This is a genomic window from Cellulomonas algicola (genome assembly GCF_019024305.1).
GTDB lineage: Bacteria > Actinomycetota > Actinomycetes > Actinomycetales > Cellulomonadaceae > Cellulomonas > Cellulomonas algicola.
This window is the reverse complement of sequence record NZ_JAHKSJ010000034.1, coordinates 1-97,098: the sequence shown is the minus strand read 5'-3', so window position 1 is coordinate 97,098 and position 97,098 is coordinate 1. Positions and strand designations below refer to the sequence as shown.

The 97,098-nt window shown below is 74.9% G+C and carries 81 protein-coding genes, 1 tRNA gene, 1 pseudogene and 2 riboswitches; of the genes and pseudogenes, 34 read left to right on the top strand and 49 right to left on the bottom strand.

Annotated elements, in window-relative coordinates:
* Window positions 1–479: 479 nt before the first annotated feature.
* The 3 genes from KOV94_RS19570 to KOV94_RS19560 all read right to left on the bottom strand — a co-directional run bounded on the left by KOV94_RS19570 (window position 480) and on the right by KOV94_RS19560 (window position 4,554).
* Window positions 480–1,253: an SDR family NAD(P)-dependent oxidoreductase gene (locus KOV94_RS19570; RefSeq protein WP_218052940.1), complete on the bottom strand. Its 774-nt coding sequence runs from the start codon at window positions 1,251–1,253 to the stop codon at window positions 480–482.
* 111 nt (window positions 1,254–1,364) lie between these two features.
* Window positions 1,365–1,438: transfer RNA gene (locus KOV94_RS19565), tRNA-Met, on the bottom strand.
* Window positions 1,439–1,566: 128 nt separating this feature from the next.
* Complete coding sequence (locus KOV94_RS19560; protein WP_218052939.1) at window positions 1,567–4,554, bottom strand: UPF0182 family membrane protein; 2,988 nt, start codon at window positions 4,552–4,554, stop codon at window positions 1,567–1,569.
* Window positions 4,555–4,690: 136 nt separating this feature from the next.
* On the opposite strand from KOV94_RS19560, the gene KOV94_RS19555 reads away from it, so the two are divergent.
* Window positions 4,691–5,248 (top strand): PPA1309 family protein, encoded by a 558-nt coding sequence (locus KOV94_RS19555; protein WP_218052938.1) that lies wholly within the window; start codon window positions 4,691–4,693, stop codon window positions 5,246–5,248.
* Between the two features lie 54 nt (window positions 5,249–5,302).
* Here the strand turns inward: KOV94_RS19555 and KOV94_RS19550 are convergent, their stop codons facing one another.
* Genes KOV94_RS19550 through KOV94_RS19540 form a run of 3 tightly spaced genes read right to left on the bottom strand, consistent with a single transcriptional unit; the run spans window position 5,303 to window position 8,491 of the window.
* Window positions 5,303–6,145 (bottom strand): PhzF family phenazine biosynthesis protein, encoded by an 843-nt coding sequence (locus KOV94_RS19550; RefSeq protein ID WP_218052937.1) that lies wholly within the window; start codon window positions 6,143–6,145, stop codon window positions 5,303–5,305.
* A gap of 23 nt (window positions 6,146–6,168) precedes the next feature.
* The gene (locus KOV94_RS19545) at window positions 6,169–7,302 is read right to left on the bottom strand and encodes a YlbL family protein (RefSeq protein ID WP_308160677.1); all 1,134 of its coding nucleotides are present in this window, start codon (window positions 7,300–7,302) and stop codon (window positions 6,169–6,171) included.
* Window positions 7,303–7,342: 40 nt separating this feature from the next.
* Window positions 7,343–8,491: an NAD-dependent epimerase/dehydratase family protein gene (locus KOV94_RS19540; protein WP_308160675.1), complete on the bottom strand. Its 1,149-nt coding sequence runs from the start codon at window positions 8,489–8,491 to the stop codon at window positions 7,343–7,345.
* Between the two features lie 68 nt (window positions 8,492–8,559).
* On the opposite strand from KOV94_RS19540, the gene KOV94_RS19535 reads away from it, so the two are divergent.
* Window positions 8,560–10,035, top strand: coding sequence for a zinc-dependent metalloprotease (locus KOV94_RS19535; protein ID WP_124341943.1), 1,476 nt, complete (start codon window positions 8,560–8,562; stop codon window positions 10,033–10,035).
* Window positions 10,036–10,273: 238 nt separating this feature from the next.
* Here the strand turns inward: KOV94_RS19535 and KOV94_RS19530 are convergent.
* Window positions 10,274–10,855 (bottom strand): annotated as a pseudogene (locus tag KOV94_RS19530) (M48 metallopeptidase family protein); the annotation flags it as partial.
* Window positions 10,856–11,050: 195 nt separating this feature from the next.
* On the opposite strand from KOV94_RS19530, the gene KOV94_RS19525 reads away from it, so the two are divergent.
* Both KOV94_RS19525 and KOV94_RS19520 read left to right on the top strand, forming a co-directional pair.
* Entirely contained in the window at window positions 11,051–11,209 is a 159-nt protein-coding gene (locus KOV94_RS19525) for a DUF5679 domain-containing protein (protein ID WP_124343092.1), read from the top strand.
* A gap of 168 nt (window positions 11,210–11,377) precedes the next feature.
* Window positions 11,378–12,412, top strand: coding sequence for a ThiF family adenylyltransferase (locus KOV94_RS19520; RefSeq protein WP_218052935.1), 1,035 nt, complete (start codon window positions 11,378–11,380; stop codon window positions 12,410–12,412).
* A 190-nt stretch (window positions 12,413–12,602) separates the two neighbouring features.
* On the opposite strand, the gene KOV94_RS19515 is transcribed toward KOV94_RS19520, so the two are convergent.
* The 3 genes from KOV94_RS19515 to KOV94_RS19505 form a co-directional block, all read right to left on the bottom strand.
* Entirely contained in the window at window positions 12,603–12,953 is a 351-nt protein-coding gene (locus KOV94_RS19515; RefSeq protein WP_124343094.1) for a WhiB family transcriptional regulator, read from the bottom strand.
* A 147-nt stretch (window positions 12,954–13,100) separates the two neighbouring features.
* Window positions 13,101–13,316: a hypothetical protein gene (locus KOV94_RS19510; RefSeq protein WP_124343095.1), complete on the bottom strand. Its 216-nt coding sequence runs from the start codon at window positions 13,314–13,316 to the stop codon at window positions 13,101–13,103.
* Between the two features lie 237 nt (window positions 13,317–13,553).
* On the bottom strand, window positions 13,554–15,626 hold the full coding sequence (locus KOV94_RS19505) for an ATP-dependent helicase (protein ID WP_218052934.1): 2,073 nt from the start codon (window positions 15,624–15,626) through the stop codon (window positions 13,554–13,556).
* 210 nt (window positions 15,627–15,836) lie between these two features.
* On the opposite strand from KOV94_RS19505, the gene KOV94_RS19500 reads away from it, so the two are divergent.
* Complete coding sequence (locus tag KOV94_RS19500) at window positions 15,837–16,100, top strand: mycoredoxin (RefSeq protein ID WP_124343097.1); 264 nt, start codon at window positions 15,837–15,839, stop codon at window positions 16,098–16,100.
* Between the two features lie 86 nt (window positions 16,101–16,186).
* Here the strand turns inward: KOV94_RS19500 and nudC are convergent, their stop codons facing one another.
* Complete coding sequence (gene nudC, locus KOV94_RS19495) at window positions 16,187–17,347, bottom strand: NAD(+) diphosphatase (RefSeq protein WP_218052933.1); 1,161 nt, start codon at window positions 17,345–17,347, stop codon at window positions 16,187–16,189.
* 248 nt (window positions 17,348–17,595) lie between these two features.
* Between nudC and KOV94_RS19490 the strand changes: the two genes are divergently transcribed.
* The gene (locus KOV94_RS19490; protein WP_124343099.1) at window positions 17,596–18,540 is read left to right on the top strand and encodes a phosphotransferase; all 945 of its coding nucleotides are present in this window, start codon (window positions 17,596–17,598) and stop codon (window positions 18,538–18,540) included.
* 184 nt (window positions 18,541–18,724) lie between these two features.
* Here KOV94_RS19490 and KOV94_RS19485 read toward each other — a convergent pair whose 3' ends face one another.
* The 3 genes from KOV94_RS19485 to KOV94_RS19475 form a co-directional block, all read right to left on the bottom strand.
* A complete protein-coding gene (locus KOV94_RS19485) occupies window positions 18,725–22,411 on the bottom strand; it encodes an ATP-dependent helicase (RefSeq protein ID WP_218052932.1) in 3,687 nt (1,228 codons plus the stop codon).
* Window positions 22,408–25,740 (bottom strand): ATP-dependent helicase, encoded by a 3,333-nt coding sequence (locus tag KOV94_RS19480; protein WP_218052931.1) that lies wholly within the window; start codon window positions 25,738–25,740, stop codon window positions 22,408–22,410. The genes KOV94_RS19485 and KOV94_RS19480 overlap by 4 nt, the downstream gene beginning before the upstream one ends.
* A gap of 85 nt (window positions 25,741–25,825) precedes the next feature.
* Window positions 25,826–26,773 carry a DUF3152 domain-containing protein gene (locus KOV94_RS19475; protein WP_308160673.1) on the bottom strand — a complete coding sequence of 316 codons (948 nt, stop codon included), beginning with the start codon at window positions 26,771–26,773 and terminating at the stop codon, window positions 25,826–25,828.
* A gap of 47 nt (window positions 26,774–26,820) precedes the next feature.
* On the opposite strand from KOV94_RS19475, the gene KOV94_RS19470 reads away from it, so the two are divergent.
* On the top strand, window positions 26,821–27,489 hold the full coding sequence (locus KOV94_RS19470) for a TetR/AcrR family transcriptional regulator (protein WP_218052930.1): 669 nt from the start codon (window positions 26,821–26,823) through the stop codon (window positions 27,487–27,489).
* Between the two features lie 73 nt (window positions 27,490–27,562).
* Window positions 27,563–27,787 carry a DUF3107 domain-containing protein gene (locus KOV94_RS19465; RefSeq protein WP_168679396.1) on the top strand — a complete coding sequence of 75 codons (225 nt, stop codon included), beginning with the start codon at window positions 27,563–27,565 and terminating at the stop codon, window positions 27,785–27,787.
* Between the two features lie 105 nt (window positions 27,788–27,892).
* Here KOV94_RS19465 and KOV94_RS19460 read toward each other — a convergent pair whose 3' ends face one another.
* Window positions 27,893–28,636, bottom strand: coding sequence for a ferritin-like fold-containing protein (locus KOV94_RS19460; protein WP_124343909.1), 744 nt, complete (start codon window positions 28,634–28,636; stop codon window positions 27,893–27,895).
* Between the two features lie 289 nt (window positions 28,637–28,925).
* Between KOV94_RS19460 and KOV94_RS19455 the strand changes: the two genes are divergently transcribed.
* Entirely contained in the window at window positions 28,926–30,698 is a 1,773-nt protein-coding gene (locus KOV94_RS19455; RefSeq protein WP_372449508.1) for a DEAD/DEAH box helicase, read from the top strand.
* 166 nt (window positions 30,699–30,864) lie between these two features.
* Here the strand turns inward: KOV94_RS19455 and KOV94_RS19450 are convergent, their stop codons facing one another.
* Both KOV94_RS19450 and KOV94_RS19445 read right to left on the bottom strand, forming a co-directional pair.
* Window positions 30,865–31,488 carry a MarC family protein gene (locus KOV94_RS19450; RefSeq protein WP_218052929.1) on the bottom strand — a complete coding sequence of 208 codons (624 nt, stop codon included), beginning with the start codon at window positions 31,486–31,488 and terminating at the stop codon, window positions 30,865–30,867.
* A gap of 9 nt (window positions 31,489–31,497) precedes the next feature.
* Window positions 31,498–32,340, bottom strand: a complete 843-nt coding sequence (locus tag KOV94_RS19445) for a PHP domain-containing protein (RefSeq protein ID WP_218052928.1) — start codon at window positions 32,338–32,340, stop codon at window positions 31,498–31,500.
* 158 nt (window positions 32,341–32,498) lie between these two features.
* On the opposite strand from KOV94_RS19445, the gene KOV94_RS19440 reads away from it, so the two are divergent.
* Window positions 32,499–34,058 carry an aminopeptidase P family protein gene (locus KOV94_RS19440; RefSeq protein WP_218052927.1) on the top strand — a complete coding sequence of 520 codons (1,560 nt, stop codon included), beginning with the start codon at window positions 32,499–32,501 and terminating at the stop codon, window positions 34,056–34,058.
* A gap of 3 nt (window positions 34,059–34,061) precedes the next feature.
* On the opposite strand, the gene KOV94_RS19435 is transcribed toward KOV94_RS19440, so the two are convergent.
* Complete coding sequence (locus KOV94_RS19435; RefSeq protein ID WP_218052926.1) at window positions 34,062–34,793, bottom strand: YflT domain-containing protein; 732 nt, start codon at window positions 34,791–34,793, stop codon at window positions 34,062–34,064.
* Window positions 34,794–34,864: 71 nt separating this feature from the next.
* On the opposite strand from KOV94_RS19435, the gene KOV94_RS19430 reads away from it, so the two are divergent.
* The 9 genes from KOV94_RS19430 (at window position 34,865) to KOV94_RS19390 (ending at window position 44,672) form a co-directional block, all read left to right on the top strand.
* Window positions 34,865–36,172, top strand: a complete 1,308-nt coding sequence (locus KOV94_RS19430) for a magnesium transporter MgtE N-terminal domain-containing protein (protein WP_124343977.1) — start codon at window positions 34,865–34,867, stop codon at window positions 36,170–36,172.
* A complete protein-coding gene (locus KOV94_RS19425; protein ID WP_218052925.1) occupies window positions 36,165–36,773 on the top strand; it encodes a DUF1003 domain-containing protein in 609 nt (202 codons plus the stop codon). Before KOV94_RS19430 ends, KOV94_RS19425 begins: the two co-directional genes overlap by 8 nt.
* A 66-nt stretch (window positions 36,774–36,839) precedes the next feature.
* The gene (locus KOV94_RS19420) at window positions 36,840–37,994 is read left to right on the top strand and encodes an Mrp/NBP35 family ATP-binding protein (protein WP_124343979.1); all 1,155 of its coding nucleotides are present in this window, start codon (window positions 36,840–36,842) and stop codon (window positions 37,992–37,994) included.
* A 95-nt stretch (window positions 37,995–38,089) separates the two neighbouring features.
* Window positions 38,090–38,914, top strand: a complete 825-nt coding sequence (locus KOV94_RS19415) for a DeoR/GlpR family DNA-binding transcription regulator (protein WP_200829785.1) — start codon at window positions 38,090–38,092, stop codon at window positions 38,912–38,914.
* Window positions 38,915–38,949: 35 nt separating this feature from the next.
* Window positions 38,950–40,095, top strand: coding sequence for a galactose-1-phosphate uridylyltransferase (galT, locus tag KOV94_RS19410; protein ID WP_225917036.1), 1,146 nt, complete (start codon window positions 38,950–38,952; stop codon window positions 40,093–40,095).
* Window positions 40,092–41,318, top strand: coding sequence for a galactokinase (gene galK / locus KOV94_RS19405; protein WP_218052923.1), 1,227 nt, complete (start codon window positions 40,092–40,094; stop codon window positions 41,316–41,318). Before galT ends, galK begins: the two co-directional genes overlap by 4 nt.
* Window positions 41,319–41,611: 293 nt before the next feature.
* Window positions 41,612–42,643 (top strand): permuted SH3 domain-containing protein, encoded by a 1,032-nt coding sequence (locus KOV94_RS19400; protein ID WP_218052922.1) that lies wholly within the window; start codon window positions 41,612–41,614, stop codon window positions 42,641–42,643.
* A complete protein-coding gene (locus KOV94_RS19395; RefSeq protein ID WP_124343682.1) occupies window positions 42,640–43,452 on the top strand; it encodes an ABC transporter ATP-binding protein in 813 nt (270 codons plus the stop codon). Before KOV94_RS19400 ends, KOV94_RS19395 begins: the two co-directional genes overlap by 4 nt.
* The gene (locus KOV94_RS19390) at window positions 43,449–44,672 is read left to right on the top strand and encodes an ABC transporter permease (RefSeq protein ID WP_124343681.1); all 1,224 of its coding nucleotides are present in this window, start codon (window positions 43,449–43,451) and stop codon (window positions 44,670–44,672) included. The genes KOV94_RS19395 and KOV94_RS19390 overlap by 4 nt, the downstream gene beginning before the upstream one ends.
* Here KOV94_RS19390 and KOV94_RS21380 read toward each other — a convergent pair.
* Window positions 44,669–45,472, bottom strand: a complete 804-nt coding sequence (locus KOV94_RS21380; protein ID WP_308160672.1) for a helix-turn-helix domain-containing protein — start codon at window positions 45,470–45,472, stop codon at window positions 44,669–44,671. The genes KOV94_RS19390 and KOV94_RS21380 overlap by 4 nt on opposite strands.
* Before the next feature lie 57 nt (window positions 45,473–45,529).
* Between KOV94_RS21380 and KOV94_RS19380 the strand changes: the two genes are divergently transcribed.
* Complete coding sequence (locus KOV94_RS19380; RefSeq protein ID WP_218052921.1) at window positions 45,530–46,855, top strand: MFS transporter; 1,326 nt, start codon at window positions 45,530–45,532, stop codon at window positions 46,853–46,855.
* A gap of 70 nt (window positions 46,856–46,925) precedes the next feature.
* On the opposite strand, the gene KOV94_RS19375 is transcribed toward KOV94_RS19380, so the two are convergent.
* From KOV94_RS19375 to KOV94_RS19350, 6 genes are all read right to left on the bottom strand, one after another.
* Window positions 46,926–47,738: an exodeoxyribonuclease III gene (locus tag KOV94_RS19375; RefSeq protein WP_218052920.1), complete on the bottom strand. Its 813-nt coding sequence runs from the start codon at window positions 47,736–47,738 to the stop codon at window positions 46,926–46,928.
* A 68-nt stretch (window positions 47,739–47,806) separates the two neighbouring features.
* Window positions 47,807–48,292 carry a VOC family protein gene (locus KOV94_RS19370; RefSeq protein ID WP_124343676.1) on the bottom strand — a complete coding sequence of 162 codons (486 nt, stop codon included), beginning with the start codon at window positions 48,290–48,292 and terminating at the stop codon, window positions 47,807–47,809.
* Between the two features lie 121 nt (window positions 48,293–48,413).
* Window positions 48,414–49,295, bottom strand: a complete 882-nt coding sequence (locus KOV94_RS19365; RefSeq protein ID WP_124343675.1) for a bifunctional methylenetetrahydrofolate dehydrogenase/methenyltetrahydrofolate cyclohydrolase — start codon at window positions 49,293–49,295, stop codon at window positions 48,414–48,416.
* Window positions 49,296–49,305: 10 nt separating this feature from the next.
* Window positions 49,306–50,595 carry a serine hydroxymethyltransferase gene (glyA, locus tag KOV94_RS19360; protein WP_124343674.1) on the bottom strand — a complete coding sequence of 430 codons (1,290 nt, stop codon included), beginning with the start codon at window positions 50,593–50,595 and terminating at the stop codon, window positions 49,306–49,308.
* Window positions 50,596–50,693: 98 nt separating this feature from the next.
* Window positions 50,694–50,783: riboswitch (ZMP/ZTP riboswitch) on the bottom strand.
* Window positions 50,784–50,848: 65 nt separating this feature from the next.
* Complete coding sequence (locus tag KOV94_RS19355) at window positions 50,849–51,229, bottom strand: VOC family protein (RefSeq protein WP_124343673.1); 381 nt, start codon at window positions 51,227–51,229, stop codon at window positions 50,849–50,851.
* A gap of 45 nt (window positions 51,230–51,274) precedes the next feature.
* The gene (locus KOV94_RS19350) at window positions 51,275–51,835 is read right to left on the bottom strand and encodes a MarR family winged helix-turn-helix transcriptional regulator (protein WP_218052944.1); all 561 of its coding nucleotides are present in this window, start codon (window positions 51,833–51,835) and stop codon (window positions 51,275–51,277) included.
* A 58-nt stretch (window positions 51,836–51,893) separates the two neighbouring features.
* Here KOV94_RS19350 and KOV94_RS19345 point away from each other — a divergent pair, with 58 nt between their 5' ends.
* Entirely contained in the window at window positions 51,894–52,880 is a 987-nt protein-coding gene (locus KOV94_RS19345) for a DMT family transporter (protein ID WP_308160670.1), read from the top strand.
* On the opposite strand, the gene KOV94_RS19340 is transcribed toward KOV94_RS19345, so the two are convergent.
* Both KOV94_RS19340 and KOV94_RS19335 read right to left on the bottom strand, forming a co-directional pair.
* On the bottom strand, window positions 52,806–53,489 hold the full coding sequence (locus KOV94_RS19340) for a phosphotransferase (protein ID WP_218052943.1): 684 nt from the start codon (window positions 53,487–53,489) through the stop codon (window positions 52,806–52,808). The two genes, KOV94_RS19345 and KOV94_RS19340, sit on opposite strands and share 75 nt — an antisense overlap.
* Window positions 53,490–53,577: 88 nt before the next feature.
* Window positions 53,578–54,075, bottom strand: a complete 498-nt coding sequence (locus KOV94_RS19335; RefSeq protein WP_162352645.1) for a GNAT family N-acetyltransferase — start codon at window positions 54,073–54,075, stop codon at window positions 53,578–53,580.
* 47 nt (window positions 54,076–54,122) lie between these two features.
* On the opposite strand from KOV94_RS19335, the gene purU reads away from it, so the two are divergent.
* Together purU and KOV94_RS19325 are read left to right on the top strand one after the other, a co-directional pair.
* Window positions 54,123–54,998: a formyltetrahydrofolate deformylase gene (gene purU / locus KOV94_RS19330; RefSeq protein ID WP_218052919.1), complete on the top strand. Its 876-nt coding sequence runs from the start codon at window positions 54,123–54,125 to the stop codon at window positions 54,996–54,998.
* Window positions 54,999–55,181: 183 nt separating this feature from the next.
* Window positions 55,182–56,585, top strand: coding sequence for an extracellular catalytic domain type 1 short-chain-length polyhydroxyalkanoate depolymerase (locus KOV94_RS19325; protein WP_124343670.1), 1,404 nt, complete (start codon window positions 55,182–55,184; stop codon window positions 56,583–56,585).
* Window positions 56,586–56,678: 93 nt separating this feature from the next.
* Here KOV94_RS19325 and KOV94_RS19320 read toward each other — a convergent pair whose 3' ends face one another.
* The 5 genes from KOV94_RS19320 to KOV94_RS19300 form a co-directional block, all read right to left on the bottom strand.
* A complete protein-coding gene (locus KOV94_RS19320; RefSeq protein ID WP_225917022.1) occupies window positions 56,679–58,154 on the bottom strand; it encodes a S1 family peptidase in 1,476 nt (491 codons plus the stop codon).
* 273 nt (window positions 58,155–58,427) lie between these two features.
* Window positions 58,428–64,343 (bottom strand): pullulanase-type alpha-1,6-glucosidase, encoded by a 5,916-nt coding sequence (gene pulA, locus KOV94_RS19315; RefSeq protein WP_218052918.1) that lies wholly within the window; start codon window positions 64,341–64,343, stop codon window positions 58,428–58,430.
* 186 nt (window positions 64,344–64,529) lie between these two features.
* Window positions 64,530–64,805 carry a DUF167 domain-containing protein gene (locus tag KOV94_RS19310; protein WP_218052917.1) on the bottom strand — a complete coding sequence of 92 codons (276 nt, stop codon included), beginning with the start codon at window positions 64,803–64,805 and terminating at the stop codon, window positions 64,530–64,532.
* A gap of 64 nt (window positions 64,806–64,869) precedes the next feature.
* Entirely contained in the window at window positions 64,870–65,862 is a 993-nt protein-coding gene (locus KOV94_RS19305; RefSeq protein ID WP_162352651.1) for a malate dehydrogenase, read from the bottom strand.
* Between the two features lie 127 nt (window positions 65,863–65,989).
* Window positions 65,990–67,207 (bottom strand): NADP-dependent isocitrate dehydrogenase, encoded by a 1,218-nt coding sequence (locus tag KOV94_RS19300; protein WP_168678199.1) that lies wholly within the window; start codon window positions 67,205–67,207, stop codon window positions 65,990–65,992.
* A gap of 261 nt (window positions 67,208–67,468) precedes the next feature.
* Here KOV94_RS19300 and KOV94_RS19295 point away from each other — a divergent pair, with 261 nt between their 5' ends.
* On the top strand, window positions 67,469–68,533 hold the full coding sequence (locus KOV94_RS19295; RefSeq protein ID WP_218052916.1) for an aquaporin: 1,065 nt from the start codon (window positions 67,469–67,471) through the stop codon (window positions 68,531–68,533).
* A gap of 55 nt (window positions 68,534–68,588) precedes the next feature.
* Here KOV94_RS19295 and KOV94_RS19290 read toward each other — a convergent pair whose 3' ends face one another.
* Complete coding sequence (locus KOV94_RS19290) at window positions 68,589–68,993, bottom strand: DUF3017 domain-containing protein (protein ID WP_162352654.1); 405 nt, start codon at window positions 68,991–68,993, stop codon at window positions 68,589–68,591.
* A 36-nt stretch (window positions 68,994–69,029) separates the two neighbouring features.
* On the opposite strand from KOV94_RS19290, the gene KOV94_RS19285 reads away from it, so the two are divergent.
* Window positions 69,030–70,331 carry an NAD(P)/FAD-dependent oxidoreductase gene (locus tag KOV94_RS19285; protein WP_308160669.1) on the top strand — a complete coding sequence of 434 codons (1,302 nt, stop codon included), beginning with the start codon at window positions 69,030–69,032 and terminating at the stop codon, window positions 70,329–70,331.
* Between the two features lie 184 nt (window positions 70,332–70,515).
* Here KOV94_RS19285 and purH read toward each other — a convergent pair whose 3' ends face one another.
* On the bottom strand, window positions 70,516–72,150 hold the full coding sequence (gene purH / locus KOV94_RS19280) for a bifunctional phosphoribosylaminoimidazolecarboxamide formyltransferase/IMP cyclohydrolase (RefSeq protein WP_124343884.1): 1,635 nt from the start codon (window positions 72,148–72,150) through the stop codon (window positions 70,516–70,518).
* Window positions 72,151–72,184: 34 nt separating this feature from the next.
* A riboswitch (ZMP/ZTP riboswitch) is annotated at window positions 72,185–72,273 on the bottom strand.
* Between the two features lie 84 nt (window positions 72,274–72,357).
* Entirely contained in the window at window positions 72,358–73,032 is a 675-nt protein-coding gene (gene purN / locus KOV94_RS19275) for a phosphoribosylglycinamide formyltransferase (protein WP_124343885.1), read from the bottom strand.
* Window positions 73,033–73,208: 176 nt separating this feature from the next.
* Between purN and KOV94_RS19270 the strand changes: the two genes are divergently transcribed.
* Window positions 73,209–73,829 (top strand): hypothetical protein, encoded by a 621-nt coding sequence (locus tag KOV94_RS19270; protein ID WP_218052915.1) that lies wholly within the window; start codon window positions 73,209–73,211, stop codon window positions 73,827–73,829.
* 74 nt (window positions 73,830–73,903) lie between these two features.
* Here the strand turns inward: KOV94_RS19270 and KOV94_RS19265 are convergent, their stop codons facing one another.
* From KOV94_RS19265 to KOV94_RS19250, 4 genes are all read right to left on the bottom strand, one after another.
* Window positions 73,904–75,205 carry a cell division protein PerM gene (locus tag KOV94_RS19265; RefSeq protein ID WP_218052914.1) on the bottom strand — a complete coding sequence of 434 codons (1,302 nt, stop codon included), beginning with the start codon at window positions 75,203–75,205 and terminating at the stop codon, window positions 73,904–73,906.
* 162 nt (window positions 75,206–75,367) lie between these two features.
* Window positions 75,368–76,249: a succinate--CoA ligase subunit alpha gene (gene sucD / locus KOV94_RS19260; RefSeq protein ID WP_124341521.1), complete on the bottom strand. Its 882-nt coding sequence runs from the start codon at window positions 76,247–76,249 to the stop codon at window positions 75,368–75,370.
* A 32-nt stretch (window positions 76,250–76,281) separates the two neighbouring features.
* On the bottom strand, window positions 76,282–77,463 hold the full coding sequence (gene sucC, locus KOV94_RS19255; RefSeq protein ID WP_218052913.1) for an ADP-forming succinate--CoA ligase subunit beta: 1,182 nt from the start codon (window positions 77,461–77,463) through the stop codon (window positions 76,282–76,284).
* A 158-nt stretch (window positions 77,464–77,621) separates the two neighbouring features.
* On the bottom strand, window positions 77,622–77,990 hold the full coding sequence (locus KOV94_RS19250; RefSeq protein ID WP_124341523.1) for a TraR/DksA family transcriptional regulator: 369 nt from the start codon (window positions 77,988–77,990) through the stop codon (window positions 77,622–77,624).
* 55 nt (window positions 77,991–78,045) lie between these two features.
* Between KOV94_RS19250 and KOV94_RS19245 the strand changes: the two genes are divergently transcribed.
* From KOV94_RS19245 to KOV94_RS19235, 3 genes are all read left to right on the top strand, one after another.
* Window positions 78,046–78,723 (top strand): nucleoside/nucleotide kinase family protein, encoded by a 678-nt coding sequence (locus tag KOV94_RS19245; protein WP_218052912.1) that lies wholly within the window; start codon window positions 78,046–78,048, stop codon window positions 78,721–78,723.
* Window positions 78,724–78,887: 164 nt separating this feature from the next.
* Window positions 78,888–79,097: an RNA polymerase subunit sigma-70 gene (locus KOV94_RS19240; RefSeq protein WP_124341525.1), complete on the top strand. Its 210-nt coding sequence runs from the start codon at window positions 78,888–78,890 to the stop codon at window positions 79,095–79,097.
* Complete coding sequence (locus tag KOV94_RS19235; protein ID WP_124341526.1) at window positions 79,097–79,636, top strand: Clp protease N-terminal domain-containing protein; 540 nt, start codon at window positions 79,097–79,099, stop codon at window positions 79,634–79,636. The genes KOV94_RS19240 and KOV94_RS19235 overlap by 1 nt, the downstream gene beginning before the upstream one ends.
* Before the next feature lie 255 nt (window positions 79,637–79,891).
* Here KOV94_RS19235 and pcrA read toward each other — a convergent pair whose 3' ends face one another.
* The 5 genes from pcrA to KOV94_RS19210 form a co-directional block, all read right to left on the bottom strand.
* Window positions 79,892–82,423, bottom strand: coding sequence for a DNA helicase PcrA (pcrA, locus tag KOV94_RS19230; RefSeq protein WP_124341527.1), 2,532 nt, complete (start codon window positions 82,421–82,423; stop codon window positions 79,892–79,894).
* 128 nt (window positions 82,424–82,551) lie between these two features.
* Window positions 82,552–83,034, bottom strand: coding sequence for a DUF456 domain-containing protein (locus tag KOV94_RS19225; protein WP_124341528.1), 483 nt, complete (start codon window positions 83,032–83,034; stop codon window positions 82,552–82,554).
* Between the two features lie 68 nt (window positions 83,035–83,102).
* Window positions 83,103–83,450 (bottom strand): hypothetical protein, encoded by a 348-nt coding sequence (locus KOV94_RS19220; protein ID WP_124341529.1) that lies wholly within the window; start codon window positions 83,448–83,450, stop codon window positions 83,103–83,105.
* 129 nt (window positions 83,451–83,579) lie between these two features.
* On the bottom strand, window positions 83,580–84,260 hold the full coding sequence (locus KOV94_RS19215) for a LuxR C-terminal-related transcriptional regulator (RefSeq protein WP_124341530.1): 681 nt from the start codon (window positions 84,258–84,260) through the stop codon (window positions 83,580–83,582).
* A complete protein-coding gene (locus KOV94_RS19210; protein WP_124341531.1) occupies window positions 84,257–85,585 on the bottom strand; it encodes an ATP-binding protein in 1,329 nt (442 codons plus the stop codon). The genes KOV94_RS19215 and KOV94_RS19210 overlap by 4 nt, the downstream gene beginning before the upstream one ends.
* Before the next feature lie 160 nt (window positions 85,586–85,745).
* Between KOV94_RS19210 and KOV94_RS19205 the strand changes: the two genes are divergently transcribed.
* Entirely contained in the window at window positions 85,746–87,287 is a 1,542-nt protein-coding gene (locus KOV94_RS19205; protein ID WP_218052911.1) for a PspC domain-containing protein, read from the top strand.
* A complete protein-coding gene (locus tag KOV94_RS19200) occupies window positions 87,284–88,225 on the top strand; it encodes a hypothetical protein (RefSeq protein ID WP_218052910.1) in 942 nt (313 codons plus the stop codon). Before KOV94_RS19205 ends, KOV94_RS19200 begins: the two co-directional genes overlap by 4 nt.
* A 116-nt stretch (window positions 88,226–88,341) precedes the next feature.
* On the opposite strand, the gene KOV94_RS19195 is transcribed toward KOV94_RS19200, so the two are convergent.
* The 5 genes from KOV94_RS19195 to guaA all read right to left on the bottom strand — a co-directional run bounded on the left by KOV94_RS19195 (window position 88,342) and on the right by guaA (window position 92,894).
* Window positions 88,342–88,830, bottom strand: coding sequence for an aromatic ring-opening dioxygenase LigA (locus KOV94_RS19195; protein ID WP_124341533.1), 489 nt, complete (start codon window positions 88,828–88,830; stop codon window positions 88,342–88,344).
* 205 nt (window positions 88,831–89,035) lie between these two features.
* On the bottom strand, window positions 89,036–89,521 hold the full coding sequence (locus tag KOV94_RS19190) for an aromatic ring-opening dioxygenase LigA (protein ID WP_124341534.1): 486 nt from the start codon (window positions 89,519–89,521) through the stop codon (window positions 89,036–89,038).
* A gap of 204 nt (window positions 89,522–89,725) precedes the next feature.
* Window positions 89,726–90,862: a glycosyltransferase family 4 protein gene (locus KOV94_RS19185; RefSeq protein WP_218052909.1), complete on the bottom strand. Its 1,137-nt coding sequence runs from the start codon at window positions 90,860–90,862 to the stop codon at window positions 89,726–89,728.
* An 11-nt stretch (window positions 90,863–90,873) separates the two neighbouring features.
* Window positions 90,874–91,254, bottom strand: coding sequence for a DUF3817 domain-containing protein (locus KOV94_RS19180; RefSeq protein WP_371852310.1), 381 nt, complete (start codon window positions 91,252–91,254; stop codon window positions 90,874–90,876).
* Between the two features lie 29 nt (window positions 91,255–91,283).
* Window positions 91,284–92,894: a glutamine-hydrolyzing GMP synthase gene (guaA, locus tag KOV94_RS19175; protein ID WP_308160668.1), complete on the bottom strand. Its 1,611-nt coding sequence runs from the start codon at window positions 92,892–92,894 to the stop codon at window positions 91,284–91,286.
* 146 nt (window positions 92,895–93,040) lie between these two features.
* Between guaA and KOV94_RS19170 the strand changes: the two genes are divergently transcribed.
* The 3 genes from KOV94_RS19170 to arfB are packed head-to-tail and all read left to right on the top strand — an operon-like array spanning window position 93,041 to window position 97,015.
* The gene (locus KOV94_RS19170) at window positions 93,041–94,849 is read left to right on the top strand and encodes an ABC transporter transmembrane domain-containing protein (protein WP_124341537.1); all 1,809 of its coding nucleotides are present in this window, start codon (window positions 93,041–93,043) and stop codon (window positions 94,847–94,849) included.
* Window positions 94,846–96,579 carry an ABC transporter ATP-binding protein gene (locus tag KOV94_RS19165; protein WP_218052908.1) on the top strand — a complete coding sequence of 578 codons (1,734 nt, stop codon included), beginning with the start codon at window positions 94,846–94,848 and terminating at the stop codon, window positions 96,577–96,579. Before KOV94_RS19170 ends, KOV94_RS19165 begins: the two co-directional genes overlap by 4 nt.
* A gap of 7 nt (window positions 96,580–96,586) precedes the next feature.
* Entirely contained in the window at window positions 96,587–97,015 is a 429-nt protein-coding gene (gene arfB / locus KOV94_RS19160; protein WP_218052907.1) for an alternative ribosome rescue aminoacyl-tRNA hydrolase ArfB, read from the top strand.
* The last annotated feature ends 83 nt before the right edge of the window (window positions 97,016–97,098 follow it).

Here is a 97,098-nt window from a genome sequence, read left to right as displayed (position 1 = left end):
GGCCCGCCGCGATCGCGGTGCCGAAGTACCGCCCGCTCTGCGCGGCTGCCGCACCGAGCGTGCTCGCCGCCGCCTGAGCGGGCTGCGCGGCGGTCAGGCCGACGATGGTCGTGGCGACGGCCAGCGTCGCGGCCGCGAGAGCAGTCCTCCCGCGGCGCTGGGTCCCTGTCATGTGGCGCCTCTCCGTGGGTACCCGCGCGCGGCGGGTGGGGCTGGCGACGGGGGCTCGCGCGCGTCGCGTCGTCGGCTTCTTCACCGATGAAGATGCGCCGCCGGTACCCGTCGTCGTTGTCGTCGCTCACCTTGCAGCGCCGTCGCCGCACCAGCCATCGTCTAAACATTTCAGCAACGACCCGCGTGCCCGCCGGAAGCGACACGGGCCCGAACCAGACGGTCAGGGCCCGCGTCAGCGGCGCGCCCGGGCTCGCTTCCTCGGCGCTCGGGCCCGACGCGGAGCTCGGCGCCGCCGGTGGCCGCCGTCAGCGCGGCAGCTCGACCCCCGTCAGGTCGGCGAGCGCTGCGAGCAGCCCGTCCTGCACGTCGACGTCCGACGCCGCCGGGTTGGCCTCGAGCTGCTCGAACCGCTTGAGGTAGACGCCGCTGACGCGGGCCGCCGCGTCGTCGGACGTCGCGAGCCACACCTGCGTCGCGGCACCGTCGCCGACCTCGTCCCACGCGTCCGGACCGCCGAGCTTGGTCTTGATCCACCCGGGGTCGACGGCCGTCGCGAGCACGTCCGGCCACAGCCGCGCGACCGCGAACGCGAGCACCACGTCGAACAGCTTGGAGTCGGAGTACGCCTGCATGCCGTCCCACGGACGGCTCGACCACTGCAGGTCGTCGAACGCGACCCGGCCCTGCGCCTCGAGGCCCGACGTGAGGTAGACCAGCCGGGCCGGGCGCGGCGCGAGCGCCGTGAGCACGTACGGCGCGACGGTGTTGACCTGGAAGATGCGCTCGAACCCGTCGGCCGTCTCGACCCGCTCGGGTGCCCCGCCACCGATGCCGGCGTTGTGCACGACGGCGTCGAACGGCCCCGCGTCGGCGATCGCGGCGGCCAGCGCCCGCGTCTGCGCGAGCGACGCGAGGTCGCCGATGAGGACGTCGCGCAGCCCCGGGAGCCCCGCGCGCAGCTGCTCCGCCCGGGCCGCGTCACGCGCGTGCCCGACGACGTCGTGCCCGGCGTCGATCAGCTGTCGGGCGGTCTCCCGCCCGATCCCGTCGGACGACCCGGTGACGACGACACGCGACATGACCACTCCTTCATGACGGGAGACCCCCGCCGCGGGCTGCTGCACGGCACCGTGGACCACCGGCGGAACGACGAAGGCCCGGACCGTGTGGTCCGGGCCTTCGTCTTCTTGTAGCGGGGGCAGGATTTGAACCTGCGACCTCTGGGTTATGAGCCCAGCGAGCTACCGAGCTGCTCCACCCCGCGTCGGCTCGACAACTCTACGACACCCTCCGGACCAGACCAAATCCTCCCGCGTGAGGCCGGTCACAGGCCGGGCCGGGCACCGCGGGAAGCCCCACGACGCCCGGCCCGGCCGGCGGTCACCACGACGGTCAGCCGCCCGCGGCCTCGAGGTCGGCCTCGGCCTTGATCGCGTCCTGCACGGCCCGCGACAGGCGGTCCTGAGCCTCGCCGTACTTCGTGAAGTCGCCGGTCTGGAGCGCCGCCTGGCTGTCCTCCAGGGCCTGCCGCGCCTGCTGCAGCGCGAGGTCGAGCGACGCCCGCGCGGCGGCCGCGTCCGGCGGGACGCCGTCCGTCGGGCTCTCCGTCGGTGTGCCGGTCGGCTGCTCGCCCGGGGTCTCGGCGGGCGGTGTCGCACCGTCGTCGGGGTTGGTCCCGGCGTCGCCGGCCTCGGCGCCCGAGTCGCCGCCGAACACCTGGTCGAGCGCACCGTCGAGCGTGCTCGCGAACCCGATCGAGTCGCCCCACGCGACCAGCACGCGCTGGAGCAGCGGGAACGCGGTGCCCGACGCGGCCTGCACGTACACGGGCTGCACGTAGAGCAGACCGCCGCCGACGGGCAGCGTCAGCAGGTTGCCGCGGACGACCTGCGAGTCCCCGCGCGCCAGGATGTTCAGCTCGTTGGACACCGTCGGGTCGGCGTTGAAGTTGTTGTTCACCTGGCCGGGGCCCGGCACGGTCGAGTCGCGTGGCAGCTCGAGCAGCCGGAGCTTGCCGTAGTCGGCGGACGGCTTCCCCGCTTCCGACCCCGCTTCCGCGTCGACGGCCAGGTACCCGGTGAGCACCTCGCGCGCCCCGGAGCCGCCGGGGATGAACGTCGACATGAGCGAGAACCGCGCCTCGTCCTGGTCGGGCATGCGCAGCGTCAGGTAGTACGGCGGCTGCGGCACGTTGACGTTCGGGTGCGTCGGGTCGAGCGGGTTCGCCCAGAAGTCGTTGCCGGAGAAGAACTGGTTGGCGTCCTCGACGTGGTACCGCGTGAGCAGGGCGCGCTGCACCTTGAACAGGTCCTCGGGGTAGCGCAGGTGGCTCATGAGCGGACCGCTGATCTCCGACAGCGGCTTGAGCGACGTCGGGAAGACCTCCGACCAGGCCTCGAGCACCGGGTCGGACGGGTCCCACGCGTACAGGTCGACCGACCCGTCGTACGCGTCGACCGTGGCCTTCACCGAGTTGCGGATGTAGTTCACGGTCTTCGGCTGGAGCGCCTGGATGGTCTCCGTCGTCTCCGTGAGCGCGTCACGCGTGGCGGACTCGAGCGAGCGGCCCGCCGAGTACGGGTACTGGTCGCTCGTCGTGTAGCCGTCGATGATCCACTTCACGCGGCCCTCGACGACCGCCGGGTACACGCGCCCGTCGAGCGTCAGGTACGGCGCGACCTTCGCGACGCGGTCGCGCGGGTTCCGGTCGTAGAGGATCTGCGAGACGTCGGTGACACGGTTCGAGAAGACGAGCTGCTCGTCGCCGAACTTCAGCGCGTAGAGCAGCTTGTTCCACGGGTTGCCGATGCTCGGCCCGGCCGAGACGTCCTGCGTCGGGAAGCGTGTGAGCTCCTGACCCTGCGCGTCGTCGGACGGGTAGTCGAACTCCCAGCCGTCGCCGCTGGGCGCGCCGACGATCGAGTACGCGGGCGCCTGCGGGCTGAAGTAGATGCGCGGCTCGTACTCGCCCATCTGCCCCTGCGAGGGGATGCCGCCCTCCCAGAAGTCCGGCGCGCCACGACCGGCGGTCGTGTTGCCGTACGCGGCGACCACGCCGAACCCGTGCGTGTACACGGTGCGGTCGTTGGTCCAGTTGCGCTGCGCCGAGTCGAGGCCCTCGAGGTCGAGCTCGCGCACCGCGATGACGGTGTCGCGGCTCTCGCCCTCGACCTCGTACCGGTCGACCGAGAGCGAGTCCGGGAAGTGGTAGAACCCGCGGATCTGCTGGAGCTGCTTGAACGACGGGCTCACGACCTGCGGGTCGAGCAGACGGATCGACGCGGTCGTCTCGGCGTCGGAGCGCAGGGCGCCGGCCTCGGCCGTCACGGTCGCGTCGTAGTCCGCGGTCTGCACGTCCTCGAGCCCGTACGCCGCGAGCGTCGCGTCGATGTTGCGCTGGATGTACGGCGCCTCACGGTCCTGCTGGTTGGGCTGCACCTGGAAGCGCTGGACGACCGCCGGGTAGATGCCGCCGACGGCGATCGCGGCGATCACCATGAGGCCGACGCCGATGGCGGGCAGGCGCCAGTTCCCGCGGACCGCGGTGACGACGAACATGACGGCGACGAAGATCGCGATGCCCGCGAGGATCGCCTTCGACGGGATGACGGCGTGCACGTCGGTGAACGCCGCGCCGTGGAACTTCTCCCCCGCCTTCGTGAGGATCGAGTACCGGTCGAGCCAGTAGTTCGCGGCGATGAGGAGCATGAGCACCGCGCCGATGACCGACAGGTGCACGCGCGCGGCGCGCGTCGTCCGCGGGCCGTTCCCCCGCCCGCCGCCGACCCGCAGGCCGCCGTACAGGTACTGCGTCGCGAGCCCGGCGATCCCCGCGAGGATCGTCACGGCCATGAGGAACGACACGACGAACCGGATGCCCGGCAGCGTGAACAGGTAGAACCCGAGGTCGATGCCGTACTGCGGGTCCTTCTCGCCGACCGTCTTGCCGTGCATCCAGAGCTGGACCGTCGACCACTGCTGCGACGCGGCGGCGCCGGCGAACAGGCCGAGGACGGCCGGCCCGACGATCATGACGAGCCGGCGCAGCGGCTCGATGGCCTCGCGGTACTGGTCGAGGTTCGCCTGCTCGGGCGTCGACGGCGCGTACACCGGCCGCGAGCGGTACCCGAAGCTCAGGCTCGCCGCCACGGCGCCCGCCATCAGGCCGAAGCCGAGGACGAACAGCACCGCACGCGTGCCCCACTCGGTGCCGATCACCTGGAGGTAGCCGAGCTGGTCGAACCACAGCACCTCGGTCCAGACCTGGGCGAGCACCAGGACGAGGACGACGAGCACGCCGAGGACGACGAGCGTCGGGGCGAGCGCCCCGCGCCGACGTCGGCCGGCAGGTCGTGGGCGGGGTGGGCTGGCGAAGGTCACGAAGGGTCCTCGTCGTCGTCGGGCACGGCGGACCGCGGCGGACCGCGGCCGGGCGGCACGCGCACGCGCGGACCGCTCCTCGGTGTGAACGTGCTGCTCGAGGCCCAGGTTCCCACACGGGTGCGACCATGGTCCGGTGACACAGCCCCCCACCGCACCGCACCCTGGCCAGCGCGCGCTCTCCGACGCAGTCCGCGAGGTCGAGCACCACGCCGCCACCGCCGGGTGGGACGCGCCGGTGCGGGTGTTCGCGCTGGTCAGGACGCAATCCGCGCTCGCGACCGAGCCGGGTCTCGCGGACCAGCTCACGCACGACGTGCTCGACGCAGCGGCCGCCGACCCGTGGCACCTCACGTCCGTCGAGCAGGAGGGGCTGCCGTCCGCGCCGGACCTCGAGACGCTGCTGGCCGGGCTGTCGTGGCCGGACGCGGTCGACGGCGTCGCGGTGACCGTGGAGCGCGTCGTGCTGCCGCCCGCGGCGGAGGCCGACATGCCGCAGGAGCCCGACGCGGCGCTCGCCTACCTGCTCGCGCACCCCGACCGCGCCGACGTGCGCCTCGCGGTCGGCGTGCTGCGCGACGGGCCGTCGTGGTGCGCGGTCCGCAGCCGGGAGCACGACGCCGACGACCAGGTCGGCCAGGGTCCGGACCTCGTGCCCGGTCTCGTCTCGGCGCTGCGCTCGACGCTCGACTGACGGGTCCGCGACCGACGCGGTCGCACCGGGACGTCCGTCCGCGGCGCCGCCCGGTCACCCCTCGGCGGGCGCCATCTCCTCGGCGGTGCCCGTGACCCGGACGCGCCCCTCGCGCGGGACCTCCACGACGAGATGCGACGGCCGCCCGGTCTCCGCCCCCTGGTCGACGGTCAGCACGGTCGGCGCGTCCACGTGCCGCCCGGCCCGCAGGTACGCCCCGAGGCCCGCCGCCGCCGACCCCGTCGCCGGGTCCTCCCGTATCCCGCCGCGCGGGAAAGGGTTGCGGGACGCGAACCTGGTCGCCGACACCCGGTGCACGACCGGCACCGTGCCGTCCCACCCCTGCGCGTCCTGCAGCCGCAGCACGGCGTCGTCGTCGTGGTCGAGGCGGTCGAGCACCCCGGCGCGCACCGCGACGAGCGGGTGCAGGTTGCCCCCGTGCACGAGCGCCGGGGGCAGCAGGGGGTCGAGGTCCTCGCGGTCCAGGCGCAGCGCGGCGAGCAGGGCGTCGAGCAGGTCGCCGTCGAGGTCCTCGACGTGCGTGTCGACCGCGACGAGCGTCGCCCGGTCCGCGCTCACCTCGACGGGGACGAGGCCCGCGTTCGTGGTGAGCGTCACCACGGGGCCCGCACCGCGCAACCGCGCCAGCACGACGCCGGACGCGACGGTGGCGTGCCCGCAGAACGCGATCTCCGCGCGCGGGGTGAAGTAGCGCACGCGGGCGGCGGCGCGCTCGATCCCGGTGAGGAACGCCGTCTCGCTGAACCCGAGCTCCGCCGCGATCCGCAGCATGTCGGCGTCGTCGAGCGACTCGGCGTCGAGCACGACGCCGGCAGGATTCCCGGACGCGGGGTCCGGCTCGACGGTCGTGAACGCCCGGTACCGCAGGATCTCCATGCCCCGGTCCTTCCCGGCCCGTGTCAGCCGGCGGTGGGCGACGGCGTCGCCGCGTCCTGCGTGCACGTCGGCAGGTCGTCGGCCTCGCCCGCGCCGATGGCCTCCATCGCGACGCGCGCGTCGTGGAGCGTGGCGACGCGGACGACGCGCAGCCCGTCGGGCACGTGGCCGACGACCTCGTCGCAGTTGCGCGCGGGCGCGAGGAACCAGCCCGCGCCGTCGCGCTCCGCCCCCGCGAGCTTCTGCCGGATGCCGCCGATCGGCCCGACCGCACCGGTCACGTCCATCGTCCCGGTGCCCGCGATGACCTCGCCGTCCGCCTCGTCCTCGGGGGTGAGCTTGTCGATGATCCCGAGGGCGAACATCGTGCCCGCGCTGGGCCCGCCGATGTCGTCGATGCTGATCGTCACGTCGACGGGCATGTCGAACGTCGGGTCGATGAGCACGCCGATCTGCGCGCCGCCGCCCTCGCGCTCGCTCGTGACGACCGGCACGTCCACGTCCTGCCCGTGCCGCTGCACCGTCAGCGTCACCGTGTCGCCCGGCTGCACGGCCGCGAGGTCGTCGACCAGCGACTGGTAGTCCGGCAGCGGCTCGCCCTCGAACCCGACGAGCACGTCGTTCTCCTCGAGCTTGCCCGCCGCGTCCGTGCCCTCGACCGTGCCCGCGACGAGCAGCGTGGCAGGCACCTCGTACCCGAGCTCGGTGAGGGCGGCGACCGTCGCGTCCTCCTGCGAGGACACCATCTCCGCCTGGTTGGACTCGTCGATCTGCTCCTGCGAGACGTCGGGCGGGTAGACCTGCTCGACAGGCAGCACGACGGACGACGCGGAGAACCAGCCGGACAGGACGCCGAGGATGCTCGACGGGTAGCCCGGGCCGCCGGTGCTCGACACCGTCGTGAGCCGCAGCTCGCCGGTCGAGTCGTGCGTCTCGGCGCCCGAGATCTCGATCATGGACGTGCCGTCGTGCTCGCCGAGCACGTCGCGCGTGGGGCCGGGGCTGTTGACCGCGTACGGCGTCGGCAGGACGACGAGCACGGCGAGCAGCGTCGCGCCGGCCAGCAGGGACGTCGTGAGCGTCGCGGCGCGCGGCGACAGCGGCCGCGGTGCGGGCTGCTCGTCGTCGTCGAGCGGCGGGTCGGTGGCGTCGAGCACGGTGCCGATCATCCCCTACCGCGCTGTGTGCCGACGACGCTCAGCCACGTCGCCGGGCCCGTGCCTGCCGCCAGACGGCGGCCGTGCCGATGAGCGCGACGGCCGCCCCGGCCGCCCCGAGCGCGGCCGCGTCGCGGGACCCCATGCGCCGGCCCGCGACCGCCACGCGCCCCTGGACGCCCTCGAGCAGCACGTCGAGGCACTCACGGCTCGACCAGCGCGCGGACCACCCGGCCGCGGTCAGCCGGTCCGCGGCCACGGTCCACGGGTAGACGACGAACGCGAGCTCGGACGCGGGCGACGGCAGGACCCCCACGCGGTGCAGCCGCTCGGCCGTGCCGAAGGCCGTCGCGGGTGCGAGCTCGACCCGCCGCATCCCGGCCGCGGCCTCGACCTGCGACGGCGTCAGGACGTCGGGCGCGCCGACGGTGAGGGCGCCGGTGAGCCGGTGGTCGACGGCGAACCGGGCGGCTGCGGCGACGTCGTCGACGTGCACGAGCTGCCACTGCCGCACGGCACCGCGCACGGTGAGCAGCCGGGGCGCCTCGAAGTGCCGCGTGACGAAGGTGTCGACGCCGGGACCGACGATCGCCGCGGGCCGCAGCACCGTGACCGCCGGCGTCCGTCGCCGGGACGCCCGTGCGACGACCGCCTCGACGGCGGCGAGGTCCGCGACGATCCCGTCCTGCGCCGCGTCGGCGCCGCGCGGGAGCGGGTCGTCGTCGTGCACGACGGGCCGGTCCGGCCACGCGCCGTGCACCACGGCCGAGCTCACGACGACGACGTGCCGGACCCCCACGGCGCGCGCGGCCGCGAGCGTGTGCTGCGCCCCGGCGACGGCCGCGGCCTGCCGGTCCCGGGGCGCGACCCCGGCGTGCTGCGCGAGGTCCGCGGCGTGCGCGACGAGGACGACGACGTCCGCCCCGACGAGCGCCGACTGCGGCTCGCGCTCCGGCAGCGCCTCGACCGAGCGCGCCCCGTCCCAGGAGTTGAGCATCGCGGTCGCGACGGGCCCCGCGCCGACCACGACGACGCGGTCGCCCGTGCCGTCCGCCGCCGGTCGCGGCTGCGCCGGTGCCGTCGCGGGGCGTCGACGCGGGGTGCGCGCACCCGTCGCGGCGCTCCGCTGCGCGCGCGCCGACCCCGTCCCGGACGCGTCCGTGCGCCCTGAGCGAACCTGCCCGTCCACCCGTCCCTCGTTCCTGTCCTGCGTGGTTACCGTGGTCCCCGCCGGCCCCATCGTCGCAGGAGGTCCCCGTGAGCCCCGACAACCCCGCCGTGCCCGGGCCCGACGGGCCCGAGACCCCCGCCTGGGAGCAGATGCTCCGGGCCATGCTCGGCGACGGCGCCGACGCCGCGATCCGCGAGATGCGCGAGCGCGGGTTCGACCCCGCCCAGATGGCGGGCGCGTCCGGCCTCCCGGACGACCCGCGGCTCGTCGAGCAGGCCGTCGCACAGGTCCAGCGCCTGCTGGCCGCGGCCGGCGACGACCCGGTGAACTGGCAGATGGCGCACGACCTGGCCCGCCAGCAGGCCTCCGTCGGCGGGGACCCGGCCCTGTCGCCGGGCCGGGCGCGCGACGTCCTCGACGCGCTCTCCGTCGCCGAGCTGTGGCTCGACGCCGTGACCGACCTCCCGCCGTCGTCCGGCACGCCGCACGCGTGGAGCCGCGCCGAGTGGGTCGAGGCGACCCTCCCCACGTGGCGCACCCTCACCGAGCCCGTCGCCGCGTCGCTGTCCGGGGCGCTCGTCGACGCGCTCGGCGCGAGCCTGCCCGAGGAGGCCGCGGGCGCGCTGCCGGGCGGCCTGGACCCGTCCCACCTGCTCCGCCAGCTCGGCTCGGCCGTGTTCGGCATGCAGGTCGGGCAGGGCGCCGGCACCCTCGCACGCGAGGTCTTCGGGACGACCGACATCGGCCTGCCGCTGCTCGACTCGCCCGCACCCGCGCTCGTCCCCGCCAACGTCGACGCGTTCGCCGAGGGCCTCGACGCGCCCCTCGACGAGGTGCGCCTCTTCCTCGCGCTGCGCGAGGCCGCCGCAACCCGCCTGTTCACGCACGTGCCGTGGCTGCGCGCGCACCTGCTCGCGACCGTCGAGGCGTACGCGCGGGGCATCACGATCGACGTCGACCAGCTCGAGGAGGCCGTGAGCTCGATCGACCCCACCGACGCCGCCGCCCTCCAGCAGGCGCTGTCCGGCGGGGTCTTCGCACCGCACACGACGCCCGAGCAGCGCGCCGCGCTCGAGCGTCTCGAGACCGCGCTGGCCCTCGTCGAGGGCTGGGTCGACGAGGTCACCGCCGCCGCCGCGATCGCGCACCTGCCGCACACCGTGGCGCTGCGCGAGATGGTGCGCCGCCGCCGCGCCGCGGGCGGACCCGCCGAGCAGACCTTCGCGAACCTCGTCGGGCTCGAGCTGCGGCCCCGACGCCTGCGCGACGCCGCCGCCCTGTGGGCGCAGATCACACGCGACGGGGGCCCGTCCGCGCGCGACGCCGTCTGGGACCACCCCGACCTGCTGCCGACGACGCAGGACCTCGACGACCCCGCCGGCTACGCCTCGCGCCGCGCCGCCGCCGTCGACGAGACCGCGGAGGTCGACCGCGCGCTCGCCCAGATCCTCGGCGAGGACCCGACGACCGCGACCGGAGCCGCGGGCGAGCCGACGGACGCGCCGACCTCCGACGACGAGCCGACAGACCCCGCCGACCGTGAGGACCCGCCCACGCGCTGACCCCGCTGCGGCGCGGACCCGCTGACCGCGCCCGCGCCGCGTCGCCGGCTCGCGCGCCTCGACGGCGGACGCGGCTGCGCCGGCACGTCCGGGGGCGTCAGCGGCGGACGTGCGCCTTCGGCGCGGTGCGGCCCCCGACGGGCGCCCCGTCCAGGGCCACCGCGCCGTCGCGCGGCTCGGCCGCACCGTCGCCGGGCTCGATCGCGACGGCGACGTCGGTCGCCTGCAGCGCGGCCGCGTCGTCGTCGACCGCGTCGTCCACGTCCGAGGGAGCCTCCCCGTCGACGTCGGACGGACCGTCGGCACCCGCGCGGTCGCTCGCGTACGCGACGCCCTCGAGGAACCCCCGCGCGCGCTGCGTCCGCGGGTACGCGTCGAGCTCCGCCCAGAAGTCGGGGCCGTGCCCCGCGTGCAGGAGGTGCGCGAGCTCGTGCAGCAGCACGTAGTCGACGACCCACCGCGGCATGCCCCGCAGCCGGTCGGACAGCCGGATCGTCCCGTCGCTCGGGGTGCACGACCCCCACCGGCGGCCCTGGTTGCTCGACCACGCGACGCTCGTCGGGCGGGCCCGTCCGCCCAGGTAGCGGGCGGAGAGGTCGGCGGCGCGCGCCGCGAGCTCCTCGTCCGACGGACGCCGGCGACGCTCCTGCGCGGCGAGCCGCGTCATCATCCGGCGGACCCACTCGAGCTCCTGCGCACGCGTGAACCGGGCAGGGATCGCGACGATCGTCTTGTCTCCCTCGCGCCACGCCGTCACCGTGCGCGCACGCCGGCGCGAACGGCGGACCTCGACCTGCGACAGGTCGTCCGTGGGCTGCACACCTGCACGGTAGCCCTCCCGGGTGTGCTCGTCCCGCTCTTCACCCGGTCGCGCGCGGCGTGTTCCGCATGATCACGCGGTCGCGAAGGTCCTGCGCCGCTACTGTGGACGACGCTCGGGCGCACCCGTCGGGACCGCGGCCGGCCACCGGCACCGTCCCTCGGTCCGGTGCTCGAGACCGAGGGAGGGAACCCGATGGCGGACACCTATGCAGGCGAGTTCTACTGCGTGAAGTGCAAGGAGAAGCGCGAGGCGGAGGGCGAGGTCGTCGTGTCGGACTCCGGGCGACGCATGGCGAAGGCCACGTGCCCGGTGTGCGGCACCAAGCTCAACCGCATCCTCGGCAAGGCCTGAGCACCACCGCGCAGAGGGCGCCGTCCGGTCGGACGGCGCCCTTCGTGTTCCCGGGCCCGTCCGGACGGACGGCGCCGTTCGTCGTCCCCGGCCGGGGAGCCTGTGGACGACGTGCTCCGGTGCGTGACGGTCGGTGCCACAGTGGCGCGACCGTCCGAGGAGGAGCTCATGCGTCTGCGTCCTGGCCTGCGCGTCCTGCGACGCAGCAGCACCGAGGTGCAGGTCGGCACCGACCCGCGGTGGGCGGTCCGCCTGACGGACCTGACCCCGGCGGAGGCCGACGCCGTCGTCGGGCTCGGCGATCCCGCCCGCACGTCGCCGTCACCGGGGACGTCCTCCGCGAGCCCTGCCGGACGCGCTGACCTCGCGCCCGTGTCGGCGCTCCTCTCGCAGGCGCGGCTCACCCGCGCGGGCGACACCCGGCAGCTCGACGGTCCCGCAGCCGCCGACGCCGCCGCGTGGTCGCTGCTGCTGCCCGACGGTGACGGCACGGGCCTGGTCCGGGCCCGTTCGACGCGCACCGCGGGCGTGGTCGGTCTGGGCCCGACGGGACTCGGCGTGGCCGTCGCGCTCGCCGCCGCCGGGGTGGGGCGCGTCCTGCTCGACGACGAGCGGCCGGTCCGCTCGAACGACGTCGGCGTCGGCGGCTACCGCTGGGGCGACGTGGGGTCGCGTCGTGGGGTGGTCGCCGCACGCGTCCTGCGTGACGCGGCGCCTCGGGTCGACGTCGACGGGCGGGCGACCCCCGACGTGGTGGTCGTGGTCGAGCACGGTGCGGCCGACCCGGCACGCGCGACGCTGCTCGTCGGCTCAGGCGTCCCCCACCTGTCGGTCGTCGTGCGGGAGGGCGACACGCTCGTCGGCCCGCTCGTCGACCCGGGTCGCGGGCCGTGCCTGCGGTGCCTCGACCTGCACCGCACCGACGTCGACCCGGTGTGGCCGACGCTCGTCGCCCAGCTCGTCACCGCCCCCGGTCGTGCGGACGGCCCCGAGGTCGGCGTCGTCGCCGGGGTCGCCGCGTCGCTCGCCGCCGCCTGGGCCTTGACGCTCCTCGACGGCACCGCCGGGCCCACCACCCCCGGGACGACCTACGAGCTCGGCCTGCCCGACGCCCTGCCCCGGGTACGCGAATGGGCGGTGCACCCGGACTGCGGGTGCACCGCCCTGCCCGTCGTGGGACGGGTACCGGTGCCGACGACCTGAGGGTCGGCGGAAGGTCGGGCGGTGGGGGGGGCCCCCGGGCGGGGGGGCCCCCCCCCCCGGGCCGACCCACCCGCTCGGCGGGCGCCCCGCCCTGCCCGTCGTGGGACGGGTACCGGTGCCGACGACCTGAGGGTCGTCGGAAGGTCGGGCGGTGGGGCGCCACCTCGTCAGGGTGCGCCCCACCGTCGGGTCAGGCCGCGGGGGCCGGGTTCTTCCGCGGGCGTCCTCGGCCACGCTTCGTGGCGACGACCACGCCGCCGATGAAGACCTGACCGCCCCAGACGCCCCAGGGCTCGGCCCGCTCGATGGCGCCGGCGAGGCAGCCCTCCATGAGCGGGCACTCCCGGCACAGCGCCTTCGCGCGCTCCACGACCACCGTCTGCTCGGCGAACCACAGCTCCGGGTCGTGCGAGCGGCACGGGATGAGGTCGGCGACGAGCGCGTCGAACTGGGTGTCGTCGGTGGTCGCGGTGCTGCCCGTGGGAGGCCAGGCGCCAGATCCGCCCTGGTTCACGGTGTCGAGCAGCGTCGTGAGCCGCACGATGTCCTCCTGATGTCCTCGCTGATGAGCGTGTCGTTCGTGGTCCGGACCGGACCGACACGTTCACCCCGGGTCATCGGGGAAAATGTGAAGGCCGCGGGTCCGATGTACGGACTCCGCGGCCTGGGCGACCTCAGTGGGTCAGACCTAAGGAGTCCTGAGACGGATGTAGCGATCGGTGGTGGGGCGCTTGCGCCACGTCGGAAGGAGCTCGGTGTCGACACCCGTCCCCTGGAACCGGCCCTCGATGGCCGTCATCCCGGAGATGGACACACCACGCCCCTCGAAGCCGGCGCCGGTGGGCGCGGCGACATGTGCGCACGCCTGAGCGACGCTCGAGGTGACGATCAGGTTGGTGTTCATCGCGACTCCCACCTCCTTCCGGCTCCGGGCTCTGGCCTTCCGGCGCAGCCCACGTTCAAGGACGAGGATCACAGTAGGGCGGGGTCGTGACGCGGGACAACCGAATAAACGACATGTCTTCGACGAATCTCCGACGGTCGCCCGTTCAGCCCTCTCGCACGCCCACCGTCGACCCGCCCGGGCGCCCGTCGCCGCGCTGCGGAGCGGACGTGCGTCGGCCCGCTCGTACGCTCGCCGTCAGCCCTGCGCGGGGCTCCCGGCGGCGCGTGCGACGACCGCGAGGACGTCGTCGCCGAGCGTCGCGAGCGTCTGGGCACCGACCCCCGGCACGCGGCCGAGCTCCTCGCGCGTGCGGGGCCGGTGCAGCCCGATGAGCGCGACGGTCGCCGACGTGAGCACACGGGCCGGGCTGACGCCGACGGACCGGGCGTGCTCGTCGCGCCAGCGGGTCAGCTCGGCGACGACGCGGCGCGCACGCGGGTCGTCCTCGTCCGCGGTCGGGTCGAGCGCGGCGGCGGGGCGGCGGGTGGACGTCGACCGGGCGGGCCGGCGGTCGTCGGGCCACAGGTCGGCGAGGAAGCGGGAGCGCGTGCGGTTCGGCCGGCCGCCGGGAAGTCGCGAGCGGGCGTACGACAGGTGCAGGTGCTCGCGGGCGCGGGTGACGCCGACGTACAGCAGGCGTCGCTCCTCCGCGACCGCCGCGGCCGACTCGGCGAGGGACGTCGGGAGCAGCCCCTCGCTGAGACCCGTGAGGAACACCGCGTCCCACTCGAGGCCCTTGGCGGCGTGCAGCGACGCGAGCGTGACGCCCTCGACCGTCGGCGCGTGCTGCGCGGCGGCGCGCTCGTCGAGCTCGGCCACGAGGTCGGCCAGCGTCGCGGACCCGGTCGCCCCCGTCCGGCCGTCCGACGTGGTGCGCGTGCCGTCCGCGGCAGCCGCGCCGAGCTCGTCGGCCAGGCCGACCAGCGCGTGCATCGCGTCCCAGCGCTCGCGCGCGGCGCCCCGCGCGGCGGGCGGCTCCTCCGCCCACCCGACCGTCCGCAGGATGTCGCGCACGGTCTCGGGCATCGGGACCGTCGGGTCGGCGGAGCGGGCGCCACCACGCAGCAGGACGAGGGCGTCGCGGACGTCGCGCCGCGCGAAGAACCGCTCGCCGCCACGGACCTGGTAGGCGATCCCGGCCGTCGCGAGCGCCTCCTCGAAGGCCTCGGACTGCGCGTTCGTGCGGTAGAGCACCGCGACCTCGCTGGGGCGGACGCCGCTGCGGACCAGGCGGCCGATCGCCTGCGCGACACCGGTCGCCTCGGCCTCGTCGTCGTCGTAGGCCGTGAAGCGCACCTCGGGGCCGTCCGGGCGCTGCGCCCGCAGCTCGAGAGGCGCCGGGCCGCCCGCGCGGCGGGTCGCGTCGATGACGCGGTTGGCCAGGCTCACGACCTGCGGCGTCGAGCGGTAGTCGCGGACCAGGCGCACGACCGTCGCACCCGGGTGCGTCGTCGCGAACGTCGTCAGGTGGTACGGCGTCGCGCCCGCGAACGAGTAGATGGTCTGGCTCGGGTCGCCGACGACGCACAGCTCGTGCCGACCACCGAGCCACTGGTCGAGCAGGAACTGCTGCAGCGGGCTGACGTCCTGGTACTCGTCGACGACGAAGTAGCGGTACTGCTCGCGGATCTCCTCCGCGACGTCGCGGCGCTCCGCGAGCATCGCCGACAGCAGCAGCAGGACGTCCTCGAAGTCGATGACGCCGCGCTCGGTCTTGACCTGCTCGTACGACGTCATGAGCCGGGCGACGGCCTGCGGGTCCTGGCCGCTCGGCGCCGGGCGGGCGATCGCACCGACCGCCTTCTCGTAGTCGTCGGCCGTGACGAGCGAGACCTTGGCCCACTCGATCTCCGAGGAGAGGTCGCGCACGCTCACCCGGTCCACCGAGAGGCCCACGCGGCGCGCCGCCTCGGCGACGACCTGCGCCTTCTGGTCGAGGATCCGCGGCGGCGCGCCGCCCACGACCTTCGGCCAGAAGAAGCCGAGCTGCCGCAGCGCCGCCGCGTGGAACGTGCGCGCCTGCACGCCCGACGCGCCGAGGCCGCGCAGCCGCGTCCGCATCTCCCCCGCGGCACGCGCCGTGAACGTCACCGCGAGGACGTTGCCCGGGCGGTAGACGCCGGTGCGGATGCCGTACGCGATGCGGTGCGTGATCGCGCGCGTCTTGCCCGTCCCCGCACCGGCGAGGACGCACACGGGTCCGCGCAGCGCGGTCGCGACGGCCCGCTGCTCGGGGTCGAGGGCGTCGAGGAGGGCGTCGGCGGACATCGTCGACCAGTGTCGCAGCCCCGACCGACACACCCGTGCGCGCGTCAACAGGGTCGTCGCAGGTCAGCCGTCCGTGTGGTCCACGCCACACCGGCGGCGTGGAAGCCGTGCCCGTGCGACCGTGTTGCAGCACGTGACGAGGCGCGCTCCTCGTCGCCCGTCCGTCGGGGCCGGCCCTCCGGTCCCCGCCCGTCGACACCACGAGGACCCATGACCACCGAGACCCTGCCCCAGGCCGGCACCGTGACGATGTACTCCACCACGTGGTGCGGGTACTGCCACCGGCTGAAGAAGCAGCTCGACTCCGCGGGCATCGGCTACACGGTCGTCGACGTCGAGCAGGACGACGCCGCCGCGCAGTACGTCGAGTCGGTCAACGGCGGCAACCGCGTCGTGCCCACCGTCGTCTTCCCCGACGGCAGCGCGCTCACCAACCCGTCGCTCGTCCAGGTCCGCGAGCGCCTCGAGGTCTGACCGGTCCGCTCGTCACGGCGCCCGCCGCCCCCGCGGCGCGGCGCCGTCGTCGTCCGTCCTCGCGGGCGGTCCCGTGACGCGGTCGGTCAGAACGGCGGGCCCGCGGGGAGCCGACCACCGAACCAGTCCTCGACGAGCGCGCGCGCGATCGACGACGGCCCCGGCGGGATCACGTCGCCCGACGCCACCGCCTCGCGCAGCTCCGCGCGGGTGAACCACGCGGCGGCCTCGAGCTCGACGCCGTCCACCGCCACGTCCGTCGACCGTGCGTGCGCGCGGAAGCCCAGCATGAGCGACGCGGGGAACGGCCACGGCTGGCTCCCCCGGTACTCGACGGTGTCGACGACGACGCCCGTCTCCTCCCGGACCTCGCGGCGCACCGCGTTCTCGAGCGACTCCCCCGGCTCGACGAACCCGGCCAGCGTCGACCAGCGGTGCGCCGCCCACGCGGTCGCGTGCCCCAGCAGCAGCCGGTCCTGGTCGTCGACGACCGCCATGATCACCGCCGGGTCCGTGCGGGGGTAGTGCTCCGACCCGTCGACCGTGCACGCGCGCACCCAGCCGGACTGCGTCGCGACCGTCACCGCACCGCAGCGCGGGCAGCGCGGGTGCCGGGCGTGCCACGCGTCGAGCGCGACCGCCGCCGTCGCGAGCCCGGCGTCGCGGGCCGACAACGTCGCGCCGACGACCCGCAGCGACGACCACCGGGCGCCCGACGGGAGCGGGGTCGTCGGGCCGCCGGACGTGTCCCTCCCGGCCGCGGCCGGGTGCACCAGCACGTCGGCCGGCGAGCCCGTCGCGGGTGCCGGGCGTCGGCCGAGCACCCGGCGCGCCAGGTACGCAGCACCGTCGTCGTCGCGTCCCAGGAGGAGCCACAGCCCGTCGACGTCGGCACCATCGGGCGTCGACGTCGACGTCACGGCGTCGTCCGGGGCCGTCGGGATGCTCCGCTGCCCGTTCGTGGACCCGGCCACCCCCGGACGCGTCGACGTCCCGCCGACGTGCCCGTCGGGCGACGCCGTCGTGCGTGCGTCGTCCACGGCGGCGCCGGGCGCCGCGACGAGGGCCCGCGCGTCGTCCGGGGTCAGCAGGAGCAGGTCGCCGGCGTCGTCCGTCAGCACGCTGCCGTCGTCGACCAGGATCACGCGGGTCGACGACGCCGTGAGCGCCCCCGCGAGCCCGTCACGCCGGTGCTCGGCCGCCCGGTCCACGACAGCACGGGACAGGGGCAGCTCGTCGACGATCACGCCGCCACCGTACGCGTCGGCACGCGCCCGCTGCCCGTCGTCCACCGCCGGGCGTGCGCCGTCCGCACGCCGCCACGTCCCGCCCGCACCGCACCCACCGGCCCCGCGGGCACGGCCCCCCGCCGGCACTCGGGCACGAACAACGCGCCGACGACGTGACGTCCGGCGCGTCACGCAGTCGGACGAATGGGACCGACACGCCGTGGCGCGACCGGGAAGCGCCCGACCTGCGACCTACCCTGGTCGACGTGCCTCGCTCACCCCTCGCTCTCGCCGCGCTGGCGACGGTCGCCGTCCCCGGCCTCGACGCGTACGACGTGCGACGGCCCGCGCAGCCCGGCACGGACTACGACGTCGCCGTCGTGATCGACGCGCAGCGCCGCCGCTGGGTCGTGCGCGCGCCGTCCAGCGCCGCCGCCGGCGCCGCGCTCGAGGCCGAGGTCCACCTGCTCGAGGGCCTCGCCGAGCACACCACGTCCGGCGCGCTGCCCTTCGCCGTCCCCCGGCCCGTCGGCTTCGCGCACCTGCCCGAGGGTGGGCGTGCCGCGGTGCACGCCGAGATCCCCGGCGCACCCCTGCGTGTCGACACCCTCCGCCCCGGTCCCGGGCTCGCGGCCGACCTCGGCCGCGCGATCGCCGCTCTCCACGAGCTGCCCACGTCCCTCGTCGAGAGCGTCGGCCTGCCCGTCTACGAGGCGACCGAGTACCGCCAGCGCCGGCAGGCCGAGGTCGACGAGGCCGCCCGCACCGGCAAGGTCCCGCCGGCGCTGCTGCGACGCTGGGAGGAGCAGCTCGAGGACGTCGCGATGTGGCGGTTCCGACCGACCGTCGTGCACGGCGACCTGTCCGCCGAGCGCGTGCTCGTCCACGAGGGCAAGGTCAGCGGCCTCCTGGGCTGGGGCGACACCGTCGTGGCCGACCCCGCAGACGACCTGTCGTGGCTCCTGGTCGCCGCGTCGCCCGAGGCCGCGGACTCCGTCATGGAGGCCTACCAGCTGCGACGCACCGAGCTCACCGACCCGCACCTCCAGCGCCGCGCGTTCCTCGCGGGCGAGCTCGCGCTCGCGAGGTGGCTTCTCTACGGGGTGCGGACGGGCGACGACGAGGTCGTCGCGGACGCCGTCGCGATGCTCCAGGACCTCGACGAGCACACCCGCCTCGCCGACGTGGAGTCCTCCGCGTCGTACGCCTGACGCCGGCCGCGGCTCGCCGAACAACGGCTCGCTGGTCCGGTCGCGAGCCTGAGGGAGCGTCAGTGGTCGGCCGCCGCCGCCCCGTCCTCAGCTGCGCGGTCGCGGTCGAGCCCCAGCGTGGCGCAGGTCGAACGCGGGGGACGCGGGGTCGCTCCGGTCGACGCGAGCGCCCGGTCGAGAGGGCTCAGGTCGAGCGGGGCCGACTCGTGCTCCGCGAGCGCGAGCTGCCCTCGGCCGACGCCGGACGTGGTCGCGAGGCCGTGCCGCTCGGGTTCGATGTTCCCCGGTCCACGTTCTGCGGCCAGTCGCGGTCCGCGGTCGTGCGCGCGTCGGCCGACGGGCTCGGCGCGGGTGCGTCGGACTCGTCGGACGTCGCGTGGCGCAGGAGCGTCGTGATCTCGTCCTCGCCGAGCAGGCGCTGCGGGTAGACCGTCTCCCCCGTACCGACGTAGCAGAAGGCGGCGCGGACGAGCTCGAGCGGCGTGCCGGTCCACCGCGACCACGCGAGCCGGTAGACCGCGAGCTGGAGCTCGCGCGACGCGCGGGCGTCCGGGTCGGCCGGCGGCGCGCCCGTCTTCCAGTCGACGACGACGACCGCACGGCCTTCGACGTCGGCCCGCTCCTGGTCGGGGAACACCGCGTCGATGCGCGAGCGCAGCACGTACCCGTCGACGCTCGTCTCGACGTCGACCTCGATCGCGAGCGGCGAGCGGTCGGCCCACGGCGTGCGCAGGAACGACACGCGCAGCGCCTCCTCGTCGACGTCCACGGGCGTCGAGTCGTCGTCCGCGCCGGGCAGCGCGTCGACGTCGACCAGCGAGGCGGCGCCGTACCAGCCCTCGACCCACGCGTGGAACCGCGTGCCGCGGCGGGCCTGCGGCGACGGCTCGCGCGGCACCGGTCGGCGCAGGCCGCGCGCGAACTCGGCCGGGTCGGCGTGCAGGCGGACGAGCGACGACGCCGAGAGGTGCGCAGGCAGCTCGACCCCGCCGTCGGGTCGTCGGGCGCGCTCCTGCTCCTCGAGCAGGCGGTCCGCGAGGTCCTCCCACCGTGACCGCGCCGCGTCCGGCGGCGTGGCAGTGACGACGTCGGCCGTCCCGGTTGTTCCGTCCCGCGGGACCGGGTGGCCCGTGGGGTCCGACGGGACTGGCTGGCAGGTGTCGTCCTGCGGGACTGGCTGGCCCGCGGCGTCCCGCGGCACCGGCATGCCGCCCGGTTCGTCGACGGGGACGACCGCGCGAGCGCCGACCGCGCCCCGGTCCTCCTCGGTCGACGCGGCCGCGAGCGCCGCGTGGACCAGGGCGGCCGCCGCCGCGACCGCGGGGCGTCGGCCGGGACCGTCGTCGACGGCGAACGGGTCGGCGGGCCAGACGGCGCTGAGGACCTGGTCCTCGCGCGGGTTGCCCGTGCCGGCCTCGGGCGGCGGCATCCAGCCGTCCTCGGTCACGATGCCCGCGGTCACGAGCTCCTCGAGGAAGATCGACAGCACGCGCGCGCCGCTCGAGTCGCCCCACCACGCGGCGGAGAGCAGAAGGTCGGTGCGCGCGCGGGTCAGGGCGACGTAGGCGAGGCGGCGTTCCTCCGCGACCTGGTGCGCACCCGCGTCGAGCACGAACCGCTGACGACGCTCCTCGAGGTCCTTGTGGTGCTCGGCGCCCGCGTAGGGGAAGTCCGGCAGGTCGTGCCGGTCGCCCCGCAGCGGGTACGGGAGCGTGCCGAGGCCCGTGAGCCACGCGGAGTCCTTGGGGCCGTCCTTGCCGCGCGTGCGGGTGGCGGGGAGCACGCCGTCGACGAGGCCCGCGACGGCGACGACGTCCCACTCCAGGCCCTTGGCCGCGTGCACGGTGATGACCTGCACGGCGTCCGGGTCGGGCTCCGCGACGGGCATGTCGAGGCCGCTCTCGCGGGAGTCGGCCGCGTCGAGCCAGGCGAGGAAGCCGCCGAGCGTCGGGTGGTCCGCGGTGCGCGCGAACTCGACGGCCACGTCGCGGAACGCGTCGAGGTTGGCGCGCGCCCGTCCCGGGGACACGCCGGCACGCGCGGCGACCTCGATGTCGAGGCCCAGGAGCCGCTCGGCCTCGCCGACGAGCTCGGGGACCGCGAGGTAGGTGTGCGAGCGGAGCGCGGTGAGGAGCCGCGCGAGGTCGGCGAGGCGGGTGCGCGCGGTGGCGCTGAGCTCACGGCCGGTGGCGCTGCGCCAGCCGGGCCTGGGCAGCTCGTCGAGCGCGTCGACGATGCTGCGCTCGTCGACCACGTCGGCCTGCACGCCGGGGTCGCGACCGGCCCGGCCGCCTCCGCCCGCACGTCCCGCGAGCTCGGCGGACCAGGCGCCGAGCGCGTGCAGGTCGGCCGCACCCAGCCGCGTCCGGCCGCCCGTGAGCAGGCGCATCAGGGCGTCGCCGCGGGACGGGTCGTGCGCGGCCTGCAGCGCGGCCACCAGGTCGACGACCTCCGGCGTCGCGAGCAGGCCACCGAGGCCGACGACCTCGACGGGCAGACCCGCGCCACGCAGGGCGCGCTGCACGACCGGGAACTGCGAGCGCTTGCGGCACAGGACGGCGGCCGTCACACGCTCGACGCCGGGTGCCGCGGCCCGCCAGCGCGCCTTGACGAACTCCGCGATCGCGCGTGCCTCGTCCTCGACGGTCTCCGCCACGTGCGCGTGCACGCGCCCGTCACCGGCCCCGGGCCGCGCCGCGAGCACGGGCACGTCGACGCGGGACGCCGACGCGCGCAGCGGTGCCGCGACGACGTTCGCCGCGTCGAGGATCCGCCGGTCGTTGCGCCACGACGTCGACAGCGAGTGGACGTCGGCGGGCCGCCGGTCCCCGTCCGGACCGACCACCGGGAACGACGTCGGGAACCCCTCGAGCCCGCCCGCGCTCGCGCCGCGCCAGCCGTAGATCGACTGGTGCGGGTCCCCGACGGCCGTCACGGGGTGGCCGTCGCCGAACAGCGCCGCGAGCAGCGTGAGCTGCGCGTACGACGTGTCCTGGTACTCGTCGAGCAGCACGACGCGGAAGCGGGCACGCTCGCCCGCCGCGACCTCCGGCACGTCGAGCGCGAGCCTCGCCGCCAGTGCGACCTGGTCGCCGAAGTCGATCGCGTCCGCGGCCCGCTTGCGGTCGCGGTAGGTCGCGACGAGGTCGAGCACGCGGGACCGCTCGCCGAGCAGGCGCACGAGGGCCGTGACACCGCTGTAGGGGTCGGTCCGCTTGCCGGGACCGTGGGGGGTCGCGTTGATCGCGTCGACGATGCCCGCGATCCCGGCCTGCGCCTCGGCGGGCGTGAGCAGGTGCTCGTCGAGGGCGCCGGACAGCGACAGGACGGCGTCGACGACGGTCGACGTCGCGGCGTCCGTGTCGACGTCGCCCGTCCACGCCTCGACGACCTCGTGCGCGAGCTGCCACTGCGCGGCCTCGCCGAGCAGTCGCGCCGACGGGTCGAGGCCCAGGCGCAGCGCGTGGTCGCTCACGAGCGACGACGCGTACGCGTTGTACGTCGCGACCGTCGGCCGCACGAGACCCCCGAGCACGTCGCCGTCGCCGCCCGCGAGGACCGCCGCACCGGGCAGCACGACGCCCTCCTCGGCGGCCGCGCGCGCGAGCCGGCGCAGCCGTCGCCGGACACGCTCGGCGAGCTCGGCCGCGGCCTTGCGCGTGAAGGTCAGACCGAGGACCTGCTCGGGTGCGACGAGCCCGTTCGCGAGCAGCCACACGACGCGCGCGGCCATCGTCTCCGTCTTGCCCGACCCGGCACCGGCGACGACGAGCGCGGGCGCGAGCGGCGACTCGACGACGCGCTCCTGCTCGGGCGTGGGCGGTGGCTGGCCGACGAGGGCGGCGATCTGCGCGGCGGACAGCAGCGTCATGCGACCACCTGCCCGCCCTCGGGGCGCACCGGGCACGAGCGGCGCACGGGGCAGCGGTCGCACAGGTCGTTCGTCGTGGCGACGAACGTCGAGGCGGCCATCTTGTCGGCGACCTCGTCGACGAGCGCGCGTGCCCAGCTCGGTCCGTCGCCCTCGCCGCCGAGGGCGTCCTGGTGGCGCTCCGTCGCGGACGCGCCCGTGCCCAGGTAGACGAGCCGCGCCCCGGAGCTCGCGGCGTCGGGCGGCAGGGTCTCGAACGCGCCCGCGTCGACCGCGAGCTGGTAGGCGCCGAGCTGCGGGTTGGTGACCGCCTTCGCCTTGCTCGGGACGGTCGCGCCCGTCTTGAGGTCGACGACGCGGACCGCCGTCGAGCCGTCGTCCGGCTGGTCGGGGTCGAGCTCGACGCGGTCGACCGTTCCGCGCACGACGGCCCGGTCGGTGCGCAGCGTGAACTCGCCCTCGACGAGCAGCGGCGCGCCGGCGTCGCGCAGGTACCCCGCGAGCCGGTCGATCATCGCCTCCGCCCGCCTCCGGGTCGCCCGTGCGGGCCACCCGTCGCCGAGGCCGAGCTCCGACCAGCGGCGGTCGAGCTCCGCGGCGAGCTCGGCACGCGTCCCGCGCGGGTGCTCCTGCGCGATCGCGTGCACGAGCGTGCCGAGCGTCTGACCGCTCGAGTCGGCGGCGGTGCCGCCCGCGGCCTCGAGCGCCCAGCGCAGCGCGCACCGCTGCGCGACCTCGAGCCGGGACGGGGACACCGGCACGCGGTCCTGCGGACCCCACAGGGCCGCGTCGCTCGACGGCTCGGCGAGCCCGTGCCACTCGGCGGGGTCCGCGCCCGCGACGCCCGCGCGCGCGAGCCGGGCGAGCGTGCGCGCGAGCGCCGGGTCGGGCTCGACACCGTCGACGACGGCCTGCTCGAGGCGCGAGCGGAGCTCCGCGACGAGCCCGCGGAGGTCCGCGGCCGCGGGCACCGTGGTCCGGCGGTGGTCCACGTCGCCGTCGGACGGCTCGACGAGGTCGAGGAACGGCGACGGCTGCTGGTCGGCGTCGGCGACGGCCGTCACGACGAGCCGCGAGCGTGCGCGCGAGCACGCGACGGCGAACGACCGGAGCTCGTCGGCGAGCACCGCGGCGCGCGCCTCGGCCGCGCGGGCACCCTCGTCGGTGCCGTCCACCTGGCGGCCCGCGACGAGGTCGACGAGCCGCTGGGCGCCGAGCAGCGAGTCGCGGAGCCGCAGGTCGGGCCAGACGCCGTCCTGCACGCCCGCGACGACGACGAGGTCCCACTCCTGACCCGCCGCGCCGGCGGGCGTGAGGACCGGCACCGCCTGGCGGCGCGCCGCAGCCGCGAGCGAGTCGGACGGCAGGTCCTGCGCGGCGAGCCAGTCGGCGAACGCGCCGGGCGTCGCACGCGGCATGCGGTCGACGAACGTCTCGGCCGCGCGGAACAGCGCCAGCACCGCGTCGAGGTCGCGGTCCGCGCGCTCGCCCGCGACACCTCCCGCGAGCGCCGACCGTCGCCACGGCTCGGCGAGCCCGGACGCGTGCCAGAGCGCCCACAGCACGGTCTGCGCGTCGGCGTCCGGCTGCTCCGCCGCACGACGTCCCGCGGTCAGCACCTCCGCGAGCCGGGCGACGGGCCGGGCGACCGACGACGGGAGCGTGGCGACGCGGGCGGGGTCCTCGAGCGCCTCGACCAGGAGCACGTCGCTCGTGCGCCCCCCGCCGGACCCGAGCTCCTCGGCACGCAAGGCGCGGCGCACGCGCCGCAACCCGACCGCGTCGAGCCCGCCCAGCGGGGAGCACGCGAGCCGTGCCGCGGCCTCGGGGTCGAGCTCGGCGTCCCCCACGACGACGCGCACCGCCTCGAGCAGCGGCCGGACGGCGGGCTCCTCGCGCAGCGGCACGTCGCTGCCCACGACGGTGACGGGGACCGACGCGCCCGCGAGCGCGCGGCGCAGCGCGGTGACCTGGGCACCCGACCGCGCGACGACCGCCATCTCGTCCCAGCCGACGCCGTGCTCCAGGTGGGCGGTCCGCAGCGCGTGGGCGACGAACGCGGCCTCCTGCGCGGTGCTCGGCAGCACGGCCGCCTGCACGGCACCCGCTCCGCGCCCCAGGTCGCGTGCGTCGGCGACCGGCGCCTGCGCGCCGGGCCGAGCCGTGACGCGCGGGGTCGCACGCGCGTCACCCTCGGGCGCGGGCGCCGCGTGATCGCGCGCTGCGGACCGGGCGGTCGCTCGACGGTGCTGGACCGCACCGACCGACCCGATGCGCTCGGTGACGCGCCGCGTCACGTCGCGGACCGCGTCACCGTGCCGCCACACCGTCCTGAGGACGTGCGTGACGGCGCCGAGCTCGCCGTCACCGGCACCGGCGACGGCCGCGCGCCCGACGAGTGTCGGCGCCGCCCCGCGGAACGTCTGCACGGCCTCGTCGGGGTCGGCCAGGAGGAGCAGCCGCGCACCGTCGTCGACGAGCACCCGCAGCAGCCGCGCGGTGGCCGAGGTGCTCTCCTGGTGGTCGTCCACCACGACGAGCCGCCAGCGCGGCCGCACCGCGCCCGGCACCTCGTCGTCCCACGCGCGCAGCGCCTGCGCGGCCTCCTCGACGACGACCGCGGGGTCGAGCCGCGCGCCGAGGTCGGGCGTCGCGGACCGCAGCTCGAGGACGTCGAGGTACTCCTCGTACACCTGCGCCGCGGCCGTCCACTCGGGCCGGCCGTGCGCCGCCCCGAGGTCGGCGAGGTCGACTGGTCCGAGCCCGCGCTCGGCGGCCCGCATGAGGAGGTCGCGCAGCTCGTCGCGGAACGCGCGCATCGTCGGGACGTCGGCGGGGACGTCCCCCGGCCAGACGGGCCGCACGCCCTCCCCCGCGGCGTGGCCGGCGAGCAGCTCGGCGAGCAGCAGGTCCTGCTCCGCCCCCGAGACGAGGGTCGGCGGCACGAGACCGAGGTGCCCGGCGCGCGCCCGCAGCACCGCGAACGCGACCGCGGGCGCGGTCTGCACGAGCGGCCGGCCCGACGTCGCACGCAGCCGGGCCGCGAGGCGGTCACGCAGGTCGGCGGCGGCGCGACGGCCCGCGGAGACGACCAGGACGTCCTCAGGCGCGAGGCCCGCGTCAACGGCCGCGACCACCGTCTCGAGCGCGACGGTGGTCTTGCCCGTGCCGGGCGCGCCGAGCACGAGCAGGGCCCCGTCGTCACCGTGCACCGCGCGCTCGACCGCGATCGCCTGGTCGTCGTCGAGGCCCACCGGCCTGCCCGGTCCCCGCGCCGGCCCGTCGGCCAGGGCGGGGCGCACGAGGCGCAGCGCGGGGGGCGTGGTCACGGCCCCGATCCCATCACGGACCGCCGACACCGCGGTCCACCGTGAGGTCGTCAGGCGTGTGCCGGGCGGACTGTCAGGCGCACTGTCAGGGGAAGGGCCACGGGTTGGGGACGCACGGCGCTGCCTTGTACGACTGCTGCTGCATGAGCGGGGCCAGCGCGCCGGGCGCCGGGCACTTCTCGTGCCCGTGCCCGAGCAGGTGCCCGACCTCGTGGTTGACGAGGTACTGGCGGTAGGTGACCTTGTCGCCCGCGAGCTCCTGCGTCGCGAGCACCCAGCGCCGCAGGTTGAGCACCGCGTTGCCGGCCCGGCCGCACGAGACCTGGCCGTTCGTGTCGAGCGGCGCGCACAGGTCGTCGACGCTCTCGGGGGACGCGAGGGTCACGCGGAGCTCGGCCGGCCCGTCGGTGCGCGCGAACGACACCGACCCGTCGGCTCCCCAGCCGCGCGGGTCGTTGAGCGTCGTCATGACGGTCTGCGCGAACCGCGCGCCGTCGACCGCGAGCCCGTCCTCGACCTCGACGCGGATCGTGCGCACGCGGCCCGTACCCGGGCCGGGGTCGCTGCCGGGGACGACCGAGAAGGTCCCGGCGGCGCGCTCGGGGACCTCGGCGGACAGCAGCCCGGCCTGGACGTCGACGAGCGTGAGACCCGGCGGCAGCGCGACGACCGGCGGGTCCGCCGACAGCAGGGAGTCGAAGCTCGGCACGGGCTCGGGCGCCGGCTCGCGCACGGCCGACCGGCTCGTGTCGGCGGCACGGCCCTGCGCGTCGTCCGCGTCGTCCGCGACGGCCGCACCCGTGCCCCCGACCTGCACGGACGACACCGAGAGGGCGAGCGCACCCCGGAGCGTGCCCGACGCCGACACCCCCGGCAGCGTCACGGTCGCCGTGCCGGCCCCCAGCAGGAGGCCACCGAGCGCGACGGCCGACGCCACCGCCACGGTCCGCCCGTCGGCGAGAGGTCGACCCCACCGGCGTCCGGGCGCACGGCGGGCGCGCTCGTCCGGACGGGGCATCTCGGGCGGGGTCACGCGGACATCGTCGCATCCCGGACACGTGCCGTCGCTACCATGCCGGGATGACAGACGGGACCGACGGCTCGCCCCCACGGCCGCGCAGCCCGCGGATGGCGCGCGACGAGCGCCGTGCCCAGGTGCTGCGCATCGCGCAGGACCTCTTCTCGTCCGAGGGTTTCCACCACGTCTCCATGGACGACATCGCCGACCGCGCCGAGGTCAGCAAGCCCGTGCTCTACCGGCACTTCCCCTCGAAGCTCGACCTCTACCTCGCGGTCGTCGACCAGTGCGGCTCCGACCTGCTCGCGGCCGTGGACGAGGCCGTCGCCCCCCTCGAGGCCGGACCCGTCCAGCGCGGCGCGGGGCGCGACGTCATCGCCGCGATCGTCCGGGCCTACATCGACTTCGTCGACGTCGCCGGGGAGTCCTCGACGCTGCTCTTCGAGTCGGACGTCACGCACGACGACGACGTGCGCGCCCGCGTCGAGCACGCGTCGTCCGAGGCCGCCCGCCGGATCGCCCGCGTGCTCTCCCAGGTGACGGGTCTGGCCGACGACGCCTCCGCCACGCTGGCCGTCTCGCTCATCGCGATGGCCCAGGGCGCGGCGACGCACCGGCTCCGCACGACGCCCGTCGCCGACGCCGGCATGACCGCCGAGCTCGTCACGCAGCTCGCCTGGGGCGGCGTCGCGGGCCTGGTCCGCCCCGACTTCGTGTACGAGGACGCCTAGGATCGTCCAGGCGGGCCCCGTGGGCCCGGACGCTCGCGAGCGGACGACGTTGGAGGACGAGGAAGACATGGCCGTGGAGATCACGATCGGCGTGCAGAACCTGCCGCGGGAGATCGTCCTGGAGACCGACCAGACCGCCGACGAGGTCGCGGCGGCCGTCGCCGCCGCGCTGGACGGCAAGACGGTGCTGGAGCTGCACGACACGCGCGGTCGTCGGGTGATCGTCCCGACGTCCACGCTGGGCTACGTGGAGATCGGGTCCGAGACGAAGGCCCGCGTGGGCTTCGGCAGCATCTGACGACGCACGGACGAGGCCCCCGCCGACCGGTCGGTCGCGGGGGCCTCGTCATGTCCGCGGGCCGCCGAGCGGGCGCGGCTCCCGGCGGCAACGCGCCGGGGTGGCTCAGGCGGTGAGGCCGAGCCGCGACATCCGGCGGGTGTGCTGCGCGGTGAGCTCGCCGAAGAGCTTGGTCGGCGGGTTCGCCGGGGCGGTGCGCCCGTCGGCCTGCTGGTCGGCCGCGACGACCGCGTCGCCCGTGCCGCTCGACACGAGCCGCACGAGCCCGGGGCGCTGCACGAGCAGCCGCTGCACGACGCCGAGCGCCTCCCCCACGAGCCGGCGCCCCCACAGCGCGAGCCGCGAGCTGAGCACACCGTCGTCGGAGCCGGCGGCGTCGAGCTCGGCCACGGCCAGCTCGGCGTGGGCGGCGTCGTCGAGGACCGCGAGCACGACCCGGCGGGACTCCGCGTCGAGGCCCTCGGCCGCGACCCGGCAGAAGTCGTCCGCGACGCCGTAGCCGACGTAGGCCTTGAGCAGCCGCTCCCACCACGTGCTGGGCTGCGTGCGGGCGTCGAAGTCGTCGAGGACGTGGTCGAACTGCGCGACCGCGGCGACGGGGTCCGCGCCCAGCTCGGTGATCCGCGCCATCACGGTGTCGCGACGGGCGACCGCGGCCGCGGCGAACCCGCTCAGCTGCAGCCGCTGGTCGGTCGTGGGGGCGACCGACGCGTCGGCGGCGAGCCGTGCGAAGGCGATCTGCTCCAGCTGCGCGACCAGCCCGAGCAGCTCCACGGTGTCGGCCTGCGAGGGTCCGGGACGGGCGGCGGGCGCGTCGTCGGGACCGGCCGGGAGTGCGTGCGTGGTCATCCGAGGATCGTATGCCGACGCCACGCCGCCGTGCGCGGAACGGTCCACAGGGTCGTCCGATAGGCTGGGGGGGTACATCGGTTGCCCGGTCGTCTCGGAGGGGACGCCGTCCCCGGTCCCAGGACCGGCTCGCGCAGCGCCGGACGCACGTCCGCAGCGGCTCGCGAGCGACTTTCACGATCGGCTGCCGGCCAACCCGCGTGGTGACCGCTGTCGCCCGGGAACGCCGCGATCGCCGGCCGCTCCTGGACAGCGCGCGGACCACCACCCTGCGCAGTGAGAAGCCAACGTGACCACGACCGACCCCGGCACCACCGTCGACTCCCCCGACAGCCCCGACGCCGCCGCGAGCGCGCTCGCCGCCCCCATGACGCGGCCGCTGCGCTCGACGTACTCGTCGGTGCAGGCCGTCGACGCGTCCTTCGCGGACTTCGACGTCCGCCCCGAGATCGTGCAGGCGCTCGCCGACGCGGGCATCTCGCACCCCTTCCCGATCCAGGCCATGACGCTGCCCGTCGCGCTGTCGCGGCACGACATCATCGGCCAGGCCAAGACGGGCACCGGCAAGACCCTCGGCTTCGGCGTCCCGCTGCTCCACGCGGTCGTCGCACCCGGCGAGGACGGCTACGACCAGCTCCCCGCGCCCGGCAAGCCGCAGGCCCTCGTCGTCGTGCCGACCCGTGAGCTCGCGGTGCAGGTCGCCGGGGACCTCGCGACCGCGTCGGCGCGCCGCACGGTCCGCGTCGTCCAGGTGTACGGCGGCCGCGCGTACGAGCCGCAGATCGAGGCGCTCAACAAGGGTGTCGACGTCGTCGTCGGCACGCCGGGCCGCATGATCGACCTGCTCAAGCAGCGCCACCTCGACCTCACCCGCGTGCGCACCGTCGTGCTCGACGAGGCCGACGAGATGCTCGACCTCGGCTTCCTGCCCGACGTCGAGACGCTGCTCGCCGCGACCCCCGCGTCGCGCCACACCATGCTCTTCTCCGCGACCATGCCGGGCGCGGTCGTCGCGATGGCGCGCCGCTACATGACGCAGCCCACGCACATCCGCGCGGCCGACCCGGACGACGACGGCAGCCAGACCGTCAAGAACATCAAGCAGGTCGTCTACCGGGCGCACGCGCTCGACAAGGTCGAGCTGCTCGCGCGCATCCTCCAGGCGAACGGACGCGGCCTGACGATCGTGTTCGCGCGGACCAAGCGGACCGCCGCGAAGGTCGCCGACGACCTGGTCGAGCGCGGGTTCGCCGCGGGCGCGCTGCACGGCGACCTCGGCCAGGGCGCGCGCGAGCAGGCGCTGCGCGCGTTCCGCCACGGCAAGGTCGACGTGCTGGTCGCGACCGACGTCGCCGCGCGCGGCATCGACGTCGAGGACGTCACGCACGTCGTCAACTACCAGTGCCCCGAGGACGAGAAGACCTACCTGCACCGCACCGGCCGCACCGGCCGCGCGGGCAACAAGGGCACCGCGGTCACGTTCGTCGACTGGGACGACATGCCGCGCTGGTCGCTCATCGACAAGGCGCTCGGGCTCGGCATCCCCGAGCCGGTCGAGACGTACTCGTCGTCGCCGCACGTCTACGCCGACCTCGACATCCCCGAGGGCGTCAAGGGCCGGCTGCCGAAGGCGCAGCAGACCCGCGCGGGTCTCGCCGCCGAGGCGATCGAGGACCTGGGCGAGACCGGCAAGCGCGGCGGTGGCGCCGGTGCGCGCACCGGCAGCGCAGGCTCCCGCGGTCGCGGGGGCGAGCAGCGTGGCGGTGAGCAGCGCGGTGGTGAGCAGCGCGGTGGCCAGCCGCGTCGCGACGAGGACGGCTCCCGCGAGGGGGGCGGCCGTCGCCGTCGTCGCGGTGGCCGTGGCGGAGCGGGCGAGGGTGCCGCGACGTCCGAGGGCGCCGAGCGCAGCGAGCAGGGCGGCTCCGACGCTCCGCGCGCCGAGGGCGGCGGCGAGGCGGGCGAGGGCGGTGCGCGCCGCAGCCGGTCGCGCAGCCGTCGTCGGACGCGCGGTGGTCGCCCGGTCGAGGGCGGCGCAGCGCCGTCGGCTCCCGCCGACGCCTGACGCCTGACGCACGAAGGGCGCGCATCCCGGACGGGGTGCGCGCCCTTCGGCGTCTCGGCGCCGCCGCGCCTGTCCGCGGCAGGCCGCGGCAGCGCGGCGGACGGGCGGTCCGCGGCGCGACGCGCCGGTCCCGACGACACCCGCGTTCCGCGGCGGGGCGACCGGGTCAGGCGGACTTGATGAACGCCTCGACGGCGTCGGCGACGAGCTGCACGGCGATGGCCGCGAGGAGCAGACCGGCGATCCGGGTGACGAGGATCGTGCCCGACTCCCCCAGCACGCGATGGATGACGTTCGCGAACCGCATGGCGAGGTAGAGGCAGACGTGCACCGCGAGGACGCCGAGCGCGATGGCCACCCAGTCGGCCGCGGACCCGTCGGACTGCGTCACGAAGACCATGGTCGCGACGATCGCGCCGGGACCGGCGAGCAGCGGCGTGCCGAGCGGGACGAGCGCCACGTTGACGTTCGTGTTGCCCGACGGCTGCGGCTCCTCCATCTTGCCGGTCAGCAGCTCCATCGCGACGAGCAGCAGGAGCAGGCCGCCGGACGCCTGCAGCGCGGGCAGCGAGACGTGCATGTAGCTGAGCAGCGACTGCCCGAACAGCGCGAACGCCACGACGACGCCGAACGCGACGGCGACGGCCTGGCGGGCGGCGCGGTTGCGCTGCACCCGGGACATCGCGCTCGTCAGCCCGAGGAAGATCGGCACGGTCCCCGGGGGGTCCATGATGACGAACAGCGTGATGAACACCGACGCGAACAGGTGCACGTCGAGGACGTCCGACACGCGGCCTCCTTACCCTCCGAGCACCGGCAGACGCCCCTGCTCCTCGATCGCCGCCAGGACGTGCGGCTCGGTGAGATTCTCCCCCAGCCGGTTGACCTTCCCGGTCCCGTGGTAGTCGCTCGACCCCGTGACGAGCAGCCCGAGGCGCTCGGCGATCGCCAGGAGGCGCTCGACCTGGGCCGGCGAGTGGTCGCGGTGGTGGACCTCCAGCCCGGCGAGCCCGGCGTCGGCGAGCTCGTCGAAGACCTCGTCCGGCACGACCCGCCCGCGCGCGTCGGCGCCGGGGTGCGCGAAGACCGGCACGCCCCCGGCCGCCCGGATCGCCCGCACGGCGGTGGCCGCCGACGGCGCGTAGTGCGGCACGTGGTACGGGCCGTCGGACCGCAGCAGGTGCGCGAACGCCGCCGACCGGTCCGGCACGACGCCCCGCGCGACGAGCGCGTCGGCGATGTGCGGGCGGCCTACCACGACGGCGTCCGCGCTGTGGTCGAGCACGTCCTGCCAGGTGATGGGCACGTCTGCCGCGAGCAGCTCGACCATCGCCTCCGCGCGGTGCACGCGCGAGCGCCGCGACCGCTCGAGCTCGCGATGCAGGGCAGGCGCGTCGGGGTCGTGGAGGTAGGACAGCACGTGCACGCTGATGCCTGCGGACCTCGCGGAGACCTCGGTGCCACGCACGAGCCGCACGCCGTGCCGGGCCGCCGCGTCCGCGGCCTCGTCCCAGCCGACCGTCGTGTCGTGGTCCGTCAGGGCGACCACGGCCAGACCCGCCTGCGCGGCCGCCGCGACGAGGTCCCCGGGGGCGTCCGTGCCGTCGGACGCGGACGAGTGGGCGTGCAGGTCGATGCGCATCCGCACACCGTAACCGCGCGACCACGGCGTCCACGGGCCCGGTGCGCAGCGCGCACGCCGCCGGCGCGACCCGACCCCGGGCACGGCCGGACGCCGGGTGGAGCACCTCCGCGGACGCGTCCCGTCGTCGTCGCGCCCGCCGATGGGACAATGGCGCGATGACCACGGAGCCCACGCCCGAGACCGCCACCCCCGCCGTCGACCCGGCTGTCGCGCACGGCGACGAGCAGCCCCTCGCGGACCGCGGCAGCAACCGGTCGCAGCGCCCGGGCTCGGCCGAGTTCCTGCGGTTCGTGACGTCGGGCTGGGGCGAGCGGCCCGCGTCGACGGCGACCCGCAACCCCGCCGCCGACCACACCGAGCGTCGGCGCGCCGCGCTCTCCGCGCACTTCCCCGGCGAGCGGCTCGTGATCCCCGCGGGCACGTTCAAGGTGCGCTCCAACGACACCGACTACCGGTTCCGCCCGCACTCGGCGTTCGCGCACCTCACGGGCCTGGGCGTCGAGCAGGAGCCCGACGCGGTGCTCGTGCTGCACCCCGTCCCGGACGGCGAGGGCGACGGCGGGTCCGGCCACCGCGCGGTGCTCTACCTGCGGCCCCTCGCGGGCCGGGACACCGCGGAGTTCTTCTCCGACTCCCGCTACGGGGAGTTCTGGGTCGGCGCACGGCCCACGCTCGAGGACGTCGAGACCGAGACCGGGATCCGCACCGCGCACCTCGACGACCTGCGCGACGCGCTCGCCAAGGACGCGGGCGCCGACGGCGTGCAGGTCCTCGTCGTGCCGGACGTCGACGAGGCGGTGGAGGAGGTCGTCGAGGAGATCCGCGCGACCGAGGCCGCGGGTGCGCGCGACGAGCGGCTCGCCGAGGCGCTGTCCGAGCTGCGGCTGCTCAAGGACGCGTACGAGGTCGAGCAGATGCGCCTCGCGGTCGACACGACGATCGAGGGCTTCGAGAAGATCGTGCGCGCGCTGCCCGCCGCGCAGGAGCACCGCCGCGGCGAGCGCGTCATCGAGGGCACGTTCGTCGGGCACGCCCGCCAGGAGGGCAACGCCGTCGGGTACGAGACCATCGCGGCCGCGGGCGAGCACGCGACCACGCTGCACTGGATCGACAACGACGGCCCCGTGCGCGCGGGCGACCTCGTCCTCGTCGACGCGGGTGTCGAGGTCGACTCGCTCTACACCGCCGACGTCACGCGCACGCTGCCCGTCGACGGCACGTTCACCGAGGTCCAGCGGCGCGTCTACCAGGCCGTGCTCGACGCCGCCGATGCCGCGTTCGCCGTCGCGAAGCCCGGGACGCGGTTCCGCGACGTGCACGACGCCGCGATGCGCGTCATCGCCGCACGCCTGGAGGAGTGGGGCCTGCTGCCCGTCTCCGCGGAGGACTCGCTCAAGCCCGAGAACCAGCACCACCGGCGGTGGATGGTGCACGGGACGAGCCACCACCTGGGCCTCGACGTGCACGACTGCGCGCAGGCGCGCGCCGAGCTCTACCTCGACGCGGAGCTGCAGCCCGGCATGGTGTTCACGATCGAGCCCGGCCTGTACTTCAAGTCCGACGACCTGCTCGTGCCCGAGGAGTACCGCGGCATCGGCGTGCGGATCGAGGACGACGTGCTCGTGACCGCCGACGGCAACGAGAACCTGTCGGCGGCGCTGCCGCGCGACCCCGACGCCGTCGAGGCGTGGATGCAGGGTCTGCTCGGGCGCTGACGCTCAACGGCCGTCGGCGTCGCCCGCGGGGGGCGTCGGCGGCTGCGGCGCGCTCGTCGTCGGGCCCTGCGGTGCGTCGGTCGGGGGCACCGGCGGCTGGTGCTCGGGCACGTGGGGCGCCGGCGGCGCGACGGGCGGCACGCTCGGTGACGCAGCGGGCTGGGTGGCGGACGGCGCGGGCGGCGGGTACGACGCGGCGGGGTCGGACACGGGTGTCGGCGGGGTGACGGCCGGTCGCGCGGGCCAGCCGGACTGCACACCGCCGACCTCGCGCAGCAGCTCCCGGGCCTTGTGCGCCTGCTCCGTCTGGCACAGCACCGCGTAGGACGACGCGACGATCTGGCTCGACGACGTGAAGTCGCGCCGCCCGCGCGAGAACGAGTACGTGATGACGGAGAACAGCAGGCCGAAGGCACCGCCGATGAGGATCGCGGGGATGAACGGGCTGCTGGACCCCGGCGCGGTGAACAGCGACAGCAGCAGGCCGACGAAGAGGCCGAACCAGGCACCGGACACGAACCCGCCGAGCGCGACGCGCGGGTAGGACAGCCGCCCGGTGACGCGCTCGACCATGCGCAGGTCGGTGCCGACGATCGTCACGAGCTGCACCGCGAACGCCTTGTCGGCCAGGTGGTCGACGGCACGCTGGGCCTCCAGGTAGGTCGCGTACGACGCGACCGTCTCGCCCTGCGGCGGGGTGGGGGTGCGGGGGACGCGCGGGCCCGTGAACGACATGCCGCGATCCTCCCCCACGGCGCGCACGGATGCCACCAGCCGATCCGGTCGCACCCCGTTAGGCTGCGACCGTGAGCAGCGTCGGGACCAGGGTCTTCGTCGCGCGCCTCGCCGGCACCACCGTCTTCGACCCGCTCGGCGACGAGGTCGGGCGGGTGCGCGACGTCGTCGTGCTGGTCCGCCCGAAGGGTGCGCCGCGCGCGGTCGGTCTCGTCGTCGAGGTCCCGGGCCGGCGTCGCGTGTTCCTCCCGCTCACGCGCGTGACGGCCGTCGACGCCGGACAGGTCATCTCGACCGGCCTCGTCAACATGCGGCGGTTCGAGCAGCGCTCCACCGAGACGCTCGTCGTCGGCGAGCTCCTGGACCGCACGGTCGACCTCGCGGACGGGTCCGGTCAGGCGACGGTCGAGGACGTCGCGATCGAGCTCCAGCGGGGCGGCGACTGGCTCGTCACGAAGGTCTTCGTCCGGCGCCGACCGGCCGGCAAGCCCGGGCTGCTGCGCCGTCGTGGCGAGACGCTGCTCGTGCCCGTCGAGGGCGTCATCGCGCTGGGCCGCACGTCCACGAGCGCGCAGGGCGCCGAGCTGCTGCTCGCGCAGTACGAGGACCTCAAGGCCGCCGACCTCGCCGACGTGCTGCACGACCTCGGCACGACCCGCCGCCTCGAGGTCGCGTCCGCCCTCGACAACGAGCGGCTCGCGGACGTGCTCGAGGAGCTGCCCGAGGACGACCAGGTGGCGATCCTCCAGGGCCTCGCGCTGGCGCGGGCCGCCGACGTCCTCGAGGCGATGCAGCCCGACGACGCCGCCGACCTGCTGGGCGAGCTGCCCGACGAGCAGGCGGCCGAGCTCCTCGAGCTCATGGAGCCCGAGGAGGCGAAGGACGTCCGGCGGCTCCTCGCGTACGAGGACAACACCGCGGGTGGCCTGATGACGACCGAGCCCGTGATCCTCGGGCCCGAGACGTCGATCGCGGCGGCCCTCGCGCACGTGCGCCGGCAGGACCTCGCGCCCGCTCTGGCGTCCATGGTGTTCGTCGCACGCCCGCCGCTGGAGACACCGACGGGCCGGTTCATCGGCGTCGTCCACCTCCAGCGGATGCTGCGCGAGCCCCCGCACGAGTCGATCGGCTCGATCGTCGACACCGACGTGGAGGCGATCCCCGCGGACGCCGCTCTCATGTCGGTCACGCGACAGCTCGCGACCTACAACCTGCTCGCGCTGCCGGTCGTCGACGAGGAGAAGCGCCTGCTCGGCGCGGTGTCCGTCGACGACGTGCTCGACCACCTGCTGCCCGAGGACTGGCGCGAGACCGACGAGGAGCCGCGCGTCACGCTCCCGGCGACCCCGACGGCCCAGCCCGGGGTCGGTCGTGGCTGAGCGGCTCGACCAGCCGCGCGAGACGCGGCGGGTCCTGCTCCGGCGCCCGCGCGTCGACTCGGAGCGGCAGGGCCAGTGGTCGGAGTCGATCGCGCGGTTCCTCGGCACGCCCCGGTTCATCATCTGGCTCACGGTGTTCTGCGCCGTGTGGATCGGGTGGAACACCCTCGCGCCCGAAGGCCTGCAGTTCGACTCGGCCGACCTCGGCTTCACCGCGCTGACGCTCGTGCTGTCGCTCCAGGCGTCGTACGCCGCGCCGCTCATCCTGCTCGCGCAGAACCGGCAGACCGACCGGGACCGCGTGCAGTTCGAGCAGGACCGGCAGCGCGCCGAGCGGAACCTCGCGGACACCGAGTTCCTCGCGCGGGAGGTGGCCGCGCTGCGCATCGCGCTGTCCGAGGTCGCGACGCGCGACTTCGTCCGGTCCGAGCTGCGCAACCTGCTCGAGGAGCTCGCCGAGGACCGCGAGGCCGAGCGTGAGGAGCGCGAGCGCGCCGAGCAGGAGCGCGCGGACCAGGAGCGCGCCGACGCCGGCCGGGCGGAAGCCGAGCGCGCCGACCTGGACCGCGGCGGGGACGAGCGCGCCGACCGGCCCGTGTGAGCCGACGGGCCTTTCCCACGGGCCCCCCGTCCCGGAGGCCTGGTGCGCGCCACCTACGATGAGGGCATGCCCCAGCCCGACCCGACGACCCTCGACGCCGCCGTCCGCGGCGCGCTCGCGACGGTTCTCGACCCCGAGATCCGTCGCCCCATCACCGACCTCGGCATGGTCCGGTCGGTGGACGTGGAGACGACCCCTGCGGGTGCGCGCGTGCGGGTCGGCGTCGACCTCACGACGCCCGGCTGCCCGCTCAAGGAGACGCTGACGCGCGACGTGACCGGTGCGGTGCAGGCCGTCGAGGGCGTCGCGGAGGTCGTCGTCGAGCTCGGGGTCATGACCGCCGAGCAGCGCCAGGCGCTGCGCACGCTGCTGCGCGGCACCGACGCCGAGCCGGAGATCCCGTTCGCCAAGCCGACGTCGCTGACCAAGGTGTACGCGATCGCGTCGGGCAAGGGCGGGGTCGGCAAGTCGTCGGTCACGGCGAACCTCGCGGTCGCCCTCGCCGCCGACGGGCTGCGCGTCGGGGTCGTCGACGCCGACATCTACGGCTTCTCGATCCCGCGCATGCTGGGCGTGACGCGCCCGCCGACCAAGGTCGACGACATGCTGCTGCCGCCCGTCGCGCACGACGTCAAGGTCGTGTCGATCGGCATGTTCGTGCCGCCCGGCCAGCCGGTCGTGTGGCGGGGCCCGATGCTGCACCGCGCGCTCCAGCAGTTCCTCGCCGACGTCTTCTGGGGCGACCTCGACGTCCTGCTGCTCGACCTGCCGCCCGGGACCGGCGACATCGCGATCTCGGTCGCGCAGCTGCTGCCGGGTTCGGAGATCGTCGTCGTCACGACCCCGCAGGCTGCGGCCGCCGAGGTCGCCGAGCGCGCCGGATCGGTTGCCGTGCAGACGCGGCAGCACGTGGTGGGCGTCGTCGAGAACATGTCGTGGCTCGAGCAGCCGGACGGGTCGCGGCTCGAGATCTTCGGGTCCGGCGGCGGCGCGCGGGTCGCGGAGAACCTCGGCCGGCTGACGGGTGGCGACGTGCCGCTGCTGGGCCAGGTGCCGCTCGACGTGACGCTGCGCGAGGCCGGCGACGCGGGCACGCCCGTCGTGCTGTCGGCGCCCGACTCCCCCGCGGCCCAGGCGCTGCGGGAGGTCGCGCGCGGCCTGTCGTCGCGCCGTCGCAACCTGGCCGGCCGCTCTCTGGGCCTCACCCCGTCCGCCCGCTGACCGACCGCGGTCACAGCCGCCACGCGCGTCGTGAAGCGGCGGGATCTCCGCGGGCAGGTGTTTGAAGTTGTTCGTTTGTGTGTGATGATGTCGGGGTGTTGGCGAGCCAGCGGCAGGAGCACATCCTCGCGGTCGTCCGGGCGCACGGCGCGGCCCGGGTGGCCGACCTCGTCGTGAGCCTCGACGTCTCCGACATGACCGTCCGGCGGGACATCGCGGAGCTCGCGCGCGCCGGCCTGGTCCGTCGCGTGCACGGCGGGGCCGTCGCACCCGACGCGGGTGGCCGCCCCACCGACGAGCCGGGCTTCGAGGCCAAGCGCACGTGGGCGCAGGACGAGAAGCGCGCGATCGCCCGCGCCGCGCTCGCGACGGTCGAGCCCGGCCAGTCGATCGCGCTGTCGGCGGGCACGACGACGCACCTGCTCGCCGAGCTCGTGGCCGCGACGCCCGCGCTGCGCCCGCTCACGGTCGTGACCAACGCGGTCGGCGCCGCGGACGTGCTGCATCGCGCGACCCCCGGCGACGACCGCCTCGAGGTCATCCTCACGGGCGGTGTGCGCACCCCGTCGGACGCGCTCGTCGGCCCCGTCGCCGACGCCACGCTCGCACGCCTGCGCGTCGACCGGGCCTACCTCGGCGTGCACGGCGTCGACGCGGACGGTCTCACGACGCCGAACCTCGCCGAGGCCGCCACGAACCGCGCGCTGATCGCGGCCGCGGCCGCCACCACGGTGCTCGCCGACCACACCAAGTGGGGCGTCACCGGCCTCGCGCGCATCGCGAGGCTCGACGAGGTCGACGTCCTGCTCAGCGACGAGGGCCTGCCGGCCGACGCCCGCCGCGCCGTCGGCGACGCGACCCGCCTCCAGCTCGCCCCCACGACCACGCCCGCCACCACCACCCCCGGAGAGCGCCCGTGAGCACCACCCCCGCCGTCCGCAAGACGGTCACGCACATGGCCGACGGCCGCGAGCTCGTCTACTTCGACGACAGCGAGCCCTACGTCTCGGGCGCCGCGACACGTCGGCTCGACGACCCGCGCCCGCTCCCCGACCGGTTCGCGCCGGTCGTCGACGAGCACGGCGTCGCGCACCCGATCACGGGTCCGGAGCTGCGGCGCGACCCGCTCACGGGCGACTGGGTGGCGATCGCCGCGCACCGCATGAACCGCACGTTCCTGCCGCCGGCCGACGCGAACCCGCTCGCCCCGGCGCGCCCGGGTGCGACGTACCAGGACGGCGAGATCCCGGACACCGACTACGACGTCGTGGTGTTCGAGAACCGCTTCCCGTCGCTGCTCGCGGTGCCCGGCGTCGTCGACGAGCCGACCGCGGCCGACGGCGAGGAGCTGTGGACCGTCCGACCGGCCGCCGGGCGGTGCGAGGTCGTGTGCTTCTCGTCCGACGCGACGCAGTCGCTGCGCACGGTCGGCCCGCGCCGGATGCGCACGATCGTCGAGGCCTGGGCGGACCGCACCGAGGCGCTCGGTGCGCTGCCGGGCATCGAGCAGGTGTTCGTGTTCGAGAACCGCGGCAAGGAGATCGGCGTCACGCTGCACCACCCGCACGGGCAGATCTACGCGCTGCCGTACCTGGCGCCGCGCACGGCTGCGATGGTCGCCCAGGCGCAGGCGCACCACGACGCGACGGGTCGCCTCCTGGGCCGCGACCTGCTCGACGCGGAGCTGCGCGCCGGGACGCGGGTCGTCCTGGAGTCCGAGCACTGGGTCGCGTACGTGCCGTTCGCGGCGCGCTGGCCCGTCGAGGTGCACCTGGCGCCGCGTCGCGACGTGCCCGACCTGCCCGCGCTCACCGACGCCGAGCGCGCGGACCTCGCGGACGTCTACCTCGAGCTGCTGCGCCGGCTCGACCTGTTCTTCGTCGACGACGAGTCGGCGATCCCCCTGCCGTACATCGCGGGCTGGCACCAGGCGCCCGTGCACGAGGGTCGCGAGGCGTCCCGGTTGTTCCTGCAGGTGTTCTCGGTGCTGCGCGCGCCGCACAAGCTCAAGTACCTGGCCGGCATCGAGTCGGGCCTGGGCGCGTGGGTCAACGACACGACGCCCGAGCGGATCGCGGCTCGCCTGCAGGACCTCGCATGAGCGCGGTGACGTGGGTCGACGCGTGGTCCGCCGAGGAGGGCGAGCAGCGGGCGCGGGCGCTGTTCGCCGCGTCGTTCGACGCGGAGCCCGACGGCACCTGGTCGGCACCGGGCCGGGTCAACCTCATCGGCGAGCACACCGACTACAACGGCGGGCTGTGCCTGCCGATCGCGCTGCCGCACCGCACCTACGTCGCGGTGCGACGCCGTGACGACGACCTCGTGCGCCTGGTCTCCGCGCAGGACGCGGGCCGGCTGCGCGAGGTGCGCCTCGCCGACGTCGCGCCGGGGACGGTCGACGGCTGGCCGTCGTACGTCGTGGGCGTCGCGTGGGCGCTGCGCGAGGCGGGCCACGCGGTCCGCGGGTTCGACGTCGCGGTCGACTCGTGCGTGCCGTTCGGCGCGGGCCTGTCGTCGTCGGCCGCGCTCGAGTCCGCGGTCGCGGTGGCCCTCGACGCGACGCACGGGCTCGGCCTCGCAGGCCCCGCGGGCGAGCCGGACGACGCCGGTCGCGCGCTCCTCGCGGCGGCGTGCGTGCGCGCGGAGAACGAGATCGCGGGTGCCCCGACCGGCGGCATGGACCAGGCGGCGTCGCTGCGCGCGCTGGCCGGCCACGCGCTGCTGCTCGACTGCCTCGACGGGTCGGTCCGGCAGGTGCCGTTCGACCTCGCCGCCGACGGCCTGGCCCTGCTGGTGATCGACACGCGCGCCGAGCACGCGCTCGTCGACGGCCAGTACGCGGCCCGTCGCGCGGCGTGCGAGGCGGCGGCGGCCCGGCTGGGGCTCGGGACGCTGCGCGAGATCGACCCGGACGGCCTCGACCGCGCGCTGGCGACGCTCGACGACGGCTCGGACGAGGGCACCGTGCAGGTCCGCCGCGTGCGGCACGTCGTGCGCGAGATCGCGCGCGTGCAGGAGTTCGTCGCGCTGCTCGACGACGACCGCCTGCGCGAGGTCGGACCGCTCATGGACGCGTCGCACGTGTCGCTGCGCGACGACTACGAGGTGTCGTGCCGCGAGCTCGACGTCGCGGTCGAGGCGGCCCGGGGCGCGGGCGCGCTCGGTGCGCGCATGACCGGCGGCGGCTTCGGCGGCTCGGCGATCGCGCTCGTCCAGGGCGGCGCGGTCCAGGACGTCGCGGCCGCGGTCGTCGAGGCGTTCGCGACCGAGGGCCTGCACGCCCCGGCGTTCTCCGTCGCGCTCCCGGGCGGCCCGGCCGCCTGATCCGCCGACGCGGACGACGCCGTCCCCCGCGGCCCGACGGCGTCGCCCGCTCACGGGCGCCGGCGCGCTCCCGCGTCCTGCACGCACCGGTCCGCCGGGGGCGCACGGGGGCCTCGCTCGGTCCGGCAGTGCTCCGACACGCGCGATCCCGCAGGTGGTGGCGCTAATGCGCGTCGCGCAGTAGTGTTCGGCGCGGAGTAACACGGTTGTCATACCCGGGGTGGATCCGCGTCCCGCGTCGGGCTCAGTACGGTTCCTCCGCACCCCACCACCTGCATGCGAGGAGTCCGCCCGTGGGCGTCACCCGTCGGATCATCTTCCCGGCCCTACGACTGCTCGTGTGGGCGGTCATCGCCGTCGCGCTCGTGCGGATCGCGTTCGACGGCGCCGACCTCGACACGACCAGCGACGCGCTCACGCCGACGGGATCGGTGTCCGAGCCGACCGTCGCGGCGGAGACGGGCACCATCACGAACGTCGTCACCGTGCAGGGCGCGGTCGTCGCCGACCCCGCGGTGGTCGCGCGGGCGACGCTCGCCGGCACCGTCTCCAAGGTGCTGGCCGCCGACGGCGCGGCCGTGCAGGCCGGGACGCCGCTGCTCGAGATCCGGCAGGAGACCCCGCAGGAGCCGATCGTCAAGACGGACCCCGTCACGGGCGAGCAGACGACGACCGAGCGCAAGCCCAAGGTGACCGTCGAGGTCGTCAAGGCGCCGGTCGGGGGCACGCTCGCGATGCCCACGCTCAAGGACCAGGTGCTGTCCGTCGGCGACGAGGTCGCGAAGGTCTCCCCCGGGACGCTGTCCGTGAGCGGCACGCTCACACCCGACCAGCAGTACCGCCTCATCGGCGCACCGACGACCGCCCAGGTCACGCTCAACGGCGGTCCGGCACCGTTCGAGTGCACGGGCCTGCGGATCGGCGCACCCGCGACCGCGAGCGGCCAGCAGCCCGACGACGGCGCGACGACCAGCACGTCGGGCGCGCTCACGTGCGCGATCCCGGCCGGCGTCACCGCGTTCGCCGGGCTCGGCGCGTCGATGCAGGTCACCAACGGCGAGGCGAAGGACGCGGTCGTCGTCCCCGTCACGGCCGTCCAGGGCAGCGTGCAGAACGGCAACGTCTGGGTCGTCGCGGCCGAGGGCGACGAGCCCGAGCAGCGGGCCGTCAAGCTCGGGCTCACGGACGGCAAGAGCGTCCAGATCACCGAGGGCCTCGCGCTCGGCGACACCGTCCTGCAGTTCATCCCGGTGCCCGGCGGTGCGGACGGCGAGGTCGACTGCGACGACCCGGCGCAGTACGACCCGACGGTGTGCGGCGGATGAGCCTGCTCGAGCTGACCGACGTCACGCGGTCCGTCGTGCTGCCCGACGACCGGGTGCTGCACATCCTGCGCGGCGTGACCGTCGCGGTCGACGCGGGCGAGCACGTCGCGATCGTCGGGCGGTCCGGCACGGGCAAGTCGACCCTGCTCAACATCCTCGGCCTGCTCGACGCCCCCACGACCGGCGAGTACCTGCTCGAGGGCGTGCCGATCCAACGCCTCTCGAGCCGCACCCGGACCGTCCGTCGCGGGCGCGACTTCGGCTTCGTGTTCCAGCAGTTCAACCTGCTGCCCGGTCGCACGGCCCTCGAGAACGTGACGGCTCCGCTGCTCTACGCACGCGGCAAGCAGTTCTGGGCGCGCACGCGGCTGGCCGCCGAGATGCTCGACCGCGTCGGGCTCGGCGACCGCCTCGAGACCATGCCGGAGAAGCTGTCCGGCGGGGAGCAGCAGCGCGTCGCGATCGCCCGCGCGCTCGTGCGGGGTCCGCGCGTGATCCTCGCGGACGAGCCGACGGGCGCCCTCGACGTGGAGACCGGCGGCGAGGTCATGGACCTGCTCGACGACATCGCGTCCCAGACGGGCGCCGCGCTCGTCACCATCACGCACGACCTGGCCGTCGCCGCCCGCGCCGAGCGGCAGTACCGCCTGGCCGAGGGCGTCCTCGTGCCGATCACGCTCGACACCGGGTCGCACTGGGTCGGCGACGTGCCGACGCAGGTCGCCGATCGCGGCGGTGCGATCGAGAGACGGGTGCTGCCGGGCACGCCCACGAGCACCGACGACGACGTGCAGGGGGTCCACGCATGACCGGGATCGTCGGCGCGCTCGTCGAGGCGTGGGACGAGCTGCGCATCCACAAGCTGCGCGTGCTGCTCGCGCTCATCGGCGTCGCGTGCGCCGTCACGGCGATCACGGGCGTCACGGCCGTCGTCTCGATGCTGAGCCAGTCGTTCAGCGAGCAGCAGGAGCGGCAGACCGGCCGTTCGGTGACGATCACCTTCAGCGCGAGCCCGCGGACCGAGAGCGCTCAGGCGGACACGGCCCGACTCGACGCGACGTACCGCGAGACGCTCGAGCGGTACGGGATCGAGCACGCGAGCCGTCGGCTCTACACGCCCGTCGAGGCGCGCTTCCCCGAGGGCACGCAGCCCGTGGACGTGCAGGCCGTCGACGCCGAGTACGGCACGCTCATGCGCCTCGTGCCCGACGAGGGCCGCTGGTTCACGGACGCCGACACCGACGCGTACGCGCCGTCGCTCGTCGTCAACGAGACGTTCCTGCGCAACCTCGGGTTCGAGGACCTGACGTCGCACCCCACCGTCGAGATCGGCGGCGACCACCCGGTCCTGGCGACCATCATCGGCGTCACCGCCGACCCGTACCCGGACATGATGCCGAGCGCGTTCGTGCTCTACGGCCAGTACGAGCGCTGGCTCACGGGATCCGCGGACGCCGCTGCCGCGAGCATGGGCCCGTGGCAGCCGATGCCCGAGCTCATGGCGTGGGTGCCGCGCGAGGAGCACCGCGCACTCCAGGCGCAGATCACCCGCGACGTCCAGGCCGCGGTCCCGGGCTTCGAGGTGTGGTCGAGCGACAACGACTGGGACGCGAGCGCGATCGACGGCGCCACCAAGTGGGTCGGCATCGGCGTCGGCGGGTTCGCCCTGCTGCTCGGCGGGCTGGGACTCGTGAACATCGCGCTGGTCACCGTCAGGCATCGCATCCGGGAGATCGGCATCCGTCGGTCGTTCGGGGCGACGTCGAGCCGCGTGTTCTTCGGCGTGATGCTCGAGTCGGTCGTCGCGACCGTCGTCGCGGGGCTCGTCGGCGTCGTCCTGGCCGTCGCGATCGTCAAGAACATCCCCGTGGACCGCGTGTTCGGGGGCGGCATCCAGGACATGCCGCCGTTCCCGTTCTCCGCAGCAGCCGTCGGGATGGCGGCGGCGACGTTCGTCGGGGCGCTCGCGGGGCTGGTCCCCGCGGTCTTCGCGGTGCGCGTCAAGGTGATCGACGCGATCCGCTACTAGTCGTCGACGCGGTGCGGCTGCGCGCCGCGGTCGTCCTCGTCGTCGCGGTGCGGCTGCGCGCGGCGGTCGTCGTCGTCGCGGGGCCGCTCCGCACGCCGGACTCCGTCGTCGCGCGCAGGCCGACCCCCGGCGTCGCGCGTGACGTCCTCGTGGACCGCGACGAACAGCGAGTACGCGGTGCCACCCGGGGTCGCGGGGCGCGCGGCGAACTCGTCGGCGAGCTTCCCGAGCCGGGCGGTGAGCTCGGCGTACCCGTCGGCGTCGAGCCGCAGCCCGAGCCGCGTCAGGTTGACCGTCTCGGGGTCGACCAGCGCGACCTCCTCGAAGAAGGCGTTCAGGAGCGTGCGGCCCATGCCGGCCTGGTCACGCAGCTGCCACGTCCGGCCGGTCGCGCGGTACGGCACCTCGCGCGAGCCACGGGTGCCGCGACGGACGGGCAGCGCGACGAGGAAGCCGCGGTCGACGAGCGTGCGGACGTGGTGGAGGACGGTGGCCGGGTTCCGGTCGAGGGCCGCCGCGATCTCGCGGTTGGTGCGCGGTTCGTCGAGGCACAGCCGCAGGATCCGCAGGCGCAGCGTGCTGGCGAGCGCGCGCGCGTCGGCGTCGGCGTCCGCTGTCAGACCAGGGGGCTCCGGCGGCAGCGACCCGCCCTGCACCTCGTGCGCGACGGCGCCGGGCTCGCCGGTCGCGGGCGCGTCGGGCGCGTCGGGGGCGTCGGGGGCGTCGGGGGCGTCGGGGGCGTCGGCCGCGAGCGCGTGAGCAACGAGCGCACGTGCCGTCGACCCGTCCTGCGTGCTCATGCCACCACTCTCGCACACTGATTGACTTTTCCCAATCAGTCGCGCCACCCTGGGTCCGTGACGACCCCCTCCCCCGCTCCGGCGACGGCCGAGACCGCGCCACGACGGTCTCTCATCCACCACGCCGACTTCCGCCGGCTGTGGACGGGCGACGCGCTCGGTCAGCTCGGCACCCAGCTGACCGTCATCGCGCTCCCCGTCCTCGCGGTCGACACGCTCGCGGCGACCGAGTGGGAGATGGGCGTCCTCAGCGCCGCCGAGACGCTCGCGTTCCTCGTCATCGGCCTGCCCGCCGGCGCGTGGGTCGACCGGATGCGCAAGCGCAACGTGCTCATCAACGCCGACCTCGTCCGGGCGCTCGTGCTCGGCGTCGTGGTGGTCACCGCGCTCACCGGCCACGCGTCCATGCCGCTGCTCATCGGCGCGGCGCTCGTCATCAGCGTGTGCAGCACCTTCTTCGACGTCGCCCACCAGAGCTACGTGCCGTGGCTCGTCGGCCTCGACCACATCGTCGAGGGCAACTCCAAGCTCCAGTCGACGCAGTCGGTCGCGATGGTCGTCGCCCCCGCCATCGCCGGCGCGCTGCTGCGCGTCGTCGCCGCGCCCGCGCTCATGGCCGTCAACGTCGTCACGTACGCCGTCTCGGCGTTCGCCGTCGGGCGCATCCGGCACCGCGAGCAGCCGCCCGCGCCCGAGACGCGCCGGCCCCTGCGCGTCGAGATCGCCGAGGGCGTGCGGTTCGTCGTGCACGAGCCGCTGCTCCGCCGGATCGTCGCGTGCACCGGCATCGGCAACCTCTTCGGCACGGCCGCCGGCGCCCTCAGCGCGATCTACGCGCTGCGCGTCCTCGGCCTCGACACCGCCGCGTTCGGCACCGTGATGTCTGCCGGGGCGATCGGCGGGCTCCTCGGTGCCGTCGCCGCCGACCGGCTCGCGCGGCTCGTCGGAGAGGGCCGCATCATCCCCCTGTCCGCGCTGCTGTTCGTGCCCGCCGCCGCGCTGCCGCCGCTCGCCGTCGTGCTCGACGTGCCCGCCCAGGTCGTGCTCATCGCCGGCGGCTTCCTGTTCAGCTTCTCGGTCGTCGTCTACAACGTCGCGCAGGTCAGCTTCCGCCAGCGGCTGTGCCCGCCCGCGCTGCTCGGGCGCATGAACGCCTCCGTGCGGTTCTTCGTCTGGGGCACCATGCCGCTCGGCGGCATCCTCGGCGGGTGGCTCGGCACGCAGATCGGCGTCGTGCCGACCCTGTGGGTGTGCGCCGGCGGCGCGCTGCTGTCGACGATCCCCGTCGTGTTCTCGCCGCTCCTGCGCATGCGTGACCTGCCGCGCCCCGACGACGCCCCGACGGGCCAGGCGCCGACCGACGAGGGCGGCCCGACGGCCTGACGCCCGCCGCCGGCGGACCGGCCGGGCGCACCGGACGTGCCGAGCGCGCCCGTCGTGCCGGGCGTCCGGCTCAGAGGTCGTACTCGACGACCAGCGGTGCGTGGTCGGAGAACCGCTCGGCGTACGTCGGCGCGCGGTCGACGGTCGCGCTCACTGCGGCGTCGGCCAGGTCGGGGGTCGCGAGCTGGTAGTCGATCCGCCATCCCGCGTCGTTGTCGAACGCCTTCCCGCGCCACGACCACCACGTGAACGGGCCGGGACCCTCACCACCGAGCTCGCGGCCCAGGTCGTGCCACGAGAGGTCGTCGAACCAGCGGTCCAGGTAGGCGCGCTCCTGCGGCAGGAACCCTGCCGCCTTGAGGTTGCCCTTCCAGTTCTTGATGTCCGCCTCGCGGTGCGCGATGTTGAGGTCGCCCGCGACGACCGCGTAGCCGCCGTCCCGGGACAGGTCCCCCAGCCGTGCGGTGACGTGGTCGAGGAAGGCGTACTTCTCGTCCATCGACGGGGTCCCGAGCGTGCCCGAGTGGATGTACGTCGAGACGACCGTGACCTTGCGGGCGGGAGCGCCGTCGTGCGACGGCACCGCGAGGTCCGCCTCGACCCACCGCCCGGTGTCGCCCGTGACCCCGGTCTTCAGACCGATCCGCACCGCGTCCATGGGCAGCCGCGACGCGATCGCGACGCCGGCCCGGCCCTTCGTCTCCGACGCCTCGTGCGCGAGGTGCCACTCGTCGGCGGACAGGTGGTCGGCGAGGACCTCGTCGGACGCGCGGACCTCCTGCAGCAGCAGGACGTCGGGCTTGCGCGCCTCGAGCCACTCCCCCATGCCGCGCTTGTAGGCGGCGCGGATGCCGTTGACGTTGACGCTGGCGATCGTGAGCACCGGACCATCCAACCCCACGCCGCCGACAGGCCCGACCCCCTCCGGCCGGGCCTGCGGCGAGCGGCGGGTCACTCGCCGCGGTAGGCGGCCTCCAGCGCGGCGATGTCGAGCTTCTTCTGCGTGAGCATGACCTGCGTCGCGCGTGCGGCGCCCTCGGGGTCGGCGTCGGGCGACATGGTCCACATCGCGAGCTGACGCGGGACCACCTGCCACGAGAGGCCGAAGCGGTCGGTGAGCCAGCCGCACGCGACCTCCTCGCCGCCGCCCTCGAGCAGCGCGTCCCAGTAGCGGTCGAGCGTCTCCTGGTCGTCGACGTCGACGAGGAACGAGAACGCGGCGTTGAGCGTGAGCGAGGCGCCGGCGGAGATGGCCGTGACCGGCATGCCGTCGAGCACGAACTCGACGAGGAACGGGTCGCCCTTCTTGACGTCCGGCATGTCGGCGGGTGCGTGGACGATGTTCGTGATCGACGAGTTCGGGAAGACCGAGACGTAGAACTCGGCGGCCTCGACGGCGTTGTCGTGGTACCAGAGGTGCGGCTGGACGATACCCATGACGGGTCCTCCCGGGAGTCGGCGGGTCGACGGTCGTCGACCACTCTCCTCCCGACAGACCGGCCCCGGTACCCGCACTCATCGGGGTACCGGGGCCGGTGTCGGACCAAGGCGGGGTGGATCAGCCCGCGAGGCGCTCCGCGGTGTCGACGACGTTGCTCAGGAGCATCGCGCGTGTCATGGGACCGACGCCGCCCGGGTTGGGCGACACCCACGACGCGATCTCGTGCACACCGGGGTCGACGTCGCCGACGACGCGGCTCTTGCCGGTCTCCGGGTCGGTCGCCCGCGACACGCCGACGTCGATGACGACGGCGCCAGGCTTCACGATGTCGGCCGTGATGATCCCCGGCACGCCCGCGGCGGCGACGATCACGTCGGCGTTGCGGGTGTGCTCGGCCAGGTCCTCGGTGCCCGTGTGCGTGAGCGTGACGGTCGCGTTGATCTCGCGCCGCGTGAGCAGCAGGCCGATCGACCGCCCGACGGTGACGCCCCGCCCGACGACGACCACGTCCGCGCCGCGCAGGTCGACGTCGTGCCGCAGCAGCAGGTCGACGATGCCGCGCGGGGTGCACGGCAGCGGGCTCGTGACGGGCTCGTTGACGCGCAGGACCAGTCGCCCGAGGTTGGTCGGGTGCAGGCCGTCGGCGTCCTTGTCGGGGTCGATCAGCTCGAGCACGCGGTTGGTGTCGATCCCGCGCGGCAGCGGCAGCTGCACGATGAACCCGGTGCACTCCGGGTCCTCGTTCAGCCGACGGACCGCGGCCTCGATGTCCTCCTGCGTCGCGTCGGCCGGGAGGTCCTCCCGGATCGACGCGATGCCGACCTCGGCGCAGTCGCGGTGCTTGCCCTCGACGTACCAGCGCGAGCCGGGGTCGTCACCGACGAGCAGGGTGCCGAGGCCCGGGCGGATGCCACGGGTCGCGAGGGCGGCGACGCGCTCCGCGAGCTCGCCCTTGATGCGCGCCGCGGTGGCCTTGCCGTCGAGGATCTGTGCCGTCATGTGCGCCGCCTCAGTACTGCTGGAGGCCGGAGTACAGCGGGAACGCCTCGGCCAGCTTGGCCACGCGGGCCCGCAGCGCCTCGACGTCGGTCGACGCACCACCGACGAGCGCGGTCGCGATGATGTCGGCGACCTCGGTGAACTCGGCGTCGCCGAAGCCGCGCGTCGCGAGCGCGGGCGTGCCGATGCGCAGGCCCGACGTGACGCGCGGGGGGCGCGGGTCGAACGGCACGGCGTTGCGGTTCACGGTGATGCCCGCGGCGTGCAGGAGGTCCTCGGCCTGCTGGCCGTCGAGGTCCGAGTGCCGCAGGTCGACGAGGACCAGGTGCACGTCGGTGCCGCCCGTGAGGACGGAGACGCCCGCGTTCGAGACGTCGGTGGCGGTGAGGCGGTCCGCGATGATGCGCGCGCCGTCGATGGTCCGCTGCTGGCGGTCCTTGAAGTCCTCGGTGCCGGCGACCTTGAACGACACGGCCTTCGCGGCGATGACGTGCATGAGCGGGCCGCCCTGCTGGCCCGGGAACACCGCGGAGTCGATCTTCTTGGCGTACTCCTGCTTGCTCAGGATGAAGCCCGAGCGGGGGCCGCCGATGGTCTTGTGCACGGTCGAGGAGACGACGTCCGCGTGCGGGACGGGCGACGGGTGCAGGCCCGCGGCGACGAGGCCCGCGAAGTGCGCCATGTCGACCCACAGCTTCGCGCCGACCTCGTCGGCGATCTCGCGCATCGCGGCGAAGTCGAGGTGGCGGGGGTAGGCGGACCAGCCGCCGATGATGACGTCGGGGCGGTGCTCGAGGGCGGCCGCGCGGATCGCCTCGGGCTCGATGCGGAACGTCTGCGGGTCCACGCCGTACGCGGCGACGTCGTAGAGCTTGCCGGAGAAGTTGATCTTCATGCCGTGCGTGAGGTGGCCGCCGTGCGCCAGCTCGAGGCCGAGGATCTTGTCGCCCGCGTTGATGAGCGCGTGCAGCACGGCCGCGTTCGCCGTCGCGCCGGAGTGCGGCTGGACGTTCGCGTGCTCGGCGCCGAACAGGGCCTTCGCACGGTCGATCGCGATGTTCTCCGCGATGTCGACCTGCTCGCAGCCGCCGTAGTAGCGGCGGCCCGGGTAGCCCTCGGCGTACTTGTTGGTGAGCACGGAGCCCTGCGCCTGCAGGACCGCGCGGGGCACGAAGTTCTCGGAGGCGATCATCTCGAGCGTGCCCTGCTGGCGGGCGAGCTCGCCGTCGAGGACGGCGGCGATCTCCGGGTCGAGCTCGGAGATGTTCTGGTCGAGGATCGGGGTGTTGTCGGCGCTCATCGGGCGACTCCCTGGGGCATCAGCGGACGGATCATCGGGTGCGGAGGGGATGTGCACCGGCACGCGGACGGGCACGCACACACTCTCTCCGTGTGGTGACCGTGGGCCCAGGCGTCCGACCCGAAGTCTGCTGCTGCTCGTCGCTCCCCGGTGGTGACCCACCCGCTGCGCCAGTCGCGACCAGCAGAGCCTAGCAACACCGGCGTGCGCGCGGTCAGCGGTATCCACCCACCGCCACCGGCGGCGACCGTCGTCAGCGGGCAGGCGGCTCGATGAGGTCCCACGGGCCGCCGTACAGGTCCTCGAACACCGCGACGGTGCCGTAGGGCTCGTGGCGGGGCTCCTCGCGGAACCGCACGCCGTGCTCGGTCATCCGCGCGTGCTGACCGGCGAAGTCGTCGGTCTCCAGGAAGAACGCGACGTCACCGCCCGCCTGCCGCCCGACGGGAGCGCCGTCACCGGCCAGCGCCAGCACGAGCCCGGTGCCACCGTCGGGCGGCCCGACGACGACGCGCCGCCACCCGTCGGGGAACGTCTCGTCCTGGCGGACCGTGAGACCGAGCGCGTCGACGAAGAACCGCAGCGCGTCGTCGTGGTCGTGGACGAGGAACGTGACGTCGCGCATCCGGATCATCCGGCGAGCGTAGGCCGTAGACCCTCACCGAGGCGGTGCCCGTCCCTAGTGGCCGCCGGCGTCGTCCGGCGTCTCGAAGACCGCGAGCCAGCGGCGCAGGAGGTGCTCGAGCTGGTCGACGTCGGCCGGGTCGAGGGCGTCGAGAAGGCGGCGCTCGTTGGTCATGTGGTCGGTGAACGCGGCGTCGATGACCTCGATCCCCCGCGGGGTGAGCGCGATGACCCGCGCGCGGGCGTCACGGTCGGAGACCCGGCGCGTGACGAGGCCCGCTGCCTCGAGCCGGTCGACGCGCTTGGTCATGGCACCGCTCGTGACGAGCGTGTTCGCGCACAGGTCGCCGGGCGTGCGCTCGTAGGGGGCCCCGGCGCGGCGCAGGGTCGCGAGGACGTCGAAGTCGCCCTCCCCCAGCCCGTGCTTGCGGTAGACGGCGACGAGCTCGTCGGTGACGTGGTTGGCGACGCGGCTCAGGCGGCCGATGACGCCCTGCGGGCGGACGTCGAGGTCGGGGCGTTCCTGCCGCCACGCCGCCTGGATGCGGTCGAGGCGGTCGAGGTGGCCGTCCGGGCCGGTCGGCGAGCCGTTGGCCCTCGCTGCGGTCGGGGGCATCGCATCGACGTCGGTCATGGGGTCGATCTTATCTTCCATGGAAGGTATGTTGTCTTCCGTGGAAGAGAAAACGCTCCGCTGGTCGCTGATCACAGCGGTCGCGCCGCTCACGTGGGGCACCACCTACTACGTGACCAAGCACGCGCTGCCCGCCGACGCCCCGCTCTGGGGCGCCGTCCTGCGCGCGCTGCCCGCGGGCCTCGTCCTGCTGCTCGTCGTCCGACGCCTCCCCCGAGGCTCGTGGTGGTGGCGGTCGCTCGTGCTCGGCACGCTGTCGATGGGCGCGTTCTTCGCGCTGATCTACGTCGCCGCGCAGCTCCTGCCGTCGTCGGTCGCGTCGACCGTGATGGCGACCTCGCCGGTGGTGATGATGCTGGTCGCGTGGGCCCTGCTCGCGCAGAAGCCGCGCGTCCTCGCGCTCGCCGGCGCCGGGCTCGGCGTCGTCGGCGTCGCCGCGATGCTGCTCACCGGCGGCGGGGAGATCCGGCCGCTCGGGGTCGCCGCGTCGGTCGCGGCGATGCTCATGTCGAGCGTCGGGTTCGTGCTCGCGACCCGCTGGGCCGACGGCGTCGACGTCGTCTCGTCCACCGCCTGGCAGCTCGTCGCGGGCGGGCTCGTGCTCGTGCCGTTCGCGGTCGCCGTCGAGGGCGCACCCCCGGCGCTCGACGGCCGCGCGATCCTCGGGTTCGCGTACGTGTCGCTCGTCGCGACCGCCGTCGCCTACCTGGCCTGGTTCAGCGGGCTGCGACGACTCCCCGCGGGGACCGTCGGGCTCGTCGGGCTGCTCAACCCCGTCGCGGGCGTGCTCGTCGGCGTCCTCGTGGCGGGCGAGCACCTCGGCCCGCTGCAGGTCATCGGGATCGTCGTGGTGCTCGCCGGGGTCGTGCTCGGCCAGCCCGCCGTGGACCGCCTGGTCGGCCACCGGCGGTCGCGGGCCGCCGAGGCCGTCACCCTCGCCGCCGTCCCGGCGTCAGGTGGCGTCCCAGAGCCCGCGGTAGAAGGCGGTCCGCACGGGGTCCGGCGCGATCCCGTAGGCGTCCAGTAACGGCTCTTCGTACCCGGGGCCGTAGTTCCAGATCGTGCTGTAGGTCGCGACGGCGAGGTCGGCCCACCGGTCGGCGACGCCCAGCGCGCCGAGGTCGACGTGAGCCAGCCACGTCCCGTCGTCCTCTAGCAGCGTGTTGGGCGCGCACGCGTCCCCGTGGCACACGACGAGCCGGTCGACGGGCGGCGGCGGACCGAGCGCGGTGCGTTCCGCCGACGGCCCACCCTCACGCGCGTCGGCCGCCGCGACCCGCGACGCGACACCCCAGTCGAACGGGCAGTCGTCGACCGGCAGCGCGTCGTGGAGCGCCCGCAGGCCCGCACCGATCGCGCGCACCGCGGTGAGCGGCTCGGCGACCCACCGCGGGTCGACCGCGCTGCGACCGGCCAGGGGGTGCGTGACCAGCCACGAACCCTCGTCGTCGGACCCAGCCTCCAGCACGGTCGGCACCGGCGTCAGCGGCGCCGCCCAGCGCAGACGCGCCACCTCGGCGTCGAGGTCCAGGGGCACACCGGCCGGCACCCACTTCACGAACCGCTCGGGCTCGTCGAGCAGGAACGTCAGGCCGCCGAGCTCGTTGCGCCAGACGACCTCCCGCACCCCACCCATGCCCCGCACCACGTGCGGCACGACCGTCGGGTCGACCGGCCGTCCGGCCAGCTCCCGGCCCGCGACCGGGAGCCGTCCGGACACGGCGTCAGGCCTCGGCGCGGTCGTCGTCCCCGAGCATCTTGCGCAGGTACGCGTAGGTGAGGTCGCCCGCGGTCTGGTCGTGCTGGTGCTCGTAGCCCTGGCTCTCGTACAGCGCGATGTTGTGCAGCGAGTCGCGCCCGGTGAACACCCAGACCTCCTCGATGCCGTCCGGCAGGTACGGCAGGATCGCCATGAGCAGGCGCGTGCCGACTCCCTTGCCCTGCAGGTCGGGGGCCACGGCGAACCGGCCGAGCGTCGCCTTCGTGCCTTCGACCACCACGCGGATCGAGCCGATCAGGCGGTGGCCGGACCACGCGCCGAGCGTGATGACGCCGTCGGCGCCGAGGTCGTCACGGAGCTCGTCGAGGGTCTGCGTGAGGGGCGGGATGTTCGGGTCGCCGTACTGCTGGGCCTCGGTGACGAACGCGGCGCGGCGGAGCGTGAGGAGCTCTCCGGCGTCGTCGAGGGTGACCGTACGGATGTCCAGGTCGGCCTGCGTCATGCCGTCATCGTCTCAGCCCGTCGCGCGGGCGCACTACTCTCGGGGTCGTGTCCGACGCCGTGTCTCAGCATGCAGATGAGCCCACCCACTGGGTCCTGACCCTGTCCTGCCCCGACCGTCCCGGGATCGTCCGGGCCGTCGCGGGCGTGCTCGCGGACCACGGGGGCAACATCACCGAGTCGCAGCAGTTCGGGGACCCGCTGTCGGGGCTGTTCTTCATGCGTGTGCAGGTGTCGGCGTTCGCGCCGCGCGAGGTGCTCGACGGCGCGATGGCGACCGTCGCGCGCACGTTCGCCATGACGTGGTCGCTCGACGTCGTCGGCCGGCCGGTCCGCACGCTCGTCATGGGCTCGACCGCGGCGCACTGCCTCAACGACCTCGCGTTCCGCCAGCGGTCCGAGAAGCTGCCCGTCGACCTCGTCGCGGTCGTCTCCAACCACACGGCGCTGGCGCCGCTCGCCGAGTTCTACGGCATCCCGTTCCACCACGTGCCCGTCACGTCGGCCACCAAGGCCGCCGCCGAGGCGCGGCTGCTCGAGCTCGTCGAGGAGCTCGACGTCGAGCTCGTCGTCCTCGCCCGCTACATGCAGATCCTCTCCGACGACCTGTGCCGCCGCCTCGAGGGCCGCGTCATCAACATCCACCACTCGTTCCTGCCGTCGTTCAAGGGGGCCCGCCCCTACGCGCAGGCGCACGACCGCGGCGTCAAGCTCATCGGCGCGACCGCGCACTACGTCACCGGCGACCTCGACGAGGGGCCGATCATCGAGCAGGACGTCGAGCGGGTCGACCACACGCGCGCCGTCGACGACCTCGTCGCGCTGGGCCAGGACGTCGAGCGGCGCGCCCTCGCGCGGGCCGTGCGGTGGCACGCCGAGCACCGCGTCCTGCTCGACGGGCACCGGACGATCGTCTTCCGCTGACGCGTCCGTCGTGCGCCGGCCGCTGCAGCCCCGGTGGACGACGCCGCAGGTCAGGACCGGACGGCGAATCGTTTCGCCGCGCCGACCCGCGTTGACCCCCTCGACCGGCTCGCCGATGCTCGACGAGCCGCCCCTGCCTCGCGCGGGGGCCGGCTCCCGCATCCCTGGGTCGAGGAGGACTCGATGACGTCGACGCGCGCACCCCTGCGCAGGTCCCTGGCCGTGCTCACGGCGCTCGCCGCCGCGCTGGTCGGGCTGCTCGCCACGATGCTCACCTCGGCCGCACCCGCGCGGGCCGCGTCATTGCAGGAGGTCACGAGCTTCGGCAGCAACCCCGGCGGCCTGCGGATGTTCCTCTTCGTGCCCGACAACCTCCCTGCGCGGCCCGCGGTGCTCGTCGTCAACCACTACTGCACGGGGTCCGCGCAGGCGATGTACTCGGGCAGCCAGTTCGACGAGCTCGCCACGCGCTACGGCTTCATCGCGGTCTACCCGTCGACGAACCGGTCCGGCTCGTGCTTCGACGTGTCGTCCAGCGAGGCGCTCAAGCACGGCGGCGCGAGCGACCCGACGAGCATCGTCTCGATGGTCCGCTACGTGCAGCAGCGGTGGACGACGGACACGAGCCGGGTGTTCGCGACGGGCGTGTCGTCGGGCGCGATGATGACGCAGGTCCTGCTCGCGACGTACCCCGACGTGTTCGCCGCCGGGTCGGCGTTCGCCGGCGTGCCCGCGACGTGCTTCTCGACGTCCGGCCCGCCGCCGGGCACGACGTCCCAGGCGGGCTGGAACAGCGACTGCGCACAGGGGCGTCTGACGCGGACCGCGCAGCAGTGGGGCGACCTCGCGCGCGCCGCCTACCCCGGGTACACCGGTGCCCGCCCGCGCGTGCAGCTGTGGCACGGCACGCAGGACGACACGCTCAGCTACGTGCAGCACGGCGAGGCGATCAAGCAGTGGACGAACGTGCTGGGCGTCCCCGCGACGCCGTCGTCGACCGAGACGATCGGGAACAACACGCGCACCCGGTACGGCGGCACGGGCGACCGTGCGCCGATCGAGGCGAACAGCCTGCAGGGCGTCGGCCACAACCTCCCCGTCGACGCCGCGGCGGCGATCCGGTTCTTCGGGCTCGACCAGCCGACGACCCCCACGCCCACGACTCCGGCGCCGACGACGCCCGTCCCGACGCCGACCGCGACCACCCCGACGCCGCCCGTCCCGACGGACTGGCCGACGCTGCCGCAACCCACGGCGACCTCGGGTCCGGCGACGTGCACCGTGGCGTGGTCGGTCAACCAGTGGAACACCGGCTTCACGGCGAACGTCACGATCACGAACCTCGACTACGCCGCCGCGAGCGGCTGGCAGCTCACGTGGCGGTGGACCGCGGGGCAGAAGGTCACGCAGGCGTGGAGCTCGACGGTCACGCAGACGGGCGACGTGGTCGTCGCGAGCAACGCGGCGTGGAACGCGACCATCCCCGTGGGCGGCAGCGTCCAGATCGGCTTCAACGCCACGCACACGGGCAGCAACCCGCCGCCCGCGGACCTGAAGCTCAACGGCCGGGCCTGCGCCCGGGCCTGAGCGTCCGGACCTGACGACGGGCCCGCACCCCCCTGCGGTGCGGGCCCGTCGTCACGCGTCCCCCGGTCGTCGTGCACCGAGGGCGTCAGCGCCCTACGGCGTCGTGGCGCCGAGGGTGTACGAGCCGGAGCCCGCGTAGGCGTAGACGCCGTACCGGTACTGGCCGGCCGTCCCGTTGTAGGTGATCGACTCGTCGGCGCTCGACGAGGTGGCCGACGCGACCGAGGCCCATGCCGACCCGTTCCACTTCTGCAGGTACAGGTCGAAGTCGCTGCCCGTCGGGCCGTCGAGGCAGAGCCGGATGGTGCCGCTCGTCGACACGGTCACGTAGCTGCCGGTCGGCTGGATCGCGGACCGCCCGGTGCTGAGCGAGCCCGTGTAGGTGCGCGCCAGGTTGTTGCAGCCGGTGGGCGGCGGGTTCTGGCCGCCACCCGACGTGACGAGCGTGAGGCCGTAGGCGGACAGTGCCTCGTTGACGGGCTGGAAGTACGTCGTCCCGCCGGACGAGCAGTTGCCGGACCCGCCGGACGTCATGCCCTGCGCCTGGTTGCCCGCGATCAGCGAGCCGCCCGAGTCGCCGGGCTCGGCGCACACGTTGGTGCGGATGAGGCCGGACACGCTGCCCTGCGCGTAGTTGACCGTGGCGTTGAAGGCCTGGATGGTGCCGCAGCGCCAGCCCGTCGTGGAGCCCGAGCGGCAGACCGACGAGCCGACCGTCGCCTGCGTGGAGCCCGCGACGGCGACCGTGCCGCCGCTGTAGTTGTTGACCGCGCCGATCGGCGTGTTCCCCGACGCGACGCGCACCCACGCGTAGTCGTTGCCCGGGAAGCTCGACCCGGCGAACGTGCCCGACGGGTTCGTCGTGGTCGCACCGGTGCGGCCGCAGTGCCCGGCGGTGACGAAGCCGCCCGTGACGGCGAAGCCGACCGAGCAGCGCGACGACCCGCCGATGTAGTACGCGTTGCCGCCGACCACGTCGATGAACGTCCGCGGCGCCTCGGCCGTCTCGACGACCTTCACGGCGTCGGTCGGGATGCCCGCGGACTTGACGAGGTCCCGCGCCTGGGCGACCGCGCCCGCGGTGGCGTTGACGACGACCGAGTTGGTCGCGACGTCGACGTACCAGGACGGCACGGTCGACGCGACGGAGGCGAGCGCGGCGTCGAGCCCGGCCTTGTACGCGTCGAGGTCGGCGAGCGAGTGCCGGGCGACGACCGGCCGGGCACCGGCGGCGCGGATCGCGGGACCGTCGGCGGCGTCCGTCACGGCGACGTGCAGGACGTTGGCCTGGGGGTCGACCCACGCACCCGCGTAGTCGGCGCCGAGGCGGGCGGAGAGCCGCTGCTCGGTCTCGGCGGCTCCGGCCTGGAACGCGAGCCGGTCGCGGGCGGCACTGCCCGAGAGGCCGAGGTCGCGCTTCATCGCGTCGAGGACGCCGTTGGCGACCTTGGGCGCGGTGACGGGGGCGGGGGCGCCGACGTCGGGGTCGCTCGTGGCGGCCTGGGCGACGGCGGGGGCGAGCACCAGGGTGGTGGCGAGCCCGAGGGTGGCGAGGGTCTTCGAGTGCATGCGTCTCATGTCACAGCTCCGGTGAATAGGCGGATGACTGATGTCATTGGCATTGCGACTCGGATGCTACCCGCGGGTATCGAAAGAGTGAACCCCCGGGCGTGACGAAGGGCCCGCACCCCTCCTCAGGTGCGGGCCCTCCGTGTCCGGCGGCGGGGGGGGGGGGGGGGGGGGGGGGCCGCGCGGCCCCCCCCCCCCCCCCCCCCGGCGGGGGCCCCGCCCGGGGGGGGGGGGGGGGGGGGGGCGCGCCTTACCCCCCCCCCCGCGACCACATCAGCCGCCGAACCAGCCGATCAGCCACCTCCACGAGGCTGCCGGCCCGTTGTCGAACCAGTCGCGCACGTCGTCCCACCAGTGGTGTGACGGACCGTGCCCGTGGCCCGTGTCCTTCTCGACGAGCACCGCGACGGTCCGGGCGGGCACGGTCACCGTGCCGGTCGCCTTGTCCCAGGTGGTGCCCTTGACGACCGGGTCGCTCCCGCGCGCCTGGACCGTCGACAGCGTGTACTTGTCCCCCGCGAGCGCCGCGATCGTCTGCGTCGTCGCCTCGTCGGAGGCGTTGACGACGACGAGCAGCCCGTCGAGCTTCTTGTCGACGTCCTTGTCCCAGCGCCGCGTGTCACGGTCCCAGCCGCCCTGGTCGGCGACGTGCATCACGACGACGCCGGGCGTGGCCTGCGGGCCGGAGTTCGGGAACGTCACCTTCTGCTCGATGAGGTCCGCCGACCCGAGCCGGAACAGCGGGGTCGAGAACCGCAGGCGGAGCAGGTCGTCGGCCGCCGCGGACGCCGCCTGGATGTCGGCGGGTGCCGGCTTGAGCGCCGGGTCCGCCAGCAGCGGCTGCTGGAACGGCCACTTCGCCTCGTTGTCGGGACGCGGCGGCAGGCCGCGGCCGAACCCGTTGTCCTGCTTCGACGGGTCGAACGCGTTGAACCAGTCGCCCGAGTCGTAGGAGTTCCGGTCGAGCGACTTGCTGCGCAGCAGGTCGGCGCCCGCGTGCCAGAAGCTCGGCGTCTGGGCGAGCGCGGTGGTCGACAGCGACACGGTGTTCATCCGGACGCGGTCGGCCATCGTCGTCGCCTGCGGGAGCTTGTACGTCAGCGCGTCGAACAGCGTCTCGTTGTCGTGCGCGTCGACGTACGTGACGACCTCCTCGGGCGAGTCCGCGTAGCCCGCGGGCTGGCCGTTGTAGTCGAGCTCTTCGCCGCGCTTCACCGTGCCGTCCGACGCGAGCAGCCGGTACTCGCGCAGGTTGCCGGCCATCCCGAGCCGCACGAGGTCGGCCGCGTGCTGGACGCGGGCCAGCTGGTCCGCCTCGGAGCCGTTGGCCGCGTCGCCGTTCGGGTCGGTGAACGCCCCGGAGCCGAAGCCCTGGATCCGCGGGTTCTCGTCGAACGGGCCGCCGCCGCGGACGGCGTCGCGCAGCCGGTCGGAGAACGTGCCGATCCCGGTGCCGCCGAGCTGCCCCTGCGTGGCCTGGTAGAAGAGCCGGTTGTCGGCGACCTCGCCGAAGTTCCAGCCCTCGCCGTACAGGTACACCTTGCGGCCGTCGACGCCGTCCTTCTTCGGCGTGAGGTCGTCGAGCGCGTCGCGGACCGCCTCCATCGTGGACCGCGAGTGGTGGCCCATGAGGTCGAAGCGGAACCCGTCCACCTTGTAGTCGCGCGCCCACGTGACGACCGAGTCGACCATCATCTTCTCGGCCATGCGGTGCTCGGTCGCGACGTTCTGGCAGCACGTGGACGTCTCGACCGCACCGGTCGCATTCAGCCGGTGGTAGTAGCCCGGGACGACGCGGTCGAGGATCGACTTCGGGTCCTGGCCGCTCGCCGCGGTGTGGTTGAACACCTGGTCGAGCACGACCTGCAGGCCGTCGGCGTGCAGCGCCCCGACCATCGTGCGGAACTCCGCGACGCGCGCTCCCCCGTCGGCGTCGACCGCGTACGAGCCCTCGGGCGTCGTCCAGTGCAGCGGGTCGTAGCCCCAGTTGAAGCCGTCCTGCGCGGCCACCGCGGTGACGCACGCCTGCTGCTCGGGCGCGTCCGGCGGGAACGACGCGAGGTCGCACTGCGGCACGGCCTGGTCGGCCCGGGCCTCGGGGATCGTCGCGATGTCGAACGTCGGCAGCAGGTGCACCGTCGTCAGGCCCGCGTCCGCGAGCTCGCGCAGGTGCTGCCGACCGGCCCCCGCGCCGGCGAACGCGAGGTACGTCCCCCGCTGCGCCTCCGGCACGGTGGGGTCGCTGATCGAGAAGTCGCGCACGTGCAGCTCGTAGATCGTCTGGTCGACGGGCCGCACGACCGGCTGCTTCGTCTTCTCCCACTGCTTCGGGCGGTACTGCTTGTCCGCCAGGTCGACCAGCACCGAGTGCGTGCTGTTCAGCGTGAGCGCGACCGAGTACGGGTCGGTCACGCGGTTGACCTCGACGGCGTCCGTCGTCGGCGCGTAGACGGTGACCTCCCACAGGTACGCGGCGCCCGCCCACTTCTTCGTGCCCTCGACCGTCCAGGAGCCGTCCTTCTGGCGCTTCGCGTCGACGGCCTGCGGCTCACCGCTCGTGTCGACCCCGCCGGACTTCCGCGCCGGCCAGAGCAGCAGGTTCACGTCCTGGGCCGTCGGGGCCCACAGCGCGAGCGTCGGGACGCCCTTGCGCCACGTCGCGCCGAGCGCGCGGTCGTCGGCCTGGTCGGCGTACAGGTCGTCGAGCACGCCGGGGATCTGCACGCCGGTCGCCGCCTGGAGGGCGCCGTCGGCGGCCTCCTGCGTGACGAGGAGCTCGCCCCGCAGCAGCTCGCGGGCCTCGTCAGCGGGCGCGTCGACGTGCAGCGCGAGGTAGCCCTCGAGCGCCGGGAAGCGCTCGAGCTGCGCGTCGCTGAGTCCGTCGGCGTCGTACGTGAGGTCCACCGTCGTCGTCGCGCCGGACACGGTGCCGTCGGTCACGCCGAGCGAGCCGTCGGGAGCGCCGTGCAGGTGCCAGGTGGAAGCGGCCGGGTCGGTCGCCCACTCGGCGGGCCACGCGATCGTCTCCGCGTCGATCCACTGCGCCCGCTCCTCGCCCGTCCCGGGCAGCCCCGGGTCGGCAGCCTCGACGGTGAGGACGTGCGTCGCGAGGACGTAGGAGAACGTCACGGGCTTGCCGGCGGCGACGGTGAACGGGATGTTCGCGCCGCCCGGTGCGCCGCCCGCGCCGTAGTTCTCGGTCCACGACAGGTTGTGCGCCACCTTGGCCTCGTACGAGCCGGCCGGGATCTGGTCCGTCGTGAACGTGTACGTGCCGTCGCCGTCGGGGTCCTGCAGCCACGTCCTCAGGCAGTCGGGCGACCAGTCGGCCGCGCAGCCCAGCTCGGAGTTGTGCGAGCCCGGGACCGTGAGGATCGGCCCCTGCGCCGTCGACGTGAACCAGTGCGTGACCGGGTCGTAGTAGAACGTCACCGCGGTCGGTGCCGCCAGCGTGTACGTGACGTTCCCGCCGTCACGCACGCCGCCCGCGCCGTAGTTCTCGGTCCACGAGCCGCCGATGGCGACCTTGTACTCGTACGTCCCGGCGGGCAGCGTGAAGGTGCCCGCGTAGACGCCGTCGGCGCGGTACGTCAGGCGCGCGCTCTCGCACGCCGGTGCCCAGTCGCCCGCGCAGCCCATCTCGCTGTTGTGGCTGCCGGGCACGGAGACCACCAGGTCACCCGGATCCGGGCCTTCGTCCACGTCGCCGTCGACGCGGATGCCGACGCTGCCGAAGGTCGACGCCGCCGACCGGTGGCCAGCCGCGTCGACCGTGACCGCGCGGTACTCGACGAGGGTGCCGCGGGCCAGGCCCGTGACGTCGTGGTAGACCCGCGGGCTGGTCGTCTCGGACGTGCCGAGCGACGTCCAGCCGTCGTCACCCACGACGCGGTACGCGAAGGTCGTCTGGCTCCACACGTCGTCCGTGACGTCGGCCCCGACGGGCGCGACACCGCTCACGGCCGCACCTGCACCGGGCACGTCGAGCGTGATCGGGCCGGCCGTCACCGGGGCGTCGACCGTCGTGCCCGCCCGCAGGACGACCGCCGACAGCGCGGGGATCGTCAGGGACACCGTGCCGTCGGCCGCGGCCGTGACCGTGCCGGTCGCGCCGTACAGCCCGGTGAACGTCGCACCCGGGGTGAGCGTGTCGACGGTGACCGTCGCGGGGGCGGTGCCGTTGTTCAGCGCGACGAGGTGCTCGACCTTCTCCGACGCGACGACGCGGGAGAACGCGTAGACGGCGCCGTCGGAGTAGCGCTCGATCTGGGCGCCGGTGCGCAGCGCGGGCGTCTCGGCCCGCAGCGCCGCGAGATCGGCGATCGTCCGGTACAGCACCGTGTCGGTGTCGTAGCGGTCCACGGACCCGGCCGTCGTGCCGTCGAGCAGCGCCTGGTCCGCGTACTCGTCGACCTGCGTCGCGAACAGCGACTGGCGCGCGTCCTTGTCCGTGCCGTCCAGCGAGCCGTCGCCGACGAAGCCCTGCTCGTCGCCGTAGTAGACGACCGGCTGGCCGCGCGTCAGGTACATGAGCGCGTGCGCGAGCTGCGAGCGCGCCTGCGGGTCGGAGGCGTCCTTCACGAAGTGGCCGATGCGACCCATGTCGTGGTTGCCGAGGAACGTGGGCAGCGCCTGCGCGTTCGACGTCGGGGTCGTGTAGTAGTCGTCGCCCGCGAACAGGTCGGAGAGGGCCCCCGCCGAGGACGAGCCACCCGCGTACCCCGCGGCGGCCGACTGGAACGTGAAGTCGAGGACCGCGTTCATGTCCGTGCGGCGCATGTACGGCGACAGCTTCGCCGGGTCCGCGTCGTACACCTCGCCGAACATGAAGAAGTCCGGGTTGCCGACCGACGCGGCGTGCTCGCCGATCGCGGTCGCCCACTGCTGCCAGAACTCGAAGTTCACGTGCTTCGCGGTGTCGATGCGGAAGCCGTCGATGCCGAGGTCGACCCACGCCTCGTAGACGTCCTCGAAGCCCTGCACGACGCGCGGGTCCTCGGTCATGAGGTCGTCGAGGCCGGAGAAGTCGCCGTACGTGACGGACTCACCCGTCCAGGTCGAGTTGCCGCGGTTGTGGTAGACCGTCGGGTCGTTGAGCCAGGCCGGGACCTTGCGGTCGGCGTCGGCCGGGTCGATCACCGGCGTGTACGGGAACGACGTCGCGGGGTCGAGCGTCGGGAAGTCGTCCGTGCCCGCGTAGTCCGCCGGGTCGAACGGCGTGCCGTCCGCCGTGCGGTACGGGTCGTCGGCCTGCTCGACGTAGCCGTACTCCCCCTCGGCGTAGTCGATGACGTCCGCCGTGTGGTTCGTGATGATGTCGAAGTACACGTCGATCCCGCGCGCGTGCGCGTCGTCGATGAGCGCCTCGAGCTCGGCGTTCGTGCCCAGGTGCGGGTCGATCTGCGTGAAGTCCGTGATCCAGTACCCGTGGTACCCGGCGGACGCGTCCGCGCCGGTGCCCTGCACGGGGTTGTTCTTGAACGACGGGGTCAGCCAGATCGCGGTCGTGCCGAGCCCGGCGATGTAGTCGAGCCGCTCGCGCAGGCCCGCGAGGTCGCCGCCCTGGTAGAAGCCCTTGTCGGTCTTGTCGAGGCCCGTGACCAGCCGGTCGCCCGTGAGGCCGCCCGTGTCGTTCGACGGGTCCGCGTTCGCGAACCGGTCCGTCATGACGAAGTAGAAGCTCTTGCCGGCGCCCGGGTCGCGCACGGGCTCGGCGACGAGGTCCGCGTCCTCGTCCGTGTAGCCGCCGGCCAGGCCCAGAGGCGTGACGGACGTGCGGTGCGTCGCGTCGTCGTACGTCACGCGCAGCGTCGTCGCGCCCGCCAGGACGAGCGGGCTGTTGTCGCCCGAGCCGTCGACTCCGTACGACTCGTCCCACGCGTCGTCCAGCGCGACCTTGTACTCCCACGTGCCCGCGGGGACCTCGAAGTCGGCGGTGAACGTGCCGTCGCCGGCGGGGGTCAGCTCCGTCGCGTCGCAGGCGGGCTGCCAGTCCTCGGTGCAGCCGAGCTCGGACTGCAGGCTGCCGACGAGGGCGGCACTGGTCGCGGCGGCCGTGGCGGGGGCGGCCGCGGCGAGCGCGGCGGTGCCGACGAGGCCGGCCGCGACGGCGAGGGCGGTGGCACCCGCGACGGTCCGGCGGGTGGCGGTCGTGCGGTGTCTCGGTGGGGCAGAGGGGCGGCGCGACATGGCGACTCCTTCGTCGGCCCGGCACGGCGGTGTGGCGGGACGTCGCGACCGTACATTCTTGCTGCAAGTTGCAGCAAGGGTTTCGGGCCAATCGGTCCAGCGGACACGGACCGGACATCCCCACGAACGCGCACCAGTCCAGCACGCGGCCCGGCGGACCGCCCGTCGAGCGGCCACCCCCTGCCGTCAGTCCGAGCCCACCAGCTCCGCCCACCCGGTCCGGAGCTCCTCCGACACGACGGCGTCGTCCACGTCCACGACCTTGTCCCGGCTCGTCGTCCCCGAGACGAGCGTCACGTGACGGCGTCGCACTCCGAGCGCCCCGGCGAGCGCGACGAGCGCCGCCTCGGTCGCCGCACCGTCGACCGCGCGCTCCTGCACCGCGACGACCAGCCGGTCACCGCGCCGGCCCCCGACGCGGGTCCGCGACGCCCCCGGCTTCACGCGGATCGCGACACGCACGCCCGCCCCCGTCGACTCGTCCTCACGCCGCACGTGCGTGCGGCAGCCCTGGCGATGGAGGGCGTCACACGAGGCCGAGCGCGCGGACCGCCTCGCGCTCCTCGACGAGCTCGGCGACGGACGCGTCGATGCGGGCACGCGACGCCTCGTCGATCTCGAGGTCGGGCACGATCTGCCACTCGCCCCCCGACGACGTCACCGGGAACGACGACACGAGCCCCTCGGGCACGCCGTACGACCCGTCCGACACGATGCCGGCCGACGTCCAGTCCCCGTCGGCCGTGCCGTGCACCCACGTGTGCACGTGGTCGATCGCCGCGTTGGCCGCCGACGCGGCCGACGAGGCTCCACGCGCCTCGATGATCGCGGCGCCGCGCTTGGCGACCGTCGGGATGAACGTGTCGCTCAGCCAGGCGTCGTCGCCGACGACCTCGCGCGCCGGACGGAACCCGATCGTCGCGTGGGACACGTCGGGGTACTGCGTCGCCGAGTGGTTGCCCCAGATGGTGACGCGGCGGATGTCGTCGACGGACGCGCCCGTGCGCGCGGCGAGCTGGGCGACCGCACGGTTGTGGTCGAGGCGCGTCATCGCCGTGAAGCGCGCGGCGGGCACGTCGGGCGCGTGCTGCGCGGCGATCCACGCGTTGGTGTTGGCCGGGTTGCCGACGACCAGGACGCGCACGTCGTCGGCAGCGCCCGCGTTGATCGCCGCACCCTGCGGGCCGAAGATGCCGCCGTTGGCGGAGAGCAGGTCGCCGCGCTCCATGCCCGCGGTGCGCGGACGGGCGCCGACGAGCAGTGCGACGTTCACTCCGTCGAACGCGGCGGTCGCGTCGTCGTGGATGTCGATGCCCGCGAGCAGCGGGAACGCGCAGTCGTCGAGCTCCATCGCGGTGCCCTCGGCGGCCTTCACGGCCTGCGGCACCTCGAGCAGCCGCAGCCGGACGGGTGTGTCGGGGCCCAGCAGCTGTCCGGACGCGACCCGGAACAGCAGCGCGTAGCCGATCTGGCCGGCGGCTCCCGTGACGGTGACGTTGACAGGCTGGCTGGCGGGCACGGCTGCTCCTCGGGGACGACGACGGCGGCGGCCCCGGTCGGGGTTACCCGCACGCTACCCGGACCCGGGCGCGCGCGAAGGGCGGCACCCCACGGGATGCCGCCCTTCGTCGTCGTGCGTGCCGGGGTCAGCCCAGGCGCGCGGACAGGTTCTCGTCGAGCGCGGCGAGGAACTCCTCGGTCGTCAGCCAGGCCTGGTCCGGGCCGATGAGCAGCGCGAGGTCCTTCGTCATCTTGCCGCTCTCGACGGTCTTGATGACGACGTCCTCGAGCGTCTCCGCGAACTGCGTGACCTCGGGCGTCGCGTCCAGCTTGCCGCGGTGCTTGAGGCCACCGGTCCACGCGAAGATCGACGCGATGGGGTTGGTCGACGTGGGCTTGCCCGCCTGGTACTGGCGGTAGTGGCGCGTGACGGTGCCGTGCGCGGCCTCCGCCTCGACGGTCTTGCCGTCCGGCGTCATGAGGACCGACGTCATGAGGCCGAGCGAGCCGAAGCCCTGCGCGACCGTGTCGGACTGCACGTCGCCGTCGTAGTTCTTGCACGCCCAGACGTAGCCGCCCTCCCACTTCATGGCCGCGGCGACCATGTCGTCGATGAGGCGGTGCTCGTAGGTCAGCCCGGCGGCGTCGAAGTCCGCCTTGAACTCGGCGTCGAACACCTCCTGGAAGATGTCCTTGAACTGGCCGTCGTAGGCCTTGAGGATCGTGTTCTTGGTCGACAGGTAGACCGGGTAGCCGCGCTGCAGGCCGTACGCGAACGACGCGCGCGCGAAGTCACGGATCGACTCGTTGAAGTTGTACATGCCCATCGCGACGCCGCCCTCGGCCGGGTACGTCACGACCTGCTGCTGGATCGGCTCCGAGCCGTCGGCGGGCGTGAACGTCAGCGTCAGGGTGCCGGCACCGGCGACCTTGAAGTTCGTCGCCTTGTACTGGTCGCCGTGGGCGTGACGGCCGATGATGATCGGCTTGTTCCAGCCCGGGACCAGGCGCGGGATGTTGCTGATGATGATCGGCTCGCGGAAGACGACGCCGCCGAGGATGTTGCGGATCGTGCCGTTGGGCGAGACCCACATCTTCTTGAGGCCGAACTCCTCGACGCGCGCCTCGTCGGGCGTGATCGTCGCGCACTTGACGCCGACGCCGTGCTCCTTGATGGCGTGCGCCGCGTCGATCGTCACCTGGTCGTCGGTGGCGTCGCGGTTCTGGATCGACAGGTCGTAGTAGCGCAGGTCGATGTCGAGGTACGGGTGGATCAGGCGGTCCTTGATGAACTGCCAGATGATGCGCGTCATCTCGTCGCCGTCGAGCTCGACGACCGGGCCGACGACCTTGATCTTCGCCATGCGGGGGTCTCCTGTGCCGTGGGGAGGGCCCTGGCGGGCCCGGGGGCCGGGGCCGCGCGCACGCGGGGGCACGCAGCGGCCGGCGGTTTCCGCGGTCAAGATTACTCGACATCAAGACATCTCGGTGACCGGACGGCCCCGCGATACCGCGCCCCTGCTCAGGCAGGGCTGGCATGCTGGCCCCCATCAGCAACGGCGCAGCGGGTTGGCCGGCCCGGCCCGCGCACGCGCCCGCGGACACGTACTCACGACAGGACCGACATGTCCCACGACACGCCTGACCAGACCGCCGGCACGCCCGACGAGAAGGCCGCCGCCGGCCCCGCCCCCACGGACGCGACCGCCGCCGCCCCGCAGGCCGACGCGACCGCCGCCGCACCCGCCCCGGAGGCACCGGCCGCCGCCGCGACGGGGTTCGCGAAGCCCGGCGACACCCACGGCACGCCCGCCGTGCCGCCGGTCCCGGCGAGCGACGCTGACGAGGAGGTCGACGCGTACGTCGTGCCCGCCGGCACGGTCGTCACCACCGGCCCCGGGCTGCTCGCGCGGATCGGCGCCGAGGCGTTCGGCACGTTCGTGCTCGTCCTCGCCGGCGTCGGCACCGCGCTGTACGCCGCCGTGACCCAGGCCGGCCCGCTCGCGGTCGCCCTCGCGTTCGGCATCGCGGTCTTCGCGGGCATCGCCGCGGTCGGCCACGTGTCCGGCGGCCACTTCAACCCGGCCGTGACGTTCGGCGCCGTGCTCGCGGGCCGGACGTCGTGGCGCGACCTGCTCCCCTACTGGCTCGCGCAGCTCGTCGGCGCGGTCGCGGCGACCGCTGTGCTGTTCGTCGTCGTCACGACGCTGCCCGCCCTCGCCGACCAGGAGCGCGGCTTCTTCTCGGCCACGTCGAACGGGTTCGCCGCCCACTCGCCCATCGCCGCGCAGGCCGGCGAGGGCTTCTCGTGGATCGGCGCGGGGCTCATCGAGCTCGTCGTGACCGCCGTGTTCGTGGGCATCATCCTCGGCGCGACCGACCGCCGCTCCACCTCGGGCGCGGCCCCGGCCGCGATCGGCCTCGCGCTGGCCGCGCTGCTGCTCGTCGCGATCCCCGTGACGAACGGCTCGCTCAACCCGGCCCGTTCGCTCGCGACCGCGATCTTCTCCGAGTCGTGGGCGCTGGAGCAGGTCTGGCTGTTCTGGGTCGCGCCGCTCCTCGGTGCCGCGATCGCCGCGCTCCTCTACCGGGCGTTCGCGTCGGAGCCGGTCGAGGACAACCTGTTCGAGGAGGACGACGTCTACGTCACGACCGACGACGTGCTCGTCGTCGAGGACCGCAAGGCCTGACCACCCGCGACGGGCCCGGCTCCCCACGGGGGCCGGGCCCGTCGCACGTCCGGGCTCAGGCGCCCGGCGGCAGCGAGTGGGCGAGGACGCCCAGCGAGAGCGCGGCGCCGAACAGCAGCACCAGGTCGATCGGCTTGGAGCGGACCGAGATCGCGACCGGCCCGGGCGACGGCCACGCCGCGCGCACGACGCCGCACAGCGCCATGACTCCCGCGAGCGTGTACGCCCCGGCGCGGGCACCGACGACGAACGCGACGAGCACGGACAGCAGCACGCCGGCGCTCGTCCACCACAGCGACGCGTTGCGTGCGGCGTCGAGCGACGCGCGAGCGATCGCGCGCGGGTCGAGCGGGGCTTCCTCGACGGGGATCGGGCCGGTCGCCGGGGGCACGTCGGGCTCGGCCGACGACGACTCGTGCGTCATCCGCGGCCACTGCGGTCCGACCCGCTCCTGCACCATCGATCAGCCTCCCGACGGGAGACTACCGTTGCGCGGGTGACGTCCTGGACCCCCGCCGCGCCCGAGCCCCGCAGCACCGCGCGGACGGCGGCCGGGGGCAGCGGCGGACCGGCGGTCCCCCCGCGCGACGTGCTGGTCGTCGGCGCAGGGCTCGCCGCCACGCAGACCGTCGCCGCGCTGCGCGAGCGCGGGTACGACGGGCGCGTCGTCGTCCTGGGTCGCGAGGGGGTCGCGCCCTACGACCGGCCCCCGCTGTCCAAGCACCTGCTCGACCGCACGGCACCCACGTGGCTCACCGACGAGGTCGGGGCGGACCTGACGGCGCTCGCCGACGAGGTGCACCTCGCCCGGCCCGCCCGCGCGCTGCGGGTGACCGGCGACCGGCCGGCCGTCGCGACGGACGACGGCGAGGTCGAGGCCGACGCGCTCGTCGTCGCGACCGGCGCGCACGCGGCCGTGCCCGCCGGCTGGCAGGCCGCCCTCACGCTCCACACCTGGGCCGACGCGCAGGTGCTGCGCGCCGCGGTCGGCGCGGGGCGACGTCTGGTCGTGGTCGGCGCGGGCTGGATCGGCGCCGAGGTCGCGGGCGTGGTGGCCGCCGCGGGCGGCGACGTGACCGTCGTCGAGGCCGCGGCCACGCCGCTGTCCGCCGCGCTGGGCGCGCACGTCGGCGCGCTGACCGCCCCCTGGTACGCGGCGGCGGGCGTGCGGCTGCTCACGGGCGCGCAGGTCGTCGAGGTGCGCCCCGACCGGGTGCGGCTCGCCGACGGCACGGAGCTCGTCGCCGACGCGGTCCTCGCGGCGGTGGGCGCACGCCCGGCGACGGGCTGGCTCGGCGACGCGCTCCCCCGCGAGGCCGACGGTGCGCTACGGGTCGACGAGACGCTCGCCGTCGTCGGTGCGCCGCGGCACGTCCGCGCGGTCGGGGACGTCACGCTGCGCCGGTCCGGGCGGCACGGGTGGGTGCCCGGCGGCCACTGGGACGGTGCGCTGCGCACGCCCGCGGTCCTCGCCGCCGACCTGCTCGGGGCGGACGGGCCCGTCGACGACCCGGCGCCGTACGTCTTCTCGACGCAGCTCGGTCACGAGCTCGCGCTGTTCGGGCTGCCCGACGCGGGCGACGACGTCGAGCTGCGCGGCGACCCGGCCGACGGCGCGGGCTGGAGCGCGCTGTGGTTCCGCCCCGGCACCGGGACGTGCCGCGCGGTGCTCACGGTCGACCGCCCCCGCGACGTGGGCGCCGCTCGGCGCCTGTTCGGCGCGGCGTCGCTGCCCGTGCTCGACCGCGCGACCGCGCGCGACGCCGGTCGAGGGCTGCGCGAGGCCGCGCTCGTCTGAGGGGACGTCCGACGCGGCCCGTGCGGCGGGTCGGGCGGCGCAGCGCATGTCTCTCGTCGGCAGCCGCGTCGGGCACACCGCCTCTCGACCCTCGGCGGCTGCGTCGAGCACCGGCACTCCCGCCTCGCCCGACGCGCCGCGCGGCGCCGCCCTCGTCCGGAGGGTCGGCGCCGCGCGGGGTGCGTCAGTGCGCGAAGTGGCGCGTGCCCGTGAGGTAGAGCGTGACGCCCGCCGCCTGCGCGGCCGCGACGACCTCCTCGTCACGGACCGACCCGCCGGGCTGCACGACCGCACGGACCCCGGCGTCGAGCAGCACCTGGAGCCCGTCGGCGAACGGGAAGAACGCGTCGGACGCCGCGACGGCGCCGCGCGCGCGCTCGACGTCGCCCGTGTTGGCCCGCTCGACCGCGAGGCGGCACGAGTCGACGCGGTTGACCTGGCCCATCCCGACCCCGACCGACGCCCCGCCGTCGGCGAGCAGGATCGCGTTCGACTTCACGGCGCGGACCGCGCGCCACGCGAACACGAGGTCGGCGAGCGTCGCCTCGTCGGCGGCCTCGCCCGCGGCGAGCGTCCAGGTGGTCGGGTCGTCGCCCGTCGCGTCGACGCGGTCGACCTGCTGCACGAGCAGCCCGCCCGTGACGGCCCGCTGCTCGGTCGCGACCGCGGCCGCGTCGAGCGGCGTCACCTGGAGGAGGCGCACGTTCTTCTTGCGGGTGAGCACCTCGACGGCCTCGGGCTCGAACTCCGGCGCCACGACGACCTCGGTGAACACGGGCGCGATCTGCTCGGCCGCCGCGAGCGTCAGCGGACGGTTCGTCGCGATGACGCCACCGAACGCGGACACCGGGTCGCACGCGTGCGCCTTCGCGTGCGCGTCCGCGACGTCGGCCCCGACGGCGATCCCGCACGGGTTCGCGTGCTTGATGATCGCGACGGCCGGCCCCTCGTGGTCGTGCGCGGCGCGCCACGCGGCGTCGGCGTCGACGTAGTTGTTGTACGACATCTGCTTGCCGTGCAGCTGACGCGCGCCCGCGAGCCCACGACCGGCCGCACCGTCGGCCGTCAGGTACAGGGCCGCGGCCTGGTGCGGGTTCTCGCCGTAGCGGAGCACGTCGGACCGGGTCCAGGTCGCACCCGTGAAGGCGGGGAACGCGGGTGCGTCGTCGGTGCCGGGCTCGTCGGGCGCGTAGTCCGTCGCGAACCAGCCGGCCACCGCGACGTCGTACGCCGCCGTGTGCGCGAACGCGTCCGCGGCCAGCCGGCGACGCTCGGCGAGCGTGAAGCCGCCCGCCGCGACCGCCACCGCGACGTCCTCGTAGCGCGCCGGGTCGACGACGACCGCGACGCTCGGGTGGTTCTTCGCCGCCGCGCGCACCATCGACGGGCCGCCGATGTCGATCTGCTCGACGCACTCGTCGGGGCTCGCACCCGACGCGACCGTGGCGGTGAAGGGGTACAGGTTCACGACGACGAGCTCGAACGGCGCGACGCCCAGCTCCTCGAGCTGCGCGACGTGCTCGGGCAGCCGCGTGTCGGCCAGGATCCCGGCGTGCACGCGCGGGTGCAGCGTCTTGACGCGCCCGTCGAGGCACTCGGGGAAGCCCGTCAGGTCCTCGACGCGGGTCACGGGCACGCCCGTCGCGGCGACGGTGGCCGCCGTCGACCCGGTGGAGACGATCTCGACGCCCGCGGCGTGCAGCGCGGCGGCCAGCTCGGTCAGGCCGGTCTTGTCGTAGACGCTGACGAGCGCGCGGCGCACGGGACGACGCGTCGCGTCGTCGGACGGGGCGGTGGTGGCGGCGGGCACGGAGGACATCGGCAGCTCCCGGTCGGGTGGGTCGGTTCAGGGACCCAGGCACCCAGGCGGGCGGTGCGTGGCGGGGGCACTGCGGCCGCTCCCCGGTGGTTGCACCCACCTGCGCCAGTCACGACCGTGGTCGAGTCTAGCGGCCACCGCGTCAGCCCTCCGGCGGGCACCGCGTCAGCCTCTGGCGGGCACGCGTCGGCCTCTCACAGCGCGGCGTCAGCCGCCGATGACCGCCGTCCGGCCGTCGACGCGCAGCCCCTCGCGAGCGATGCGGCCCACGCAGTCGACCAGCAGGCGCCGCTCGACGACCTTGATGCGCTCGTGCAGCGACTCCTCGTCGTCGTCGGGCAGCACCGGCACGGCCTCCTGCGCGAGGATCGGGCCGCTGTCCACGCCCTCGTCGATGACGATGACGCTGCACCCCGTGACCTTGACCCCGTACGCGAGCGCGTCGCGCACGCCGTGCGCCCCCGGGAACGACGGCAGCAGCGCGGGGTGCGTGTTGACGATGCGGCCGCCGAACCGCTCGAGCGACGGCGCCCCGAGGATCTTCATGAAGCCGGCCTCGACGACGAGGTCGGGCGCGAACACGGCCATCGCCTCGGCGATGCCGACGTCCCACGCGGCCCGGTCCGGGAAGTCCTTGAGCGACACGACGGCCGTCGGCACGCCCGCGTCGCGCGCGATGTCGAGGGCGCGGACGCCGGGCCGGTCGGACACCACGCCGACGACGCGCGCGCCGAACGCCGGGTCGTCGTGCGCGGCGAGCAGCGCCGCGAGGTTCGACCCCGTCCCGGAGACGAGCACGACGAGGCGTCCTGCGGCGCGCGTGGCCGGACGGCCCTCCTGCGGGCCGGGACGGGTGGCGGTGGGGTCGGCGGGCGGCGTCACGCGCCGACCCTACCCGCGCCCGCGCGGCGTCGCGCAGGCCCGCCTGCACGCCGGCCGTCACTGGCGCGGCGACGGTCCTGTCCTGCCCGCGTGCCGCCCGTGACGGCCGAGGGCCGCGGTCCCGCCGGCGGTGGGCGACCGTGCCGCTCGGGCGCGCGGTGGGTGACAATGCGGGGGTGAGCAACCCGTACGCGCCGCCGGAGGACCGACCGCGGGCGGCTGCGCCCGACGACGGCGGCCCCGACGCGGCACGCCCGGGCACCGCACCTACCGCCGGCGGACCGACCGGCCCCGGGGACGCGTCGCAGGGCGCCCCCGACCACCGCGGGACGGGCCCCGCCGGGCCGCCGACGGGCCCGCGCCCGGTGCCGACCGAGGCCGAGCGGCGCGAGGCCGCCGCGGCGCCGCCCGACCCGGCCGGGACCCTCAAGGCCGCCGAGCAGTCGCGCACCGTCGGCGTCCTGCTGCTCGGGTCCGTGCTCGTCGCGACGCTGCCCATGCCGTGGCGTGTCGCGGCCGCCCTGTTCGCCCTCGCGGGCCTCGTGCTCGGCGTCCGGGCGCTCGTCACCGCGGTCCGGGCCCGTGCCCGCGGCGGGCTGCCGGCGATGCTCGCGGTGCTCGTCACGATGTCGGCCGTGTGGTCGCTCGCGGTGCTCACCGCGCTGTCGATCTCGCCGCTCCTGCAGGAGCGCGAGGACTGCATGGCGGGTGCGCTGACCATCACGGCGCAGAAGCAGTGCGAGCACGCGTTCACGGACGGGCTGCAGCGGCCCACGCCGGGCGGCGACGCCGGCTGACGGCTCGGTCCTCCGCCCACACCGGGCAGGGCCCGCAGGCATCGGAGCCGGCGGCGGCCTGCTGACGTCGGAGGTCAGTCCTCGCCCGCGGGCGTACCGTCCCGGTCTGGCACACGCAGCAGGCGCCGGGCGCCCGCCCGCACGAACGGGTCGCCCGGGAGCACGACGAGCGCGGAGCCGACCAGCACACCGAGGGCCACCATCCCGCCGACGGCCCAGCCGTGCGCACCGACCGACGCCATGCGACCGGGCCCGGCGGCGCCGCTCGCGAGCGTGACGAGCGTCGCGACGAGCACGCCGGCCGTCGCCGCCGTCACCGCGCACGCGGCGAGCGCGTGCCAGCCAGCAGTCGGGCGGACGCGCCGGTGCACGTACCAGCCGGCGACGAGCCCGACGACGACCAGCACGACCGGCGCCCCCGCGGTGGCCGGCCCGACGAGGTCGGGAGCCGGCAGGCCGCCGAGCAGCGGGACCGCGGGCAGCGGCGTGGGGACGACCTCGGTCGGCGAGAACCGGCTGCCGAGGCCCACGGCGAACCCGGGACCTGACAGCCACGCGAGTGCCCAGACGACGAGGTTCGGCAGGAACGCGAGCTCGGCGAACGCGAGCACGACACCCCCGACCGCGTCGAGGTTCAGGCCCCGCACGACGTCGCCGACGGTCGCCCGACCCGCGACGACCCACAGCGTCACGACGAGCGCGGACACCGCGACCAGCAGCGCGACCGCGAGCACGCCGCCGGTGCCGCCGACGCGCGCCCACGAGGCGACGCGCGACCACGCCGGCCGGGTCAGCGCGCGCAGCGAGGGTGCCTCGGGCCGCCGCAGCAGCCCCGCACCCAGCCCGAGCCCGCCGACCACCGCACCGCCGACGACCGCGCGTGCGGCACCACCACCACCGCCGCCCACCAGCAGCGCGACGAGCCCGGCGGCCCCGGCGTACGCGCCGACCGCGGCCGCGTAGGCCGACCGCGTGGCGACGCCGGAGCGTCGCGCCGAGGCGTAGCAGGTGAACAGCGCGAGCAGGCTCACGCCGAGGGGCACGAGCGTGACGGTCGTGCTCGCCACGGCCACGGGCACGCCGTGCCCCAGCAGCCAGAGCGCGGCCCCGACGCCGACGGCCTGCGGCCACGCGACGCCCGCGTTGCTCGGGTCAGCGGACGTCGCGACGAACGCCGCGGCCGCCGGGATGGTGAGCGCCGCGAGCGACAGGACGGCCGCCTGGAGCGACGCGAGCGCACCGGTCGCCCAGCGCGGGGCGCCGTCGAGCGCGCTCGTGAAGAAGGTGGGCCGGTCGGCGCCGCCGGGGACGGTCCGGCGGCCCGGTCGGGTCGTCGTGGCGGGCGGTCGGCCCGTCCGCGGTCCTGCGGCGCTCATCCGGACATCGTCGCCGGAGCCGGACGTGTCACCCGGCACCTCGGCCCGGCGAGTCGGCCACTCGCGGCGCGCCGCACTCCGGCGCGCCGGTCGTCCCGGGCGGGCGCGGGACGCACGACACCCCCGCGCCCGGGGTCGGGAGCGGGGGTGTCGTGGGGTGGATCAGGAGCGCGTGAGCAGCTCGCGCGCGAGCGCCGCGGTCTCCGACGGGGTCTTGCCGACCTTGACGCCGGCGGCCTCGAGGGCCTCCTTCTTCGCCTGCGCGGTACCCGACGAGCCGGAGACGATCGCGCCCGCGTGGCCCATCGTCTTGCCCTCGGGGGCGGTGAAGCCCGCGACGTAGCCGACGACCGGCTTGGTGACGTTCGCCTGGATGTAGGCCGCGGCCCGCTCCTCGGCGTCGCCGCCGATCTCGCCGATCATGACGATGATCTCGGTCTCGGGGTCCGCCTCGAACGCGGCGAGCGCGTCGATGTGCGTCGTGCCGATGATCGGGTCGCCGCCGATGCCGATGGCCGTCGAGAACCCGAAGTCCCGCAGCTCGTACATCATCTGGTAGGTCAGCGTGCCGGACTTCGACACGAGGCCGACCTTGCCGGGGCCCGTGATGTCGGCCGGGATGATGCCCACGTTGGACTTCCCGGGGCTGATGAGGCCGGGGCAGTTCGGGCCGATGAGCCGGACGCCCTTCTCCTGCGCGTAGGAGAAGAACTCCGCGGTGTCGGCCACCGGGACGCCCTCGGTGATGATGACGGCGAGCGGGATGCCCGCGTCGACGGCCTCGACGACCGCGCCCTTGGTGTGGGCGGGCGGCACGAAGATGACCGAGACGTCTGCGCCGGTCTTCTCGATGGCCTCGGCCACGGAGCCGAACACGGGGACGTCGACGTCACCGAACGACTGCGTCGTCCCGGCCTTGCGCGGGTTGACGCCGCCGACGACGTTCGTGCCGGACGCGAGCATGCGCGTCGTGTGCTTGGTGCCCTCGGAGCCGGTCATGCCCTGGACGATGACCTTGGACGCCTCGGTGAGGAAGATCGCCATGTCTGTCTGCTTCTCTCTGCTTCTCGAGGGTCTCAGGCGGCGGTGTGGGCCAGGCGGGCGGCCTCGTCGGCCCCGCCGTCCATCGTGTCCGCGAGCGTGACGAGCGGGTGGCCGGCGTCCGCGAGGATGCGGCGGCCCTCCAGCACGTTGTTGCCGTCGAGGCGGACGACCAGCGGCTTCGAGGCCTCGTCGCCGAGGATCTCGAGCGCCGCGACGATGCCGTTGGCGACCGCGTCGCACGCCGTGATGCCGCCGAAGACGTTGACGAACACCGACTTGACCTGCGGGTCCGTGAGGATGATGTCGAGGCCGGCAGCCATGACCTCGGCCGACGCGCCGCCGCCGATGTCGAGGAAGTTGGCGGGCTTGACGCCGCCGTGCGCCTCACCGGCGTAGGCGACGACGTCGAGCGTGCTCATGACGAGCCCTGCGCCGTTGCCGATGATGCCGACCTCGCCGTCGAGCTTGACGTAGTTGAGGTCCTTCTCCTTGGCGCGCGCCTCGAGCGGGTCGGCGGCGGCCTTGTCCTCGAGCGCCTCGTGGTCCGCGTGGCGGAAGTCCGCGTTGGCGTCGAGCGTGACCTTGCCGTCGAGCGCGACGACGTCGCCGTCCTCGGTGAGGACCAGCGGGTTCACCTCGACGAGCGTCGCGTCCTCGTTCTTGTAGACGAGCCACAGCTTCTGGAGGACGTCCGCGACCTTGCCGGCCAGCTCGGGCGCGAAGCCCGCCGCGGCGACGATCTCGTCGGCCTTGGCCTGGTCGATGCCCGTGCGCGGGTCGACGGCGACCTTGGCCAGCGCCTCGGGGCGCTCGACCGCGAGCTGCTCGATCTCCATGCCGCCCTCGACCGAGGCCATCGCCAGGTAGCGACGCTCGGCGCGGTCCAGCAGCAGGGAGAAGTAGAACTCCTGGGCGATCTTCGCGCCGGCCGCGATCATCACGCGGTGGACGGTGTGGCCCTTGATGTCCATGCCGAGGATCTCGCCGGCCTTCTCGGCGGCCTCGTCGGCGGAGCGGGCGAGCTTGACGCCACCGGCCTTGCCGCGGCCGCCGGTCTTCACCTGCGCCTTGACGACCACGACGCCACCCTCGGCGGGCAGCAGGCGGGCCGCGGCCTCGCGGGCCTCGTCCGGGGTCGTGGCGACGATGCCGCCGAGCACGGGCACCCCGTGCTTCTCGAAGATGTCACGTGCCTGGTACTCGAACAGGTCCACTTCGGTCCCGGTTCCTCTCGTCCGACCGGCCTGGCGCGACCACGGTCCGGCCGCAGCGCCGTCGCCGATCGTAGCCTTCGGGCGGAGATATCTTCACATCGAGAGATGTGGCGTGCGCGACGTCCCCGGTCACCGGGTCGGCGTAAGAGGCCCGCCGGTCAGCGTCGTCCGCCGGCCGCGCAGGTCACGCACGTCGTCGCCGTCGGGCGGGCCGCGAGGCGCTCGGGCGGGATCGGGCGACCGCACGACGCGCACGTGCCGTACGTGCCCTCGTCGAGCCGCCGCAGCGCGCGGTCGACCTCCGCCAGCCGCTCGCTCGCGGCCGCCGCGAGCGCGTCGACCTGCGCGCGCTCGAACGCGATCGTCGCGCCCTCCGGGTCGTGCTCGTCGTCGGCGTTGCTGTCCCGCGACGCGTCCACGACGGCCGTGTGCTCGTCGACCAGCGCGGCGAGGCGGCGCTCGGCCTCCCGCCGCACGTCCGCGAGCCGTTCCCGCACCTCGTCGTCGTCCGTCGCGCGTGCGTCCATGCCCCCACCGTGCCGCGCACCTCCGACACGCGCGCGGCGCCGCTACGGTCGCGACATGCCGCCGCACGCCGCCCCGACCGAGGTCCGCGCCCGCCTGCTCGACGAGCTGGCCGCGCTGGTGCCGGACCCCGTGGCGCTGCGGCGGCCGGTGCTGGTCGGGGTCGACGGCGTCGACGGCGCGGGCAAGACCGTCCTGGCCGACGAGCTCGCGGTGGCGCTGGGCACCGACGGACGCACCGTCGTACGTGCGTCGGTCGACGGCTTCCACCGCGCACGCGCCGACCGGTACGCGCGCGGCCGACGTTCGCCGGAGGGGTTCTACCGGGACTCGTACGACCACGACGCGCTGCACCGCGAGCTGCTGGCGCCGTTCGGACCGGGCGGCTCCCGCCGGTACCGGACGGCCGTGCGCGACGTGGCCACCGACCGGCTCCTCGACGCTCCCCTGCGCACCGCGCCGGACGACGCGGTCCTGGTCGTCGACGGCATCTTCCTGCACCGTCCCGAGCTGGCCGGGTGGTGGGACGTCTCCGTCTTCCTGCGGGTGCCGTTCGACGTGACGTTCGCGCGGATGGCGGCGCGGGACGGCTGCCCGGCGGACCCCGACGACCCGGTGAACGCGCGGTACCGCGACGGGCAGCTGCTCTACCTCGCCGAGGTCGCGCCCGCGGACCGCGCGACCGTCGTGGTGGACAACGCCGACCCGGCGCGGCCGGTCCTCGTCCGCGGCTGAGGCCGGGCGCGCGGCGCCCGTCGTCGCGGCGCTGACGGCGCGCCCACGGGTCCCGTGCGGCAGCGCGCCCGGGTGCCGAGCGGTCCCGTGCGGCGGGGCACGACCAGCGGTCAGCTCGTCAACATCGGTTGACACCCATCGCCGCGTCAACGTATGTTGACGGCATGTCCAGCGAGCTCCTCACCGCCGCCGCGGGCGACGACCCCGCCGAGGGTCTGCGTGCCGTCCGCTCGCTGCGCGTCCTCGCCGACCGGCTCGAGGCGCTCCACGTCGAGCGCGCGCGCCGGATCGGCTGGCCGTGGCAGCACATCGCCGACGCGCTCGGCGTCACCCGGCAGGCCGTCCACAAGAAGTACGGGAAGAGGTACCCCTGATGTTCGAGCGCTTCACGCAGGACGCCCGTCTCGCCGTCGAGCAGGCCCAGACCGTCGCGCGCCGCCTCGGTGCGGACCACATCGGCTCCGAGCACGTGCTGCTCGGCACCGTCGCGCACGGGGACGCCGTCGCCCGTCGCGCGCTCGCGCGCCTCGACGTCGAGCCCGCCGCGCTCGAGCGGGCCGTGCGCGCGCAGTCGACGGACACGCTCGACGCCGACGCCCTCGCGGGGCTCGGCATCGACCTCGACGCCGTGCGCGAGCAGGTCGAGGCGACCTTCGGGCCCGGCGCCCTCGACGCGCCCGCGCCCGGGGGACGCCGCGGTCACCTGCCCTTCGACGCCGACGCCAAGAAGCTGCTCGAGGTCTCGCTGCGCGAGGCGGTCCGCCTCAAGCACCGCCGGATCGACACCGGCCACCTCCTGCTCGCGGCCGCACGCCTCGACACCGCAGGCTCGGGCCGCGCGCTCCTCGCGGCGGGGGTCGACCGCGACACCGTCGAGCGGGCCGTGCAGGCCACCTGGGCCGAGGCGGCCTGAGCACGCGCCGGCCGGGAGCACCGACGTGCACGACGACGGGGACGTCGACGCTCGGCCGTCACCGCGCGACGTCGGCGCCGCGGCCGGGGCGTTCGCCGTCCTGGTCGTGCGACGGGCCCGTGCGACCGCCCGGGCAGTCCCTGCCCCTGGTGTCCCTGCCCCTGGTCCGCCCGGGCGCACGCGCCGCGAGACGCCGCGATCGGGCACGTCACCCACGAGTGAGGACGGCGGGCCGCCCTTCCGGACGGCGGCGTGTCAGAGCTTGGTGACCGGCGAGTAGCGCAGCAGCAGGCGCTTGGTGCCCTCGGTGCCGAAGTCGACCTTGGCCACGGCGTTCGGTCCGGCGCCCTCGAGCCCGACGACCGTGCCGAGCCCGTAGGCGTCGTGCGTCACGCGGTCACCGATCGTGAGCGTCGGGACGTCGCCACGCGGGGTCGCGGACCCGAACTTGGCGCCCGTCGACGGCAGGCTGGGCTTCGTCTCCTTCGCCCGCTCGGTCCGTCCGCCGGACCGGTAGCCGCCCGACCCGGCGCGCCCTGAGCCGTAACCACCGGACCCGAAGCCCGAGCCCCAGCCGCCGCGCAGCGACGACGTCGACGACTCGCGCCGCCGCCAGTCGACGAGCTCCTCGGGCAGGTCGTCGAGGAACCGGCTGGGCGGGAACTCGTTCGGCACGCCCCACGCCGTGCGGACCGCGGCGCGCGAGATGTACAGCCGCTCACGCGCGCGGGTCAGCCCGACGTAGGCGAGCCGGCGCTCCTCGGCGAGCTGGTCGGTGTCCGTCAGCGAGCGCATGTGCGGGAACGTCCCGTCCTCCATGCCCGTGAGGAACACGACGGGGAACTCGAGCCCCTTGGCGGTGTGCAGCGTCATGAGCGTGATGACGCCCTGGTCCGGCTGGCGCGGCGCGTCCTCGTCGTCCCCGTCCCCGCCGTCGGGAGTCGGGATCTGGTCCGAGTCGGCGACGAGCGAGACGCGCTCGAGGAAGTCGGCGAGGTCGCCGTCGGGGTCGCTCTGCTCGAACTCGGTCGCGACGGCGTGCAGCTCGGCGAGGTTCTCGACGCGCGACGCGTCCTGCGGGTCCTCGCTGGCCCGCAGCTCGGCGAGGTAGCCGGACCGGTCGAGCACGGCCCCGAGCACCTCGGCGGGACCGGCGCCCTGGAACGCGAGCACGCGCAGGTCCGACATCATCGCGGCGAACGACGACAGCCCGGTGATCGCGCGCGTCCCGAGCCCGGGCACCTCGTCGAGCCGGTCGAGCGCGGCGCCGAACGAGATGCGCTCGCGCTCGGCGAACGACGCGACCATCGACTCCGACCGGTCCCCCAGCCCGCGCTTGGGCACGTTGAGGATGCGGCGCAGGTTGACGTCGTCGTCGGGGTTCGCGATCGCGCGCAGGTACGCGACGGCGTCCTTGATCTCCTTGCGCTCGTAGAAGCGCGTGCCGCCGACGACCTTGTACGGCAGGCCGACGCGGATCAGCACCTCCTCGAGCGCGCGGGACTGCGCGTTCGCGCGGTAGAAGATCGCGACGTCGCCGGGCCGCACGCCGTCGGAGTCGCCGAGGCGGTCGATCTCCTGCGCGACGAAGCGCGCCTCCTCGTGCTCGGTGTCCGCGACGTACGCGACGATCTGCGCGCCCTGGCCCGAGTCGGTCCACAGCCGCTTGGGCTTGCGACCGGGGTTGCGGCTGATGACGGCGTTCGCGGCGGAGAGGATCGTCTGCGTCGAGCGGTAGTTCTGCTCGAGCAGGATCGTGCGCGCGTCGGGGTAGTCGGCCTCGAACTCGAGGATGTTGCGGATCGACGCGCCGCGGAACGCGTAGATCGACTGGTCGGCGTCGCCGACGACCGTGAGCTCGCCGCGCGGCACCTCCTCGCCGTCCGCGCCCGCCGCCGAGCCGCTGTGGCCGACGAGCTCGCGCACGAGCATGTACTGCGCGTGGTTGGTGTCCTGGTACTCGTCGACGAGCACGTGCCGGAACCGCCGCCGGTAGTGCTCGGCGACCGCCGGGAAGCCCTGCAGCAGGTGGACGGTCGACATGATGAGGTCGTCGAAGTCGAGCGCCTGCGCCTGCCGCAGCCGCGCCTGGTAGCGCGTGTAGACCTGCGCGAGCGCGGTGTCGAAGTCGTTCGCCGCTCCCCCGCCGTTGGTCGCCGCGAACGTCTCGGGGTCGACGAGCTCGTCCTTGAGCGCGGAGATCTTCGCCGAGAGCGCCTTCGCCGGGTACTTCTTCGGGTCGAGGTCGAGCTCGCGCGCGACGAGCGTGAGCAGGCGCTGCGAGTCGGCCGCGTCGTAGATCGAGAAGCTGGACCGCAGCCCGAGCGTCGCGGCCTCGCGCCGCAGGATCCGCACGCACGCGGAGTGGAACGTCGACACCCACATGTTCCGGGCCGACGGCCCGACCAGGTGCTCGACGCGCTCGCGCATCTCCGCCGCGGCCTTGTTGGTGAACGTGATCGCGAGGATCTCGCCCGGGCGCGACCGGCGCGTGGCCAGCAGGTGCGCGATCCGGTGCGTCAGCACGCGCGTCTTGCCCGAGCCGGCGCCGGCGACGATGAGCAGCGGGCCGCCGCTGTGGACGACGGCCTCCTTCTGCTGCGGGTTGAGCCCGACGAGCAGGGCGTCCGCGCGCTCCTGGCGCCGGGCGTCGCGCTCCTGGGCGGCGTCGTCCTCGCCGCGCGGGGGCACGACGGCGGGCAGACCGGACGGCTCACCGGCCGTCCGGCGCGACGGGACGGCGCCACCGGGCACGGGCAGGGAGAGGCTCTCGAACAGCGATGTCATGACGGCACCAGCCTAGGCGTCGCCACCGACACCCGGTGCCCGCCGCGCACAGGCCGGACGGGCGCAGGCGAGGGCCGGCCGCCGGGCGGACGGGACGCACGCGACGACCTCGGTCGGCGACCGGGCGGTCAGGTGACGGCGAGCCCCACGCCCCACGCGGCGGTCGTGACGAGTGCCCCCGCGAGCTCGACGAGGATCGTCACGCCCGTGGCCTGCAGCGCGACCACCGTGGCCTTCCACGCGGGCCCGTGCTCGCGCAGCCGGACCCACTCGGCGGCGTAGGTGCCGACGACGAACCCGAGCGGGAGACCGACGACCGGGACGGCGAAGAACCCGACGACGCCGAGCAGGCCGCCCCACACGAGCGTGCTGTTCGGCACACCCCGACGCTGGAGGTGCCGGCCCGCGAGCAGGTACTTGCCGACGGCGGCGAGCCCGGTCGCGAGGACCGCGACCGCGACGACCGTCCAGCCCGCGGCACCGCCCGTGATCACGCCCCAGGCGATGACCGCGGCGGCCACGAGGATGCCGCCGGGCAGCACCTGCACGACGACCCCGAACAGCCCGACCAGCACGACGACGCCGATCAGGACCTCTCCGACCACACCCATGGCGGCAGACCCTAGCCGCCGTCAGGCCGCGCCGCGGCGCGGGGCCGCGGCGCGACCGGGACGGCCGGTCAGCGCCAGAGGACGGCGATCGCGACGTTGAGCACGGTGAGGCCGAGGACGCCGCCGAGCAGGCCCTTCGTGACCTTCTCCGGACGACGCGTGCCGTACACGACCAGCCCGGTCACGACGAGCGCGACGACGAGCTTCACGGCGACCTTGACGTTGTTCGGGTCGCGCAGCTCGTCGCTCGCCGAGGCCAGGCCGACCATGAGGATGCCGGTGATCAGCGCCGTGAGGATCCCGTGCAGCGCGCCCCTGGGGAGCCGGTTGTCGCGCATCGTGACGAGCGTGCCGCCGAGCACGATCGCCCAGCCCAGGAGGTGCAGGAAGAGGAGGAGGTGCTGCAGGAGTTCCATGCCTCCCGAGCCTAGCCGCCGGGCGGGACGGTTTCTGACGTTCCGTCAGATCGACCGCGTCACACGTGCGGCCGCACCGCCGCGGGCGACGGCGTCACAGCCCGCCGCCGCGCCACCGTCGACCGCGGGTCAGAGGAGCCGGCGCGCCGCCGCCCACCGCGTCAGCTCGTGCCGGCTCGACAGCTGGAGCTTGCGCAGGACCGCCGACACGTGGGTCTCGACGGTCTTCACCGAGATGAACAGCTCCGCGGCGACCTCGCGGTAGGTGTAGCCGCGCGCGATGAGCCGCATGACCTCGCGCTCGCGCGCCGAGAGGCGGTCGAGCTCGTCGTCGCCCGTCGCGACGTCGCCCGCGGCCGCGCCGAACGCGTCGAGCACGAACCCCGCGAGCCGCGGCGAGAACACCGCGTCCCCGCCCGCGACGCGGCGCACCGCGTCCGACAGCTCGCCGCCGTCGATCGCCTTCGTCACGTAGCCGCGCGCCCCGGACCGGATCACCGCGACCACGTCCTCGGCCGCGTCCGACACCGACAGCGCGAGGAACCGCGTCGTGCCGCCCAGGTCGGTGCAGCGCCGGATCACCTCGGCACCACCGCCGCCGTCGCCGCCGGGCAGGTGGACGTCGAGCAGCACCACCGGGGGCTGCAGCTCGTGCACCACGCGGACGGCCGACTCGACGTCGTCGGCCTCGCCGACCACGCGCACGCCCGCGTCGAGCGACGCCTTGACCCCGGTCCGGAACAGGTGGTGGTCGTCGACGAGGACGACGTCCACGGCACCGGTCGACGGGCCCGTCGTGTCCGTGCTCATCTCGCTTCCCCTCCCTCGGCCGCCGCGGCCGCGCGCACCGGCACCAGCAGGTGCACCTCGGTGCCGCGACCCGGCCGGCTGGTCACCTCGGCCGTGCCACCACGACGGCGGACCCGGCCCATGATCGACTCGCGCACCCCGAACCGGTCGGGTCCGATCGCGTCCACGTCGAACCCGTCGCCCCGGTCCTTGACGAACACCTCGACCGCGTCGGACCGCACCTCGAGGTACAGCGACACCGGCGGACGACCGTGCACGACGGCGTTGACGAGCGCCTCGCGCGTCGCCTGGACCAGCGCCTCGGTGTCCGCGTCCGGGACGCGGTCCCCGACGACGACCACGTCGATCGCCACCGGGTCGCCCGTCGGGCCGGACCGCGAGTCCTCGACCTCGGCGACGACGTCCTTGACGACCGCCGCGACCGACGTGCCAGGGGCCGGACGCTCGTCGTACATCCACTCGCGCAGCTCGCGCTCCTGCGCACGCGCCATGCGCGCGACCTCGGCGGCGTCGTCGGCGCGGGCGCGGATGAGCGCGAGGGTCTGCAGCACCGAGTCGTGCAGGTGCGCGGCGATGTCGGCACGCTCCGACTCCCGGGCACGCGCGGCCCGCTCGTCGCCGAGCGCGCGGACCAGGCGCAGCCACCACGGCGCGAGCACGAGCCCGACGCCGGCGAGCACGGCCACGGCCGCCACGACCGCCTGCACGAACGCGGCCGGCTCGATGCCGCTGCCCATGAGCTGCCCCACGAGCAGCAGCCCGCCCACACCCGCGAGCACCACACCGCCGAGCAGGCGCAGCACGCCGACCGTCGGGCGGCCCGACTCGGTCCGCCACCGCTCGCGCGGCACGTGGTCGAGCTGGCTCCACGCGAGCCCGAGACCTGCGAGCAGCACGAGCGACGGCAGCAGCCAGTCGACGTTGAGGTCGAGGCCCAGCCGCGTCGCGACGAGCGCGATCGAGCCCAGCACGAGCGCGACACCCGTGAGGATCGCCGCGAGCGGCAGCCGGCGGGCCGGGTCGACGTCGTGCTGGCGCCGGGCCAGGCGCGTGAGCGCGGTCGGACGCGCCTCGGTCGCCGCCGCGGCCGGGTCCCCCGCGGGGACGGTCAGCCACCAGAAGACGTACAGCGCCGGACCGACCGCCGCGACCGGCGCGAGGACGACGAACGCGAACCGCACGAGCCCCACGGGGACGTCGAGGTGCGCCGCCAGCCCGACCGCCACGCCCGCGAACCAGCGGCCGCGCTCGGGACGGCGCAGCGGCAGCCGCACGCGCGGCGCGGCGGTGCCGGCCGGTCGCGACGGGGCAGGTGCGGAGGTCACGCACCGATCGTCACACGTCCGCAGGGGTGCTCACGGCGTTCCCGGCACCAGATCAGGGACGCGTCCCCCGAGGATCAGGGCTGGGGGACCCCCAGGATCAGGGTCGGGTCAGGGGAGCACCCGATCCCGCCGGACCGCCCTCGCGGGGAAGGATCGAGCCATGGACACGAACACCCCTGCCGGCGGACCTGCCGGCCCGGACGCGCCGGGAGCACGCGGCGAGCACGGCGCCCCGACCGCGCCCTACGGCACCCCGCCGCCGTTCGACTCCGCCCCACGGCCCCCCGCGGCGGGCGGCTTCTTCGCCGCCGTGCGCCGCACCGGCATGTTCCGCGGCGACGACCGCTGGATCGGCGGGGTCTGCGACGGGCTCGCGCGGCGCTTCGGGCTCGACCCGCTGCTGGTGCGCGGCCTGTTCGCCGCGTCGATCCTGCTCGGCGGACTCGGGCTCGTCGTCTACGGGGTCGCCTGGGCGCTGCTGCCCGAGCAGTCCGACGGCCGCATCCACCTCGAGGAGATGGTCGCGGGCCGGTTCGACGTGGCCCTGCTCGGCGCGCTCGGCGTCGCGATCGTCGGCCTCGCGCGCGGCGACCACTGGTTCTGGTTCTGGGACGGCCCTCCGGGCTGGCTCCAGGGGCTCCTCTGGGTCGCGTTCATCGCCGGGGTCATCGCGCTGATCGTCACCGCGGCGAGCCGACGGTCGACGCCCGCACCCGTCTACGGCCCTGCCCCCTACGGCCCCGCCCCCGCCGCGGCGGCGCCCGCCGACCCGTGGGTCAAGCAGCCGGCTCCGGCCCGCGCGGCCTCGGCGACCTCCGGCCCGGCCGTTCCGACGACGAGCGCACCCGCACCCGGCTACCCGGCACCCGGCGCGCCCGCGGCGAGCGCTCCCGTGACCGGCCCCGCGCCGTACGGTCCCTACGGCTCGTACCCCACGCCGGGCTCGTCCGGCCCGTACCGCCAGGGCCCCACGCCGCCCGCACCGCCCGCCCTGCCGGTCCCGCTCGCCCCGCCGCCCCCGCCCGCGCCGCGCAAGCCGCGCGTGCTCGGTCCCGGCGTCGGCATGGTCGGCTCGGTCGTCGCCCTCAGCCTCATCGGGCTCGCCGTCCTCCTCCTGGCCGACTGGACCGGCGACTTCGACGGACCCGTCGCGCTCACCGCGCTCGGCATCGGCATCGTCCTCGCCGGCCTCGGCATCCTGGTCTCGGGCCTGCGCGGCCGTCGCAGCGGCGCCCTCGGCGCCCTCGCGATCGTCGGCATCCTCGTCGCGCTGCCCGTCGGCGCCGCCCAGACGAACGACTGGGTGTGGACGACCGGTCCGGAACGCCACCTCGACAGCGGCACCTACGTCGTCGACAGCCGCCGCTCCGCCGCCGAGGGCTTCGACCTCGGGTTCGGCGACGCCGTGGTCGACCTGACCGCGGTCCCCCTCACCAGCACCACGCTCGACGTCCCGGTCTCGCTCGGCGCCGGCAACCTCACCGTCGTCGTCCCGGTCGACGCGGCCGTCGCCGCCGACACCGAGGCCGGCGTCGGCACGGTCCGCTGGGAGCTCGACGGCGAGACGCGCACCGTGGACGGCCTCGGTATCTCGGAGCAGAGGTTCGAGGACGAGCAGACCCGCACCGGCACGACCCCCCAGCTCCTGCTGCACGTCAGCGTCGGCGCGGGCGAGGTCCGGATCATCGAGGAGCAGGCATGAGCACCGACGACACCCGCCACGAGCCGGAGCCGGCGACGGACCCGACCGACGCACCGTCCGCTCCCGACGCGACCGCGCCGCTGCCGACGACGGACGTGCGCCGCACCGACGCCCGCGCCACGGACGTGGCCGACGACGCCGCGGCCGACGACGTGGCTGAGGACGCGGACGTGGCCGAGGACGACGACGCCCGTCCGGCCCACGGCGCGGACGTGTCGCAGGACGCGGCGCCCAGGACGGACGCTGACCTCACGGTCGCGGCGGACGCCGACCTCGCGAGCGGGGCGGACTCCGACGTCACGACCGGGGCCGACGCGACCCAGCCGCTCCTGCGGACGGACGAGACGCAGCCGCTCGCGCGGACGGACGAGACGCAGCCGCTCCTGCGGACGGACGAGACGCAGCCGCTCCCCCCGACGGACGCGACGCGCCCGCTGCCGGTCATGACGAAGGACCGCCACGAGCCGGGCGACGAGCAGGCCGCCGTGCAGGACGGGCACACCCGCCCGCTCCCGCCGCCGACGGACGACCGTCCGGCGCTGATCGACGAGCTCACGAGCATGTCGACGCCTGCGCCGGACCCCGGGCCGGTGCCGGTCCCCGCGCCCGCTCCGGCACCGACGCCGACCCCGGTCCCGGCCCCGCCTGCTCCGGCCACGTCGAGCACGGGCCCGGCGGTCGCAGCCTCGGCCCCGGCCCCGGCTGGCACGGAGCCGGAGAAGGAGCCGCGCGCACGGCTGCGCGTCGGCACGGTCGTCTGGGGCCTCGTCCTCGCGGCGATCGGCGTCGGCATCCTCGCGTGGGCCTCGGGGCTCGCGATCGACCTGCAGCTCGCGCTGATCGTGCTGCTCGCGGCCGCAGGTGCGGCGCTCCTCGTCGGGTCGCTGCTCTCGGCCGCCCGCAGCTCGCGCCAGGCGGCGGCCGCCGCACGGCGATGACGTCGGGCGGCCGCACCCCCGCCGCGGCCGCCCGCACGCACGAAGGTCCGGTCCCCAGCCCGGGGGACCGGACCTTCGTCGTCCTGGCGACGGACCGCGACGACGCGGCCGGCCGGTCAGGCGTTGGCCGTCGCGGGCGGCGCCGTCTGGGTCGTGTCGGTGACGACCGCGCGCGGGACGGTCCCGACCTTGCGCAGCGCCCAGCCGACGAGCACGAACGTCACGCCGACGCCGAACACCAGGAGCGCGACGCCGAACGCGACGACCGAGGTGAACAGCGACGCCCTCAGGAACGACGCGGTCATGACCGTCGAGCGCGTCGGGTCGTCCTGGTCGAGCTCCGCGTACGTCTTGCCGCCCGACGCCTCGAGCGCGTGCGTGTTGATGATGTCCGCCTGGACCCACGCCTCCCAGGGCGTGTCGACGAGCTGGCCCTGGAAGGCCGACGCGTCGTCGGACACCGTGATCTTCTCGGCGGCGAGGTTGCTCGCCACCGCTCCCCACGTGACTCCCCCGGCGACGATGAAGACGACGCCCAGGATCAAGGTGATGAGGCCGATGACGCGCACCGCGCCCGACCGCTCCCCCACTGCAGCACTCGACATTTCCCGATCCCTTCTGCACCACTGACAGAACGGGCCCGGACACCCGGGCCCGACAGGCCGAGCTCACGAGACAGCACCGTGCCCGTCGAGCGTATCCCCAGGTCGGCGGGCAGAACAGGAGGAAGCGGGCGACACACCCGCGGCGTGGCGGCGCGCCGGGCGACCGCGTGGGCCGCCCGGCAGACGTCGGCGCCGCCCGGTGGGCTCAGGCGGGGACGGCGACGGGACGCGTCTCGTCGGACGTGTCGCGCCGGGCGTCGGGCCCGGTCGACGACGCGGCGAGGGAGCGCAGGGCGCTCCCGGCGAGCAGGAAGCCGACGCCGACACCGACGACGAGGAGCGAGACGCCGAAGGCGATGACGGACGTCATGAGCGACGCGCGCAGGAACGAGGCCGTCTGGACCATCGGTCGTGCGGCGTCGTCCTGGTCGAGCTCGGCGTAGGTGCGGCCGTCCGACTCGGCCATCGCGTGACCGCGGATGGCCTCGGCCTGCGACCACGCCTCCCACGGGGTGTCGACGAGCTGGCCGGCGAACGCCGGGGCGTCGTCGGAGACGTGGATCTCCTCCTGGCCGAGGCTCGCGCCGACGCCGAACCAGGTGGCGACACCGGCGACGGCGAGGAGCGCTCCGAGCGCGAGGACGAGGGTGCCGAGGAGTCGAGCGGGACGACGGCGTGCACGTGCGGACATGGTGGTCCCCCTGATGGGTCGGTATCACGGACGTGCCGGGGTCAGGTGTGGACGAGCGACCCCGGCGAGGACATGCACCGCGCGGTCCCCGTGACGCTAGCCGCTGTCACGGTTCCTGTGCGCGCAGTTGTCCACGATGTGACAACGGGGCGTACGACGAATCGGTTCAGTGCGTCCGCAACAAAAAGGTATCGAAAGTGCCGGTCAGCGCATCGCGCGAGCGCGCTCGTACTCGGCGAGCGCCGCTCCCAGCACGTCGTCCCAGCCGAACGCGGGTCGGATCGTGCGGTTGTGCGTGCGGATGCCCGCGAGCAGCCGGCCGTCCTTGGCGAGGTGCACGACGGCCTCGGTCATCTCCGCGTCGTCGGCGACGAGCAGCCCGTCGACGCCGTCGGTGACGAACTCCGCGATGCCCGTGCCCCGGCGCGCCACGATCGCGAGCCCGGCGGTCCGGGCCTCGAGGGCGGCGATGCCGAACGCCTCGAGCTCGGCGGGGGCGAGGAACACGTCGGCGTGCGCGTAGGCGGCGCGGACCTGGGGACGCGTCAGGCGGCCGCGCAGGTCGACGACGCCGTCGAGCCCTTGCGCCGACACCGCGGACCGGACCCGTCCGAGGGCCGGGCCCGACCCGATGATCGACAGGTGGAGGCGGCCGTGCGGCAGTCGTCGGGCGGCGGCGCCGACGAGCTCGACGAGCGGGACCGCGCGCTTGCGCGGCGCGAGACGCATGGTCGACACGAGGCGGACGGGCGCGGTCTCGTCGTCGGCGGCGGGTGTGGTCGAGTCCGTGTCGGGCGCCCAGGCGTCGAGGTCCAGCCCGTTGGGCACGACCGCGACCTGCGTCTCGAAGACGGCCTCGACGCGCGCCGCCGCGGCCGAGCTCACCGCCGAGAGGGCGACCGGGGCGTCGGCCCAGCGCGTGCGCCGGACCGCGTTGCGCAGCGCGGGGACCGTGCCGTCGAGCATGCAGTGCCAGGTCACCGCCGTCGGCAGGCCCGCGTCGAGCGCGAGTCGCGCACCGTCGAACGCGAAGGGCGACAGGACGCCCGCGTGCACGTGCACGACGTCGGGACGCAGGCCGTCGAACGCGGTCCGCAGCAGCCGCGGCCCGGCGGCGGGGTTGATCGGGAGGTCGAACGGGAGCCGCGCGCCCAGCCGGTGCACGTGCACCCCGTGCTCGACGTCGACCACACCGCCGCGCTCCCTCGCGACCCCGAGCGTCGCCGTGAGGACGTGGACGTCGTGGCCCTGCTCTGCCTGCCGGGCGGCGAGGTCGCCGACCTGCGACTCGATGCCGCCCGTGCGCGGCGCGTAGCAGTCGGAGACGTGGACGATCCGCACGGGCCCTCCGGTCAGGCGCGCGCGTCGATCGCGGCGAGCGCCTCGCGGTGCACCTTGCGCTCGAGCACGAACGACATGACCGGCACGACGCCCGCGAGCGCGAGCGTCACGAGCCGGCCGAGCCGCCAGCGCATCGTCGACCACAGGTCGAAGCAGGTGACCAGGTAGATCACGTAGACCCAGCCGTGCACCATCGCGATGATCCGCGCGGCCTCCGACCGCGGGTCGCCGTCGACGTTGAACCCGGGCAGCTGCAGCACGTACTTGAGGATCATCTCGACGCAGAGCAGCAGCAGCATCGTGCCGGTGATCCACGCCAGGACCCGGTACCGCTGGGCCGCCCCGCGGGCGCGCTTCACCCAGGGCTTCGTCGTCGTCTCCGTCGTGCTCACCTGCTCCGGTCCTCCCGTCATGCCGTCGGTCACTCCCACTCGATCGTGCCCGGCGGCTTGCTCGTGACGTCGAGGACGACCCGGTTGACCTCGGGCACCTCGTTCGTGATGCGCGTGCTGATGGTCGCGAGCACGTCGTAGGGCAGGCGCGTCCAGTCGGCCGTCATCGCGTCCTCGGAGGACACGGGCCGCAGCACGACCGGGTGACCGTAGGTGCGGCCGTCGCCCTGGACGCCGACGGAGCGGACGTCGGCGAGCAGCACGACCGGGCACTGCCAGATGTCGCGGTCGAGCCCGGCCTTCGTGAGCTCCTCGCGCGCGATCGCGTCGGCCGCGCGCAGGATGTCGAGGCGCTCCGCGGTGACCTCGCCGATGATCCGGATGCCCAGGCCCGGACCGGGGAACGGCTGGCGCCAGACGATGACCTCGGGCACCCCGAGCTCCAGGCCGACCGCGCGCACCTCGTCCTTGAAGAGCGTGCGCAGCGGCTCGACGAGCTCGAACTGCAGGTCGTCGGGCAGGCCGCCGACGTTGTGGTGCGACTTGATGTTCGCCGCGCCCTCGCCCCCGCCGGACTCGACGACGTCGGGGTAGAGCGTGCCCTGCACGAGGAACTTCACGGCCTCGCCGTGCGCACCCGCGTCCTCGACGACCTCCCGCGCGGCGTCCTCGAACACGCGGATGAACTCGCGCCCGATGATCTTGCGCTTGGTCTCGGGGTCGGTGTGGCCGGCGAGCGCGTGCAGGAAGCGCTCGCGCGCGTCGACGATCTTGAGCTGCACGCCGGTCGCGGCGACGAAGTCCTTCTCGACCTGCTCCGCCTCACCGGACCGCAGCAGCCCGTGGTCGACGAACACGCAGGTCAGCTGGTCCCCGACGGCCTTCTGCACGAGCGCCGCGGCGACGGACGAGTCGACGCCGCCGGACAGCCCGCAGATGACGCGCGCGTCGCCGACCTGCGCGCGGATGCGCTCGACCTGCTCCGCGATGACGTTGCCGGGGTTCCAGTCGGGCGCGAGGCCCGCACCCTCGTAGAGGAAGTTCTCGAGCGCCTGCTGCCCGAGCGGCGAGTGCTTGACCTCGGGGTGCCACTGCACGCCGAACAGGCGGCGCTCGCGGTTCTCGAACGCGGCGACGGGGCTGCCGGCGCTCGTCGCGAGGACCTCGAAGCCCTCGGGCGCGGCGTGCACGGCGTCGCCGTGGCTCATCCACACGGTCTGCTGCTCGGGGCTGCCCGCGAGGACCGTGCCGGCGTCGGTCACCTCGACCGCGGTGCCGCCGTACTCGCGCTGACCGGTCTGCGCGACGGTCCCGCCGAGGGCCTGCGCCATCGCCTGGAAGCCGTAGCAGATGCCGAGCACGGGCACGCCTGCCTCGAACAGCGACGGGTCGACGAACGGGGCACCCGTGGCGTACACGGACGACGGCCCGCCGGACAGGATGATCGCCGCCGGGTCCTTCGCGAGCAGGTCCGCGACGGAGGCCGTGTGCGGGACGATCTCCGAGTACACGTTCGCCTCACGGACCCGCCGCGCGATGAGCTGCGCGTACTGGGCGCCGAAGTCGACGACGAGGACCGGACGGTGCGCGGGGGGCGCCGGCGCGTGCGCAGGCGACAGCGGCTCAGGCGTCTGGGTCACGCCCCCAGGGTAGTCGTCGCGGCGGCGTCCTCGGCCCGGTCGTCCGCGCGGTGGCGGACGTCACTCCCGGGCCCCGGCACGCGCTGTCCCGCACGGGCCGATAAGCGTTCGAGGCGTGTCGGTACGCGGTCGTAACGTAGACGCTCGTGCGCTCGCTCCCCCTCTCCGACCCCGGCACCCCGCCGCTGACCGGTCCCGTCGCCTACCTCTGGTGGCTCGCCCGTCGGCAGTGGGGCATCCTCGCGGTCGCCGTGCTGCTGGGGATCGTCCTGTTCGCCTGCCAGGCGCTGCTCCCGTACCTCACGGGCCGCGCGATCGACGGCGGGCTCGAGCACGGCTTCGGCCCCGACCTGTGGCGGGCCGCGGGTGCGCTCGCCGCGCTCGGGATCGTCAGCGCCGCAGCCGGCGCGATCGGGCACCGCTACGACGTGGCGAACTGGCTGCGCGCCGCGTTCACGTCCTCCCAGCTGGTCGGGACGACCGTCGCCCGCTCGGGGCACGCGATCACCGCCGAGCTGCCGACCGGTGAGGTCGTCTCCGCCGTCGCCAACGACGCCCTGCGGGTCGGTGAGATCTACGCGATCGCCGCCCGCTTCATCGGCAGCCTCGTCGCCTACGGCGTCGCCGCCGTCCTCATGCTGCGCGTCTCCGTGAGCCTCGGCCTCGTCGTGCTCCTGGGTCTGCCGACCGTCGCCGCCGCGCTCGGCCTGCTCGTCAAGCCGCTCCAGAAGCGCCAGGTCGCCCAGCGCGAGGCGTCCGGTCGCCTGACGACGCTCGGCGCCGACACCGTCTCCGGCCTGCGCATCCTGCGCGGCATCGGCGGCGAGAGCGTCTTCAACGCGCGCTACCGCGAGCAGTCGCAGCGCGTGCGCCGCCGCGGCGAGGAGGTCGCCGTCACGCAGTCGTGGCTCGACGCCCTCCAGGTGCTGCTGCCCGGCATGTTCGTCGCGGTGCTCATCTGGCTCGGCGCGCACATGGCGCTCGAGGGCACCATCACGCCCGGTCAGCTCGTCGCGACCTACGGGTACGCGGCGTTCCTCGCGTGGCCTGTGCAGAACGCGACGATGTTCCTGCAGTCGGCGACGCGCGCGCACGTGGGTGCGGGCAAGGTCGTCAAGGTCCTGCAGGTCGTGCCGGCGACGGGTGCGCGTCCGGGCACCGCCGAGGCGCCGCCCGCCGGGTCGACGCTGGTCGACGAGACGAGCGGCGTCGTGCTCGAGCACGGCCGCGTCGTCGCCCTCGTCAGCGCCGACCCCGACGAGTCCGCCGCGATCGCGACGCGCATGGGCCGGTTCGACGACGAGGCTGAGACGGACACGCCCGTGCGGCTCGGCGGCGTGCTGCTCGCCGACCTGCACAAGGAGGACGTGCGCACGCGCATCGTCGTCGCCGAGGCCACGCCGCACCTGTTCTCGGGCGCGCTGGGTGAGGAGCTCGACGTGCACGGCACGGGCGAGGAGGAGCGGCTGCTCGACGCGATCGCGCTCGCCGACGCCCACGACGTGCTCGACTCCGTGCCCGACGGCCTCGCGGGCGAGCTCCCCGAGAAGGGCCGCTCGCTGTCCGGCGGGCAGCGGCAGCGCGTCGCCCTCGCGCGGGCGCTGCTCCTGGACCCGGAGATCCTCGTGCTCGTCGAGCCGACCAGCGCGGTCGACGCGCACACCGAGGCGCGCATCGCCGGCCGGCTCGCCGACCACCGGCGCGGGCGTACGACCCTCGTCGTCACCGCGTCGCCGCTCGTGCTCGACCACGTCGACGAGGTGCAGCTCGTCCAGGACGGCCGCCTGGTCGCCCGGGGCGCGCACGCCGAGCTGCTCGACGGGGCGGCCGGCCCGGCCGTGGCCGCCGCGTACCGCCGGGTCGTCGGCCGCGACCTCGACACCGACACACCCCCGCACGGTGTGGCCGTCACCGACGACCTCGCCGACGCCTCGCCCGCAGGAGGACGACCGTGAAGCTCCCCATCGCCGACTCGGCGGCGGTGCGCGCGTACGCCGGCCGCCTGTTCCGCACGCACCGCACCGACCTCACCGGCATCGCGACGCTGCACACGCTCGCCGCGGTCGCCGGGCTCGCCGGTCCGTGGATCCTCGGGCGGCTCGTCGACGCCGTGACCGACGGCACGACGGTCTCCTACATCAACACCCTCATCGGGCTCGGCGTCCTCGCCGTGCTCGCGCAGACCGTCCTCATCCGGTTCGCGCAGCGCCGGTCGATGGTGTTCGGCGAGAAGGTCTTCGCCGAGCTCCGCGAGGAGTTCATCTCGACCGTGACGTCGCTGCCGCTGTCGACCGTCGAGCGCGCCGGGACCGGCGACCTGGTGGCGCGCACGACGAACGACGTCAACCGGCTGCAGCACGCGGTCCGCTTCGGTGTGCCGCGCGTGATCGTCGCGGTCGTGACGATCACGCTCACCGTCGTCGCGAGCGTGGTCCTCTCGCCGCTCGTGGCGGTCGCGATGTTCGTCGGCGTCCCCGGGATGCTGCTCGTGGTCCGCTGGTACCTCAAGCGCGCGACGCCGGCCTACCAGCGGGAGTCCGCGTCGTACGCGGCGCTCAACGGCACGATCACCGAGTCCGTCGAGGGTGCCCGCACCGTCGACGCGCTGCGGCTCGGCCCGCGCCGCCAGGCCCGCGTCGACGCCGACCTGCGCGAGGCGTTCGCCGCCGAGAAGGTCACGCTCGACCTGCGCACGGTGCTGTTCCCCGGCATCGACCTGGCGTTCGTGCTCGCGCCCGCGGCGGTCCTGGTCTGGGGCGGCTTCCTCGTGTCGCAGGGGTACGCGTCGCTCGGCGCGGTCACGACGATCGTCATGTACACGTACCAGGTCAGCGGCCCGGTGTGGGAGCTGATCTTCTGGGTCGACGAGATCCAGGTGGCGGCCACGTCGCTCGCGCGGATCGTCGGCGTGCAGCTCGTGTCGCCGGACCGTTCCGCCGGATCGGCGACGCCCGTGGACGAGGACGTGTCCGCGCGCGACCTGCGGTACGCGTACCGCGAGGGTCACGACGTGCTGCACGGCATCGACCTCGACCTGCGGTCCGGCGAGCGGCTCGCCGTCGTCGGCCCGTCCGGCGCCGGCAAGTCGACGCTCGGGCGCATGCTCGCCGGCATCCACCCGCCGACGGGCGGGTCCGTCACGGTCGGCGGTGTGCCGCTCGTCGAGCTGCCGCTCGAGGAACTGCGCGGGCACGTCGCGCTCGTCACGCAGGAGCACCATGTGTTCGTCGGCGAGCTCGCCGACAACCTGCGCCTGGCCAAGGAGGACGCGACCGGCGCCGAGCTCGAGCACGCGCTGCGGGCCGTCGACGCGTGGGAGTGGGTGTCCGCCCTGCCCGAGGGGCTGACGACCGAGGTCGGATCCGGTGGCACCCCGCTGACCCCCGCCCAGGCGCAGCAGATCGCGCTGGCGCGGCTCGTGCTGCTCGACCCGCACACGCTCGTGCTCGACGAGGCGACGTCGCTGCTCGACCCGCGCGCCGCGCGGCACCTCGAGCGGTCGCTGTCCGCCGTGCTCGAAGGCCGGACCGTCGTCGCGATCGCGCACCGGCTGCACACCGCGCACGACGCCGACCGCGTCGCCGTCGTCGACGCCGGGCGGATCACCGAGATCGGCCCGCACGACGAGCTCGTCGCCGCGGGTGGCGACTACGCCGCGCTGTGGCACTCGTGGCAGCACGAGTGATCCGACCGTGATCGCACCGATCGCCCTGCGAGGGGGTGTCGTCCTTCCCGACGACGCCCTCTCGTGGCGTTTCTCCCGGTCGAGCGGGCCCGGCGGTCAGGGCGTCAACACCGCCGACTCGCGCGTCGAGCTCACCGTCGACATCTCCGCCGTCCTGTGGGCCGTGCCCGAGCAGGAGGCGCGCGTCCGCTCGCGTCTGGCCGCGCGGCTGCGCGGTGACGTGCTGACCGTCGCCGCGTCCGAGCACCGGTCGCAGCTCCGCAACCGCGAGGCGGCGCTCACGCGCGTCGTCGCGCTCCTCGACGAGGCCCTCGCTCCCCCGGGCCCACCCCGCCGCGCGACCCGCCCGAGCCGCGCGTCCCGCGAGCGCCGCGCGGCAGGCGAGCGGCAGCGCCGGGCGGTGAAGGAGCTCCGCCGACGCCCTCCTCTCGGCTGAACATCACTCCATCCGCGCATCCCGCGACCCGGCGATGAGTACCGCTCTAGGTGTACTGACCCGCTGCGTTGTTGACTCGGTCG

Bases quoted from the DNA above. Each gene is read 5' to 3' on its own strand.
- pulA (WP_218052918.1), bottom strand. From the start codon at position 64,343: ATGTCGCGCCGCCCCTCTGCCCCACCGAGACACCGCACGACCGCCACC.
- KOV94_RS19510 (WP_124343095.1), bottom strand. From the start codon at position 13,316: ATGAACACCAACCTGATCGTCACCTCGAGCGTCGCTCAGGCGTGCGCA.
- purH (WP_124343884.1), bottom strand. From the start codon at position 72,150: ATGTCCTCCGTGCCCGCCGCCACCACCGCCCCGTCCGACGACGCGACG.
- pcrA (WP_124341527.1), bottom strand. From the start codon at position 82,423: ATGACATCGCTGTTCGAGAGCCTCTCCCTGCCCGTGCCCGGTGGCGCC.
- KOV94_RS19250 (WP_124341523.1), bottom strand. From the start codon at position 77,990: ATGGACGCACGCGCGACGGACGACGACGAGGTGCGGGAACGGCTCGCG.
- KOV94_RS19440 (WP_218052927.1), top strand. From the start codon at position 32,499: ATGACCACGGAGCCCACGCCCGAGACCGCCACCCCCGCCGTCGACCCG.
- KOV94_RS19365 (WP_124343675.1), bottom strand. From the start codon at position 49,295: ATGACGGCACAGATCCTCGACGGCAAGGCCACCGCGGCGCGCATCAAG.
- KOV94_RS19265 (WP_218052914.1), bottom strand. From the start codon at position 75,205: ATGAGCGCCGCAGGACCGCGGACGGGCCGACCGCCCGCCACGACGACC.
- KOV94_RS19190 (WP_124341534.1), bottom strand. From the start codon at position 89,521: ATGTCCGCACGTGCACGCCGTCGTCCCGCTCGACTCCTCGGCACCCTC.
- KOV94_RS19205 (WP_218052911.1), top strand. From the start codon at position 85,746: ATGGACACGAACACCCCTGCCGGCGGACCTGCCGGCCCGGACGCGCCG.
- KOV94_RS19485 (WP_218052932.1), bottom strand. From the start codon at position 22,411: ATGACGCTGCTGTCCGCCGCGCAGATCGCCGCCCTCGTCGGCCAGCCA.
- KOV94_RS19340 (WP_218052943.1), bottom strand. From the start codon at position 53,489: ATGGGTGGGGTGCGGGAGGTCGTCTGGCGCAACGAGCTCGGCGGCCTG.
- KOV94_RS19355 (WP_124343673.1), bottom strand. From the start codon at position 51,229: ATGATCCGGATGCGCGACGTCACGTTCCTCGTCCACGACCACGACGAC.
- KOV94_RS19325 (WP_124343670.1), top strand. From the start codon at position 55,182: ATGACGTCGACGCGCGCACCCCTGCGCAGGTCCCTGGCCGTGCTCACG.
- KOV94_RS19240 (WP_124341525.1), top strand. From the start codon at position 78,888: ATGTCCAGCGAGCTCCTCACCGCCGCCGCGGGCGACGACCCCGCCGAG.
- KOV94_RS19335 (WP_162352645.1), bottom strand. From the start codon at position 54,075: ATGACGCAGGCCGACCTGGACATCCGTACGGTCACCCTCGACGACGCC.
- galK (WP_218052923.1), top strand. From the start codon at position 40,092: ATGAGCGCGGTGACGTGGGTCGACGCGTGGTCCGCCGAGGAGGGCGAG.
- KOV94_RS19235 (WP_124341526.1), top strand. From the start codon at position 79,097: ATGTTCGAGCGCTTCACGCAGGACGCCCGTCTCGCCGTCGAGCAGGCC.
- KOV94_RS19195 (WP_124341533.1), bottom strand. From the start codon at position 88,830: ATGTCGAGTGCTGCAGTGGGGGAGCGGTCGGGCGCGGTGCGCGTCATC.
- KOV94_RS19220 (WP_124341529.1), bottom strand. From the start codon at position 83,450: ATGGAACTCCTGCAGCACCTCCTCCTCTTCCTGCACCTCCTGGGCTGG.
- KOV94_RS19445 (WP_218052928.1), bottom strand. From the start codon at position 32,340: ATGCGCATCGACCTGCACGCCCACTCGTCCGCGTCCGACGGCACGGAC.
- KOV94_RS19420 (WP_124343979.1), top strand. From the start codon at position 36,840: ATGCCCCAGCCCGACCCGACGACCCTCGACGCCGCCGTCCGCGGCGCG.
- KOV94_RS19470 (WP_218052930.1), top strand. From the start codon at position 26,821: ATGACAGACGGGACCGACGGCTCGCCCCCACGGCCGCGCAGCCCGCGG.
- KOV94_RS21380 (WP_308160672.1), bottom strand. From the start codon at position 45,472: ATGAGCACGCAGGACGGGTCGACGGCACGTGCGCTCGTTGCTCACGCG.
- KOV94_RS19525 (WP_124343092.1), top strand. From the start codon at position 11,051: ATGGCGGACACCTATGCAGGCGAGTTCTACTGCGTGAAGTGCAAGGAG.
- KOV94_RS19245 (WP_218052912.1), top strand. From the start codon at position 78,046: ATGCCGCCGCACGCCGCCCCGACCGAGGTCCGCGCCCGCCTGCTCGAC.
- KOV94_RS19395 (WP_124343682.1), top strand. From the start codon at position 42,640: ATGAGCCTGCTCGAGCTGACCGACGTCACGCGGTCCGTCGTGCTGCCC.
- glyA (WP_124343674.1), bottom strand. From the start codon at position 50,595: ATGAGCGCCGACAACACCCCGATCCTCGACCAGAACATCTCCGAGCTC.
- KOV94_RS19320 (WP_225917022.1), bottom strand. From the start codon at position 58,154: ATGCACTCGAAGACCCTCGCCACCCTCGGGCTCGCCACCACCCTGGTG.
- KOV94_RS19295 (WP_218052916.1), top strand. From the start codon at position 67,469: ATGTCCCACGACACGCCTGACCAGACCGCCGGCACGCCCGACGAGAAG.
- KOV94_RS19520 (WP_218052935.1), top strand. From the start codon at position 11,378: ATGCGTCTGCGTCCTGGCCTGCGCGTCCTGCGACGCAGCAGCACCGAG.
- KOV94_RS19460 (WP_124343909.1), bottom strand. From the start codon at position 28,636: ATGACCACGCACGCACTCCCGGCCGGTCCCGACGACGCGCCCGCCGCC.
- sucD (WP_124341521.1), bottom strand. From the start codon at position 76,249: ATGGCGATCTTCCTCACCGAGGCGTCCAAGGTCATCGTCCAGGGCATG.
- KOV94_RS19435 (WP_218052926.1), bottom strand. From the start codon at position 34,793: ATGTCGTTCACGGGCCCGCGCGTCCCCCGCACCCCCACCCCGCCGCAG.
- KOV94_RS19215 (WP_124341530.1), bottom strand. From the start codon at position 84,260: ATGAGCACGGACACGACGGGCCCGTCGACCGGTGCCGTGGACGTCGTC.
- galT (WP_225917036.1), top strand. From the start codon at position 38,950: ATGGCCGACGGCCGCGAGCTCGTCTACTTCGACGACAGCGAGCCCTAC.
- KOV94_RS19350 (WP_218052944.1), bottom strand. From the start codon at position 51,835: ATGCCCCCGACCGCAGCGAGGGCCAACGGCTCGCCGACCGGCCCGGAC.
- KOV94_RS19505 (WP_218052934.1), bottom strand. From the start codon at position 15,626: ATGTCCGCCGACGCCCTCCTCGACGCCCTCGACCCCGAGCAGCGGGCC.
- KOV94_RS19500 (WP_124343097.1), top strand. From the start codon at position 15,837: ATGACCACCGAGACCCTGCCCCAGGCCGGCACCGTGACGATGTACTCC.
- KOV94_RS19225 (WP_124341528.1), bottom strand. From the start codon at position 83,034: ATGGGTGTGGTCGGAGAGGTCCTGATCGGCGTCGTCGTGCTGGTCGGG.
- KOV94_RS19290 (WP_162352654.1), bottom strand. From the start codon at position 68,993: ATGGTGCAGGAGCGGGTCGGACCGCAGTGGCCGCGGATGACGCACGAG.
- KOV94_RS19370 (WP_124343676.1), bottom strand. From the start codon at position 48,292: ATGGGTATCGTCCAGCCGCACCTCTGGTACCACGACAACGCCGTCGAG.
- KOV94_RS19200 (WP_218052910.1), top strand. From the start codon at position 87,284: ATGAGCACCGACGACACCCGCCACGAGCCGGAGCCGGCGACGGACCCG.
- KOV94_RS19550 (WP_218052937.1), bottom strand. From the start codon at position 6,145: ATGGAGATCCTGCGGTACCGGGCGTTCACGACCGTCGAGCCGGACCCC.
- KOV94_RS19300 (WP_168678199.1), bottom strand. From the start codon at position 67,207: ATGGCGAAGATCAAGGTCGTCGGCCCGGTCGTCGAGCTCGACGGCGAC.
- KOV94_RS19390 (WP_124343681.1), top strand. From the start codon at position 43,449: ATGACCGGGATCGTCGGCGCGCTCGTCGAGGCGTGGGACGAGCTGCGC.
- KOV94_RS19570 (WP_218052940.1), bottom strand. From the start codon at position 1,253: ATGTCGCGTGTCGTCGTCACCGGGTCGTCCGACGGGATCGGGCGGGAG.